Origin of the sequence: Cereibacter sediminicola, from assembly GCF_007668225.1 — a bacterium.
Classification (GTDB): Bacteria; Pseudomonadota; Alphaproteobacteria; order Rhodobacterales; family Rhodobacteraceae; genus Cereibacter_A; species Cereibacter_A azotoformans.
In genome coordinates this window covers 1-114,102 of the sequence record NZ_VDEK01000001.1, presented here as the reverse complement: position 1 = coordinate 114,102, position 114,102 = coordinate 1, and the positions used below count along the sequence as shown (strand labels likewise).

Sequence of the window (114,102 nt, the reverse complement as noted above, 5' to 3'; positions counted from 1 at the left end):
CGCCCTCGAGCCAGCTCCGCGCGGCCTCGGCGCCGTGGTGGGCGAGCACCGCCCCCGTGAGCGCCACGTTGTAATCGTTGGTGAACGAGCGCGTGCAGATCCGGCCCTTCCACTTCTCCGAGGCGAGATCCTCGTAGGTGGTGACTTCGCCGTCGGCCACGCGCTCCTTCGAGGCATAGACGATGCGCGCCCGGCTGGTCAGGCCGAACCAGTGGCCCTCGGGATCGCGGAACGACTCGGGGATGTTGGCGTCCAGCACCTCGGACTCGACGGTTTGCGTGACGCCCGCATCCACCACCTGCATCAGCCGCGCGATGTCCACGGTCAGAACCAGGTCGGCGGGCGAGCGGTCGCCCTCGGCCACCAGCCGTTCGGCCATCCCCTTGTCCACGAAGGCCACATTCACATCGATGCCGGTTTCGGCGCTGAACGCGTCCACCAGCGGCTGAATCAGCTCGGGTTGGCGGTGCGAGTAGATGTTCACCTCCTCGGCCAGGGCAGGCAGCGCGGTCGTGCAAAGCGCGAGGGCGATGGAAGATGCAATGGCGGGACGCATGTTGACCTCTTTTGTCGGATACGAGCGGCATTAACCCCGAACCGTCGCACCGCGTCAATAGTTGAGCATAGTTATCAGGATTGACCTTCCCGTTCCTCCGCCTTGGCGCGGTTCCAGAGGGCGTCCATCTCGGCCAGATCGCTGTCCTCGGGTCGGCGGCCCTCGGCCGCCAGCAGCGCCTCGATCCGCTCGAAGCGGCGGGTGAACTTGGCATTGGCGGCGCGGAGCGCAGCCTCGGGATCGACCTTCAGGTGCCGGCCGAGATTGGCGATCACGAAGAGGAGATCGCCGAACTCCTCGAAGGTCTCTTCCTCGGTCAGCGTGTCGCGCGCCTCGACCAGCTCGCGCGCCTCCTCGACGATCTTGTCCACCACCTCGTCCGTCGAGGGCCAGTCGAAGCCCACGCGCGCCGCCCGCTTCTGCAGCTTGACCGCCCGGGTCAGCGCCGGAAGCCCCAGCGCGACACCTTCGAGCACGCCTCCCTGCGCCCGCCCCGCCCGTTCGGCGGCCTTGATCCGCTCCCAGTCGGCGGTCTGCTGCTCGGCCGACTTGTCGCGCGATTCGTCGCCGAAGACATGCGGGTGCCGGGCGATCATCTTGTCGGCGATGCCCGAGGCCACCGCCTCGAAGTCGAAGAGGCCGCGCTCCTCGGCCATGCGGGCGTGAAAGACGGTCTGCAGCAGCAGATCGCCCAGCTCGCCCCGCAGGTCGTCCCAGTCCTCGCGCTCGATGGCGTCGGCCACCTCATGCGCCTCTTCCAGCGTGTAGGGCGCGATGCTGGCGAAGGTCTGCTCCACGTCCCAGGGGCAGCCGCGCTCGGGATCGCGCAGGCGCTCCATGATGGCGAGAAGGCGGGGGAGGCCGGGGCCGGTGGTGAAAGGGTCGGACATGGTCGGTCTCGCGCTGGTGGGACGGCGTCCGGGATAACGGCCCCGATCGGCGCGGTAAACCGCTCCTGCCGCAGGCCTTGCGCCATGCGCCTTGCGGACGGGCGGGAATTGGGCTTCCTTGCGCGCTGATCCGAGTCCGAGGAGACCACTCATGCCCGTCATCAACCGCATCGCCGACTACGCGGAGGAGATGAGGGTCTGGCGCCGCCATCTCCACCGCCACCCCGAGCTGCGGTTCGACTGCCACGCCACGGCCGCCTTCATCGCCGAGCGTCTGCGCGAGTTCGGCGTGGACGAGATCCACGAGGGCGTGGCCACCTCGGGCCTCGTCGCCATCATCGAGGGGCAGGGCGAGGGTCCGACCATCGGCCTGCGCGCCGACATGGACGCGCTGCCGATCGAGGAACTGACGGGGGCCGATCATGCCTCGACCGTGCCGGGGCGGATGCACGCCTGCGGCCATGACGGCCATGTGACGATGCTGCTCGGCGCCGCCCGCTACCTGGCCGAGACGCGGCGGTTCGCGGGGCGCGTCGCGCTGATGTTCCAGCCCGCCGAAGAGGACGGCGGCGGCGGCGAGGTCATGGTGCGCGAGGGCGTGATGGACCGTTTCGCCATCCGCGAGGTCTATGGCATCCACAACGCGCCGAACGTGCCGCTCGGCCGCTTCGTCACCGCGCCCGGGCCGCTGATGGCGGCGGTCGATACGGCCACGGTCCGGGTGATCGGCAAGGGAGGCCACGGCGCCACGCCGCACGAGACGGTCGATCCGGTCGTGGCCATCGTCGGCATGGTCTCGGCGCTGCAGACCATCATCTCGCGCAACCTCTACACGCTCGACGATCTTGTCCTGTCGGTGACCCAGATCCACACCGGGACCGCCTCGAACATCATCCCCGAGGACGGCTGGTTCTGCGCCACGATCCGCACCTTCACCCCCGAGGTGCGCGAGCTCGTCCGCCGGCGCTTCCACGAGATTGTCGAGGGCCATGCGGCGGCCTACGGCGTGCGGGTCGAGATCGACTACGAGCTGGGCTACCCGCCCACGGTGAACGACCCGGCCAAGGCCGCCTTCGCCGCCGACGTGGCCGCCGAGATCGCGGGCGAGGCCGGCGTCGAGGCCAACGCCAACCGCGAGATGGGCTCCGAGGATTTCGCCTACATGCTCGAGGCGCGCCCCGGCGCCTACCTCTTCCTCGGGATCGGGCCGGGGGCGGGGCTGCACCATCCGGCCTATGATTTCAACGACGAGGCCGCCCCTCTGGGCGCCAGCTTCTTCGCCCGACTGGTCGAACGCGCCCAGCCGCTCGAGGCGTGAGGCCGCCGCCCGCGGCCCCTGCGCCTGAGGCCGTCCCCGGCTGCTGCGCAAGCCGCCGCGCAGCGCAGGGGGCCACCCTCGCGAGGGCTGGCGCCCCGCGCCGGCTTGGATAGACTGCCCGCCAGTGGCGGATCGAGGCGAGACAGATGGCACTGGAAGATGCGAAGAACGAAGTGGACGTGGCCTTCACCCGGGCCGACGCCCGCGGCTACGCCTGCGAGAACGCCTTCGCCGGTGCCACGAGCTTCCTGCGCCGCCGCTACACCAAGGACCTGACGGGCGTCGATCTGGCGATCACCGGCGTCGGCTTCGACCAGGCGGTGACGAATCGCACCGGCACCCGCTTCGGCCCCCGCGCGATCCGTGAGGCCTCGACCCTCCAGCCCTACGACCGGCCCTTCGGCTGGGGCTTCGACCCGCTCGAGACGATGACGGTGGTCGATTACGGCGACCTCGCCTTCGACTACGCCCGGACCGCGGATTTCCCCGGCCGCCTCACCGCCCATGTCGCGGGTATCCTCGCCGCAGGGGCGGGGGCGATCACGCTTGGCGGCGATCATTCGATCACGCTGCCGATCCTGCGCGCCCATGCGGCGGTCTTCGGCCTGCTTTCGGTCGTCCAGTTCGACGCCCATTCCGATCTCTGGGTCGATGACGACCCCGGCCGCATCGACCACGGCACCTTCATGTACAAGGCCGTGAAGGAGGGTCTCGTCGATCCCGCCCGCTCGGTCCAGGTGGGCATCCGCACCGACACGCCGGACTGGCTCGGCATGAACGTGATCGACGCGCGCACCGTGCACGAGCAGGGCCCCGCCGCGATCGCAACGCGCGTGCGCGACATCGTGGGCGCGCATCCGGTCTATCTGACCTTCGACATCGACGCGCTCGACCCGGCCTTCGCCCCCGGCACCGGCACCCCGGTCTGGGGCGGGCTCGCCTCCTGGCAGGCGGCCGCCATCCTGCGCGATCTGGCCGGCGTCGCCCTCGTGGGCGGCGATGTGGTCGAGGTCTCGCCCCCCTACGACCCCACCGGCATCACCGCCGTCGCGGGGGCCCATGTAGCCTACGAGTTGATCTGTCTCTATGGTTGGAGAAGGCGCAAGGAATGAAACGGATGAGCTACCTGCTTTTTGCCCTCGTCGTGCTCGCAGGCGGCCTGATGGCCTATGTGCGCTTCTCGCCGAACGATCCCGCGGCCTGGCACGTCGATCCCACCACGGTCACCGCGCGCGGCGCCGACAACAGCTTCCTCGCGGCTCCGGGGGGCGACGTCGAGCCGCTGCATCTGGCGTTGCCACCCGATCAGGTGGCGGCGCGGCTCGAGACCGTCGCCGCCGACTGGCCCCGCACAAGACCCATCGCGGGCGAGGGCTTCCACCGCACCTGGATCACCCGGACGAAATGGTGGGGCTTTCCCGACTTCACCTCCGTCCGCCTCGTCGCGGCCGAGGACGGCGGCACCGATGTCACGCTCTTCGCCCGCTCGCGCTTCGGCAAGAGCGACCTCGGCGTGAACCGCGCCCGCGGCCAGGAGTGGCTGGCCCGTCTCCGCTCCTGAGTTTCACTCTTGCTCAAATATCCTCGGGGGGAGCCGCCCCGCAGGGGTGGCCGGGGGGCAGACAGCCCCCCGCTCCGGCAGCTCCCAAGGGGCGCACCTCGCGGCCGCCCACCGCACCTGACCCCTTGACCACGGCCGATCCGCAGGACAAACCGCCCCCATGGTGCCGATGGACCGCCTTCTCCAGATCGTCCGCCGCTTCGAGTTCCTCGAGGCGCGTCTCTCGGCCGGCGCCGCCCCCGCCGAGATTGCCGCCCTTTCGCGCGAATACGCCGAACTGAAGCCGGTCGTGGCCGAAATCGCCGCCTATCGCACCGCGCTCGAGGATCTGGCCGAGGCCGAGGCCATGCTCGCCGATCCCGAGATGCGGGCCCTGGCCGAGGATGAGCTGCCCCGCCTGCGCGCCCGCATCCCCGAGATGGAGCAGGCGCTCCGTCTGGCGCTGCTGCCCCGCGACGCGGCCGATGCGCGTCCCGCCATCCTCGAGATCCGCCCCGGCACGGGCGGAGAGGAAGCCGCGCTCTTCGCCGGTGACCTGCTGCGCATGTATCAGCGGTACGCCGAGGCGCAGGGCTGGCGGTTCGAGCTTCTCGACCTCGCCTCCTCCGAGCTCGGCGGCATCCGCGAGGCCACCGCCCGGATCGAGGGCGAGGGCGCCTTCGCCCGACTCAAGTACGAATCCGGCGTCCATCGTGTCCAGCGCGTGCCCGAGACCGAGGCGCAGGGCCGGATCCACACCTCGGCCGCGACCGTCGCGGTCCTGCCCGAGGCCGAGGAGGTCGATATCGACATCCCCGCCGCCGACATCCGCATCGACACGATGCGCTCCTCGGGGGCGGGCGGCCAGCATGTCAACACCACGGATTCGGCGGTGCGCATCACCCACCTGCCCACCGGCATCGTGGTCACCTCCTCGGAAAAGTCGCAGCACCGCAACCGCGAGATCGCGATGCAGGTGCTGCGCGCCCGGCTCTACGACCTCGAACGGCAGCGGCTGGCCGAGGCCCGCTCGGCCGACCGCAAGGCGCAGGTGGGGTCCGGGGACCGGTCCGAGCGCATCCGCACCTACAATTTCCCGCAGGGACGGATGACCGACCACCGCATCAACCTCACGCTCTACGCCCTGCCGCAGATCATGGCCGGCGAACTGGCCGAGGTCATCGCCGCGCTGACGGCGCACGATCAGGCCGCGCGTCTGGCCGAGATGGAGGCATGAGGGCGGCCGACGTGCTGCGCGCCGCGATCGCGCGCCTGCAGGCCGCGGGCGTGGAGGATGCCCCGCGCGACGCCCGCCGCCTCCTTGCCCACGCGCTCGGGATTGCCCCGGACCGCATGACGCTCCACCTGTCGGACCCGCTTCTGCCCGAGGCCGCAACCCGCTTCGAGGCCGCGCTTGCCGCCCGCAGCGCCCGTCAGCCCGTGGCGCAGATCGTGGGCGAACGCCTCTTCTGGGGCCGCCCGTTCCGCGTCACGCCGGACACGCTCGACCCCCGCCCCGAGACCGAGTGCCTGATCGAGGCGGCGCTGGCCGCCCCCTTCGCCTCGCTCCTCGACCTTGGCACCGGCACCGGCTGCATCGCGATCACCCTGCTGGCCGAACGTCGGGCCGCGCGCGGCGTGGCCACCGACCTCTCGCCCGCCGCGCTGGCGGTGGCCCAAGACAACGCCCGTGCCCTCGGCGTCGCGGACCGGCTGGACTGCCGCCGTTCGGACTGGTTCGCCGCCGTCCCCGAGCGGTTCGACCTGATCCTGTCCAACCCGCCCTACATCGCCGCCCACGAAATGGCCGACCTCGCGCCCGAAGTCCGCGCCTGGGAGCCCCGCATGGCCCTGACCCCCGAGGGCGACGGCCTCGACGCCTACCGCGCCATCACCGCCGGCGCGCCCGCCCATCTGGCGACGGGCGGCCGCCTCCTTCTCGAGATCGGGGCGGGGCAGGGCGCCGACGTGGCCGGTCTCTGCACCTCGGCGGGTCTCGTCGAGGTCCGCATCCTGCCGGATCTCGACGGGCGCGACCGGCTGGTTTCTGCGCGCCTTCCCGCCGTCTGACCCATCCATCGCCGTGTCCGGCCTTGGTCAATTGGTCGCGCCCCTTGCCGATTCCGGGCTTGCTCCCCATTTTTCCCTTGCCAGCCACCCGGCGGCATGATTACTCGGACATGCGCCGAGGGGATGGTCCGCCTTACCCGTGATCGTTCTCCGCGCGGCCAAGCCTGAAATGCACGTTATGCCCCGGATCGGATTTCGAGCCACCGGGAGCGGCCACCGCAGGGCTGCAGCATACCGGCAGGGCCAGATCATCTGGATACAAGGACAAGATGAGATCCTCCAAGTCCCGCTCGCGTTCGAAATCGAACCGCCCGCGCAGCCTCGGCAATATCGTCAACCGCGTGTTTGACAGCTCCGGTCCTGAGGGCAAGGTGCGGGGAACCCCGGCGCAGATCATCGAGAAATATCTGTTCCTCGCCCGCGACGCCCAGCTGTCGAACGACCGGGTGGCGGCCGAGAATTTCCTGCAGCATGCCGAGCATTACACCCGGCTTCTGGGCGAGGCGCAGCGCGAGCTGGCCGCCGAGCAGGAGAACCGCCGGGCCGAGCATCAGCAGAACCAGAACAACCAGGGCCAGGGCGGCCAGCCCCAGCAGGGCAACCACCGACACGACCGGCCGCGCGACGAGCGCCGCGACGACCGGCAGGACCAGCCCCGCCCCGAGCGCGAACCGCGCCCCGAGGCCCAGCCTCAGCCGCAACCGGCCGAGGCGCCCGCCAGCTCGCATGCGGTGATCGACCTTTCCGAGAATGCCGAGGAAGAGACCGGCCTCGTCGAGACGCCCGAGGCGCGCCCGCGGCACCGCCCGGCCCAGCGCCGCCGGTCCGAGCCTTCCGAGCAGCCGGCCGCGCCCCAGGCCGACGGCCCGTCCGAGCCGGCCGCCGAAAAGACCCCCGACGCCCCGAACCCCGAGCCCAAGGCCGACCGCCCGCGTCGGCCGCGCGGCCCCCGCAAGCCGAAGGCGCGCGAGGATGGCGATGGCTCGCCCGACGGCGACGGCCCCCGCGAAGCCGCGGAATGACAGAAGGCGGGGCGTGCCAGGCCGCCCCGCCGAACCTCAGCCCGCCACCCGCCGGGCAAGCGCGCAGAAGGCCTCCAGTGACAGCTCTTCCGCGCGCTGCGTGGGCTCGATGCCCGCATCGCGCAGCACCGTCTCGATGTCGGGCACGAGCCCCTTCAGGCTCGACCGGAGCATCTTGCGCCGCTGGTTGAAGGCCATGGCCGTGACCCGCGACAGCACGGCCGCATCGGCCGGATAGCGCGGCCCTGCAAGCCGGGTGAAATGCACCACCGCCGAATGAATGGCCGGCGGCGGGGTGAAGGCTTCGGGCGGCAACGTCAGCACGATCTTCGGCTCGGTCCGCCACTGCGACAGGAGCGCCAGACGCCCGTAGGCCTTCGAGCCCGGCCGCGCCACGATCCGCTCGGCCACCTCCTTCTGGAACATCAGCGTCAGGCTCTCCCAGAACGGCGGCCAGTCCGACGAGAGCCAGCGCGTCAGCAACTCGGTCCCGACATTGTAGGGCAGGTTCGCCACGATGCGGATCGGCGGCGTCAGCCGCGCGGCCACATCCACCTCGAGCGCATCGGCGTTCAGCACCTCGAGGCGCCCCGGCCAGGCCGCCGCCACCTCGGCCAGCGCCGGCAGGCAGCGCGCATCCTTCTCGATGGCCAGCACGCGCCGCGCGCCCTCGGCCAGCAACCCGCGCGTGAGACCGCCCGGCCCGGGCCCCACCTCCAGCACGTCCGATCCCTTCAGATCGCCCGCCAGCCGCGCGATCTTGGCCGTCAGGTTCAGGTCGAGCAGGAAGTTCTGCCCCAGCTGTTTCTTCGCCGACAGCCCATGCGCCCGGATCACCTCGCGCAAGGGCGGCAGCCCGTCAATCGCGGCCAATGTCTGCCTCCGCCTCTTTCACTCTGTCCAAATATCCTGCGGGGGTGCGGGGGTGCAAAACCCCCGCCGCGCTGTCCTCAGCGCCGCGCTCGCGCCATGGTGGCCGCCATCTCCAGCGCCGCCACAAGGCTCGACGGATCGGCCACCCCGCGGCCCGCGATGTCGAAGGCCGTGCCATGATCGGGCGAAGTGCGGATGAAGGGCAGCCCCAGCGTCACGTTCACCCCGCCGGCGAAGTCGATGGTCTTGATCGGGATCAGAGCCTGGTCGTGATACATCGCCACCGCGCAGTCGTAACGGGCCCGTGCGCCGGCATGGAACATCGTGTCGGCCGGCAGCGGGCCGGTCAGGTCCAGCCCCTCGGCGCGAAGCCGCTCCAGCACGGGCGCGATCACGTCAAGATCCTCGCGCCCCATGGCGCCGCCCTCTCCGGCATGGGGGTTGAGGCCCGTCACCCAGATCCGCGGCCGGTCCAGCCCGAAGTCACGGCCGAGCGCGGCGTGCGTGATCCGCAGCACCTCCTCCAGCAGGGGTTGCGTCAGCTGTTCGGGAACGTCCGACAGCGGAATGTGGATGGTCGCCGGCACCACCCGCAGGCCCGGACAGGCCAGCATCATCACCACCTGCCCGACCCCGGCCAGCGACGCGAGATATTCCGTATGGCCGGGAAAGGCGAATCCCGCCCCGTCCTTCAGCGCCTTCTTGTGGATCGGCGCCGTGCAGACCGCCGAAGCCGCGCCCGACTGCACGAGCGAGACGGCCCGGGCGATCACCGCCACCACTTCCGCCGCATTGCCCGGCGTGGGCACGCCCGGAGCCTGCGGATCGGGAAAGCGGTGCAACAGCACCGGCAGGGCCGCGGTCGGCACATCGGCCGCCTCGAACGGGGCCGAGATCCCCTGCCAGAGGCTGCCCTCGGGCAGGTGCGCGGGATCGCCGATCCAGAAGAAGGGCACCCGCGCGCCAAGCGCCTGGCGCGCCTTGACCGCAATCTCGGGTCCGATGCCCGCAGGCTCGCCGCAGGTGAGGGCGATCGGCGCGATCACGGCTCGCGGATGAGCGCGTTGGCGCGCAGATCGGCCAGATAGGCGTCGGCGGCCGCCGAGATCGTCTGGTTCACCAGCGCCTGCGCGATCCGGTTGCGGTTGATCGGCTCTTCCGTGATCGGCCGACGCGCGCAGAGCATGAGCACGCGGCGCGCGCCGCCGGGCGTGACAGAGGTCGAGATCTCGCCCGCGTCAAGGCGGGCCAGTTCCAGCCCCACATCCTGCGGCACCTGCGCAAGCGGCAGCGTCACGCGGCGCAACTGCTGTTCGGACGCGCCCCGCATCACGGTGTAGAGGTCGTCGCAATCGTCGGCCCGGGTGGTGATGCGGCCCAGCTGTCCGGCAAAGTCGCCGTCGTCGGGCAGGAACAGCTCGGCATATTCCACCTCGATGCCCGCCGGGGCTGGCTCGCTCGTCTCGTCGATCGCGCGAACCTGGAACAGGGCCACCGCATTGGGGATCTTCAGCGGATCGCTCACCTGTCCGGGCGACAGGGTCAGAAGCAGCGGGCCCAGGGTCGGCGGAAGGTTCTGCAGCGGCACCCAGTCGATGCGTCCGCCCCGCTCGGCCGAGGACGAGGCCGAGTAGGAGCGCGCGGCCTGCGCAAAGGCGGTCTCGCCGCGCGCGGTCCGGCTGATCTCGCGGGCGAGCGCCAGCGCATCGGCCTCCTGGCCGGGCGGGGCGGGGATGATGATCTCGGAGAGCAGCAGCCGGATCGTGGCGCGCCGTGTCTGCCGGGTGATCGCCCGGTCGATCGCCGTGTCGGAGGGGCGGGCTTCCGCCCCGAACCGGGCGCGCATCAGTTCCCGCCACACGAGGCCCGCATGCACGAAATCGCGGAAGGTCTCCGGCGCGACGCCCGCCTTGCCCAGCTCTGCGACGAACGCCTCGGCCGAGAGGTTCGCACGGCCTGCGAACTCCTCCATCCCCGCGGCGACCTGGCTCTCGGTCGCCTTCAGGCCCGCGCGCTCGGCCGCCTCGAGGCGGATCTTGTCGTCGATGAGCGCGTCCATCGCCTGCTTCTCGATGTCGCCGGTGGCCCCGAGGATCGTCAGGAAGCGGACGCGCTGCTCGAACTCGTAGTTGGTGATGACCCGGTCGTTCACGACAAGGCGCGGCGCGAAGAGGTTCTGCGCCGGCGCATCGACGGCGCTGGCGAAGGTCAGGCCTGACGCCATGACGAAGGCGAGGCAATGGGAAACGAAGGTCTTCATCTGTCCGTCAGCCGTCTTCTGCTCTTGGTCCCGTGGTCCGGGGCGCTTGGCCCCGATGGTCCGGCCTCGTTGGCCGCATCCGCGACATGTCCCGCCCGCTGCCTCACCTGCGGCAGACCCGCGAGGGGCCGGGTGTCACTCCGCTGCCGAAGCCGATCAGATCGACCGACAGGCCGAAATCCGTGCTCGGCGTCACACTAGTCGAGGATGTGAACCGACGCGAGAGGGAAAGATCCAGCTTCAGGCACTCGTTCCGAAACTCGAGCCCGAACCCGGCGCGCGCCGTCCGATCGGCCTCGAAGTCGTAGCGGCCCGCCGCGCTGGCCGACCAGGCGTCGGTCAGCCGGTAGCGGGTGGCCAGCGCCAGTTCCTCGATCGGGTCCGGGCGCGCCTCCTGCTCGCTCTCGCGGATGCGGACATAGCGCGACGAGATCCCGTAGCGGTCGCGCGACAGGTCGATCTGCCACTCGGCCTTGGTCACGCCGAAGGTCTCGTCGATGATCGTGCGCTGGGTGAGCGACAGGCCGTCCTGCAGGTTCAGCTGCAGCGCGGCCAGCCAGTCGGACTGGCTGCCGTCGAAGCCCGAAGCGGCCGAGAAGTTCGGGTCCGCGTCCTGCCAGACCACCTGACCCACCGTGGCGCCGAGGGACCAGCCCGAGGCCGCGTAGCGCGTCCAGTTGATCCCGAGCGCGGCGCGGGTTCCGTCCTCTGTCGCGTCCCAGCCGGGGAAGCGGTCCAGCGAGAAGAGGCTGCCTTCGTCGAACTCGACCAGGACCGAATCCTCGTTCGGCACGCGGGCGTCCGACCTGTCGGCCCAGACCACCTGCAGCACCGGCTGGATCACGTCGCTGGTCCCGCTGGCCATGTTGCGCACCCAGGGCCAGCGCAGCTCGATCCCGGCGGCGCCGTGGATGCGCGTGTCCGAGCCCTGCCACTCGGCGTCCTGGCTGATGTCGTAGGTGTCTGCCCCGAACTCGGCCAGTGCCGCGCCGAGGATGCCGCCGCCGAGCCTCCAGTTGCGCCGCCAGTCCACCAGAACCGACAGGCGCGACATGTCGCGTCCTTCGGCGATCCCGTCGCCGTCGAGGTCGTTCGGGTTCCGCGACTCGCGCCGGTGGCTGTGGGTCGTGAGTCGGAGTCCGCCCTCGCCGCCCAGGGGGCCGAAGCCGAAGCGCCGATGGAAGGTGGCGTCGGCGACGAGCGAGGGGATCGTCGCGTTGCTCTCATCCTCGCGGAGCGTACGGAACTTCAGCAACCGGCCCGAGATGAACTCGTTGCGGCGCGCGCGGCTGATCTCGAAGCCCGAGGCCAGCCTGTCCTTCTCGCCGAGGCCATAGTCGAGGTAATAGGCGCGGTCGCTGACCTCCTCGAACTGGAAGTTGAGGGTGAAGTCACGCGGCAGGCCGAACGTCCCGCGCGCGAACAGGTAGCCGCGGCGATCGTCGGGCAGGATCTCGTCGCGCGAGGTGGCCCCCTCGATCTCGATCGAGCCGAAGGACAGCGCCTCGCGGTAGCGCAGGCCCAGCGTGCGGCCGCCCTTGGTCGTGACCTGCGGCAGGAGCGTGACGTCACGGCTGTCGCCCAGGGCGATGAAGTAGGGCACCCGGAGGCCCGTGCCGAGCTGGCTCGTGGTGAGCAGCTCGGGGCGCAGGAAGCCCGTGGCGCGGTCGCGCGTCGGGTCGGGAATGCGCAGGCGGGGCACATAGGCCACCGGAACGCCAGCGATCCTCAGCGTGGCATGATCGAAGTGGATCATCTGCTCGGCCTCGTCATGCACGACACGCCGGGCGCGCACCTCCCACAGCGGCACCGGGTTTTCCGCGCAGATCCGGCACGACGAGGCCACCGTTCGGCCGAGCGTGGTGTAGCGGTCGCCCACCCGCGCGATCTCGGAGGAGGCAAGCTGGAGTTGCTGGTCCAGCACGAGCCGCGCGCTCGTGAGCACGCCATTGGTCAGATCGCCCGACAGCGCGGCCTGTTCGGCAAGGACGAGCTGGCCCTCGCCACTGTCCAGCACGATGGGGCCGTCGATCGTCAGCCTGTCCTGCGCCTGATCGTAGAGGACGCGCGAAGCCTTGAGCCGCGTGCCCCGGAACAGCACCTCGACATGACCCTCGGCCACCAGCGTCGTCTCGTTCATGATCGACAGGCTGTCGGCCACGAGCGTGGCCTTGTCCTGCGCGGCCGCGGGCAGCGGCGCAAGGATGGTGGCACAGAGAAGGAAACTCCGCAGAAGGCGCATCAGCCGTCCTCGAGATGCAGCAGCAGGCCGAGCGAGCCCATCACGCCGATCAGCGGCGGGCTCCAGGCGGCAAGCAGGATGGGGATCTGCCCGTTCTCTCCCAGCACTTGCGCGAAGTTGCGCAGGAAGAACAGGCCGAAGCCGCCCAGAAGGGCGAGAAGGACCATGCGGCCCGTGCCGCCGAAGCGGCTGTGGCGCATGGTGAAGCCCGCGGCCACGAGCACCATGGCGGCAAGCATGAAGGGAAGGGCAAGCTCCATCTGCATCCAGACCCGATGCTTGCGCGCCGAAAAGCCCGCCCGCTCCAGCCCCGCGACATAGGCCGGAAGCTCCCAGATCGGGATGGCCGAGGGGTCGCCGAAGCTGTCCTGGATGCCCTCGCGCGTGAGGTCGGAGGGCACGCGCAGGTTGCCCTCGAGGTTGGCCGACGCCTCGGGATTGGCCAGCGTCAGGTCCCAGCTCTTGGCGCCCGAAAGCTGCCAGTAGCCGGTTTCGAGCGCGGCCTGTTCGGCGGCCACCCGGCTCCGCGGCAGGCCGTCGCCGTCGAATGTGAGGAAGGTCACCGCGTAAAGCCGCGTCCCGTCGGTGTTCGAGCGCGCGGCATGGATCACCGTCTGTCCGTCCGCGCCGCCCTGCCGAAGCCACAGGCCCTCTTCCGAGATCGACAGGATGCTCGCCTCGCCGCGCGCGAGCCGGCTTGCCACCGCGTCATACTGGCGCGAGGTCCCGGCCACGATCGGATTGAGGACGGCCACGGCCGTCGCCCCGATTGCCAGCGCCACCACCATCGGCGCCACGAGGAAGCGCAGCCCCGACCGGCCCGCCGCCCGCACCACGACCAGCTCGCTCGTCCGGGCAAGCCCGAGGAAGAGCGCCACCGCCGCAAGGATCACGATGAGCGGCAGGATGGTGTAGATCGTCGCCGGCACCCGCAGAAGCGACAGGAGCCCCGCCTGCACCAGCGTGATCCCCTCGTCCGAGAACCTGCGCATCTGGTCGAGCACGTCGATCAGCATCATCAGGCCGAAGAACACCAGAAAGACGATGAACACCATGCGCAGGAAGCGCCGGGCGATGTAGCGCGACAGGATCATGAGGCGAAGGCCCCCATGAGGGCGCGCCGCAGCCGGCGCGGCCGCTGCGCGATCCACAGGAGCAGGATCCCGATCAGCAGCCCGACCACCGGGGCCGCATAGGCGAGCGGCCAGAGGGCCTCGTCCGTCACGCCCGCACCCGAGGCCGCCACATTGATCGTCTGGACCACGATCAGCAGCACGACCGCAAAGAGGATCTGCCACCACAGGCCAAATCGGCTGAAGCTGCCCAGAAGCAGCGCCGCAAAGCCGATGAGCGACGAGGCGAGCCCGAGGAAGGGCTGCGCGATCCGGCTGTGCCCCTCGTAGAGAGCCGCGGCGCGGGTGGACCGGGTCTCGGTCAGAAGCGCCTCGGTCGGTGCGAGCAGGTCGGGCGTCGAAAGCTCCTCGAGCACGCGCCGCTTGGGGCCGTCGCTCTTCATGAAGGCGCCGAGGTCATAGGTGACATCGGCAAACCGGGTCAGCTCGAGCCGGCGCCCCTCGCGCGTGAGGGTCTGGGCGCTGCCGTCGATCATCAGCAGCCGCGGCGTCGTCTCGGTCCGCACCAGAAGCGCCCGGCGCGCGGTGTAGATCGTGGAACGCGCGCGGTTGCGATCGTCCACGAGCAGCAGGTCGTTCAGCTCGCCCGTCTCGGAAATCTCGCGGATATAGAGCGTCACGCCCCGGACGGGGTGCAGGAACTCGCCGTCGCGCAGGAAGCGGGCGGTCGCGTTCTCGGAAATCTCGGCCGAGCGGGCGGAGAGCGTGGCCCGGCTTGCCGGGACGAGCAGGTTCATCAGGACGATCATCATCATCGCCACGATCAGCCCGAACCAGATCACCGGACGCGCGAGGCGGAAGGCGGAAAAGCCCGTGGCCTGCATCACCACCAGCTCGGATTCCTGACTGAGGCGGTTCACGATGTAGATCGTGGCCGCAAAGGCCGAGAGCGGCAGCACGAGCCGGATCACGTTCGGCAGGGCCAGCAGCGAGAATTCGAGAAAGACGAGCGCCGACTGGCCGTCGGAGATCAGGTCGTCGAACAGGCCCACGGCGCGGTTGATCCAGTAGACCAGCACCAGCACGAGCGAGAAGAAGCCGAACAGCGCCACCAGTTGCGACAGGAGATATCTGTCGAATCTAGACACGCCTCGCACTTCCTGTCCGTTGTCCCCGGGGTTTGGCGGACGCTACCGGAAAACGCCGCCGGGGAAAACTGGTATCTGGCGCTCGGACGGGGCAGGGGCTAGCCTCGCGCCACAGAGGCCCGGGCGCGCGGGGGCCGGCTTCGGCCGCCCGCGCCCCTGTGCCCGCCACCAGCGGCGCCCCGGCGCCGAGACGTTGCATCGGAGTTTCGTCATGACCCATCCTGTTCCCATCCAGTTCCAGGGCGCCGATCTCGAGGCGCTTGCCACGAGCGCGGGGCGCATCGTCGTCTTCGCCGGCGAAGGGGGCGCGATGGGCGCGGCCGCAAAACGCGTGAACCGGCTGATGCGCGGCGCGCTCGAGCGGGCGGCGGCGTCCGAGGCGTTCGGCAAGCTCAAGCCGGGCGAGGCGATGGAGCTGGGCTTTCCCGCCGGCATGGCCGCGGATGCGGTCCAGCTGGTCAAGCTGGACCGGCGCTGCGATGTGGCCACCGCGCGCAAGGCGGGCGGCGCCATCGGCCGGTCGCTTTCGAAGGCGGGGACGCTGGTGCTGGCCGACACGATCCAGCGCGCGGCCGAGGTCTCGTTCGGCATCGCGCTTCGGGCCTATGACTTCACCCCGCACAAGACCGGCGAGAAGACCCTGCCCGGCCCGGTGACGATGATGGTCGCCAACCCCGAGCAGGTCGCCGCCGAGGCGGGCCCGATGGCCGCGCTGGCCGAGGGCATCTTCTTCACCCGCGATCTGGTGAACGAGCCCGCCAACGTGCTCTCGACCTTCGACTTCGCCGCGCGCCTTGCGGCGATGCACGAGCTGGGCCTCGAGGTCGAGATCCTCGAGGAAGAGGATATGGAAAAGCTCGGGATGCGCGCGCTTCTGGGCGTGGGGCAGGGGTCCGAGCACCCCTCGAAGCTCGTGGTCATGCAGTGGAAGGGCGGGCCCGAGGATCAGGTGCCGCTCGCCCTCGTGGGCAAGGGGGTGGTGTTCGACACCGGGGGGATCTCGATCAAGCCCGCCGCCGGCATGGAGGACATGACGATGGACATGGGCGGGGCCGCGGTAGTGGCGGGCGTGATGCGCACGCTGGCCATGCGCAAGGCCCGCGCCAATGTCGTGGGGCTGGTGGGCATCGTCGAGAACATGCCCGACGGGAATGCCCAGCGGCCGGGGGACGTTGTGCGCTCGATGAAGGGCGACACGATCGAGGTCATCAACACCGACGCCGAGGGCCGGCTCGTGCTGGCGGACGTGCTCTGGTATGCGCAGGAGCGGTTCAACCCGCGGGGCGTGATCGATCTGGCCACGCTGACGGGCGCGATCATCGTGGCGCTGGGCCATGAGAACACCGGCGTCTTCTCGAACGACGACGCCTTCTGCGCGGCCTTCCTGAAGGCGGCGCAGAGCGAGGGCGAGGGCGCCTGGCGGATGCCGATGGGCGAGCGCTATGACGAGATGCTGAAGTCGCGGATCGCCGACATGCGCAACTCGACCGGGCGCGAGGCGGGCTCGATCACGGCCGCGCATTTCCTGCGCCGCTTCGTCAAGCCCGAGACGCCGTGGATCCATCTCGACATTGCGGGCACGGCCCTGCTCAAGTCGGACACGGCGCTTGCGCCCAAGGGCGCGACGGGGTGGGGGGTGCTCTCGCTCGACCGGCTGGTCCGGGACATGCTGGAGAAGTGAGGCAGTCTGCGCCGGGCGGGTCGGCCGCCCGGTGCGCCGAAGGGCAGGCGGCGGCCGGGTGGCCGCGCGCCGGGGCTCTGCCCCGGACCCCGGGATATTTGGACAGAGTGAAGGAGAGGCGGGGTCGTGGGGGTCGTGATGTTCTACCACCTGACGCGCTCCTCGGCCGAGGATACGCTGCGGCTGCTGTTGCCGCGGGCGCTGGCGCAGGGGTGGCGCGTGATGCTGCGCGGCACGGACCGGGGGCGGCTCGAGGCGCTGGACCTTGCGCTCTGGCGCGTGCCGGAGGACGGGTTCCTGCCGCATGGGATGGACGGCGGGCCGCATGACGCGGCCCAGCCGGTGCTGCTCGGGACGGGCGCGATCGGCAACGGGGCGCAGGCGCTGATGCTGCTGGACGGGGCCGAGACCGATGCCGCCGAGGCGGCCCCGCTCGAGCGGGTCTGGATCCTGTTCGACGGGCTCGACGAGGGGCAGCTGGTCCATGCGCGCGGCCAGTGGAAGGCGCTGACGGGGGCGGGTCTCAAGGCGCAATACTGGTCGGAGGAGAGCGGGCGCTGGGAGATGAAGGCCGAGGCCGGATAGACGCCCTTTCGGCCGAAGCGACGGCGGCTAGCGTGACAGGATCATCCGGTCGTCGGCGATCTCGATACGGAAGCGGCGGAGGTAGTCCATCCCGAGGAGGGACATGTCCATGGGCCCCTCGTTGACCCAGGCCGAGATCCGCTCTTCGCTGTAGGGGCCCAGCGCCACCGGACCGACCCGGACGCGCGCCGTGCGGACCGAGCCGTTGGCGGTGATGGCCTCGCCCAGATAGTCGAGCCTGTCCGGCTCGATCCCGAGGCGGCGTGCATCGGCCTGCGAGAGCACGATGGAGCTGGCGCCCGTGTCGGCCATGAACCGCACCGGCGTGCCGGCGATGTCGAGCGTGACGTAATAATGTCCGTCGCGCGAGCGCGGAACCTCGATCCGGCTGTTCTCCATCACCGCCTGGGTGGGGGTCAGCTCTCCCCTCACGTCGCGCCAGAGGCCGTAGCCGGCCAGAACCGCCACGAAGATCAGGGCCCAGGCGAGGCCCGCCCGGATCGCGGCGCCGATCCGGCCGCGATATTCCACGAGCACCCAGGTGCCGAGCGCAAGGAGAAGAAGGCCCAGATAGACCAGTCGTGCCGTCAGATCGCCGTCCATGCCTCTCCCTCGGTGCCTTTTCGGGATATGGGGCGGCGGGGGCGGATCCTCCAGTCCGGGCGCCGGAAATCCTTCCGGCTCAGCCGGGCGGCCCTACCCCAGCAGGCCCGAGCCGCGGATGCCGTCGATCACGAACTGGACCGAGAGCGCCGCCAGCAGCATGCCCAGGAGCCGGGTGATCACGAGCGTCCCCGTGCGCCCGAGCAGCCGTTCCAGCGGGCCCGCCACGAGGAACAGCACAAAGGCCGAGGCCACCGTCACCAGCATGACGAGATGAACGGCCAGAACGCCCTGCCAGCCGTCGGCCGCCCCCACGAGCAGGATCATCGAGGCGATGGCGCCGGGGCCCGCGATGAGCGGGATCGCGAGCGGGAAGACGGACGGATCGTGGTCGTGCGGCTCGGCCGCGGTCTGGCCCTCGCGCCGCTGGGTCCGGCGCTCGAAGAGCATGTCGAGCGCGGTCAGGAACAGAAGGATCCCGCCCGCGATGCGGAAGGCGGGCATCGAGATGCCGATGAAGCCCAGCACCGCCTCGCCCAGAAGGCCGAAGGTGGTGAGGATGCCCACCGCCACGAAACAGGCGCGCAGCCCGATCGCGCGGCGCTGTTCGCGCGTCATGCCCGGCGTCAGCGCGATGAAGAGCGGCACCAGCCCCAGCGGGTCCACCACCACGAAGAGCGTGGCGAAGGCCGTGGCGAGGAAGCCCATCTCGATCATGGATCAGCCCGCCGCCTCGAGCCGCTCCTGCGCGGTCAGCCACAGCGCCTCGGCCCGGTCGAGCCCCTCCATCACCTCGGCGTATTTCTTCTGCCAGACCTCCATCTCGCTCAGCCGCTCGGGCTCGTAGAGCGCGGGGTCGGCCAGCTTGGTGGCCAGACGGTCGCGCATCTCGTTCAGCTTCTCGAGCCGGTCCTCGCATTTGCGCACCTCGGCGCGGAGAGCGAGCTTTTCCTCGCGGCTCGCGGCCTTGGGGGCGGGCTTGTCGGCCTTCTTCTCGGGCGGGGGATCGTCGCCGGCCAGAAGCTGGCGACGGTAGGCCTCGAGATCCTCGGTGTAGGGGGCGACGGCGCCGCCCTTGACCAGCCAGAGCCGGTCGGCCACGAGGCCCAGCAGGTGCATGTCGTGGCTGACGAGAACGACGGCGCCGGAATATTCCGTCAGGGCCTCGACCAGCGCCTCGCGGCTTTCCATGTCGAGGTGGTTGGTGGGTTCGTCGAGGATCAGGAGGTGCGGCGCGTCGATGGTGGCGAGCAGCAGCGACAGCCGCGCCTTCTGCCCGCCCGAAAGCCGGCCGACCGCGGTTTCCGCCTGATCCGCCATCAGCCCGAAGCCCGCAAGGCGCGCGCGCAGCCGCGGCTGGCCCTCGTCGGGGCGCAGGCGCATGACATGTTGCAGCGGCGTTTCGTCGATGTGCAGTTCATCGACCTGATGCTGGGCGAAATAGCCGATGCGCAGCTTCGAGGAGCTGACCATCCGCCCTTCCTGCGGCGCGAGCTTGCCGGCCAGGAGCTTCGAGAGCGTCGATTTCCCCTCGCCGTTGCGGCCCAGAAGCGCGATCCGGTCGTCCTGGTCGATGCGGAGGCTCAGGCGGCGAAGCACCGGCGGGCCGCCGTAGCCGACCGAGACGCCCTCCATCGTGATGATGGGGGGCGAAAGCTCCTCGGGCTTGGGGAAGGTGAAGACCTGCCGCTTCGCCTCTTCGGGGGGCGTGATCGGCGTCATCTTCTCGAGCATCTTGACCCGGCTCTGCGCCTGCACGGCCTTGGACGCCTTGGCCTTGAAGCGGTCCACGAAGCTTTGCAGGTGGGCGCGGCGCGCCTCCTGCTTCTTGGCCTCGGCCGCCTGCACCGCGCGCTTTTCCGCCATCTGCCGGGCGAACTGGTCGTAGGGGCCGGTCCAGTAGGTCAGCTTCTTCTGGTCGAGATGCAGGATGCCCTGAACGGCGCGGTTCAGAAGCCCGCGGTCGTGCGAGATGATGAGCACCGTGTGCGGATATTTCTGCAGGTAGCTTTCCAGCCAGAGCGCACCCTCGAGGTCGAGGTAGTTCGTCGGCTCGTCGAGCAGCAGCAGGTCCGGCTGGGCAAAGAGCACGCCCGCCAGCGCCACCCGCATCCGCCAGCCGCCCGAGAAATCCGAGCAGGGGCGCAGCTGCGCCTCGGCGTCGAAGCCCAGCCCCTTCAGGATGGCCGAGGCGCGGCCCTCGGCCGACCAGGCGTCGATGTCGGCCAGCCGGTGCTGGATCTCGGCGATGCGGTGGGGATCGGTGGCGTGCTCGGCCTCGGCCATCAGTTCGGCGCGTTCGGTGTCGGCGGCGAGCACCGTGTCCAGCAGCGAGGTCGCCGACGACGGCACCTCCTGCGCGACGCCGCCGATGCGCGAGCGGGCGGGCAGGGCGATCTCGCCGCCCTCCAGCGCCAGCTCGCCGCGGATCAGCCGGAAGAGCGTGGTCTTGCCGGTGCCGTTGCGGCCGACGAGGCCGACCTTGTGGCCGGTGGGAATCGTGGCCGAGGCGCCCTGAAAGAGCGGCCGACCTTCGACCGAATAGGAGATGTCCGAGATGCGCAGCATGGGCCGGGTGATGGACCGGGCGGTTGCGGCTGTCAACGGCGGCGGCCCGGCTCGTGCCCCCTTTTGTCGCGGGGGAGCCCATGCTAAGGCCCGCGCCCAGAGTTTCACCCTTTCGAGGAGCAGCCTTCATGGCCATCGAACGCACCCTGTCGATCATCAAGCCCGACGCCACCCGCCGCAACCTGACCGGCAAGATCAACGCCAAGTTCGAGGAAGCGGGCCTGCGCATTGTCGCGCAGAAGCGCATTCACCTGTCGCTGGCGCAGGCGCAGAAGTTCTACGGCGTCCACAAGGACCGCCCCTTCTTCGGCGAACTGACCGAGTTCATGGCGTCGGAGCCGGTGGTGGTGCAGGTGCTGGAAGGCGAAGGCGCGATCGCGAAGAACCGCGAAGTTATGGGCGCGACCAACCCGGCCAATGCCGATGCGGGCACGATCCGCAAGGAATTCGCCCTGTCGGTCGGCGAGAACTCGGTCCACGGCTCGGACGCGCCGGAAACCGCCGCGGAAGAGATCGCCTTCTTCTTCTCGGGTCTCGAACTGGTCGGCTGATCCGGTTCAGGGTTTCGCCTCCGCCCCGCGGGTCCGTTCCGGGGCGGGGCGGCCTGTCGCGGGTCTGCGGTATCTGAAACGGAAAAGGCCGGCGCAACCGCCGGCCTTTTCCGCTCTGGTCGAGCCGTGCCTCAGATCGAGGCCCAGTCACTGAACACCGGACGCGACGGTTCGGGCCGCCCCACGGTCTCGCCGCCGCCCATCTGCGGCGAAGCGGGTGTGGCTCCCTGCTGCGGCTGAGGGGTTGAGGCTTGCTGGTTCATCGTTCTGCTCCGATCTGTTTCGGTTACCAGGTTACAACGCCGTGCCCCGGCCGACGGTTCATCGCGCGCTCGGGGCCGATGGCGTCAACATGACACATTCACCTCCATCTATGCCTGCGGAGTGAGTCGGACAAGCGCATTGTATGCGACCGAATACCGGAAATGCGGAAAGTTGCGTCACTTCTGCCACGCATTGCCACGGTGCAGTCAGAAAAGGGAAAATGGCGGAGGGGCCCGGACCGATCCGGGCGCAAGACGCGGCGAGGCAACGGCGGGCTTTTTGCCGGGCGCGCGCCCTCGCCGACCTCACGCCCGCTCGCGGTTCGGTGCCGCAATCGTGAGGCGATCAGGCGCGCGGAACGCCCCTGATCGTGGTCAGGCAGCCGTCCTGGCCTCGCTGTGGGGGACGTGCTGTCAGCGCAGGATCTGCGCCGGGAAACCGATCGAGTCGAGCGCCGAAAGCAGCGTCGCCTCGGGCACCTGCCCCTCGACCTCGGCGGTGCGGTTCTCCTGATCGAACCGGATCGACCGGAAGCCGGGAAGGGGCGCCAGCGCGCCCTCGATCGAGGCGCGGCAATGTCCGCAGGACATGTCGGGGATGGATAGCCGGGTCATGGGAAGTCTCCTTTCGCAGCCGAAGAAGGGGCTTCCCGAACCGGAAGGTCAAGCGCCGGATGGCGGGCGGCAGAAACTTTGCCGTGCCCCTTGACCTTCCAGTCGTGGGAAGGCCCATCTTGGGCACGAAGGAGATCGCCATGACCGTCCACCAACCGCCGTCCCCCGGCCTGCAAAGCCTGCGCCTGCACCTCGAGGGCATGAGCTGCGCCTCGTGCGTGGCGCGGGCCGAGCGGGTTCTGGCCGCCGTGCCCGGCGTCGCCGAGGCCCGCGTGAGCCTTGCCGACGAAAGCGCGGACATCCGCTATGGCGGGCCCGCCACGGCCGAGGCGCTGGCCGAGGCACTCGGGCGGGTGGGCTATGCGGCGCGGCGGGAAAGGCTGGTGCTGTCGGTCGAGGGGATGACCTGCGCCTCCTGCACCGGCCGGGTCGAGCGGGTGCTGAAGGCGCAGCCGGGCGTGATCGAGGCCAGCGCCAACCTTGCCAACCGGAGGGCGCAGGTCACGCTGTGGGAGGGCGCCTCGACCGCCGCGGCGCTGGCGCAGGCGGTGACGCGGGCGGGCTTTGCCGCGGCGCCGATGCAGGCCGAGGCGCCCGACCGGCGGGCCGAGGATCTGCGGGGACTGCGCCGCGACGCGTGGATCGCGGGCCTGCTCGCCTTGCCGGTGTTCCTGATCGAGATGGGCGGGCACCTGATCCCGGCGCTGCACCACTGGGTCGCCCACACGATCGGCACGCAGACTTCGTGGATCGCGCAGTTCCTGCTCACGAGCCTCATCCTGGCCGGGCCGGGGCGGCGGTTCTTCGTCAAGGGCGTGCCGGCGCTGGTTCGCGGGGCGCCGGACATGAACAGCCTCGTGTCGGTGGGCACCTTTGCGGCCTGGGCCTTCTCGACCGTGGCCACCTTTGCGCCGGGCCTGCTGCCCGAAGGCTCGCGCGCGGTCTATTTCGAGGCGGCCTCGGTGATCGTGGTCCTGATTCTGATCGGGCGCCTGATGGAGGCGCGGGCGCGCGGGCAGGCGGGGGCGGCCATCGCGGGCCTGATCCGGCTGCAGCCCCGCACCGCCCGCCTGAGCCGCGACGGGATCGAGACCGAGGTGCCGATCGAGACCATCACGCCCGGCGCGATCCTCCACATCCGGCCGGGCGAGCGCATCCCGCTCGACGGGGTGGTGATCTCGGGCCAGAGCGCGGTGGATGAGGCGATGCTGACCGGCGAGGCCCTGCCGGTGGCCAAGGCCGAAGGGGACGAGGTGACGGGCGGCACGGTCAACGGCACCGGCGCGCTGGCCATGCGGGCAACGCGGGTCGGCGCGGACACGGTGCTGGCGCGGATCGTGGCCATGGTCGAGGAGGCGCAGGGCGCCAAGCTGCCGGTTCAGGCGCTGGTGGACCGGATCACCCTGCGCTTCGTGCCGGTGGTCATGGCGGTGGCGGCCCTGACCGTGCTGGTCTGGCTGGTGCTGGGGCCGGGGCTCGGCGAGGCGCTGGTGGCGGGCGTGTCGGTTCTCATCATCGCCTGCCCCTGTGCGATGGGCCTTGCCACGCCGGTCTCGATCATGGTGGGCACGGGGCGCGCGGCCGAGATGGGCGTGCTCTTCCGCAAGGGCGAGGCGCTGCAGCGGCTGTCCGAGATCGAGCGCGTGGGCTTCGACAAGACCGGCACGCTGACCGAAGGGCGGCCGCAGGTGACGGATGTCCTGCCCGCCGAGGGCCGTGAGACGCAGGAGTTGCTGCGCCTTGCCGCCGCCGTCGAGGCGCGCTCCGAGCATCCGCTGGCGGGGGCGATCCTGCGCGCGGCCGAGGCGCTCGATCGACCCGAGGCGGAGGACTTTGCCGCCACGCCCGGACATGGGGCCGAGGCGATGGTGGGCGGGCAGCGCGTGCGGGTGGGCAGCGCGCGCATGATGGAGGGGCTCAATCCCGGGCCGCTTTCGGGCGCGGCCTCGCGGCTCGAGGGCGAGGGGCGGACGCCGGTCTGGGTTGCGGTCGAGGGGCGCATCGCGGGTGTGATCGGCGTGGCCGACCGGGTGAAGCCCACATCGCGCGCCGCGGTGGCCGAACTTGCGCGCATGGGCCTGCCCTCGGCCATGGTCACGGGCGACGCGCCCGGTGTCGCGCGCGCCATCGGGCAGGAGATCGGGATCGACGACATCCATGCCGGCATCCTGCCGGGCGGCAAGGTCGCGGAAGTCTCGAAGATGGGCCGCGCGGCCTTTGTGGGTGACGGGATCAACGACGCGCCCGCCCTTGCCGCGGCCGATGTCGGCATCGCCATCGGCACCGGGACGGACGTGGCGATCGAGGCGGCGGATGTGGTTCTGATGTCGGGCGATCCTCTGGGCGTGGCGAACGCCGTGGCCCTCAGCCGCCGGACGATGCGCAACATCCGGCAGAACCTCGTCTGGGCCTTTGGCTACAATGTGGCGCTGATCCCGGTGGCGGCGGGCGTGCTGGTGCCCTTCGGCGGCCCGCAGCTTTCGCCGATGCTGGCGGCCGGGGCGATGGCCTTCTCGTCGGTCTTCGTGCTGACCAACGCCCTGCGCCTGCGCCGGGCGCCGGCGGTGGGGGCGCGGCCATGAGGAGAGGCATCACGGACGGAACGGAGAGCTGCGCATGAACATCAAGGAAGCGGCGGCCCGGTCGGGCCTGCCGGCAAAGACCATCCGCTATTATGAGGAGATCGGCCTCGTCCGGCCCTTGCGCGACATGAACGGGTACCGCCGGTTCCGCGAGAGCGATCTGCACAAGCTGGGGTTTCTCGGCCGGGCCCGGTCGCTCGGCTTCTCGATCGACGAGTGCCGCACGCTTCTCGCGCTGTGGGAGGATCGGGCCCGCGCCAGCGCCGACGTGAAGCGGCTGGCCGAACGTCACCTCGAGCAGATCGCGGCGAAGATCGCCGAGCTTCAGGCGATGCAGGCGACGCTGTCGCATCTCGTCTCGGCCTGCGCGGGCGATGACCGGCCGGATTGCCCCATCCTCGAGGGGCTGTCGGCCGGTCCCGGCTGCTGCGGCGGGGCCGAGGCCGGGCTCAGGCGACCTTGAGCAGTTCCTCGAGCTCGGTATTCTCCTGCACCATGTCGCGCAGCGACAGCTTGTCGAGCGAGCCGTAGAAGGCCGACAGGGCATCGTTCAGCGCGCATTTAAGCCGGCACGAGGGCGTGAGCGGGCACTTGTTCTCCTTCTTCGAGAAGCACTCGGTGAAGGGGAGGTTCGATTCGAACGTGCGGAAGACGTCGCCCACCACGATGTTCTCGGCCGGGCGGCCAAGGGCGAGGCCCCCGCAGCGGCCGCGCACCGTGCGCAGGAATCCCTTCTGGGCGAGACCGTGGATGACCTGCGCCAGATGGTTCTCGGAGGCATTGCAGGCGGCCGCGACTTCGGCCTTGCGCACGACGCGACCCTCGTTGATCGCGCAGAACATCAGCGTTCGCATGGCCAGATTGGTGCGTGTGGTCAATCGCATTGACGCTGCCTTTCGAGGTTGACTGCGGCGAATCCCCATCTTCCGGGGTTGTCCGGCGCCGGCATGATCCCGATCCTGGGCCCCGGAGGGGAGAGGAAATGTCATATCCAGCGCAAGCAATTTGTCGCAGCCGCTCGTGCCGCTGCCCGCGGCGGGGGGTGAGGGGTGTTTTCTGCCTGATTTCGCGGCAGTTGGCAGCGCAAACGGATGGGAACCTGTCGGGCGTGAGCGGCGTCGGGTCACAAAGGATTTCGATGTATATCAGACGACGTGAGCACTTGCCCGTCGCGCGAACAAGTGCAACCTTAACGAAACCGTTGCTCGTGCTGAGTAAAACGGAGGTCACTCCTGAAGGATCGGCCCGCCCGGGGCCGTCGGACCTTCGTCCAGAGCCGGAGCGGGGCCCCGAGCCCATCCTCCGACGCCGGGCCGCCGCGCTTGACCAGAGCCGGAGGCCACGGCAAACCACGCCGGACCGCCGCCGTCCGCAATCCCGGACCCTTTGCTACGGACCATGCCCGTGAACGATCAGAGCCTGACCCCGAACGTCCTGAAGACAGATGTGCTGCGCCACCTCACCTTCACGCTGGGCAAGGACGCCCCGCATGCCAGCCTCTACGACTGGCGCATGGCGCTGTCCTATGCGATCCGCGACCGGATCATGGAGCCCTGGTTCGCCTCGACCCGCCGGACCTGGGAAGAGGATCGCAAGCGCGTCTACTACCTGTCGATGGAGTTCCTGATCGGCCGCATCCTCGAGGATGCCACGATCAACCTCGGCCTGCACGACATGGCCGAGCGGGCGATGGCCGAACTGGGTCAGGACTTCAAGGCGATCGTGGGCGACGAGCCCGACGCGGCGCTCGGCAACGGCGGCCTCGGGCGGCTGGCCGCCTGCTTCATGGAGTCGATGGCGACGCTGGGCTGTCCGGCCTATGGCTACGGCATCCGCTACGAGCACGGGCTCTTCCGCCAGCGGTTCGAGGGCGGCCAGCAGGTCGAGACGCCCGAGGACTGGCTGACCCAGCGCAACCCGTGGGAGTTCGACCGCCCCGAGGCCACCTACATCGTGGGCTTCAAGGGCCATGTGGAGACCCGCGAGGGCCGTGAGGTCTGGGTTCCGGGCGAGACGGTGAAGGCCTCGGCGCATGACACGCCGGTGGTGGGCTGGAAGGGCCGCTGGGCCAACACGCTGCGCCTCTGGGGGGCCACGCCCACGACGCTGTTCGATCTGGAACGGTTCAACCGCGGCGACTACACGGCCGCGGCCGAGCCCGAGACGCTGGCCCGCACGCTGAGCCGCGTGCTCTATCCCGACGACACCACCTACCAGGGCAAGGAGCTGCGGCTGAAGCAGGAGTTCTTCCTGACCTCGGCCGCGTTGCAGGACATCCTCCGCCGGTTCAAGACGGCGCACGGCGACCTTCGGGCGCTGTCGAGGCATGTCGCCATCCAGATGAACGACACCCACCCGGCGATTGCCGGGCCCGAGCTGATCCGGCAGCTGGTGGACGAGAACGGCATCCCCTTCGACGAGGCGCTGCCCATCGCGCAGGAGTGCCTTGGCTACACCAACCACACGCTTCTGCCCGAGGCGCTGGAGCGGTGGGCCACCTTCACCTTCGGCAACGTGCTGCCGCGCCACATGCAGATCGTCGAGCGGATCGACGGCTGGCACCGGCGCACCTATCCGGCGCGCCCGCATTATGTGGGCATCGTCAAGCACCACGAGGTGCGGATGGGCGAGCTGGCCTTCATCATGGCGCACAAGGTCAACGGCGTCTCGGCGCTGCACTCGGACCTCGTCAAGACCAACCTCTTCCCCGAGCTGAACCGCCTCCACCCCGAGAAGATCGTGAACCAGACGAACGGCGTCACGCCGCGCCGCTGGCTGAAGATGGCCAACGCGCCGCTTGCCCGGCTGATCGGCGAGACGATCGGCGAAGGCTGGGAGGACGATCTCGACCGGCTGAAGGGGCTGGAGCCGCATGTGAAGGACCGCGGCTTCCTCGGGGCCTTCGATGCTGCCAAGCGGCAGAACAAGGTGGCGCTCTCGAACTGGATGGCGGCCGAGTGCGGGGTGAAGGTCAGCCCCGACGCGCTCTTCGATGTGCAGGTCAAGCGCATCCACGAATACAAGCGCCAGCTGCTGAACATCCTTGAAACCGTGGCGCGCTGGCAGGCGATCCGGGCCAACCCGAACGCGGGCTGGGTGCCGCGGGTGAAGATCTTCGGCGGCAAGTCGGCGCCGGGCTATGCGGTGGCCAAGGAGATCATCCACCTCATCAACGACGTGGGCGCGGTGATCAACTCGGACCCGGTGGTGGGCGACCTGCTGAAGGTGGTCTATCCGGCGAACTACAACGTCTCGATGGCCGAACGGCTGGTGCCGGCGGCGGATCTGTCGGAACAGATCTCGACGGCGGGCAAGGAAGCCTCGGGTACCGGGAACATGAAGTTCATGATGAACGGCGCGCCGACCATCGGCACGCTCGACGGCGCGAACGTCGAGATCCTTCAGGAGGTCGGGGCCGAGAACTTCTTCCTGTTCGGCCTGACGGCGGAAGAGGTGATGAAGCGCCGCGAGGATCCCGACCACGCGCGCAAGGCCATCGAGGCCAGCCGGGTTCTGCCGAACGTGCTGCAGGCCATCGCCGAGGGCCAGTTCAGCCCCTCGCAGCCCGACCGCTACCACGGCCTCGTGCACCGGGTCTGGCACCATGACTATTTCCTCGTCTCGTCGGACTTCGACGCCTATCTCGCGGCGCAGGCCGAGGTGGATGTGGCTTATGCCGATCGCAACCGCTGGCTGGCGATGGCCGCGCTCAACACCGCACGGTCGGGCTTCTTTTCGTCCGACCGGACGATCCGTGGTTACATGAAGGAGATCTGGGGCGTAGAGTCGGCCCTGCAGCAATAAGCCCGAGGAATCATGGCCAAATCCCCTGAGACGCTTGTCGATCCCACCGTCGCACAAGCCATCGTCGAGGGGGCGCATGGCGATCCCTTCTCGGTTCTGGGGCTGCATCGGTGGGGGCAGGGCCATGTGCTCACCGCCTTCGTGCCGGGCGCCGATCGCCTCTCCGTCCTCGCCTCGCGCGAGATCGAGGCCGAAGAGGTCGCGGGCTTCCCCGGCCTCTTTGCCGTGCGGATGGGGTGCGAGCCCTACCGGCTGCGCACCGAGGGCCATGGCGCGGTCTGGGAGTTCGAGGATCCGTTCCGCTTCGGCCCGGTGCTGGGCGAGCTGGACGAGTATCTTCTGGGCGAGGGCACGCACCGTCGGCTCTGGCAGGTGCTGGGGGCCCATCCGATCCGCCACGAGGGGGTCGAGGGCACCCATTTCGCCGTCTGGGCGCCCAATGCGCAGCGCGTCTCGGTGGTGGGCGACTTCAACATCTGGGATGGCCGCCGCCATCCCATGCGCCGCCGCGGCCCCACCGGCGTCTGGGAGACCTTCCTGCCCGGCGTGGGCGAGGGTGCGGCCTACAAGTACGAGATCCGTGGACCGGGGGGCGAGCTTCTGCCGCTGAAGGCCGATCCGGTGGGCTTCGGATCCGAACATCCGCCGCGCACGGCCTCGGTGGTGCGGGCGCTCGGGCAGCCTGACTGGCGGGACGCGGAGTGGATGGCCGAGCGCGCGGCGCGCCATTCGATCGAGGCGCCGATCTCGATCTACGAGGTCCATCTCGGCAGCTGGAAGCGGGGCGAGGGCGGGCGGATGCTCTCCTGCATCGAGCTTGCGCGCGATCTGGTGGATTATGTGGCTGACATGGGCTTCACCCATATCGAGCTGATGCCGATCAGCGAGCATCCGTTCGACGGCTCGTGGGGCTACCAGCCGGTGGGGCTCTTTGCCCCCACGATCCGCCACGGCACGCCCGACGAGTTCCGCGCGCTGGTGGAGGCCGCCCACGCCAAGGGGCTGGGCGTGCTGATCGACTGGGTGCCGGGCCATTTCCCGGCCGACGCGCATGGCCTTGGCCGCTTCGACGGGACGCCGCTCTACGAGCACGCCGACCCGCGGGAGGGCTTCCATCAGGACTGGAACACGCTGATCTACAACTTCGGCCGGACCGAGGTGGCAAATTTCCTGACCTCGAACGCGCTCTACTGGCTCGAGGAATATCACATCGACGGGCTCAGGGTGGATGCGGTGGCCTCGATGCTCTACCGCGACTATTCGCGCAGGGCGGGCGAATGGGTGCCCAACCGCGACGGCGGGCGCGAGAATTACGAGGCCATCGACCTTCTGCGCCGCGTGAACGCCACCGTCTATGGCGAGGATCCGGGCGTGATGACGGTGGCCGAGGAGAGCACGGCCTTTCCCGGCGTCTCGCGCCCCGTGCATCAGGGCGGGCTCGGCTTTGGCTTCAAGTGGAACATGGGCTGGATGAACGACACGCTCGACTACATGTCGCGCGACCCGGTGCATCGGCGGCACCATCACCACCAGATGACCTTCAGCCTGCATTACGCCTGGTCCGAGAACTACATCCTGCCGATCAGCCACGACGAGGTGGTGCACGGCAAGGGTTCGATGATCGCGAAGATGCCGGGCGAGGGGGCCGAGAAGTTCGCCAACCTGCGCGCCTACTACGGCTACATGTGGACGCACCCGGGCAAGAAGCTCCTGTTCATGGGCTGCGAGTTTGCGCAGGGGCGCGAGTGGAACCATGCGGGCGAACTCGAGTGGCAGCAGCTCGACCATCCGCTGCATCGGGGCATGCAGAGCCTCGTGCGCGATCTGAACCGGCTCTATCGCGCGACGCCGGCGCTGCACCGCAACGACGCGCGGCCCGAGGGGTTCGTCTGGCTGGAGGCCAATGACTCGGACCATTCCCTCTACGCCTTCATCCGAAGGGGCCGGGTGGATGAGCCGATGGTGGTGGCTGCGATGAACTTCACCCCCGTCGAACGGCGGGTCCGTCTCGGGCTTCCGGCCGAGGGTCAGTGGGATGAAGTTCTGAACACCGATGCCGAAATCTACGGCGGCGGGAACCGGGGCAATCTCGGCGGCGTCCTGTCCGAGCCGGTGCGCTGGCACGGGCAGGAACATTCGGCCCTTGTCACGCTGCCGCCGCTGTCTACGGTAATCTTCAGGCAGGGCTGATTTGCGCGACGGCAAGTCCGACCCCGCCGGGAACAGGGATGCAAGGCGGGGCCAACCCGCGTGACGGGAGGACGGAATGAAGGCGCAACCCCCACTGAGGCTGACCAATCAGGCCATGGCCTTCGTGCTGGCGGGCGGCCGGGGCAGCCGGCTGAAGGAACTGACCAACACCCGCGCGAAACCGGCCGTCTATTTCGGCGGCAAGGCCCGGATCATCGACTTCGCGCTGTCGAACGCGATGAACTCGGGCATCCGCAAGATGGCGATCGCCACGCAATACAAGGCACATTCCCTGATCCGGCACATCCAGCGCGGCTGGAACTTCTTCCGAGAGGAGCGCAACGAATATCTCGACATCCTGCCGGCGAGCCAGCGGGTGGACGAGCACAAGTGGTATCTCGGCACCGCCGATGCGGTGACGCAGAACATCGACATCGTGGACAGCTACGACATCAAGTATGTGATCATCCTTGCGGGCGATCACGTCTACAAGATGGATTACGAGATCATGCTGCGCCAGCATTGCGAGACCGGCGCCGACGTGACCATCGGCTGCCTGACGGTTCCGCGGATGGAGGCCACGGCCTTCGGCGTGATGCATGTCGATGCCAGCCTGCGCATCACCGACTTTCTGGAAAAGCCGGCCGACCCGCCGGGCATCCCGGGCGACGAGGGCAATGCGCTGGCCTCGATGGGGATCTATGTCTTCGACTGGGCCTTCCTGCGCGACCTGCTGATCCGCGACGCCGAAGACCCGAACTCGAGCCACGATTTCGGCCATGACCTGATCCCCGCCATCGTCAGGAACGGCAAGGCGATGGCGCACCGCTTCTCCGACAGCTGCGTGATGACCGGCCTCGAGACCGAGCCCTACTGGCGCGACGTGGGCACGATCGACGCCTTCTGGCAGGCCAACATCGACCTCACGGATTTCACGCCCAAGCTGGACCTCTATGACCGCGAATGGCCGATCTGGACCTATTCGCAGATCGTGCCGCCGGCCAAGTTCATCCATGACAGCGAGCGGCGGCGAGGCATGGCGATCTCGTCGCTGGTCTCGGGCGATTGCATCGTGTCGGGCAGCGAGATCCGCAGCTCGTTGCTGTTCACCGGCTGCCGGACGCACAGCTACTCGTCGCTGAGCCATGTGGTGGCGCTGCCGCATGTGACGGTGAACCGGAAGGCGGACCTGACGAACTGCGTGCTCGACCGCGGGGTCGTGATCCCCGAGGGGCTGGTGATCGGCCAGGAGCCGGAGGAGGATGCGCGCTGGTTCCGCCGCTCGGAGGGGGGGATCGTGCTGGTGACGCAGGACATGCTCGACGCCCGGGCGCGTGCGCTCGGCTGAGGGCGGCGGGGGCTTCGCGCCCCCGCACCCCCGCGGGATATTTGGACGAGAATGAAAGAGGCCGGGGCGGGCGCGCCCCGGGGCAGGTGGATGAAGGACGGGGACAGGATGGAGACGGCGCGCGGACGGGTGTTGTCGGTGGCTTCCGAGTGCGTGCCGCTGCTGAAGACCGGCGGACTGGCCGATGTGGTGGGCGCCCTGCCCGGTGCGCTGGCGGCCGAGGGCTGGGAGATGCGGGTGCTGATGCCCTGCTACCGTCCACTGCGGTGGCGGCTCGAGCAGATGGAGGAGGTCTTTTCCGAAGAGGATCTCTTTGGCGGCCGGGGCCGGGTGATGGCGGGCGAGGTGGCGGGGCGCAGGATGCTGCTGCTCGATGCGCCGCATCTCTATGACCGCGAGGGCGGGCCCTATGCCGGGCCCTGGGGCGACTGGGGCGACAATGCGCAGCGGTTCGCGGCGCTGTCCTGGATCGGGGCGCGGATCGCGCGCGAGGGGCTGTCGGATGGCTGGCGGCCGGAGGTGCTTCATGCGCATGACTGGCAGGCCGGCTTTGCGCCGGCCTATCTGGCCTATTGGGGCAGCGGCGGCGTGCGTTCGGTGCTGACGGTGCACAACATTGCCTTTCAGGGCTGGGCGCCGGCGGCGCTGCTGCCCTCGCTGCGGCTTCCGGCCTCGGAGTTCCATCCGGCGGCGCTGGAATATTACGGCGGGCTGTCGTCGCTGAAGGCGGGGCTGGTGACGGCGGACCATATCACCACCGTATCGCCCACCTACGCCTGCGAGCTGATGCGGCCGGAGTTCGGCATGGGGCTGCAGGGGGTGATCGCGGCGCGGGCGGCGCAGGTCTCGGGCATCCTGAACGGCGTCGATACCGACATCTGGTCGCCCGAGGCCGAGGAGCGGCCCTACACCGCCCGCAGCCTGAAGGCCAAGGCCGAGAACCGGGCGGTGCTGTCGGGCGCCTTCAAGCTCGATGTGCCGGGGCCGCTGGCGATCCTGGTGAGCCGGCTGACCTATCAGAAGGGGATCGACCTGATCCCCGAGGTCCTGCCCGACTTCATCGCCGCGGGCGGCGGGCTTGCGGTGCTGGGAACGGGAGATGCGGCGCTGGAAGGCGCGATGCGCGAGCTGGAGGTGCGCTTTCCCGGCCGCGTGGGGGTGCGGATCGGCTATGACGAGGGTCTGTCGCACCTGATGTTTGCGGGTGGCGATGCGGTGCTGGTGCCCTCGCGGTTCGAGCCCTGCGGGCTGACGCAGATGTACGGGCTGCGCTACGGGGCCATCCCGGTCGTGGCGCTGACGGGCGGGCTTGCCGACACGATCATCAACGCGAACCCCGCCGCCCTGACGGCGGGCTGTGCCACGGGTCTCACCTTCCATCCGACCGAGCCTCCGGCCCTTGCCGAGGCGCTGCGGCGGCTGATCCACCTCTACGCCGATCACGCCCTCTGGGAGAAGGTCCAGAAGAACGCGATGCGCCATCCGGTCGGGTGGCAGACCTCGGCCGCGGCCTATGCCGCGCTCTACCGGGAGCTTGTCGCGTGACAGCCGCGCCGCAGCCCGCGGGGCTGCCGGGACTTGCCACCGCGCCCGGGCGCCCCTGGCCGCTGGGCGCCAGCTTTGACGGCGAGGGGGTCAATTTCGCCCTGTTCTCGGCCCATGCCGAGAGGGTGGAGCTGTGCCTCTTTGCGCCGGACGGGCGGCACGAGCTGATGCGCCTGCCGCTGACCGAGCGCGACGGGGACATCTGGCACCTGAAGGTGAACGGCCTTCTGCCGGGGCAGCTTTACGGCTACCGCGTCCACGGCCCCTACCAGCCCGAGCAGGGCCACAGGTTCAATCCCAACAAGCTGCTGATCGATCCCTATGCCCGCAAGCTCGAGGGGCGGCTGCGCTGGTCGGATGCGGTGATGGGCTACAAGGTCGGCAGCCCGCGGGCCGATCTCTCCTTCGACAGCCGGGACAGCGCCTTTGCGGTGCCGAAGTCGGTCGTGGTGGGGCACAACTTCAACTGGGGCCCCGACGCCCCGCCCGAGCGGGCGCTGACCGAGACCCTGATCTACGAGGCCCATGTCAAGGGGCTGACCATGCTGCATCCCGGGGTGGAGGAGGGGCTGCGGGGCACATTCCTCGGCCTCGCCTCGGATGCGGTCGTCGAGCATCTGCTGCGGCTCGGGGTGACGGCGGTCGAGTTGCTGCCGGTGCAGGCCTTTCTCGACGACCGCTTTCTCGTGAACCGGGGACTTTCGAACTACTGGGGCTACCAGACCATCGGCTTCTTCGCGCCCGACCCGCGCTATCTGGCCAAGGGGGCGCTGTGGGAGTTTGCGGCGATGGTGCGGCGCTTCCACGCCGCGGGCATCGAGGTGATCCTCGACGTGGTCTACAACCACACCGGCGAGAGCGACGAGCTGGGGCCCACGCTTTCGTTCCGGGGGATCGACAACCGCAGCTACTACCGGCTGGCCGAGGGCGGGCGGCGCTATGTCAACATGACCGGCACGGGCAACACGCTCGATCTCAGCCACCCGATGGTGCTGCGGATGGTGATGGACAGCTTGCGCTACTGGGTCGAGGTCATGCATGTGGATGGCTTCCGCTTCGATCTGGCCTCGGTGCTGGGGCGCGAGGAGGATGCGTTCGACGACCGGGGCGCCTTCTTCGATGCGATCCGGCAGGATCCGGTGCTTGCGCGGGTCAAGCTGATCGCCGAGCCTTGGGATCTTGGGCCGGGCGGCTACCGGCTGGGGGGCTTTCCGCATCCGTTCCTCGAATGGAACGACAAGTTCCGCGACGATGTCCGGCGCTTCTGGCGCGGCGATGCGGGCATGACGGGCGATCTGGCGCGGCGGCTGCTGGGATCGGCCGAACGGTTCGATCACCATTCCCGCGCGGCCACCAGCTCGGTCAACTTCCTGACCGCGCATGACGGGTTCACGCTGGCCGATCTGGTGAGCCATTCCCGCAAGCACAACGAGGCCAACGGCGAAGAGAACCGCGACGGCCACGACGACAATCATTCGGACAATCTGGGCCTTGAGGGGCCGACATCGGACCCTGCCATCCAGGCGGCGCGCGCGCTGCGGAGGCGCAACCTTCTGGCGACGCTGTTTCTCAGCCAAGGGACGCCGATGCTCTTGGGCGGCGACGAGATCGGCAATTCGCAGGGCGGCAACAACAACGCCTATGCGCAGGACAATCCGGTGGGCTGGGTGAACTGGGACCGGCCCGACGAGGCGATCCTTGCCTTCGTCGAGCGGATCTCGGCTCTGCGGCGGAGCCTGCCGGTCCTGCGGCAGAAGGGCTTCCTGCACGGGCGCAGGCGCGCCTCGGACGGGATGCGCGACGTGATCTGGCGGCTGCCCGACGGGCGCGAGCCGGGGCCGCATGACTGGCACTCGGCCGCGGTGCGCTGCCTCTGCGTCGAGCTGCGGATGGACGCCGACCGGCCGGACAGGGGCGAGAGCCCGGTTCTGGCCGTCTTCAACGCCGGAGAGGCCGTGCCGCTGGCCTTGCCGCCGGTTGCCGGGGGCTGGCATCTTGTCCTCGACACGACGCGGCCCGAGGCCCCTTCCGAACCCGTGAGTCCGGGGCTTGCAGCTCCGGCCCGATCCGTGCTGGTCTTCGTGCCGGCGCCAACTGGAGAGACTGGATGACCGTCAACATCGTTCCGACCACGCCCTTCGCCGATCAGAAGCCGGGCACTTCGGGGCTGCGCAAGAAGACGCCCGTCTTCATGCGGCCGCACTATCTGGAGAATTTCGTCCAGGCCATCTTCGACGCCATCGGCGGGGCGGCGGGCAAGACCTTCGTCCTTGGCGGGGACGGGCGCTACTTCAACCGCGAGGCGGCGCAGGTGATCCTGCGGATGGCCGCGGCCAATGGTGCGGCGAGGGTCATCGTCGGGCAGGAGGCGATCCTGTCCACGCCGGCCGCCTCGAACCTGATCCGCAAGTTCGGGACGGATGGGGGCATCATCCTGTCGGCCAGTCACAATCCCGGCGGCCCCGACGAGGATTTCGGCGTGAAGTTCAACACGCCGAACGGCGGACCGGCGCCCGAACAGGTCACCGAGGCGATCTTTGCCGCCACGAAAAACATTTCCGAGTATCGGATCCTCGAGGCGCAGGATGTCGATCTTTCGGCGGTGGGTTCTGTGCAGCTTGGCAAGATGCAGATCGATGTCGTGGATCCGGTGGCGGATTATGCGGCCTTGATGGAAAAGCTTTTCGACTTCGCCGCGATCCGATCCATGTTCGCGGGCGGCTTCACCATGCGCTTCGATGCCATGTGCGCCGTGACCGGCCCCTACGCGACCGAGATCCTCGAGAACCGGCTGGGCGCGGCCCGGGGCACCGTCGTCAACGGCACGCCGCTGCCGGATTTCGGCGGGATGCATCCCGATCCGAACCCGACCTGGGCCAAGGCGCTGATGGACGAGATGTTCGGCCCCGAGGCGCCGGATTTCGGTGCGGCCTCGGACGGGGACGGGGACCGCAACATGGTGGTCGGCCGCGGGATCTATGTCTCGCCCTCGGACAGTCTTGCGGTGCTGGCGGCGAACGCCCATCTGGCCCCCGGCTACAAGGCCGGACTGAGAGGCGTCGCCCGCTCGATGCCCACATCGGCCGCGGCCGACCGGGTGGCCGAGTTCCTCGGCATCGAGGAGTTCGAGACGCCGACCGGCTGGAAGTTCTTCGGCAACCTGCTCGACGCGGGCCGCGCCACCATCTGCGGCGAGGAGAGCTTCGGCACAGGCTCGGACCATGTGCGCGAGAAGGACGGCCTCTGGGCCGTGCTGCTCTGGCTCAACATCCTCGCGGTCCGCAAGGAGAGCGTGCGCGAGATCCTCGAGGCGCACTGGCAGCAGTTCGGCCGCAACTACTATTCGCGCCACGATTTCGAGGCGATCGAAACCGCCAAGGCGGATGCGATGATGGAGGAGTTGCGCGGCAAGCTCGACGGGCTGACGGGCGTGGCCTTCGACGGGCACCTGAAGGTCGCCGAGGCGGATGACTTTGCCTATACCGACCCGGTCGATGGCTCGGTGAGCCACAGGCAGGGCGTCCGCATCCTGTTTCAGGACGGAAGCCGCATCGTGATGCGACTGTCGGGAACGGGGACGGAAGGGGCGACGCTGCGCCTTTATCTTGAACGCTATGCGCCGGGGCCCGAGGGGCTCGACCTCGACCCGCAGGAGGCGCTGGCCCCGGTGATCGCCGCCGCGCACGAGATCGCGGGGATCGAGCGCCACACCGGGCGGCGCACGCCCGACGTGATCACCTGAGCCTTTGGGCCGGACGGGGCAGGGGCAGGCTGCCCCTGCCGCCGGGCGGCCGGCCTGCGTCCGCGGCGGGCGAGGGCGCGGCCCGAACCCGGCTCTGCCGGGGCTGTCGATCCGACCTTTGGCCGGGTTATCCCGTCCGGGGGATGTGCTAGCCTCATGGAAAGACGTATGGGACGCCCATGACCGAACCTGCCCGACCGCTCCAGTCCGCGCTGATCATCGACGATCACCCGCTCTTCTGCGACGCGCTGAGCATGACGCTCAAGGCCGTGGCGGGGCTGACCCACATCGAGTCCGCCGACCGGCTCGAGACGGCGCTGGCGCGGCTCGATCTGCAGCCGGCCTTCGATGTCGTGGTGCTCGATCTGAACCTGCCGGACGTGAACGGGCTTGACGGGCTGATCCGGCTGAAGGCGAGCCTGGGCGGCGTTCCGGTCGTGGTGGTCTCGTCGCTGGCCGACAACCGGGTGATCGGCGCGGCCCTCAAGGCCGGGGCCGCCGGCTTCGTGCCCAAGCACTCGCGGCGCGAGATCTTCCGCGCGGCCTTCGAGGCGATCCGCGAGGGGCGCAGCTACCTGCCCGAAGGCTTCACCCCCCATTCGCCGGGCGCGCCCGCCAGCCAGCGCGAGGAAGCCATCGCCCGCCTGTCGCTGCTCACCCGGCAGCAGGCCAAGATCCTGCAACTCATCTGCGAGGGGCGGCTGAACAAGCAGATCGCCTATGACCTCACCATCGCCGAGACGACCGTGAAGGCGCATGTCACGGCCATCATGCGCAAGCTCGGTGTCCAGAGCCGGACGCAGGCGGTCCTGATGGTGCAGGAGGCGAGCTTTGCAAGCCTGATGCCCGAGGATTCCTGACCCGGTCCGGCGTCTGAGCCGTCCCGGCTTGTCCCGCAGCGGACGGGCACTTTCGGGATGCTTGTCAGGCGCGGATGCGGCGCATTAGGCTCCGACCGGGAGGACGGCCAATGGAAGGATTGCGCGAGCGGACGGTCGCTGCGGGGCGGGATGGCGGCGCCCCGGCGCTCGTCCCCAGCGCCCATGTGACGAGCGACACGCCCGAGGCCGCCCACCGGCTTGCCGAGGCTCTGGGGCCGGGACCCTTCGCGCTCGTGATCCTGTTCATGAGTCCCGGCGCCGACGTGGCCGCGCTGGCGCGCGAGGCGGGAGCGGTCTTCGGCGCCGTGCCGGTCATCGGCTGCACCACCGCCGGAGAGATCAGCTCCGACGGCTACACCGAGGGCGAGATCGTGGCCGTCGCCCTGCCGGAGGCGCATTTCCGCGCCCGCCCGGTCGTGGTGCGGGATCTTGCCCGTCTCGACCGCGAGGCGTTGATCGGCCGCCTCATCCGCGAGCGCGACGCGCTGGCGCGCGACCGGCCGGACTGGCCGGGCGAGTTTGCCTTCCTGATGGTGGACGGCCTGTCCACGCGCGAGGATGAGCTGGCCTCGGCGCTGGCGGCGGGGCTGGGGCCGGTGCCGCTGTTCGGCGGCTCGGCCGCAGACGGGGTGCGCTTCCGCGAGACCTTCGTGATCCACAACGCCGAGGTGCTGCGCGACGCGGCGGTGCTGGCGCTGGTGCGCAGCGACTGCCGCGTGCGGGTCTTCAACCTCGACCATTTCCGCCCCACGGATCAGCGGATGGTGGTGACCGAGGCCGATCCCGCCCGCCGGATCGTGCGCCGGATCAATGCCGAACCGGCGGCGCAGGAATATGCGCGGCTTCTGGGCAAGGACCCGGCGCAGCTCGACAGCTTCACCTTTGCGGCCCATCCGGTCGTCGTGCGCATCGGCGGCAAGCACCATGTCCGCGCCATCCGCGAGGTGGCCCCGAACGGGGATCTCGTCTTCTTCTCGGCCATCGACGAGGGGCTGGTGCTGACCCTGGCCGAGCCGCAGGATCTGGTCGGGCATCTCGCGGGCGAACTGGCCGCGCTGGGGGCCGATGGGCCGCCCTCGGCCATCGTGGCCTGCGACTGCGTCCTGCGCCGGATGGAGGCGCTCGACAGTCAGGCCATCGGGGCGGTGTCGCGCCTCCTGCGGCAGCATCGGGTGGTGGGCTTCTCGACCTATGGCGAGCAGCTCAACGGGATGCATGTGAACCAGACCATGACGGGCGTCGCGATCTATCCGCCGGAGGAGCCATGAGCTTCGCCCTGATCGACCCGACCGATCCGCCCGAGCGCCAGCGCGACAAGCTGCTCGAGATCGTGCGCGCCCTGATGGCGCGGGTCGAGCGGACGACCGACGACAGCGGCGCGGCCTACGCGCAGTTCCAGCGCGCGGCCATGCTCGAGGATCAGGTGCGCGAGCGGACGGCCGACCTGCAGCGCACGCTGGAACTGCTGAACCTGTCCAACGAGCGGCTGGCCGAGGCGACGCGCGCCGCCGAGGAAGCGCGCCAGAACCTCGCCAACGCCATCGAGACGGTGCAGGAGGGCTTTGCGCTCTTCGACGCAGACGATGTGCTCGTGCTCTGCAACTCGCGCTTCGGAATGCACATGCTGGACGTGCAGGAGCATCTGAAGCCCGGCCTCAGCTTCGGCAGCTACATCGACCGGGTCAGCCGCTCGCGCTATCTGGCGCTGCCCGAGGCCGAGACGCCCGAGGACTGGGCAATCCGCCGCAAGCGCCGCCACTACGACCGGCATTCCATCTTCAACGTGCGGCTGATCTGGGACCGCTGGCTGCAGGTGTCCGAGCATCGGACCGCCGATGGCGGCACGGTGATCCTGCAGACCGACGTGACCGACCTGATCCGCATCGAGCGGCTGGAACGCGGCAAGATGCTGGACGATCAGGCCCGCGTGATCCGGGCGACGCTTGACCACATCAACCAGGGGGTCTGCATCTTCGACGCCGAGGGCCGTCTTGTCGGCTGGAACCAGCGGCTCGGAACCCTGCTGGCGATCCCGATGAACCGCTTCCGGCTGGGGGTCAGCTTTGGCTACCTGCTGGAACGTTTCGCGCACGAGATCAGCTTTGGCGAGGGGATGGATGCGGGCCAGCTGGAAGGCTGGGTCCAGGCCCGCCACGAACGCGCGCCGCTGTCGTTCGAGCTGCGGCGCCACGATGAGCTGATCCTCGACGTCTTTGCGCAGGAGATGCCCGACCGCGGCTTCGTGATGAGCTTTACCGACGTCACCGCGGAACGTGCGGCGATCGAGGCGCTGTCGCGCGCCAACGAGACGCTTGAGGCCCGCGTGATGGAGCGGACGCTGGAGCTGGAGGATGCGCTGGCCCATGCCGAGCGCGCCAACGCCTCGCGCTCGCGCTTCGTGGCGGCGGCAAGCCATGATCTCCTGCAGCCCCTGTCGGCGGCCAAGCTCTTCATTGCCAGCATCGGCGACGAGGCGGTGGCGCCGGAAAGCCGCGAGGCGCTGGCCAAGGCGCAGAAGGCGCTCGATTCGGTGGAAGGGATCCTCGGCGCGCTGCTCGACATCTCGAAGCTCGAGTCGGGCCGGGCGGCGGTCAGCGTGCAGCCGGTGCGGCTGGACCGGCTGATGGCGCAGCTGTCCGACGAATTCGCGCCCATCGCCGCGGCGCGCGGGCTCCGGCTGACGGTGCTGCCCTCGGGGGCGCTGGTGGCCTCGGACCCGACCTACCTGCGGCGCATCCTGCAGAACCTGATCGGCAATGCGATCCGCTACACCGCGCGGGGCCGGGTGCTGGTGGGCGCGCGGCGGCGCCGCGGGATGGTGCGGCTTGAAGTGTGGGACACCGGCCCCGGCATTGCCGAGGCCGATCAGGAGGCCATCTTCAAGGAGTTCCACCGGCTCGACGCGCCCGCCTCGCCCTCGGAGGGGATGGGCCTCGGGCTGGCCATCGTCGAGCGTGCCTGCGGGCTTCTGGGCCATCCGCTGGGTCTGCGCTCCGAGATCGGGCGGGGCACCTGCTTCATGCTGCAGGTGCCGCGCGCCGAAAGTGCCCCGCCGCCCGCACCCGCGGATGCCTCGGAGGCGCGGGCTCAGGCCAAGGTCGCGGTGCAGGACAAGATTGCCTTTCTGGTCGAGAATGACGACAACCTGCGGCAGGCGATGGGGCTTCTGCTCGAGAAATGGGGGGTGAGCGTGCTCGATGCCCCTTCGGGCGAGGAGGCGCTGGACCTGATCGACGAGATCGGCATCCTGCCCGATTTCTTCCTCGTCGATCAGCAGCTTGGGGCCGGAATGACCGGGGTGGAGTTCATCCGCGCGATCCACGGGCGGCACGGGCCGGTGCCGGCCTGCATCGTGACCGCCGCCCGCCGCCCCGAGATCGCCGCGCTCTGCGCCGAGGCCGGCATCGGGCTGATCCAGAAGCCGATCGACGCCCGTGCGCTCGAGCAGTTTCTGGGCGCGCTGTAGCGGACACCGGGGGCGCCGCACGGGCCGCGCTGCGTCACTACGACCAAGGTCACATAGCCGCACCGCGCCCTTTCGCCCTAATCTTCCGGCATCGAGGGGGATTGTCATGCAGCTTGCCGATCAGAGAACCATCGCCGCCGACCCTGCCACCGTCTGGGCGGCCATCCTCGACCCGGAGGTGCTCCGGGTCTGCATCCCTGGATGCGAAAGCCTCACCGGCAGTCCCGCCGAGGGCTACGAGGCCATCGTCACCCAGAAGGTCGGTCCCGTGAAGGCGCGCTTCACCGGCCATGTGACGCTGTCGGACATGGTCGAGGAACAGGGCCTCACCATCTCGGGCGAGGGCAAGGGCGGGGCCGCGGGCTTTGCGCGCGGCTCGGCCAAGGTCGCGATGAGCCCGGCCGAGGGGGGCACGCTCCTGTCCTACGAGGTCGATGTCCATGTCGGCGGCAAGCTCGCGCAGCTTGGCAGCCGGATCATCGACGGCTTTTCACGCAAGATGGCCGACCAGTTCTTCGAGCGGTTCCAGTCGGCCGTCGAGGGCCCCGCCGAGGGCGAGGACGAGCCCGAGGCCGTCGCGGTCGGCGCCGAGGGAGAGGCGCCCGCGAAGAAGGGCTGGTTCAAGCGCATCGTCTCGCGCTGAGCCGAAGACCGTATCAGGGAGGGTATTCATGAAAGTCACGATGACCGTGAACGGCAAGGCCATGTCCGCCGAAACGGAAGGCCGCACGCTGCTCTCGAGCTTTCTGCGCGAGGGGCTGGGGCTGACCGGCACCCATGTCGGCTGCGACACCACGCAATGCGGCGCCTGCACGGTCCATGTCGACGGCCAGCCGGTGAAGAGCTGCACGGTGCTGGCGCAGGACGTGGCGGGCAAGTCCGTCACCACCATCGAGGGGATGGCGAACAAGGACGGCTCGCTGTCGGTCATCCAGCAGGCGTTCCAGGATCACCACGGGCTTCAGTGCGGCTTCTGCACGCCCGGCATGGTGATGGCCTCGGCCGCGCTGCTGGCCGAGACCCCGCATCCGACCGAGGAGGAGGTGCGCCATTACCTCAAGGGCAACATCTGCCGCTGCACCGGATACCACAACATCGTCAAGGCGGTGATGGCCGCCGCGGGCGCCGACAGCCAGAAGCTCGCCGCCGAATAAGCGGGCCAGCACAGGAAGGGAGGTTTTTCATGCCGAAGGACGGAGGCATCGGCGCAAGCACGCTGCGCCGCGAGGATATCCGGTTCCTGACCGGAAAGGGCCGCTACACCGCTGACATCAACCTGCGCGGACAGGCCTTTGCCTGCTTCCTGCGTTCGGAGGTCGCGCATGGGCGGATCCGGTCGATCGACACCAGCGCCGCCGAGGAGATGCCCGGCGTGCTCGCGGTGATGACGGGCGAGGATTTCACCGAAGTGGGCGGCAACCCGACCGGCTGGCTCGTGCAGAGCCGCAACGGCGCCACGATGAAGGAGCCGAAGCGCCCCGTGCTCGCGCATGGCAAGGTCCGCCATGTCGGCGATGCCTATGCGCTGGTGGTGGCCGAGACCTACGAGCAGGCGAGGGACGCCTGCGAAGCCATCGTGGCCGACATCGAGGAACTGCCCGCCATCGTGGACATGGCGGCCGCGGTGGCCGACACCACGAACCGCGTCCATGACGAATGCGAGGACAACGTGGTCTTCGACTGGGGCTGGATCGAGGAGAACCGCGCCGCCGTCGATGCCGCCTTCGAGGCCGCGCCCCATGTCACGACGCTGGAACTGGTGAACAACCGCCTCTCGCCCAACGCGATGGAGCCACGCGCCTCGATCGGCGATTTCGACAGTGGGACAGGCGATTACAAGCTCTACACCACCTCGCAGAACCCGCACCTGACGCGGCTGCTGATCTCGGCCTTCGTCATGGGCATCCCCGAGAACAAGCTGACCGTGATCGCGCCCGACGTGGGCGGCGGCTTCGGCTCGAAGATCTATCACTACGGTGAGGAAGCGGCGGTGCTTGCGGCCTCGAAGCGGCTGGACCGGCCGGTGAAATGGGTCTGCGACCGCTCCGAGGCCTTCCTGTCGGATGCCCACGGGCGCGACCATGTGACGAAGATCCAGCTCGCGACGGACAGGGAAGGCAACTTCCTCGCGCTCAGGACCGAGACGCTGGCGAACATGGGGGCGTATCTGTCGAACTTCGCCACCTGCACGCCGACCTTCCTGCATGGCACGCTGATGGCGGGGCCCTACAAGACGCCGCTCGTCTATGTGAACGTCAAGGCGGTGTTGACGAACACGGTTCCGGTCGATGCCTACCGCGGCGCGGGCCGGCCCGAGGCCACCTATTCGCTGGAGCGCGTCATCGACAAGGCGGCGGACGAGCTGGGCCTCGACCCGTGGGAGATCCGGCGCAGGAACTTCATCAATCCCGACCAGTTCCCCTACACGACGCCGGTCGGCCTTGTGTATGACACCGGCAACTATCACGCGACGATGGACAAGCTGCGCGAACTGTCGGACGTGGCGGGCTTCGAGGCGCGGGCCGCGGAAAGTGCGGCCAAGGGCAAGCTGCGGGGCTTCGGGCTGTCCACCTGGATCGAGGCCTGCGGGATCGCGCCCTCGAACCTCGTCGGCGTGCTGGGCTGCCGCGTGGGGCTTTACGATGCGGCGACGATCCGGGTGAACGCGACCGGCAACATCTCGGTTCTGGTCGGCGCGCACAGCCACGGGCAGGGGCACGAGACGGTCTTTGCCCAGTTGATCGCCGAGAAGCTGGGGGTGGATGCGAAGTCGGTCGAGATCGTCCACGGCGATACGTCGAAGATCCCGTTCGGCATGGGCACCTATGGCTCGCGCAGCCTTGCGGTCTGCGGCTCTGCGATGATGAAGGCCGCCGACAAGATCATCGACAAGGGCAAGAAGATCGCGGCCCACATGCTGGAGGCCGCCGAGGGCGACATCGAGTTCAACGACGGCAGCTTCTCGGTCGCGGGCACCGACAGGCAGAAGAGCTTTGCCGAGATCGCCTTTTCCGCCTACGTCCCGCACAACTATCCGCTCGAGACGCTGGAGCCGGGGCTGGAAGAGACCGCCTTCTACGATCCGGCCAACTTCACCTATCCGGCCGGCGCCTATGGCTGCGAGGTCGAGGTGGACCCCGAGACCGGCGGCGTGGACATCGTCCGCTTCACCTGCGCCGACGATTTCGGCAATGTCATCAACCCGATGATCGTCGCCGGGCAGGTGCATGGCGGGGTGGCCCAGGGCATCGGGCAGGCGCTGCTCGAGGGTGTGGTCTACAACGAGGATGGCCAGCTTCTGACCGGCTCCTACATGGACTATGCCATGCCGCGGGCGGATGATGTGCCCAACTTCACCGTGGACCATTCCTGCGTGACCCCCTGCACCCACAACCCGCTGGGCGCCAAGGGTTGCGGCGAGGCCGGCGCCATCGGCACCCCGCCGGCGGTCGTCAATGCGGTGATCGACGCGCTGCACCGCGCCGGGCACCGGCACATCACCCACATCGACATGCCGCTGACGCCGTCGCGCGTCTGGACGGCGATCCACGGCTGAGGAGGGGACCATGCACAATTTCGAACTGGTGAAACCCGCCTCGATCTCCGAGGCCGTGGCGGCGCTGGCGGATGAGACCGCGCAGGCCCTGTCGGGTGGGCAGACGCTGCTGCCCTCGATGAAGCAGCGGCTGGCGGCGCCCGAACGGCTGGTGAGCCTTGCCGACATCGCCGAGATGAAGGGCGTCTGCCTGGGCGACCGCGGCCTGGCCGTCGGGGGCGCCACGCCGCATGCCGTGGTGGCGCGGGAGGCGAAGGCGCATTATCCCGCGCTCGCCTGGCTTGCGGGCGAGATCGGCGACCCCTCGGTGCGGGCGCGCGGCACGATCGGCGGCAGCCTTGCCAACAACGATCCCGCGGCCTGCTATCCGGCGGCGGCGCTCGGCTCTGGCGCGATCCTCGTCACCGACCGCCGCGAGATCGCGGCGGACGCGTTCTTCCAGGGCCTGTTCACCACCGCGCTCGGGGAAGGCGAGATCATCACCTCGGTCCATTTCCCGATCCCCGAGAAGGCGGCTTACATGAAGTTCGCCCAGCCCGCCTCGCGCTTCGCCCTCGTGGGAGTGTTCGTGGCGAAGTTCGCCGATGGCGTGAGGGTGGCCGTCACCGGAGCGGGCGAGGACGGCGTCTTCCGCTGGACCGAGGCCGAAGCGGCCCTGTCGGCCGATTTCCGCCCCGACGCGGTCGAGGGGCTGGCGCTGTCGGCTGAGGGGATGCTGGGCGACATGCACGGCACACCCGCCTATCGCGCCAATCTCGTCAAGGTCCTGACGCGGCGGGCGGTCGCGGCCGCCTGACCCGGCCCGTGACGAAGCGGCCTGAGGAACGCCGCTGCGGCCGGGGAGATCCCGGCCGCAGGCGCGCGTTCCGGCTCAGGCCGCCATGCGGCCCGCGAGGGCGGCAGGCTGTCCCGCCTGTGGGGCAATGCTGATCGGCCGCGGCTCAGGGGCCGGACCGGCGACTTGCCCGTCACTCTCCAGGCGGAAGTAGTCCACCGCCCTCTGCAGGCGGATCACCTGCTGCGACAGGTCTGCCGCGCCTTCCGCAAGACGGTCCGATGCGTCGCCGTTCTGCTGGGCCACGCTGTCGAGCTGCAGGATTGCCGCCGAGATCTGTCCGGCGCCGGCCGAGAGTTCCTGCGCCGAGGTCGAGATGCCGGACACGAGCGTTGCGGTGCCGCGGATATCGGGCACCAGCCGGTCGAGCATCCGGCGCGCCTCGGTCGCGGCCTGCGCCGTGCGCGACGACAGCGCCGAGATCTCCTGCGAGGCCGTCTGGCTGCGCTCGGCCAGCTTTCGCACCTCGTCGGCGACCACGGCAAAGCCGCGCCCGTGCTGCCCGGCCCGTGCGGCCTCCACGGCGGCGTTCAGCGCCAGCAGGTCGGTCTGGCGCGCGATCTCCTGCACGACGAGGATGCGCTCGGAAATCTCGTGCATGGCGGCAACCGCCGTGGCGACGGCCTGGCCCGATGCGCTCGCTTCCTCGGCCGAGAGCGCCGCCTTGCGTTCGGTCTCGGCCGCATTGTCCGAGCTCTGGCGGATGTTGGCGGCGATCTGCTCGACCGAAGCCGAGGCCTGCTGGCTGGCCGAGGCCTGTTCGGCGGCCCCGTCGCTCAGTTGCCGCGACGAGGCCGCGATCAGCGAGCTCTTGTCCCCGACCTCCTGCGCGCTCGAGGCGACGGTGGACACCACCTCACGCAGCCGCTCGACCATGCGGTGGTTGGCCCGCACCAGGGCCGCGAACTCGTCCCGGCCGCGCACCTCGGGGACAGGGGCAAGATCGCCCGCCGCCACCCGCTCGCTCAGGGCCAGCGCGGTGCGCAGGCCGCGGCCGATGGTGATGACGATCCAGCTGACCGCGATGATCGAGACCGCAACGGCAAAGGCCAGCATGATCGCAAGGTTGCGCATCGAGGCCGAGAAGGCGGCCTCGGTGGCGGCGCGCCGATCCTGCATTCCGGTCACGAGATCGTCCGAAAGATCCGCCAGCATCTGCACCCGTGCGGCCAGCCGCGTCTGTTGCTCGGGCGCCATCAGAAGCGCCTGCGCCTCGGCGTTCCGGCCCTGGTCCACAAGGTCCAGCACGCGGTCGTTGACCGTCTTGCTCGCCTTCCAGTCCGCCTCGTAGGCCTGCAGAGTCGCCATGTGCGGCGTGTTTTCAAGGAAGGCGGACAGCTGGTCGAAGACGGGCAGCATCTCGTCCCGCAGCGCCTTCATCTTCGCCCGCTGGCTGGCGTGAAGGTCGGCCGAGTCGCTCAGCACATATTCGCGCTGCAGCACGTTGCGCTGAAGCTGGATCTGGTTCAGCTGGTAGGCATGAAGCGCCTGCGGCACCTCATGGTCGGAGAAGCGGGCCATGTCGGCGCGAAGCTGTCCGATCGTGGACAGCTCCAGCCACAGTGCCAGTCCCGCAAGGAGCCCCACGATCCCGAAGCTCAGGATGAGCCTGGCGCGTACCGTCAAATCAACCATTCCAAATTCTCCGATTCACACATGTAATAAAAGGCATATGACGTATGCGTCGGGAAAAGCGACGGAAGTTTGGTCTGCCTGCGGTTCGCTTGCGATGGTGGCCGCCCGTTTCGGAGGGGTCACCCCGTCGGAAAGGGTGCGGCAGGCCGCCGCTGCCGGTCGAGGTTGGGCGGCCGGGATGCGCTCAGATCGTGGCGAGATGGGTGGCGCAGCCGGTCAGGGCGGCGTAGTCGTCCTCGACGATGCAGACGGGGAAGTCGTCCATGAAGGCCGAAAAGCGGCCCTTGTCGCGGAAGCTGTCGGCAAAGCCCATCGGCCCGAGATGCGCGGCGAAGGCACGCGCGACGCCCCCGCAGAGGAAGATCCCGCCGAAGGGCAGGTGGATCAGGGCGAGATTGCCCGCCTCGGCCCCGAGGATGCGGGCGAACAGCTCGGCCGCCGCGCGGGCGGGCCCGGGCTCGGCGATGGCCGCCATGATCTCGGCGGCGGATTTCCGATCCTCGAGCCCCGCCTCGGAGGCCGTGAAGGCGTAGAGGCGTTCGAGCCCGCGCCCCGAGAGCACGTCCTCGACCCCGGCAAAGCCGTGGATCTTCTGCACGAACTGCGCAAGGCGCAGGTCGCGCTCGGTGCGGACCGGCATTCCCGCGTGGCCGCATTCCGAGGCCGCCACCACCCGCAGACCCGGCATGTCGTGGACGGGCGCCGCGTTGAAGCCGGTGCCCACGCCGATGACCAGCATGGGCCCCGCGCGGCGCGGATGGGGGCCGGGGATCAGCATCCGCAGGTTCGCCTGATCGACATGGCCAAGGGCGTGGCCCTGCGCCTGAAGATCGTTCAGCACCGCCACCCGGGGCGCCCCCGTCGCGCGCAGAAGCTCGGCCCCGTCCACCGTCCAGTCGAGGTTGGTGAGCGTGGCCACACCGTCGCGCACCGGGCCGGCCGCCGCCACGCAGGCGCCGTCGATCTCGGGGCTGCCGGCGGCGGCCAGGAAATCGCGCAGCACGGGGGCCAGCGCCGGATAGTCGCGGTTGCGAAAGCGCCGCGTCGTCTTGGCCATCAGCCGCGGACCCTGCGCAAGCGCCACGCGCGTGTTCGTGCCGCCGATGTCGGCGACGAGGCAGAGGGGGGCGTTGTCCATGAGCGTCTCCGGGGCTCGCTATCGCGCCAGCGCGCGGGCCAGGGCGTGATAGGACGCTTTCGGGGTGCGCTGCAAGTTCTGGAAGTCCACATGCACGAGGCCGAACCGCTTCTCGTAGCCGAACGACCATTCGTAATTGTCCAGCAGCGACCAGACATGATAGGCCTTCACCGGCACGCCTTCGGCCTGCGCGCGCCGGACGGCGGCCAGATGGTCCTCGATGAAGGCGATCCGGGCGCTGTCCTGCACCCCGCCGGCTGCGATCCGGTCGGCCGAAGCCATGCCGTTCTCGGTCACCATCAGGGGAAGGCCGCGGGTGTAGCCCTCGTGGATGCGGCGCAGGATCTCGGCCAGTCCGTCGGGATAGATCTCCCAGCCCATCTGCGTCCGGGCGAGGGGCCCCTCGACCTCGCGCAGGCCGGGCCACGGCCCCGGCGCGGCGCAGACGAGCTTGCGGGTGTAGTAGTTCAGACCGAACCAGTCGAGCGGGCGGGCGATATGGTCGAAGTCCTTCTCCCAGCCCTCGGGCAGGTGGGGCGCGAGCCCCTCGAGCGCCTCGGCGGGATACTGGCGGTTGAAGAGCGCCGAGACGAACCAGCGGTTGATGATCGCATCGTGCCGCCGGGCCGCCGCGGCCGAGGCCTCGCTTCCGTCCGCCGGGATCACATGCTCGAAGTTGCAGACGGTGCCGAGATTGCCCACACCGAGCGCGCGCAGCGCCTCGATCGCCGATCCGTGCGCAAGGAGGACGTGGTGCATGGCCCGCGCCGCCGCCCGGATGTCGCGCACCCCCGGCGCATGATGGCCGAGGAAATGCGACAGCCACGCCACGCACCAGGGCTCGTTCACCGGGGCGGTGGCCCAGATGCGATCCCCGATCCGCCGCATCAGCGCCTCGGCGTAATCCGCAAACCAGCCGGCGACGTCGCGGTTGCGCCAGCCGCCCATATCCAGCAGCGCCGACGGCATCTCCCAGTGATAGAGGGTCAGCGAGGGCCTGAGCCCGCGTTCGAGCATCCCGTCCACCAGCCGGTCGTAGAAGGCGAGGCCCTCGGCATTCACCCGCCCGCGTCCCTCGGGCATCACCCGCGCCCAGGAGGCCGAAAAGCGGTAGCAGTCGAAGCCCGCATCTCGGACGAGATCGAGATCCTCTTCCCAGCGGTGGTAGTGGTCGCAGGCGCGCCCGCCGTGCTCGGCATGGGCGACATTGCCAGGCACGGCGGCGAAATCGTCCCAGTGGGTCCGGCCTGCGCCTCCGGCGGCGTGGCCCTCGATCTGATAGGCCGAGGTGGCCACCCCGAACAGGAAGTCCTTGGGAAAGTCGGCGCGGGAGAAGGTCATGGGGAAGCTCCGTCGGGATGGACGGGGCCCGCCGGTGCGGGTCCCGCGGTTGCAGCGGGCGCCGGATGCCGGCCGCCCATGGGAAGGAGCGGGCCCGTCGCCCCGGCCGCCTCCCTCGCCAGACGGAACGGGAGAGACGGTCGCCAGTTCCCGGCCGGCCGGGAACCATCGGGCAAGAGGCGGCGTTGCGGGTCAGGAAGCGGGCATCTGCCGCATGCGCTTGTGCTTTCCAGCCACGGGAGGGGTGGGAGGGCCTGAGGAGCGCCGCATCCGGGTTCGTTTCGGTGGGGGGAGGACGCAATGAAGGCGATGGTTCCCGCGATGGCGGCCACGCTCGCGCTGGCATCCGGCCCGCTCGCGGGGCAGGAACTGACGTTTCCCCCCGGCGAGGACGACCGCTTTCACTGGGACAGCTTCGAGACCCTCAGGGAGCAGGATTTCTCGGGCCAGCGGCTCACGATCCTCGGGCCGTGGCTCGGCCCGGACCGGACCCTGTTCAACTCCGTCATCGCCTATTTCGAGGCCGCCACCGGAGCGGCCGTCACCTACAACGGCTCGGACAATTTCGAGCAGCAGATCGTGATCGACGCGAGCGCGGGCTCGCCGCCGGACATCGCGATCTTTCCCCAGCCCGGCCTTGCGCGGGATCTGGCCTCGAAGGGGCAGCTGGCGCCCCTCGATCCGTCGCTCGGCGACTGGCTGCGCGAGAATTATGCGGCCGGGGACAGCTGGGTGGGACTGGGCACCTTCCCCGGCCGGGACGGGCAGGAGGCCCTCTACGGGTTCTTCTACAAGATCGATGTGAAGTCGCTCGTCTGGTATGTGCCCGAGAATTTCGCCGACTTTGGCTATGAGGTTCCGGCCACGATGGAGGAGCTTCTGGCGCTGTCCGAGCGCATGGTGGAGGACGGGGTGACGCCCTGGTGCATCGGCCTCGCCTCGGGCGGGGCCACGGGCTGGCCCGCGACGGACTGGGTCGAGGACATGATGCTGCGCATCAACCCGCCCGAGGTCTATGACCAGTGGACCCTGAACGAGATCCCGTTCGACGATCCGCAGGTGGTGGCCGCGATCGAGGAGTTCGGCCGGTTCGCGCGCGACGGACGCTTCGTGGCGGGCGGGCCCAATGCGGTGGCGGCGACCGATTTCCGCGACAGCCCCAAAGGTCTCTTCGCCGCGCCGCCCCAGTGTTTCATGCACAAGCAGGCAAGCTTCATCCCCTCGTTCTTTCCCGAGGGGACGGTGATCGGCGAGGATGCCGACTTCTTCTACCTTCCCGCCTACGAGAGCCGCGATCTGGGCCAGCCGGTCCTGGGTGCGGGGACGGTCTTCGGCATCACCCGCGACACGCCGGTGGCGCGCGCCTTCATCGACTTTCTCACGACGCCGATCGCGCACGAGGTCTGGATGGCCCAGACGGGCTTTCTCACGCCGCACACGGGCGTGAACACCGATGTCTATGGCGATCCCACGCTGCGCAAGATGGGCGACATCCTGCTCGAGGCCACGACCTTCCGGTTCGACGGATCCGACCTGATGCCGGGCGCGGTGGGCGCGGGCGCCTTCTGGACCGGAATGATCGACTACATGGGTGGACAGCCGGCCGAGACCGTGGCGGCCGGCATCCAGCGCACCTGGGACACGTTCAAGTGACGGGCGGGCAAGTGACGGCCGGGCAAGCGACGGCCGGTCAAGCGACGGAGGGTCAGGTGACGGGCGGGCAGGCGGCGGAACGTGGGGGCACGGACACCGGCCGCCGCGGGCGGGCGGCGAGGAGGGAAGGCGGATGATGCAACAGCTGATCATGGCGGGCGGCACCATCGTCGTGGGGGTGTTCGGCTGCGTGGCCTACTTCTTCGCGGCGAACCTCATTCTCGACCGGATCTATCCGCCGCGCGGGCCCCATGCCGGCACCAACATCGCGCGGTCGAGCGCGATCCGGCCTTGGCTCTTCCTGCTGCCGGCGATCCTGCTGCTCGGGATCTATCTCGTCTATCCGGTCTTCGTCTCGATCTGGCTCTCGCTGCGGGACGCGAGCGGCGAGAGCTTCGTGGGCCTTGCGAACTACGAATGGCTGATGAACGACGGCAAGTTCCGCGAGTCGATCCGCAACAACTTCCTGTGGCTTCTGGTGGTGCCCGCGGCCTCGACCTTCGTCGGGCTGATCGCGGCGGCGCTGACCGACCGCATCGCCTGGGGCAACTTCGCCAAGGCGCTGATCTTCATGCCGATGGCGATCTCGTTCGTCGGCGCCTCGGTGATCTGGAAGTTCATCTACGACTACCGCGGCGAGGGGCGCGAGGAGATCGGCCTCTTGAACGCGGTGATCGAGGCGCTGGGCGGGACCGAGCAGACCTGGCTTGCCATTCCGTTCTGGAACAACTTCTTCCTGATGGCGGTGCTGATCTGGATCCAGACCGGCTTTGCCATGGTGATCCTGTCGGCCGCGCTGCGCGGCATCCCCGAGGAGACGGTCGAGGCCGCGATCCTGGATGGCGCCTCGCCGCTGCAGATCTTCCTCAAGATCAAGGTGCCGCAGATCTGGGGCACGATCGCGGTGGTCTGGACCACGATCACCATCCTCGTCCTCAAGGTCTTTGACATCGTGCTGGCGATGACCAACGGGCAATGGGGCACGCAGGTGCTGGCGAACCTCATGTTCGACTGGATGTTCCGCGGCAACGACGCGGGCCGCGCCTCGGCTGTGGCGCTGGTCATCATGGTTCTGGTTACGCCCATCATGATCTGGAACATCGTGAACGCGCGAAAGGAGACCCGCTGATGGACAACATCGCCGGCACCCGGTCGAGCCTCGTTTGGGCGGTGCATCTCGCGGTCGTGGCGCTGGTGCTGCTCTGGACCGTTCCGACGGTGGGCCTGCTCGTCTCGTCCTTCCGCGACCGCGATCAGATCGCAACCTCGGGCTGGTGGGCCGCGCTCTTTCCGGCCGAGGAACGGCAGGTCCTCCGCCTTGCGGGCGCGGGCGACCAGCGGCAGGAGGGGGATCTCTGGGTGATCGAGGGCACCGTGATCGACGAGGGCACGCTGAACCGCTTCGGCACCTCGGCGCGCGAGCCCTTCGCCCATGCCGCGGGCGAGACGGGCACGCTCGCCAACGGCGGCCGCGTCACGGTCGAGGCGGACGGACGCTACCGGGCCGAGGCGCCCGAGCCCTTTGCCGAGCGCGGGCCGCGCCTCTTCGTGGCGGTCGAGACGCCGCCGCGCTTCACGACGGACAATTACGACCGGGTGCTCTTTGCCGAAGGCATCGGGCGCGCCTTCCTGAACACGATGACGGTCACGATCCCCGCCACGGTCATCCCGATCCTCGTGGCGGCCTTCGCGGCCTATGCGCTGGCCTGGATGGAGTTTCCGGGGCGGGCGCTGCTGATCGCGGCGGTGGTGGGGCTTCTGGTGGTGCCGCTGCAACTGGCGCTGATCCCGCTTCTGCAACTCCACAATGCGGTGGGGATCGGCAAGGATTACCTCGGCATCTGGCTCGCCCACTCGGCCTTCGGCCTGCCGCTCGCGATCTATCTCCTGCGCAACTACATGGTGGGCCTGCCGCGCGAGATCATCGAGAGCGCGCGGGTTGACGGGGCGACCGACTTCCAGATCTTCGTCCGCATCATCCTGCCCCTGTCGTTTCCCGCGCTGGCGAGCTTTGCGATCTTCCAGTTTCTCTGGACGTGGAACGACCTCCTCGTGGCGACGGTCTTCCTGTCCAACACGCCCGAGCAACTGGTGATGACCGGCGTCCTGCGCGAGCTTCTGGGCTCGCGCGGCGGCGACTGGGAGATCCTCGCGGCCTCGGCCTTCGTCTCGATCGCGGTGCCGATCGTCGTGTTCTTCGCGATGCAGCGCTACCTCGTGCGCGGGCTGCTGGCGGGGTCTGTGAAATGAGCGTGCAGCGGTAGGGAAGGGAGAGGGACCATGGCCGATCTGAAGCTGACCAAGGTCGAGAAGGCCTACGGCGACGTCCGCGTGCTGCGCGACATCGACCTCACCATCGAAAAGGGCGAGCTGATCGTCTTCGTGGGCCCCTCGGGGTGCGGGAAGTCCACCCTGCTGCGCATGATCGCGGGCCTCGAGCGGATCACCGGCGGCACGCTCGAGATCGACGGGCGGGTGGTGAATGACGTCCCCCCCGCGCAGCGCGGCATCGCCATGGTGTTCCAGAGCTATGCGCTCTATCCCCACATGACGGTCCGGCAGAACATGGAGTTCGCGCTGAAGATCGCGGGCCAGTCGCGGGCGGAGATCGCGAAGGCGGTCGAGAATGCGGCGCGCATCCTGCAGCTCACGCCCTATCTCGACCGGCTGCCGCGGGCGCTGTCGGGCGGGCAGCGCCAGCGGGTCGCCATCGGGCGGGCCATCGTGCGCGATCCGCAGGTCTATCTCTTCGACGAGCCGCTCTCGAACCTCGACGCGGCCCTCCGGGTGGCCACGCGGATCGAGATCGCCCAGCTCAAGGAGAAGATGCCCGACCGGACGATGATCTATGTGACCCACGACCAGGTCGAGGCCATGACGCTCGCCTCGCGGATCGTCGTGCTCGAGGGAGGCGGGATCAGCCAGGTCGGCACGCCGCTCGAGCTTTACACCCGGCCGCGGAACGCCTTCGTGGCCCAGTTCATCGGCTCGCCCTCGATGAACCTCCTGCCGGGCGAGATCGTCGAGACGGGGGCCGAGACGGTGGTGCATCTCGACTCCGGCGGCACGGCGCGGGTGGCCATTCCGACGGGTCCCGAAGACCGCGGCCTTCTGGTCAGCCTCGGCGTGCGCCCCGAGGATCTTGCCGAGACCGAGGGCCCGGCGCTTTACGAGGGCGAGGTCGAGATCACCGAGGCGCTGGGCGAGGTGACGCTGCTCTATTTCGTGCCCCGCGACGGCGAGGGGCAGGTGGTGGCCAAGCTGCCCGGCATCCGCAGCGAGCTGCGCCACCGCACGGTGCGGCTCGGGGCCGATCCGGCGAGGCTGCATCTCTTCCACGAGGGGCAGTCGCTTCTCTACCGCGGCCACGAGATCCTGCCGGAGGCGGTCTGACATCCCGCCGCCGGCGGCCGGCCCCGGATCGCGCCGGGGCGGCCGCCCGCGTCAGCCCTGCGAACAGGCGTAGAGCGAGACGAGCGCGAGCACCACGGCGGCAAGGCCGATCCAGGTGACGCGGCGGCTCTCCTTCTTCTTGTCTGGCATGGGCTTCTCCGGTTTCTCACGTCAGGGCAACCGGATCGCGCGGCGTTTGTTTCCGGGGCGCGCCGACGGGCGGTTTCGTCCGTCCGGCGACCGGCCCGTCCTGCGGCCGTGCCGCCTTCCGATTGTCTCTGCCGCCCCGCGCTTCTATCCTTTTCGCGTCGCCTTCGTCCCGTCCCGCAAGGTCTTGCCCACAGGTTCCTCATGTCGCGCCCTCCGGTCTTCCCTCCACCCCCGTTCCCGCCCCGGCGCCCAAGGCCGTTCCAGCGAACGCCGCCTGCGATCTTTCCGCCGATCCTGGGCCTTCTGGGGCTTGGGCTGGCGCTTCGGCGAGCGGCCGAGGTCTGGGGCCTTGCTCCCGGCGTGGGCGAGGCCGTGCTGGGGGCGGCCACCGGCCTCGGGGCCTTCGCCGTGGCGGCCTATGCGGCCAAGGTGGTGCAGCGGCCGGGCGTGGTGCTCGAGGATCTGCGTGTGCTGCCGGGGCGGGCGGGCCTTGCGGCGCTGGTGCTGGGCCTTCTGGTGCTGGCTGCGGTGCTTGTGCCCTATGGGCCGAACGCGGCGCGCGCGGTTCTGGTGGCGGGCCTCGGGGCGCAGGCGCTGCTGGCCGGCACGGTGGCGGCGCTGCTCCTGGCGGGTCCGAAGGAGGGGCGCGTGGTCACGCCCGTCTGGCACCTGCATTTCGTGGGCTTCATCATCGGCGGCCTGACGGCGGCGCCGGTGGGCTGGCCGGGGCTGGGCCTTGGGCTGCTGATCCTCTGCGCGCTGGTGGCCGCGGCGATCTGGCTCGGCTCGCTGGTGCAGTTCGTGCGGCAGGTGCCGCCGCCGCCGCTGCGGCCGCTGTTGGCGATCCATCTGGCGCCTTGGGCTCTCCTTGGGCTGGTGGCGGCGAACCAGGGCCTGCCGACGGTCGCGGCCGCCTGTGCCGCAGCCGGGGCGGTCCTGCTTGCGGTCCTTCTCGCCTCGGCGCGCTGGCTGCTCGCCTCGGGCTTCAGCCCGCTCTGGGGGGCGCTGACCTTCCCGCTTGCGGCCTATACGGGCCTCGTGCTGACCGTCTGGCCGCAGGCGGGGGCGGTGCTGCTGGGCGCGTCGGTGCTGGTCATCCCGCCGATCGCGGTGAGGATCCTGCAGGAGTGGGCCCGCGGCAGCCTCGCCGCCCGCACCAACGCGGCACAGGCCTGAGCTGGCCATCCGGTCAAGCCACGGTTTTCCCCTTGCCTTCCCCCTGCGTGCGTGAAACAGGGAACCGCCAAACGATCCCATCCAAGGAATGTCCCATGGAGATTCGCGAGGCTCTCACCTTCGACGACGTCCTTCTTGTTCCCGCGGCCAGCTCTGTGCTGCCGTCGGACGCGGACACCTCGACCTTCGTCACGAAGGCGATCCGCATGAATATCCCGCTTCTGTCCTCGGCCATGGACACGGTGACCGAGGGGCGCATGGCCATCGCCATGGCGCAGGCGGGTGGGATCGGGGTGATCCACCGCAACCTCGGCATCGAGGAGCAGGCGCGCGAGGTCAGCCGCGTCAAGCGGTTCGAAAGCGGCATCGTCTATGCCCCGATCACGCTGCGCGCCGACCAGACGCTTGCCGACGCCAAGGCCCTGCAGGAGCGGTACAACGTGACCGGCTTTCCCGTCGTGGACGAGGGCGGGCGCGTGGTGGGGATCGTGACCAACCGCGACATGCGCTTTGCCAACGACGACCGAACGCCCGTCCGGGTGATGATGACCTCGGACAATCTGGCCATCCTGCAGGAGCCGGCCGACCGCGACACGGCCATCAGCCTGATGAAGGCCCGGCGGATCGAGAAGCTTCTGGTGACGGACGGGCAGGGCAAGCTGACCGGCCTTCTCACCCTGAAGGACACCGAGAAATCGGTGCTGAACCCGCACGCCTGCAAGGACGAGCTGGGCCGGCTGCGCGTCGCCGCCGCCTCGACGGTGGGCGAGGCGGGCTTCGAGCGCAGCCAGGCGCTGATCGAGGCGGGCGTGGACATGGTGGTGATCGACACCGCCCACGGTCACTCCGAGGGCGTGTCGAAGGCGGTTGAGCGGATCAAGGGCTTCTCGAACTCGGTGCAGGTGGTGGCGGGCAACGTGGCCACCGCCGAGGCGACGCGCGCGCTGATCGCGGCCGGCGCGGATGCGGTGAAGGTGGGGATCGGGCCGGGCTCGATCTGCACCACGCGGATCGTGGCGGGCGTGGGCGTGCCGCAGCTGACGGCGATCATGGATGCCGCGGGCGCCGCGGGCGACATCCCCGTGATCGCCGACGGCGGCATCAAGTACTCGGGCGACTTCGCCAAGGCGATCGCGGCGGGTGCCTCCTGCGCGATGGTGGGCTCGGCGATCGCGGGGACGGACGAAAGCCCCGGTGAGGTGATCCTCTACCAGGGCCGCAGCTTCAAGAGCTACCGCGGCATGGGCAGCCTCGGCGCCATGGCGCGCGGTTCGGCCGACCGCTACTTCCAGAAGGACGCGGCCTCGGACAAGCTGGTGCCCGAGGGGATCGAGGGGCAGGTGCCCTACAAGGGCCCGGCCTCGGCGGTGATCCACCAGATGGTCGGCGGCCTTCGCGCGGCGATGGGCTACACCGGAAACCGCACGGTCGCCGAGATGCGCGCAGGCTGCAACTTCGTGCGGATCACCGGGGCGGGGCTGAAGGAAAGCCACGTCCACGACGTTCAGATCACGCGGGAAAGCCCGAACTACCGGCTGGGCTGAGCCCGAGGGCAGGGTCCGGCCCCTTCCGGGCCCTGCCGCAGATCCGGGTCATCCGGCAAAGCGCGCGCGGCCTGCGGCAAGCTCGTCGAGCAGGCGCTCCATGATGCGGAACCGTTCCTCGGCCCATCCGCAATCCCAGTGGTCGGCGTCGATCATCCGGTCGTGCACCACGCCCTCGCAGGCGCCCAGAACAAGCGTCGCCTCGGGCGGGCAGCGGCTGAACATCCGCCTCACGACGCCCCGCAACTCGAGCAGCGGCGCCATGAAGTGCGGGTCCTCCGTCAGCGCCGCGAAGATCCCCGACGACGGCGCGTCGGTCTGCTGCATCAGCTCGCGCATGGTGGCAACGTAGGCGCGCGCGCCAAGAAGCGCCTGCCGCTCGTCGGCAGGCGCGTCCCAGCCCGGGCAGCGGCGGTCCATCTCGAGGCGAAAGCCCGCGACATGATCCTGCACAAGCGCGCGCAGGAGCGCGTGCTTGCTGGGAAAATGGTAGAGCAGCCCGCCCTTGGACACGCCGGCCGCGGCCGCCACCGCGTCCAGCGACATGCCCGCAGGGCCGACCGTGCGCCCCAGATGCTCGGCCGCTTCCAGCAGCCGCCTCCGCGTCTCGCCCGCCATTTTCTTTCTAAGCCTCGGTGCTAGCTCAGGCACTGCAGCTTCCCATGTCCGTTGACTTTACCGTCTGGACGGTACAGTAGAATGGGCAAAAGTCAAACTTCCGCCGACGCGGCACTGTGTCCGACGGCAGTCGATGGAGAACCGGATGGTCAAGCGCCTCATCATCGCCGTGGTCCTTCTTGCCGTGATCGTGGGCGGGATCGTGGGCTTCAACCGCTTCCGCGACCAGATGATCGCGGATTTCTTTGCCAACCGCACGCCGGCCCCCGTCACCGTATCCACCTCGGTGGCCGAGCCCATCACCTGGCGCCCGGGCATCGAGGCCATCGGCACCGCGATCGCGGCGCAGGGCGTGGATCTTGCGGTGGAGGCGGGGGGCACCGTGCGCGAGATCCTGTTCCGCGCGAACGAGCATGTCGAAGAGGGCCAGAAGCTTCTCCAGATCTCGGAGCGCGAGGAGCGGGCCGACCTTGCCGCGGCCGAAGCCGCGCTGGAACTGGCAGAGACCGAGCTTGAACGCGCACGCGCCCTGCAGGAGCGCGGCGTGTCGGCGGTGAACAATCTGGACACGGCGCAGGCGCAGGCCGCCTCGGCGCGGGCGCAGGTGGCCAAGATCCGGGCGCAGATGCAGCAGAAGGAGCTGGTGGCGCCGTTCAACGGTGTGATCGGCATCCCGCAGGTGGATGTCGGCGGCTATGTGACACCGGGAACGATCTACGCCACCCTGCAGGACCTTGACGCGATGCGCGTCGATTTCGCCCTGCCCGAGCAGCAGATCGGGCGCATCAAGTCCGGCCTTCCGGTCAGCGTGGCGTCCGAAGCGGGCGGCTACAGCGCACGCGGCGAGATCACGGGCATCGAGCCGAAGGTCGATCCCAACTCCCGCCTCGTGACGGTGCGGGCCGAGGTCGCCAACGAGACGGGCCGGATCTATCCCGGCCAGTTCCTGCGGGTCCGCGTCGAGCTGCCCGAAGAGGAGCAGGTGATCGCCGTGCCGCAGACCGCGCTGATGACGAGCCTCTATGGCGACTCGGTCTATGTCGTGCGCGCGGGTGAGGGAGACGCGCCCCGGACCGTCGAGCAGGTCTTCGTTCAGGCCGGCCGCCGCGACGGCCAGATGATCGAGATCGTCTCGGGGCTCGAGCCGGGGGACGAGGTGGTCAATGCGGGCCAGAACCGTCTGTCCGGCGGGGCGCCGGTGACGGTGGACAACGCCGTGCAGCCGATGGCGCAGGCCCGCGCCCAGGCGCCGGCCCAGACCGAGTCCGAGTGAGGCACCGATGAGCATTTCCGAGATCTTCATCCGCCGGCCGGTCGCCTCGACGGTGCTGGCAAGTTTCATCCTGCTGATCGGCTTCTACTCGATCTTCAACCTGCCGGTCCGGCAGTATCCCGAGGTCGAGGAGACGGTCGTCACCATCACCACGACCTATCCCGGCGCCTCGCCGGAGCTGATCCAGGGCTTCATCACGGCCCCCATTGCCCGTGCCGTCGCCACGACCGAGAACATCGACTATGTGACGAGCCAGAGCCGGCCCTCGGCCTCGATCGTCTCGGTGCAGATGAAGCTCGGCGCCAATTCGGATGTGGCGCTGACCGAGGTTCTGGCCAAGGTCCAGCAGGTGCGGGGCGAACTGCCCTCCGAGGCCGAGGACCCGGTGATCGTGAAGGGCACCGGCGACAATTTCGCGCTCATGTATCTGGCCGCGCTGAACCCGAACATGTCGGCCGAGCAGATGACGGAATATCTCGAGCGGGTGATCCGTCCGCGCATGTCCACCATCGAGGGCGTGGCCGAGATCCAGATCATCGGCGCCGCCGAATATGCGATGCGGGTCTGGATCGACCCGATGAAGCTGGCCGCGCGCAACGTCACCGCGTCCGAAGTGCTGACGGCGATCCGGGCCTCGAACTTCCTGTCGGCCCCCGGCAAGACCGAGGGCGAGTATTTCGCCCGCGCGATCAAGCTGCAATCGACGCTGCAGACGCCCGAAGCCTTCGGCGCCCTGCCGATCCGGTCGGAAGGCGACGAGGTCGTGCGCCTGCGCGACGTGGCCGACGTCGAGCTGGCCTCGGCCGAGCCGGACAGCATCGTGACCTTCAACGGCCAGCCCGGCACCTTCATCGGCATCTTCCCGACGCCGGCGGCGAACCCGCTGACCACGGCCTCGGCGGTGATCGATGAACTGCCCGCGATCAACGCCACCCTGCCGCGGGGCATGGAGATCAACCTCGTCTATGACTCGACCGAGACGATCACCGCCTCGATCATGGAGGTGTTCAAGACGCTGGCCGAGGCCGTCGCCATCGTGGTGGTGGTGATCCTGCTGTTCCTCGGCTCGTTCCGCTCGGTGCTGATGCCGATCGTGACGATCCCGCTTTCGCTGATCGGGGTCTGCGCGGTGCTGCTGGCGCTGGGATATTCGATCAACCTGCTGTCGCTGCTGGCGATGGTGCTGGCCATCGGCCTCGTGGTCGATGACGCCATCGTGGTGGTCGAGAACATCCACCGTCACATCGACGAGGGCATGACGCCCTACGCGGCCGCCCTCAAGGGGATGCGCGAGATCACCGGGCCCGTCATCGCCATGACGATCACGCTGGCCGCTGTGCTGGCGCCGCTCGGCTTCTCGGGCGGGCTGACGGGATCGCTCTTTTCCGAGTTCGCCTTCGCGCTGGCGGGGGCGGTGATCATCTCGGGCGTGGTGGCCTTGACCATCACGCCGATGATGTCGGCCCGCCTGCTCAAGGAAGGCAGCGGCAGCCGCTTCCAGCGCATCGTGGACCGGACGCTCGAGGGGACGGCCAACTGGTACGAACGGCGGGTGTCGTCCTCGCTCGATTACCGGCCGGTCACGCTGCTGATGGTGGTGGCGCTGGTCGCGGTCACGGGCTTCATGTTCGTCAACACAACGAGCGAGCTTGCCCCCGAAGAGGATCAGGGCGCGATGTTCGCGATCCTGAACGGGCCGCGCTACGCCACCAAGGAATACACCCAGCTCTACACCGACCGGATCTCGGACGTGACGAGCGACATCGCCGAGGTGAAGACCGAATTCTCGATCGCGGGCTTCGGCGGGCAGGCCAATCAGGGCATCTACATCTGGGTGCTGGACGAATGGGCCGAGCGCGAGCGCAGCCAGGCCGAGGTGCAGCAGGAGGTGCAGTCCCTGCTCGATCCGGTGCCGGGGATGCAGGGCTTCGTCTTTGCGCCGCCGACGCTGCCGGGGACGGGCGGCGGGCTGCCGATCTCGATGGTGCTGCAGTCGATCCAGTCGCCCGACCGGGTCTTCGAGATCGCCGAGGAGATCCGCCGGCGGGCCGAGGCGTCGGGGCGTTTCATCGCGGTGCAGAACTCGCTCGCCTTCGACGCGCCCGAGGTGGTGGCCACCATTGACCGCGACCGGGCGGCGACGCTGAACGTTCCGATCTCGGACATCGGCAACACGCTGGGCCTGCTGGTGGGGGGCGCGTCGATCGCGCAGTTCGATCGCGACTCGAACAGCTACGACATCATCCCGCAGGTGCCGCGCGACTGGCGCGACAATCCCGAACGGCTGGGCGAGTTCTTCGTGCGCGCGGCCTCGGGCGCGATGGTGCCGCTGACCTCGGTGGTGAATTTCGAGACCGGCGCCGCGGCGGCCTCGATCGAGCAGTTCAACCAGCTGAACTCGGCCACCATCTCGGCGCTGCCCATGATCGGCGTCTCGACGGGGCAGGGGCTGGCCGAGTTGCAGCAGATCGCCAACGAGGTCATGCCGGACGGCTTCTTCCTCGACTATTCCGGCCAGTCGCGCCTCGAGGTGGAGCAGGGCAACACGATCCTGCTCGCCTTCGCGGCGGCGGTGGTGGTGATCTATCTGGTGCTGGCCGCGCAGTTCGAGAGCTTCCGCGATCCGTTCATCATCATGATGTCGGTTCCGCTGTCGATCTTCGGCGCAATCCTGCCGCTGAACCTCGGGCTCGGCACGCTGAACATCTACACGCAGGTGGGCCTGATCACGCTGATCGGCCTGATCACCAAGCACGGCATCCTGATGGTCGAGTTCGCCAACCAGCAGCGTGAGCAGCACGGGCTGAACCGGCGGCAGGCGATCGTGGCGGCGGCGAAGGTGCGGCTCCGGCCGATCCTGATGACGACGGCGGCGATGGCGCTGGCGGTGGTGCCGCTGATCATCGCGGAAGGCGCGGGCGCCGAGGCGCGGCAGGCCATGGGGATCGTGATCTTCACGGGCCTCCTGATCGGGACCTGCTTCACGCTCTTTGTCGTGCCGATGTTCTACACCTTCATCTCGAAGCCGGACAAGGAATGGGAGGCGCATCGCGCGATGCTGGAGGCGCGCGAGGCCTCGGCCTGAGGCACCCGGGGGAGCGGCCGGGGGTGGGGCTGTCTGCCCCTCCCCCGGACCCCCGCCCCGAGGATATTTTTCCAGAGTGAAAGGGCGCCGCGTCCGGGCAGGAGGCGGCGCCCTTGGCTTTTGGGGCGTCATGGCGCAGAAGGTCGCGCGGCAGGCGGAGGCGACCATGACCCAGCGATTCAGCTTCGAACTCACGGCGACCGACGGGGGCGCGCGGACGGGGGTGATCTCGACCCCGCGCGGCGAGATCCGCACGCCGGCCTTCATGCCGGTGGGCACGGCCGGGACGGTGAAGGCGATGCTGCCCGAGAGCGTGCGGGCGACGGGCGCCGACATCCTGCTCGGAAACACCTATCACCTGATGCTGCGGCCCACGGCCGAGCGGGTGGCACGGATGGGCGGGCTGCACCGTTTCATGAACTGGGAGCGGCCGATCCTGACCGACTCGGGCGGGTTTCAGGTGATGAGCCTGGCCGACCTGCGCAAGCTGACGGAGGAGGGGGTGACGTTCCGCTCGCACATCGACGGATCGAAGCATCATCTGAGCCCCGAGCGCAGCATGGAGATCCAGCGGCTGCTGGGATCGGACATCGTGATGGCCTTTGACGAATGTCCGGCGCTGCCCGCGACGGAGGCGGCGGTGGCGACATCCATGCGGCTGTCGATGCGCTGGGCAGAGCGGTCGCGGGACGCCTTCGGCGACCGGCCGGGACATGCGCTCTTCGGGATCATGCAGGGCGGGGTCACGCGCGAGCTGCGCGAGGAAAGCGCCGAGGCGCTGAAGGCCATCGGCTTCGAGGGCTACGCCATCGGCGGACTTGCCGTGGGCGAGGGGCAGGAGGCGATGTTGGGCGTTCTCGACTATGCGCCGGGCTTCCTGCCCGAGGACCGGCCGCGCTACCTGATGGGCGTGGGCAAGCCCGACGACATCGTGGGCGCGGTCGAGCGCGGGGTGGACATGATGGATTGCGTGTTGCCCTCGCGCTCGGGGCGGACGGGGCAGGCCTGGACGCGGCGCGGGCAGGTCAACATCAAGAACGCCCGCCACATGGACGATCCGCGCCCGCTGGACGAGAGTTGCACCTGCCCGGCCTGCCGCAACTATTCGCGCGCCTACCTGCACCACGTCTTCCGCGCGCAGGAGATCATCGCCTCGATGCTGCTGACCTGGCACAACCTGCACTACTATCAGGATCTGATGCAGGGCCTGCGCGAGGCGATCTCGGAAGGGCGGCTGGCGGCCTTCGTGGCGCAGTTCCATGCGCAGCGGGCCGAAGGCGACATCGAGCCGCTCTGAGGCATGACGGCCATGCGCCGGCTGCATGGGAGGCGCCTTTGCCCCGGGCGCTGCGGGCCCTATCTCGGGGCGACACAGATCAAGGACATACCGGATGACTGAGACACTCTTCACCCCGATCGCCTTCGGCGATCTGACGCTGAAGAACCGGGTCGTGATGGCGCCGCTGACCCGCAACCGGGCGAATCCCGAGGGCGACCTGCCGACCGAACTCACCGTGGAATATTACCGCCAGCGCGCCGGCGCGGGCCTGATCGTGACGGAAGGCTCGCAGATCTCGCCCGAGGGCAAGGGCTACGCCTGGACGCCCGGCATCCATTCCGAGGCGCAGGTTGCCGGCTGGCGCGCGGTGACCGAGGCCGTCCATGCGCAGGGCGGCCATATCGCGATCCAGCTCTGGCATGTCGGGCGGATCAGCCACACGAGCCTGCTGGACGGGCAGGCGCCGGTCGCGCCTTCGGCCATCACCGCCGCCTCGCGCACCTTCGACGGCAGCCAGTTCGTCGCCACCTCCGAGCCGCGGGCGCTTGCGACGGACGAGATCGCTCGCGTGGTCGAGGATTACCGCAAGGCGGCGCGCAACGCGAAGGCCGCGGGCTTCGATGCGGTCGAGATCCATGCGGCGAACGGCTATCTGATCGACCAGTTCCTCCGCGACACGTCGAACAAGCGCACCGACGCCTATGGCGGCAGCCGGGAGAACCGCGTGCGGTTCCTCGATGAAGTGGTGGGCGCGGTGGTCTCGGAGATGGGGCCGGGGCGCACCGGCATCCGGCTTTCGCCCTTCTCGAACGCCAACGATGTGGGGATTGACAGCGACACCGTGGGCCTCTTCTCGAAGGTCATCGACGTGCTGAACCGGCACGGGATCGCCTTCCTGCACATGGTCGAGGGCCAGACGGGCGGGCCGCGCGACTGGCCCGAGGGCGCGCTCGAGGCGCTGCGGGATCGCTTCCACGGCACCTACATCGCCAACAACGGCTATGATCGCGAGATGGCGGTCGAGGCGGTCGAGCGAGGGCGAGCCGGAATGGTGGCCTTCGGCAAGCTCTATATCTCGAACCCCGATCTTGCCGAACGGCTGGCCGCGCGGGCGCCTCTGGCCCCGCTGCCGACGGAAGGGCTCTATGGCGGCGGTGCCCGCGGCTACACCGACTATCCGGCGCTGACGCCGGCGGCCTGATGGAGGACGGGAGCCCCGGCGCCGGACGGCCGGGGCGAGCCCGCCGAGGGCCGTGCGGCCTTCGGCCCGTCTGCCGGATGCCGCACAAACTTGCACCGAAAGATGACTTGTTCCGCGCGGTCCACGGGTCCAGAGTTTGCGGGAAGTCGCAGTGGAGGTCCGGTTGACAGCAGGACCCCACGCCACCAGATATCGTAGTGACTGTCCGGGGAAGGCCGAGTGCTGCCGAATGGCCGGGGCCGGAGCCTTCCTGCATCGAAGGAAAAGACATGACTGAACAGCTTCCCAACAGCTATCCCGTGCTGCCGCTGCGCGACATCGTGGTCTTCCCCCACATGATCGTGCCGCTGTTCGTCGGGCGCGAAAAGTCGGTGCGCGCACTCGAGGAGGTGATGGCCGACGATCGCCAGATCCTGCTTTCGTCGCAGATCGATCCGTCGGTCGATGATCCGACGACGGACGGGATCTATCGGTCCGGCGTTCTGGCCAATGTCCTCCAGCTTCTCAAGCTGCCCGACGGCACCGTGAAGGTGCTGGTCGAGGGCAAGAGCCGCGTGCGGATCACCGAATTCGTGCAGAACGACTCGTTCTTCGAGGCTCGGGCCGAGCGTCTCGACGAGCAGCCGGGCGATCAGGCGACGGTGGATGCGCTTCTGCGCGCCGTGGCCGAAGAGTTCGAACGCTACGCCAAGATCAAGAAGAACATCCCCGAGGAGGCGCTCTCCGCCGTCTCGGAGACGCGCGACGCCGCCCGTCTGGCCGATCTCGTGGCCGGTCATCTGGGGATCGACGTGGCCCAGAAACAGGCGCTTCTGGAGACGCTCGACGTGGCCGAGCGGCTGGAGAAGGTCTATGGCCACATGCAGGGCGAGATGTCGGTCCTGCAGGTCGAGAAGAAGATCAAGACCCGCGTCAAGTCGCAGATGGAGCGCACCCAGCGCGAATATTATCTGAATGAGCAGATGAAGGCCATTCAGAAGGAGCTCGGCGACGGCGAGGAAGGCCAGAACGAGATCGCCGAGTTGGAAGAGCGGATCGCCAAGACCGAGCTGTCCAAGGAGGCCCGCGACAAGGCCGAGGCCGAGGTCAAGAAACTGAAGTCGATGTCGCCGATGTCGGCCGAGGCCACGGTGGTGCGCAACTATCTCGACTGGCTCCTCGGCGTGCCGTGGGGGGTGAAGTCGCGCACCAAGAAGGACCTGACCAAGGCCGAAGCGGTGCTCGATGCCGACCACCACGGGCTCGAAAAGGTCAAGGAACGCATCGTCGAATATCTCGCCGTGCAGGCGCGGTCGGCCAAGCTCAAGGGGCCGATCCTCTGCCTCGTCGGGCCTCCGGGCGTCGGCAAGACCTCGCTGGGGCGGTCGGTGGCCAAGGCCACAGGGCGGGAGTTCATCCGCATCTCGCTGGGCGGCGTGCGCGACGAATCCGAGATCCGCGGCCACCGCCGGACCTACATCGGCTCGATGCCGGGCAAGATCATCCAGGCGCTGAAGAAGGCCAAGACCACCAACCCGCTGATCCTGCTCGACGAGATCGACAAGATGGGGCAGGACTTCCGCGGCGATCCGGCCTCGGCCATGCTCGAGGTGCTCGACCCGGAACAGAACGCGACCTTCGTGGACCACTATCTCGAAGTGGAATACGATCTGTCGAACGTGATGTTCCTGACCACGGCGAACAGCTACAACATGCCCTCGCCGCTGCTCGACCGGATGGAGATCATCCCGCTCTCGGGCTACACCGAGGATGAAAAGCGCGAGATCGCCAGGCAACACCTGATCCCGAAACAGATCGAGAACCACGGTCTGAAGAAGGGCGAGTTCAGCGTGACCGACGCGGCGCTCACCGAGATCATCCGCACCTACACCCGCGAGGCGGGGGTGCGGAATCTGGAGCGTGAGATTGCCAAGCTGGCGCGGAAGGCCGTGACCGAGATCGTCAAGGGCGCCACCAAGGCGGTCGAGGTCACGCCCGAGAAGCTGGAAAGCTTCCTCTGCGTGAAGCGGCACCGCTATGGCCTCGCCGAGAAAGAGGATCAGGTGGGCGTCGTCACGGGCCTTGCGTGGACGTCGGTCGGCGGGGAACTCCTCTCGATCGAGGCGCTGCGCCTGCCGGGCAAGGGCCGGATGAAGACCACGGGCAAGCTCGGCGACGTGATGAAGGAATCGATCGACGCGGCCTCGAGCTTCGTCCGCTCGATCAGCCCCGAGCTGGGGGTGAAGCCGCCGAAGTTCGAGGCGGTGGACATCCACGTCCACGTCCCCGAGGGCGCGACGCCCAAGGACGGGCCTTCGGCCGGGGTGGCGATGGTGACCTCGATCGTGTCGGTCCTGACCGGCATCCCGGTCCGCAAGGATGTGGCGATGACGGGCGAGGTGACGCTGCGCGGCAACGTGCTGCCGATCGGCGGGCTGAAGGAGAAGCTTCTCGCGGCGCTTCGGGGCGGCATCAAGACGGTGCTGATCCCCGAGGAGAATGCCAAGGATCTGGCCGAGATCCCGGACAACGTGAAGGAGGGGCTGCGGATCGTCCCCGTCTCGCACGTCCGCGAGGTGCTGCGCGAGGCTCTGGTGCGGATGCCCGAGCCGGTGGAATGGGACGAGGCCGCCGAAGAGGCCGCCGCGGCCGCCCGCCGGCTGGAGCGCGAAGCCGCGCCGTCGGCCACGGCGCACTGAACATCCTTCGGAAGACGGGGAAGGCGCGGCTGCGGCCGCGCCTTTTCCTTTGCGTGCTCAGCTTGCTGCCGCGCGGCTTGGCCTTGCGTGCGCCCGCGCCCGCATCCCCACTTCCGTCTCGTGACGTGTCCTCGGGTTGCGTCGATTGAAGCGGCCGGATGTTCGGCCGGGCTGGACGAGTCTGCGGCACTTTCCTAAACCTGCGACAGGCGCAGGTGGGGGACCCTCATGCAGGACGAGAGGCCGGTGGATCAGCTGACCGAGGCGGAGGCCGCGGCAGAGCTTGCGCATCTCGCCGAGGCCATTGCGGCGGCCGATACCGCCTACCACACCCACGACGCGCCGCAGATCAGCGACGCCGATTACGACGCGCTGAAGCGGCGCAACCGCGCCATCGAAGAGCGGTTTCCCGCGCTCCGCCGCCCTGACAGCCCGAGCGAACGGGTGGGGGGCGCGCTGGCCGAAGGCTTTGCAAAGGTCCGCCACGAGGTGCGGATGCTCTCGCTGGAGAACGCCTTCGAACTTGCGGAGGTCGAGGAGTGGATCGAGCGGATCCGCCGCTTCCTCGGCCATGTCGGCGACCTGCGCTTCACGGCCGAGCCCAAGATCGACGGGCTCTCGCTCTCGCTGCGTTACGAAAAGGGCCGGCTGGTTCAGGCCGCCACCCGCGGCGACGGCGAGACGGGCGAGAATGTCACCGAGAACGCGCGCACCATCGGCGACCTGCCGACGGAGTTGACCGGCGCGCCGGACCTGCTCGAGGTTCGCGGCGAGGTCTACATGCGCCACGCGGATTTCGCGGCGCTCAACGAACGGCAGGAGGCCGCGGGCCAGCGCCTCTTCGCCAACCCGCGCAACGCGGCCGCCGGGTCGCTCCGCCAGCTTGATCCCGCCATCACCGCCTCAAGGCCGCTTCATTTCTTCGCCTACGCCTGGGGCGCCCATTCCGAGCCTCTGGCCGACACCCAGCAGGGCGCCATCGCGCGGCTCTCCGCGCTCGGCTTTGCGACGAACCCGCTGACGCGGCTCTGCACCGGCCCCGATGAATTGCTCGCCCACTACGCCGACATCGAACGCCAGAGGGCAAGCCTCGGCTATGACATCGATGGCGTGGTTTACAAGGTGGACGACCTCGCCCTTCAGCGCAGGCTGGGCTTTCGCGCCTCGACCCCCCGCTGGGCCATCGCGCACAAGTTCGCGGCCGAGCTGGCCTGGACCCAGCTCGAGGGGATCGACATCCAGGTGGGCCGCACCGGCGCGCTCTCGCCCGTCGCGCGGCTGAAGCCCGTGACGGTGGGCGGCGTGGTGGTGGCCAATGCCACGCTCCACAACGAGGATTACATCGCAGGTCGCGACTCCAAGGGGCAGGAGATCCGCGGCGGCAAGGACATCCGCGTGGGCGACTGGGTGCAGGTCTATCGTGCGGGCGACGTGATCCCCAAGGTGGCCGAAGTGGATCTGTCCCGACGTCCCGAGGGCGCCAAGCCCTACCGCTTTCCCGACACCTGCCCCGACTGCGGCTCGGCCGCGATCCGCGAACCGGGAGATTCGGTGCGCCGCTGCACGGGCGGTCTGATCTGCCCCGCCCAGCAGGTCGAGCGGCTGAAGCATTTCGTCTCGCGCGCGGCCTTCGACATCGAGGGGCTGGGCGCAAAGCAGGTCGAGGCGCTCTGGCGCGACGGCTGGATCCGGCAGCCCGCCGACATCTTCGAGCTGCCGAACCGCTACCGCGAGGGTCTCCAGCGGCTCGAGAACCGCGAGGGCTGGGGTCGGAAATCGGCGGAGAACCTCTTTGCCGCCATCGAGGCGCGGCGGCGGATCGCGCTGCACCGGCTGATCTTCGCCCTGGGCATCCGCCATGTCGGCGAGACGACCGCCACGCTTCTGGCCACCCACTACGGCAGCTGGGCGGCCTTCGAGGCCGCGATGACCCGCGCCGAGGTGGGATCAGGCCCCGAGTGGCAGGATCTTCTGTCGATCGACGGGGTGGGGGCGGTGCTTGCGACCTCGCTCGTGACCACCTTCCACCAGGAGGCCGAGCGGGCGGCCATCGACGCGCTGGCCGCTCACCTCACGGTCGAGGATGCCGAGCTGCGGGCCCCGGTCGAAAGTCCGATCGCGGGCAAGATCGTGGTCTTCACCGGCACGCTCGAGAAGATGTCGCGCAACGAGGCCAAGGCGCGGGCCGAGGCCCTCGGGGCCAAGGTCTCGGGCTCGGTCTCGGCGCGGACGGACCTCGTGGTGGCGGGGCCGGGGGCAGGGTCCAAGGCAAAACAGGCCGCGGCGCTGGGGGTCGAGACCATCGACGAGGACGCCTGGCTGCGCCTGATCGGCGACGCATGAGCCGGCCCGAGATCCTCTTTCCGCTCTTCGCCGACCTGGAGACGCTGGAGGGGGTCGGCCCCAAGTCGGCCAAGGCCTTCGCCGCTCTGGGCGTGACCCGGCCCAAGGACCTCCTGTTCCTCCTGCCGCATTCGGCGGTGGACCGCAGCCGCCGCCGCTCGATCCACGAGGTCATGCCGCCGGTGACGGCCACGGTCGAGGTCGAGATCGGGGCCCATTACCCTCCGCGGCGCAAGGGCGGCCCCTACCGGATCGCCGTCCGCGACGCCGAGGCCGAGTTCACGCTCGTCTTCTTCCACGCGCGGGGCGACTATCTGACGAAGCTCCTGCCGCAGGGAGAGCGGCGGCTCGTTTCGGGCCGTATCGAGTTCTTCGACGGGATGGCGCAGATGGTCCATCCCGACCATGTGCTGCGCCCCGAAGAGGCCGCGGACCTGCCCGCCTGCGAGCCGGTCTATCCGCTCGCCGCCGGCCTCACCCAGAAGCTGGTGACCAAGGCCGCCGCGGCGGCGCTCGAGCGTCTGCCCGAACTGGCCGAATGGATCGACCCCGCCCTCAAGGCGCGCGAGGGCTGGCCGGACTGGGCCGCCGCGGTGCGGGCCTCGCACGCGCCCGCGACGCCCGCCGATGTGACGCCGACGGCCGCCGCACGCCGGCGTCTGGCCTATGACGAGCTCTTCGCCCACCAGCTCACCCTGACGCTTGCGCGGGCCACGCGCCGGCGCGGCCAGGGTCAGGCGTCGGTCGGCACCGGCGCCCTGCAGCGCCGCGCGCTGGACAACCTGCCCTTCGCACCCACGGGGGCCCAGACCCGCGCCCTGTCCGAGATCGCGGCCGACATGGCCGCCCCCCTGCGGATGAACCGGCTCCTGCAGGGCGATGTAGGGGCGGGCAAGACACTGGTGGCCTTCCTCGCCCTCGCCATTGCGGTCGAGGCGGGCGGGCAGGGCGTGATGATGGCGCCGACCGAGATCCTCGCCCGGCAGCATCTGTCCAGCCTCGCGCCCCTGGCCGAGGCGGCGGGCATCCGGCTGGAGCTGCTCACCGGGCGCGACAAGGGCGCCGAGCGCGCGTCGAAACTCGCCGCGCTCGCCTCGGGCGAAATCGGCGTGCTGGTGGGAACGCACGCCGTCTTCCAGAAGGACGTCCTCTTCCACGATCTGCGACTCGCCATCGTGGATGAGCAACACCGCTTCGGCGTGGCCCAGCGGATGGAGCTGGGCGCCAAGGGTGCGGCCGCGGACGTGCTGGTGATGACGGCAACCCCCATCCCCCGTAGCCTCGCGCTGGCCAGCTACGGCGACATGGATGTGTCGGTTCTGGACGAGAAGCCGCCGGGCCGTTCCCCGGTCAAGACGGCGCTCGTCTCCTGCGAGCGGATGGATGAGGTGGTGGCCAGTCTGGCCCATGCCGTGGCCGAGGGCCGGCAGGCCTACTGGGTCTGCCCGCTGGTCGAGGACAGCGAAGCGGTGGATTACGCCTCGGCCGAGGCCCGGTTCCAGCATCTCCGCGCCGCTCTGGGCGAGGGTGTGGTGGGGCTCGTCCATGGCCAGATGGCCCCGGCCGACAAGGATGCCGCCATGGCGCGCTTCGTGGCCGGCGAGACGCGGGTTCTGGTCGCCACCACGGTGATCGAGGTGGGCGTGAACGTGCCCAACGCCTCGATCATGGTGATCGAGCGGGCCGAAATCTTCGGGCTGGCCCAGCTTCACCAGCTGCGCGGGCGGGTGGGGCGCGGAGCCGCGCAATCCACCTGCCTCCTGATGTATCAGCCCCCCCTCGCCGAGAGCGGCCAGCGCCGCCTCACCATCCTGCGCGAGACCGAGGACGGGTTCCGCATCGCCGAGGAGGATCTGGCGATCCGCGGCGCCGGCGACCTGATCGGCACGGCGCAGTCCGGCCTCCCGCGCTTCCGCATCGCCGACCTCGAGCGGCAGGCCGCCCTGATGGAGCTTGCCCAGTCCGACGCCCGCAAGCTTCTGAACGACGATCCGGAGCTGGCCTCCCCGCGCGGCCAGGCTGCGCGCCTCCTGCTCTGGCTTCTCGACCAGGACCGGGCGATCCGCCTCCTCTCCGTGGGCTGAGCCTCCGGTCTTTCACTCTGCCCAAATATCCTCGGGGTGAGGGTCCGGGAGAGGGGCAGACAGCCCCTCTCCCGGCCTTCCGGCGGCCCTCAGCCCGCCATCGGCCGCGATGTTCCTAAAAAGTTCTTTACACACCTTAACGGTCGTGAGAACATTAACAGAACATCAAGACGGAGACCGCTGATGCTGACCGAGATGAAGGATATCCTCTCCCGCTGCTCCGACACGCTGATCGAGGACGCGCTGGGTGTTGCCACCGTCTTTTCGCTGCTGATCGCCGCGCTCTACCTGCCGCATTTCCTCTGACTTCTTGCCCGCGGCCGGTCCCTGGCAGCCGCCTGCTGCCCGTCCCCATATCGCCGGACCGGACGCAACTGCCGTCGCCCTTGCCCCGGGCGGCGGCCTTTTCATTTGGATGTCGGTCAGCAGCCCTGCGGCGCCTCGTCAGCGCGCTTCCGCCTCGGCGAAGGCGTCGGCGGCCGCTTCCAGCGCAAGCAGGATCGAGGCATGGCGGTTGCGGTAGTCGCGCGCGGGGATCAGCACCTCGTAGCCGTCGAACGGGGGCGCGGGCACCGGACCCTCGGCCGTCAGCATGGCCTTCAGCGCATCCCGCGCGCCCTCGATCTCGGACCGGCTGCGTCCCAGCAGCGCGCGGCCCATGATCGAGGCCGAAGCCTGCCCCAGCGCGCAGGCCTTCACATCCTGCGCGAAATCCGCCACCCGCCCGTCGCTGAGGCTCAGGTCCACCGTCACCATCGACCCGCAGACCGGAGACCGCCGCCGGGCGCTGCCCTGGGGCTCTGGCAGGCGGCCGATGTGTGGAATATCCGCCGCCAGTTCGAGGATGCGCCCCGAATAGAGGCTGATCAGGTCGCTGTCGCTCATGGCTTTCCTCTTCGCGCTCGACCTTCTAGATAGGCTCTCGCGCGCCTGATGAAAAGGAACCCTCATGGCCTTCGATCCCGCCTCGCTGACCTATGACGCCCGAGGCCTCGTTCCCGCCATCGCGCAGGATCATGCGACGGGCGAGGTGCTGATGATGGCCTGGATGAACGCCGAGGCCGTGGCCCGGACGCTCGAGACCGGCCGCGTCACCTACTGGTCGCGCTCGCGCCAGTCCTTCTGGGTCAAGGGCGAGACCTCGGGCCACATCCAGCGGCTGGTCGAGCTGCGGATCGACTGCGACCGCGACTGTCTTCTGCTGCTCATCGAGCAGGTGGGCCCGGCCTGCCACACCCACCGCCGCTCCTGCTTCTACACCGCCGTCCGCGAGGGCGCCGAGCAGATCATTCTCGCCCCGATGGGCTGAGCGTCAGAAGCCCACAAGGGCGCGGATCTCGCGCGGCGTGATCCCCTCGGCGCGGTATTTCGCGATGGCCTTGGAGTCGTCCCGCTTGGCCAGCCGCTTGCCCGCTTCGTCGCGGATCAGCCGATGATGGTGGTAGTCCGGCGTCGGCAGTCCCAGCAGGCGTTGCAGCAGGACATGGGCCGCCGTCGCCTCGAAGAGATCCTCGCCCCGCACCACCTCGGTCACGCCCTGCGCGGCATCGTCCACCACAACGGCGAGGTGGTAGGAGGTGCCAAAGCCTCGGCGCGCCAGCACCAGATCGCCCACGCTCGCCGCCAGATCGCCCGCCTCGTGCCAGCCCGCGAGAGGGCCCGTCTCGTGAAAACCGCACCGCCCGACCAGCGCCTGCGCCCGCGCCATGTCGAGCCGGATGGCATCGTCGGGCCCGGCCTCCTCCATCCGCCGCCCGCGGCAGGTGCCGGGGTAGATGATGCCGTCCGGGCCCACCGGCACCCCCTCCTGCGGGGCCGAGAGGGCCGCCCGGATGTCCGCGCGGCTGCAGCGGCAGGGGTAGATCAGGCCCAGCACTCCCAGCCGCACCAGCGCCGCCTGGTAGGCCGTGCCGCGCGCGGACTGCCGCATCACGGGCCGCGGCCAGTCGAGGCCCAGCCAGTGCAGGTCGTCGAAGATCTGCGCCTCCCACTCCGGCCCGCAGCGGCTGCGGTCGATGTCCTCGATGCGGAGCAGGGCCGTGCCGGATCCCGCGCGCTTCCAGACGGTCAGGGCCGAAAAGGCATGGCCCAGATGCAGCGGCCCGGTCGGCGAGGGCGCAAAGCGGGTTACGCGGCCAGCCATTCCGCGAAGGCTGCCTTGGCGCGGTCGGTGTAGGCCTTGTAGCGGTCCTTGCGCCCGCGCCGGCCGCCCTTGGCTTCAATGGGCGGGAAGAGGCCGAAGTTCACGTTCATCGGCTGGAAGGTCTTCGCCTCGGCGCCGCCGGTGATGTGGGTGATCAGCGCGCCCATCGCCGTCTCGGGCGGCGGCGGCGGCAGATCGCGGCCGAGGATCTCGGCCGCAGCCATCCGCCCCGCCAGAAGGCCCATGGCCGCACTCTCGACATAGCCTTCCACGCCAGTGACTTGCCCGGCGAAGCGAATGTTCGGTCTCAGCTTCAGCCGCATCCGGTCATCGAGCAGCGTGGGAGAGTTGAGGAAGGTGTTGCGATGAATGCCGCCAAGCCGCGCAAAGCTGGCATTCTCCAGCCCGGGAATCATCCTGAAAACGGATGTTTGCGGGCCATACTTCATCTTGGTCTGGAAGCCCACGATGTTGTAGAGCGTGCCGAGCTTGTTGTCGCGCCGCAGCTGGACGACGGCATGGGCCTTGTCCTGCGGCTTGTGGGCGTTGGTCAGCCCGACGGGCTTCATCGGCCCGTGGCGCAGCGTTTCGCGTCCACGCTCGGCCATGACCTCGATGGGCAGGCAGCCGTCGAAATAGCCGGCCGTCTCGCCGTCGTGAAACTCGGTCTTCTCTGCGGCCAGAAGGGCGTCGATGAAGGCCTCATACTGCTCGCGGGTCATCGGGCAGTTGATGTAGGCGGTGCGCTCTTCCTCGGTTTCGCCCTTGTCGTAGCGGGACTGGCGCCAGGCGACCGACATGTCGATGCTCTCGGCATAGACGATGGGCGCGATGGCGTCGAAGAAGGCCAGCGACTGCGCGCCCGTGACGGCACGGATGCTCTCGGCAAGGCTCGAGGAGGTCAGGGGCCCGGTCGCGATGATCCAGTCCCCGTCTGAGGGAAGCGCCGCAAGCTCTTCCTCCACAACGGAAATCAGCGGATGCGCCCGCAGCCGCGCCGTCACGCTTTCGGCGAAGGGATCGCGGTCCACCGCCAGCGCGCCGCCCGCCGGCAGCCGGTGGGCCGAGGCCATTTCCATGATAAGCCCACGCGCCGCGCGCATCTCCCAGTGCAGGAGCCCCACGGCGTTTCTCTCGTCATCGTCCGACCGGAACGAGTTCGAGCAGACCATTTCGGCAAACTGCCCGGTCCGGTGGGCGAAGGTGCCGACCCTTGGCCGCATCTCGTGCAGCACCACGGGCACGCCCATTTCCGCGGCCTGCCATGCGGCCTCGGAGCCGGCCATGCCGGCCCCCACGATGTGCAGGCTGCGCGTCATGGCTCAGGCCTCTTCCCCGCCAGTGTCGCCCATTTCGACCACCTCGGCGGTGTCGCCCGCGTCGGCGATCCGGGCCACCGACACCACCTCTTCGCTGCCGCCGGTGTCGAACACCCGGACCCCGCCGGCCGAGCGCGAGCGGAAGCTGATCTGCTCCACCGGGACGCGGATCGACTGCCCGCCCGAGGTCGCGAGCATGACCTGATCGCTCATCTCGATGGGGAAGCAGGCCACGAGCGGCCCGCCGCGCATCGACTTCTCGAAAGCGGTGACGCCCTGGCCGCCACGTCCGCGCACCGGATAGTCATGGCTCGACGAGATCTTGCCGAGGCCGCGCGCGGTGATCGTCAGGATCAGGTCTTCGGCGGCCGACATCTCGGCATAGCGGGTGGGCGAAAGCTGCCCCGCCTCGATCGCGTCCTCGTCCTCGTCGCTCTCGGCCTCTTCGGTGACGCCGGCCATCAGGCGGCGCTGCTTGAGGTAGGCGGCGCGCTCGGCCGGGTCGGCCTCGAAATGGCGGATGACCGACATCGAGACCACGCGATCGCCCTCGGCCAGCCGGATGCCCCGCACGCCGGTCGAGTCGCGGCCCGAGAACACCCGGACATCGGTGGTCTGGAAGCGGATGGCGCGCCCCAGGGCCGTGACCATCATCACGTCGTCGTTCTCGTCGCAGATCGAGACATTCACGAGGCTCACGCCTTCGGGCAGCTTCATCGCGATCTTGCCGTTGCGCTTGACGTTGGTGAAGTCCGACAGGCGGTTGCGGCGCACGTCGCCTTCCGAGGTGGCAAAGACCACCTGCAGGCGGTCCCACTCCGCCTCGGGCTCGTCGATCTTCATCAGGGCCGCGATGCTGATGCCGGTCGCGATGGGCAGGATGTTGACGATGGCCTTGCCCTTTGCCGTCCGCCCGCCCAGCGGCAGGCGCCAGCACTTGAGGTCATAGACCATGCCGTCGGTGGTGAAGAACAGAAGCTGGGTGTGGGTGTTGGCGACGAAGAGGGTCGTCACCACGTCGTCTTCCTTGGTCGCCATGGACGCAAGGCCCTTGCCGCCGCGGCGCTGGCTGCGGAACTCGGCCAGCGGCGTGCGCTTGATGTAGCCGCCCGAGGTGATGGTCACCACCATGTCCTCGCGCTCGATCAGGTCCTCGTCTTCCAGATCGCCGGCCCATTCAGAGATCTCGGTGCGGCGCGGCACGGCGAAGAGCGCCTTCACCTCGCGCAACTCGTCCGAGATGATCGCCATGATCCTCTCGCGCGAGCCGAGGATCTCGAGATAGTCGCGGATCTTCGCGGCGAGTTCGGCCAGCTCGTCCGTGACCTCCTTGACGCCCATCGCCGTCAGGCGCTGGAGGCGCAGGTCGAGGATCGCGCGGGCCTGGATCTCGGAGAGGTTGTAGGTGCCGTCCTCGTTGATCGTGTGCGAAGGATCGTCGATCAGCCGGATGTAGTCGGCGATCTCGGCCGCGGGCCAGCGCCGCGTCATCAGCCGCTCGCGCGCCTCGGCCGGATCGGCCGAGGAGCGGATCGTGGCCACCACCTCGTCCACGTTCGAGACCGCGACGGCGAGACCGCAGAGGATATGGCTGCGCTCGCGCGCCTTGCGCAGTTCGTAGGCGGTGCGGCGCGCCACGACTTCTTCGCGGAAGGTCAGGAAGTGGCTCAGGAAATCGCGCAGCGTAAGCTGCTCGGGCCGGCCGCCGTTCAGCGCCAGCATGTTGCAGCCGAAGGTGGTCTGCATCGGCGTGAAGCGCCAGAGCTGGTTCAGCACCACCTCGGGCGTGGCGTCGCGCTTGAGTTCGATCACCACGCGGACGCCGACCCGGTCGGATTCGTCCTGGACGTGGGCGATGCCCTCGATCTTCTTCTCGCGCACCATCTCAGCGATCTTCTCGATCATGGTCGCCTTGTTCACCTGATAGGGGATCTCGTCGAGCACGATCGCGTAGCGGTCCTTGCGGATCTCTTCCACGCGGACCTTGGCCCGCATGATGACCGAGCCGCGGCCCTCCAGATAGGCCTTGCGCGCGCCCGAGCGGCCGAGGATCACGCCGCCGGTGGGGAAGTCGGGGCCGGGGATGATCTCCATCAGCCGCTCGGTCGAGATGTCGGGGTTCTCGATCATGGCGAGCGTGGCGTCCACCACCTCACCAAGGTTGTGCGGCGGGATGTTCGTGGCCATGCCGACCGCGATGCCGCCCGCGCCATTGACCAGCATGTTCGGGAAGCGCGCCGGCAGGACCGTGGGTTCGCGGTCCTTGCCGTCGTAGTTGTCCTGGAAATCGACGGTGTCCTTGTCGATGTCGGCCAGCAGGAAGGCCGCCGGCTTGTCCATCCGCACCTCGGTGTAGCGCATGGCGGCCGCATTGTCGCCGTCCATCGAGCCGAAGTTGCCCTGGCCGTCCAGCAGCTTCAGGCCCATCGAGAAGGGCTGCGCCATCCGCACCAGCGCGTCATAGATCGCGCCGTCGCCGTGCGGGTGATATTTCCCCATCGTGTCGCCCACCGGACGGGCGGACTTGCGGTAGGGCTTGTCGTGCGTGTTCCCCGTCTCGTGCATCGCGTAAAGGATGCGGCGGTGCACCGGCTTGAGCCCGTCGCGCAGGTCGGGAATCGCGCGGCTGACGATGACGCTCATCGCATAGTCGAGATAGGCGGTCTTCATTTCCTCGGCGATGGAGACCTGAGGCAGTCCGCCATGCGGTCTGCCCATTTCTTCATCATCGCCGGGCTCTTCGGGACGGTCGGTCACGGGGACGCTCTCTTTCGCGGGAAACCATATCTCGTTGGGGCGAACTATAGACCATCCCGCATATGGGGTGCAATGCCGCGGGGCCACAGGTCTCGCCCGCTCTGCCAGCATCCGGCAGGAGTGAGTGCCAACATCAGGGATTCATTGAAAAATCAGGAATCCGCTACATCCTTTTCCTAAGTGCAACCTTCGGAGGGCCGCAATGCGCGAAACGGAACTGATGCTGGCCGGCTACGGGCTCACCACCGCCGAGATCTTCTACCGGATGCCCGACCACCGGAATGTCCTCAACACCTTCGTCTGGCAGGAGTATGACCTCGCGCCGGATTATCCCGCCCTGTTCGGCTTCATCGGGTTCTGGCAGGAGAAGATCGAGGGCCCGCTCCATTCCGTGCGGTTCACGCATCGCAAGCTGATCAAGCCGGGCGAGTGGCGCCATGTGGTCAAGGAGTTCCGCCTGAACTGAGCGTCCCCCGGCTCAGCCGAAGCCGCGGGTCGGCCGGTCGAAGACCTTGCGCCCCATGATCGAGGCGGCCAGCTCGACCATCAGCCGTGCGGTGCGCCCGCGCTCGTCGAGGAAGGGATTCAGTTCCACCATATCGAGCGAGGTCACGAGGCCGCTTTCGTGCAGAAGCTCCATCACCAGATGCGCCTCGCGCACCGTGGCGCCGCCGGGCACGGTCGTGCCGACCGCGGGCGCGTGAGCGGGATCGACGAAATCCACGTCGAGCGAGACATGCAGCATCCCGTTGGCCGCGCGCACCTTGTCCAGGAACTCGCGCATGGGGGCGCAGATGCCGAACTCGTCGATCACCCGCATGTCGATGATCGAGATGTCATGCAGCAGAAGGGCCGCATGTTCCTCGGGATCGACCGAGCGGATGCCGAAGAGGCAGATCCTCTCGGCCGGCAGCGGCGCGGGGAAGGGCGGGAAGCCGTCAAACCCGTCGCGGCCCGCGGCATAGGCCACCGGCACCCCGTGCAGATTGCCCGAGGTCGTGGTCTGGAGCGTGTGGAAATCGGAATGGGCATCCAGCCACAGCAGGAACAGCGGCCGTCCCGTGGCCGCCGCATGGGCCGCGGCCCCCGCCACGGTCCCGAGGGCGAGCGAATGGTCGCCGCCCATCACGATGGGAAAGCCGCGGCCGAGGGCGTCCTCGACCGCTTCCTTCAGGGCGATCGTCCAGCCGATCGTCTCGGGCAGCGCATGGAGGCGCGGATCGGGCGTGGCGACCGCGGGCAGCGGCCCCGGCGCCACGTCGCCCCGGTCCTCGACCGCATGGCCGAGATCGGTCAGGGCCCGGCCCAGACCCGCCACGCGATAGGCCGCCGGCCCCATCAGGCAGCCCGGCCGACGCTGGCCGCTGTCGATCGGTGCCCCGATCAGGATGCAGGTCTTGGGCATGTCGTTCTCCGTGGCTGTCCGCGCACCATCATGGCCATGCGCGCGCGAAGGGGCCAGCCCCGGCCGCCGGGATCCGCAAGCCTTCGCCGCCGCAATCGCGCCCGGCGCGGCTCCTCACGCCGCCCATCAAAAAGGCGGGAGCGGTCCGTCAGGCATGGAAGCCCGCGCCGGATCCCGCTAAGGTTTCCCCCGACTTCGGGAGGGTGACCGCATGATCGTTGAACTCGGCCATTTCGCGCTGGTGCTGTCACTGGGCGTCGCCCTCGTGCAATCCTTCGTGCCGCTCGTGGGGGCGCACAAACGCTGGTCCGGCTGGATGGCCGTGGCCGAGCCCGCCGCCATGACCCAGCTGCTGCTGATCGGGTTCAGCTTCGCCGCGCTGACCTGGGCCTTCGTCACCTCCGACTTCTCGGTGAGGCTGGTCGTGCTCAACTCGCACACGCTGAAGCCGATGCTCTACAAGATCAGCGGCGTCTGGGGAAACCACGAGGGCTCGCTGCTCTTGTGGGTGCTGATCCTCGCGTTGTTCGGCGCCTGTGCCGCGGCCTTCGGGCAGAACCTGCCGCCGACGCTGAAGGCGCGGGTGCTGGCGGTGCAGGGGATGATCGGCGCGGCCTTCCTTGCCTTCCTGCTCTTCACCTCGAACCCGTTCCTGCGCCTCGGCGAGCCGCCCTTCGACGGACAGGACCTGAACCCGCTCCTGCAGGATCCGGGCCTCGCCTTCCATCCGCCCTTCCTCTACCTTGGCTATGTCGGGCTCTCGATGGCCTTCTCCTTCGCGGTCGCCGCGCTGATCGAGGGGCGGGTGGACGCCGCCTGGGGGCGCTGGGTGCGGCCCTGGACGCTGGCGGCCTGGGTGTTCCTGACCATCGGCATCGCGCTCGGCTCCTGGTGGGCCTATTACGAGCTGGGCTGGGGCGGGTTCTGGTTCTGGGACCCGGTCGAGAACGCCTCGTTCATGCCCTGGCTGATCGCGGCGGCGCTGCTCCATTCGGCCATCGTGGTCGAAAAGCGCGAGGCGCTGAAAAGCTGGACGATCCTTCTGGCGATCCTGGCCTTCGGCTTCTCGCTGATCGGCACCTTCATCGTGCGCTCGGGCGTGATCACCTCGGTCCATGCCTTCGCCAATGATCCCGAGCGCGGGGTCTTCATCCTGCTGATCCTGGCCGTCTTCATGGGCGGCGCGCTGACGCTCTTTGCCGCCCGCGCAAGCGCCATGGAGGCCAAGGGCGTGTTCGGCATCGTCAGCCGCGAGTCCGGTCTGGTGCTGAACAACGTCCTCCTCACCGTGGCCTGTTTCGTGGTGTTCATCGGCACGATCTGGCCCTTGGTGGCCGAGCTTCTGTGGGACCGCAAGCTGTCGGTCGGGGCGCCCTTCTTCAATGCGGCCTTCACGCCCTTCATGGTGGTGATCGCACTCGTGCTGCCGCTCGCCGCCGTGCTGCCGTGGAAACGCGCGCAGCCCGGCCGGGCGATGCGGCCGCTCTGGGGGGCGCTCGTGCTATCGGTGGCGCTCGGCGGGCTGGTCTTCGCGATGCAGACCGGCCGTTCCGCGCTGGGGCCGGTGGGTCTGGCGCTGGGCACCTGGCTCGTGCTGGGGGCGATCGTCGATCTCTGGGGCCGGACCGGCCGCGGCCATCTGGCCAGCCGTCTGCGGCGCATCTCGCGGCTGCCGCGCGCCGACTGGGGCAAGGCCACCGCCCACGCCGGTCTCGGCGTCACGATCTTCGCCGTGGCGGGCATCACCGCCTGGCAGGTCGAGGATATCCGCGTGATGCGCCCGGGCGAGAGCTTCACCCTCAACGCCTACAGCATCACGCTCGAGGGCGTGCGCGAGGTCGAGGGCCCGAACTACGCCTCGATCATGGCCGACTTCCGCGTGACCCGCGACGGGCGCGAGGTCGCGACGCTCCACCCCGAAAAGCGCAGCTATCCGGTGGCCGCCATGCCCACGACCGAGGCCGCGATCGACTATGGCTTCACCCGCGACCTCTATCTGGTGATCGGCGACGCGCAGGAGGGCGGCGGCTACGCGGTGCGCAGCTACATCAAGCCCTTCGCCAACTGGATCTGGGGCGGCTCGATGCTCATGGCGCTCGGCGGGCTTCTGAGCCTGACGGACCGCCGCTACCGCATCGCCGCCGGCGCGCGCCGTACGCCTGTCGCGGTGGCCGCGGAATGAGGGTCGCTGCGCTCCTTCTGGCGGGGCTGCTCGCCACGCCCGCCCTTGCGGTGCAGCCCGACGAGATCCTCGCCGATCCGGCGCTCGAGTCGCGGGCGCGTGACATCTCGCAGGGGCTGCGCTGCCTTGTCTGCCGGAACGAGAACATCGACGATTCAAACGCCGAGCTGGCCCGCGACCTGCGGCTTCTGGTGCGCGAACGGCTCGAGGCGGGCGACACGGACGCCGAGGTGGTCGATTTCGTGGTGGATCGCTACGGTGAATATGTGCTGCTGAACCCCACGACGGGCGGCGCGAACCTGATCCTCTGGATCGCGGGCCCTGCGATGCTCGTGGGTGGGCTGGGGCTTGCCGCGCTCTACCTTCGCCGCCGCCGCGCCGCGCCCGAGCCCGCGGCCGCCGCCCTCTCGGACGAGGAGAGGGCCCGGCTTGCGGAAATCCTGAAGGACTGACGCGCCGTCGCGCTTCCGCGCCCCGGGCGGCCGGCTATGCTGGCCGCCAAAGGGGAGGCACAGGATGGACTACCGGACGATCAGGGTCGAAGAGCGCGCGGGCATCGCGCAGATCACGCTCGCGCGGCCCGAGGTGATGAACGCGCTCTCGAGCCGGATGCGCGAGGAACTGCTCCATGCCGTCACCGACACCGCGCCCCGCGCGCGGGTTCTCGTGCTGACGGGCGAGGGGCGGGGCTTCTGCTCGGGCCAGGATCTGGGCGATGCGCGCGGGCTTGGGATCCCCGACTTCGAGCGCATCCTGCGCGAGGAATACGAGCCGCTGCTGCGGGCCATCGCCGACTGCCCGGTGCCGACCCTCGCCGCGGTGAACGGAGTGGCGGCCGGGGCCGGCGCCAACCTTGCGCTCGCCTGCGACGTGGTGATCGCCGCCGAGAGCGCGCGCTTCATCCAGGCCTTCACGCGGATCGGGCTGATCCCGGACGCGGGCGGAACCTGGACGCTGCCGCGCCAGATCGGCCTCGCCCGCGCGATGGGGGCCGCACTCTTTGCCGACGCAATCCCCGCCACCGAGGCCGCCGGCTGGGGCATGATCTACGAGGCCGTGCCCGATGAGACCTTCGAGGCCCATTGGCAGGCACGCGCCACCCATCTGGCCGAGGGGCCGACCAGGGCCTACGGTGCGCTGAAACAGGCGCTGCGTGCGAGCTTCGGAAACGGGTTCGAAGAGCAACTCGCGCTCGAGGCGCGGCTCCAGGGCGCCTGCGGCGCCTCGGCGGACTTTCTCGAAGGGGTGACGGCCTTCCTCGAAAAGCGCCCCGCGCGCTTCACCGGCCGCTGACGCGGCACCGGCCCGGACCCGCGCCCGGGCCGGCCCCCGCGCGCGTCAGACCCCGCGCGAGAGGGCCGCGACGCCCGTCCGCGCCATCTCGCGCAGCCCCAGCGGGCGCATCAGATCGGCCAACGCGTCGATCTTCTCGGGCGTGCCGGTGATCTCGAAGACGAAGCTCTCCAGCGTCGAATCCACCACCTTGGCGCGGAAGATCTCGGCCAGCCGCAGCGCCTCGATCCGCGACTCGCCCTTGCCCGAAACCTTGAACAGCGCCAGCTCCCGCTGCACCGAGGGACCCTCGACCGTCAGGTCATGCACCTCATGCACCGGCACCAGCCGCGCAAGCTGCGCCTTGATCTGGTCGATCACGCCGGGCGTCCCGCGCGTGACGATGGTGATTCGGCTGCGATGCCCGGTGTGGTCCACCTCGGCCACCGTCAGGCTCTCGATATTGTAGCCCCGGCCCGAGAAGAGCCCGATCACCCGCGCGAGAACCCCGCTCTCGTTGTCCACCACAAGGGCGAGCGTGTGCTGCTCGATCACCTCTCCGTGGGGGTCGCGAAGATCGTAGGCCGAGTGCCGGGTCGAACCCTGCTTGATGTTGAGCGGCGCCATGCGTCCGTCTCCCTGATCCTGTTTCATTCTCGCAGAAATATCCCCGGGGGTGCGGGGGCAGGCAGCCCCCGCTTCCGCCGGTTCAGACAAGCACCGCGCCCTTGGCGCCGATGGCGCCCTCGGTCTCGGCATCGCCCAGCAGCATCTCGTTGTGCGGCCGCCCCGAGGGGATCATCGGGAAGCAGTTCTCATGCTTCTCGACAAGGCAGTCGAACACCACTGGCCCGTCGTAGGCGATCATCTCGCGGATCGCATCGTCCAGATCCGCGGGATCGTCGCAGCGGATGCCCTTGGCGCCGAAGGCCTCGGCCAGCTTCACGAAGTCGGGCAGGCTCTCGCTCCAGCTCTGCGAGTAGCGTTCCCCATGCAGGAGCTGCTGCCACTGGCGCACCATGCCGAGGCGTTCGTTGTTCAGGATGAACTGCTTGACCGGCAGGCGGAACTGCATCGCGGTGCCGATCTCCTGCATGTTCATCAGGAAGGAGGCGTCGCCCGCAATGTTGATCACCAGCGCCTCGGGATGCGCCACCTGCACCCCGATCGAGGCCGGCAGGCCGTAGCCCATGGTCCCGAGGCCACCGCTCGTCATCCAGCGGTTCGGGCCCTCGAAGCCGAGGAACTGCGCCGCCCACATCTGGTGCTGGCCGACCTCGGTCGCGATGTAGCGGTCCATCCCCTTCGTCAGCGCCTCGAGCCGTTGCAGCGCGTGCTGCGGCTTGATGAGCTTCGACGAGTTCTGGAAATCGAGGCAGTTCACCGCCTTCCATTCGGCGATCTGCTTCCACCAGGCGGCCAGCGCCTCCTTGTTCACCTTCCGCCCGCGCGATTTCCACAGCCGCAGCGCGTCCTCGAGCACATGGCCCACGTCGCCCACGATCGGCACGTCCACCCGGATCACCTTGTTGATCGAGGAGGGGTCGATGTCGATATGGACCTTCTTCGAGAAGGGCGAGAAATCCTTGACCCGGCCGGTGATCCGGTCGTCAAAGCGCGCGCCCACGTTGATCATCAGGTCGCAGCCGTGCATGGCGAGGTTTGCCTCATAAAGGCCATGCATCCCCAGCATCCCCAGCCAGCCCTTGCCGGAAGCGGGGTAGGCGCCCAGCCCCATCAGCGTCGAGGTGATCGGAAAGCCCGTCGCATCCACCAGCTCGCGCAGCAGCTGGCTGGCCGCGGAGCCCGAGTTGATCACGCCGCCGCCGGTGTAGAAGACCGGGCGTTCCGCGGTCTCGATCATCTCGACCAGGCGGGTGATCGCCTCCAGATCGCCCTTCACCTTCGGCTGGTAGTGATCGACCCGCGCCTTCTGCGGCGGGGAGTACTCGGCCGTGGCGAACTGGACGTCCTTCGGAATATCGACCAGCACCGGCCCCGGACGGCCGTGGGTGGCGACGTGGAAGGCCTGGTGGATCGTCTCGGCCAGCTTCGCCGTGTCCTTCACCAGCCAGTTGTGCTTGGTGCAGGGGCGGGTGATGCCGACCGTATCGGCCTCCTGAAAGCCGTCCGTGCCGATCATGAAGGTCGGAACCTGGCCCGAGAGCACGACGAGCGGGATCGAATCCATCAGCGCATCGACAAGCCCCGTGACGGCGTTCGTGGCGCCGGGGCCCGAGGTGACGAGGACGACGCCGGGCTTGCCGGTCGAGCGGGCGTAGCCCTCGGCCATGTGGACCGCGCCCTGTTCGTGCCGCACGAGGATGTGGCGGATGTCGTTCTGCTGGAAGATCTCGTCGTAGATCGGCAGCACCGCGCCGCCCGGGTAGCCGAACACCGTGTCCACGCCCTGATCCTTCAGGGCCTGGACCACCATCCGCGCGCCGCTCATCACCTCGGTCATCTCTCTCTCCATCCTTCGGCCGCTGGGGCCGCGCGATCCGCGCAACAAAAAGCCCCCGGTTTCACTCGGGGGCGCATGGGAACCGATTATGGTCAACCGTCACCGGCCCATGCGCAGCTTTCCTACAAGAAGTACGACACCAGGCATCCCGGGCCTCCGTTGCGATCGGGCCGGACACTAGGCGGTGCCCGGACCCCCGTCAATGGCAAAACCGCGAAGAAAGTGTCGCAGCGGGCGCGAAAGCCGCACATTTGTTTCGCGGATTGCGGGGGCCCGCGAAACAACCGCAAACGGGCTGTCCCCGTGTCAGAGCATCAGCGCCACATAAAGGGCGTAGGCGGCCAGAAGCAGCCCGCCGGCCCAGCGCGGCACCCCCTTCAGCACGGCGGCGAACAGCACCAGCAGCAGGCCCGTGCCCATCACCCACGGCATGTCCTCGCGCACGAAGCGCGGGTCGAGCCCGGTGATCGGCAGCACGAGGCCGGTGATTCCCAGGATGCCCAGCACGTTGAAGATGTTCGATCCGATGACGTTGCCGACCGCGATCTCGGAATGCCGCCGCCAGGCCGCGATGAGCGAGGTGGCCAGTTCGGGCAGCGAGGTGCCGACCGCGACGACGGTAAGGCCGATCACCGCCTCGGAGATGCCGAACGAGCGCGCGATCTGGGTCGAGCTGTCCACCAGCAGCCGGGCCCCCACCATCAGCACCACGAGGCCCCCCAGCGTGACCAGCGCCGATTTCCAGACCGGCATCAGCCCCTCGGGATCGGCCTCTTCCTCTTGCTTGCCGTTCAGGAACGACGACAGGAGGAAGCCCGCCAGCGCCGCCACAAGCACGGCCGACTCGAGCCGCGAAAGCCCGTCTCCCAGCAGCATGAGCCACAGGAGCGCCACCCCCAGGATCATGAAGGCCAGATCCCGCCAGACGCGGCGTGCGTCGATCATTACCGGATAGACCAGCGCCGTCAGCCCGAGGATCAGCAGGACGTTCGCGATGTTCGAGCCCAGGACGTTGCCGACCGCGATGGCCGGGGCGCCGTTCAGGGCGGCGTTCAGCGACACGAGCAGTTCCGGGGTCGAGGTGCCGAAGCCCACGATCGTAAGGCCGATCACCATGGGGCTGATCCGGTAGGCCCGGGCCACATTCGCCGCCCCCCTGACGAGATATTCCCCACCGAAGAAGAGGCCCAGCAGCCCCAGGACAAACAGGATATAGACCAAGATGCACTCCTCTGCTCCGGCCCCAGTTGGGCGCGGCGGCAGGATTTGCAAGGGGATTCAGGCGGGAATGTTCCAGACGTGGCGTGATCGCCGGAGCCTTGCGGTCAAGCGGATGAGGAGCGCCCCGCCGGGCGGGTTGCTCCGCACGGCCCACGCCACGGGGCCGCGCCTGCGCCGGGTGGCGTCAGTCGCGGATGCGGTCGCCGGATCGGGCCTCGGGCAGGCTGATCCGGGCCACCTGCTCGGCGATCGGATCGACCGACAGCGGATGAAGCTCGGCCCGGTGGTCCGAGGGATGGCCGATGTCCTGCCAGCGCCCGCCCTTGTAGATCTCCAGCGCCGAGAAATTGGCCTTGTAGCCCATCTTGCGGCTGCCCGGCACCCAGTAGCCGAGATAGACGTAGGGCAGCCCCGCCTCGCGGGCGATCTCGATATGGTCGAGGATCACATGGGTTCCCAGCGACCTGTCCGCCATGTCGGGGTCGTAGAAGGAATAGACCATGCTCAGCCCGTCGTCGAAGATGTCGGTCAGGCACACGGCCGACAGCGGCCGGGTCCGGCCCTCTTCACCGGGGCGCGAATATTCGATCACGCGCGAGCGGATCGGCGTCTCCTCGATCATCGCCGCGAACTCGAAGATGTCCATGTCGGCCATCCCGCCGTCCGCGTGCCGGTCGTCGAGATAGCGCCGGAACAGCGCATACTGATCCTCGGTCGCCCAGGGGCTGGTGGCATTGCGGCGCAGGTCCGCGTTGCGCTTCAGCACCCGGCGCTGCGTGCGCGACGGCTCGAAATCCGCCACGCGGATGCGGGCGGAGAGGCAGGCCGAACATTCCGCGCAGGACGGGCGGTAGAGCACGTTCTGCGACCGGCGAAAGCCCTGCTTGGACAGGGTGTCGTTCAGCTTCTGCGCATGTTCGCCCTGCAGGGCCGTGAACAGCTTCCGCTCCAGCCGCCCCTCGAGATAGGGGCAGGATTGCGGAGCCGTCACATAGAACTGCGGCGCGATGGGGAGCGTGTGGCGCATGGGCGGCTCTTCGCTGGACTGCCGGATACGTTAGCAAGGTGGCCGGGCCGAGCCAAGATCCCTCGTGTCGCCCCGACCGTGCGGATGCGCGATCGCCCGCCGTCAGTCTCCGGCCGCCCGGTTGAGGGCGACGGTGCCCAAGAGATGATCGGTCAGCCCCTGCGCCCGCGCCGTCGTCAGCATCAGCACGACCGATACGATCTGGGGCAGCACCATGCTGACCGAGACCGTGTAGCCCAGCGTGTGCAGGAAGGCCTCGGGCAGGCCCAGCGGCTCGCCCCGGTGGGTGCGCAGCCCGATCGCCATCAGCCGCATCCCGGGCGTGGCCGAACTGCGCGCCAGCGTGACGGTCCGATAGGCAAAGCCCACGCAGAGGAACAGGACAGGCAGGTAGAACAGCGCCGTGAAGGCCGTGAAGGGCACGATCAGCGCCGTGATCAGGGCAATCAGGAACATGTCCACCACCCACGCCAGCCCGCGCTTGAGTGGCACGTCGGCGTAGAACTCGGCGTGGCGGTCGGGATCGGGCAGGGGATCGGTCCAGCTGTGGCTCATCAAGGCGTCCTCTCGTGGCAGGAGCGGCCCCCCGTGGGAGGCCGTTCCGATGGTGTCTCGGCCGGATGGCCCGCCTCAGGCGTCGGCGTCGGCCGCGGGCCTCGAGGCGGTGCGGGACCGCTCGTCCATGAAGGCGTCGAACTCCTGCTTGTCCTTGGCCTCGCGCAGGCGCTGGAGGAAGGATTCGAAGGCGATCTGCTCTTCCTCGAGCCGCCGGAGCGTGTCGGCCTTGTAGGCGTCGAACGCGGCGTTGCCGGTGCTGTTCCAGGCGACGTGGCGGGACATGGCGCGGCGCGCGCCGCAGGACCGGCTGAACATGCGTTTGCTCCAGATCATGTAGGCGAGAAGGGCAAGGCCTACGGGCCAGAAGGCGATGAAGCCCAGGACCATGGCGGCGATCCAGGCCGGGCGGCCCCGTTCGTCAAGCCAGGCTTCGGCGCGGGCGGGCCACGAGGCGATGCCGGCGCGGGCGGTGGCGGGTATCATGGGCAGTCTCCGTCAGCACAGGGTGGCGGTGGATGTGAAGCTCTTTCACATGGCTAGAGATGGGGGCTCGGCGCCCGCGCGCAAGGGGCGATGTTAAGGGTTTTTACATTTTGCCCTGGCGGGCGGGTCTCCCGCCACTTCGGCCAAGCGCGCGCCCCGGGCCGTCGTGCCGCCCGTGCCGCAGATCGCCTCCTGCGACCTTTGCGGCGTGCGGGGCCGTTGACCCCGCACCGGCCGCCCGCCATGCTCGCCGCCATGACAGATTTCGCCGCGCGCATCACCCGCCAGCCCTTGCCCTACGAGCCCGAACCCGCGGCCGACATCGCCTGCAGCTTCGCCGACCTCGGGCCAGAGCTGGCCGGCCTCCTCTCCGCCACGGCGGGATGTAGCCCGTTCCTGCGCGGGCTGATGGTGCGCGAGGCCGACTGGCTGCGCCCCGCGCTCTCGCAGCCGCCCGAGGCCGCGCTCGACGCGATTCTCGATCCGCTCGGGGATCTGCCGCTGGCGGGGCTCGGCGACGGGCTCCGCATCGCCAAGCGCCGCACCGCGCTTCTGACGGCGCTGGCCGATGTCGGAGGCGTCTGGCCGCTCGAAAGGGTGACGGGCGCGCTGACGCGGCTGGCCGACCGGGCGACCGACCTTGCGATCCGGCGGCTGGTGGCGGACGAGATCCGGCGCGGCAAGCTGCCCGGCGCGCGCCCCGAGGATGCCGGGACGGCCGGGGGCATGGTGGCGCTCGCGATGGGCAAGATGGGCGCGGGCGAGCTGAACTATTCCTCGGACATCGATCTCGTCTGCCTGTTCGACGAGACCCGCTATCCGGGCGAGGAGCAGGAGGCGCGGGCCTCCTTCATCCGCGTCACGCGCCGGATGACGGCGCTGCTGTCGGACCTCACGGCCGAGGGTTACGTCTTCCGCACCGACCTGCGCCTGCGCCCCGATGCGGCGGTGACGCCCGTCTGCCTCTCGATGGCCGCGGCCGAAAGCTACTATGAAAGCGTGGGCCGCACTTGGGAGCGGGCGGCCTACATCAAGGCGCGTCCCTGCGGCGGGGACCTTGCCGCGGGGGATCGGTTCCTAAAGGCGCTGGTGCCCTTCGTCTGGCGCAAGCATCTCGATTTCGTGGCAATCCAGGATGCCCATGACATGCGGCTGCGCATCCGCGACCATCGCGGCCTGCACGGGCCGGTGGTGATCGAGGGGCACGACATGAAGCTCGGGGTCGGCGGCATCCGCGAGATCGAGTTCTTCACCCAGACCCGCCAGCTGATCGCCGGCGGCCGCGACCCGAGCCTGCGCGACCGGACGACGGTGGGAGGACTGCGAGCCCTTTCGGCCGCGGGATGGATCCCGTCCGACGTGGCCGAAGAGTTGACCGATCATTACCGCGCCCACCGCGAGGTCGAGCACCGGCTGCAGATGGTGCAGGACGCCCAGACCCACACGATGCCCGCCACGCCGGAGGGGGTGGACCGGATCGCCGCCTTCTGCGGCCTTGCGCCCGAGGCGTTCCGCGCCGCGCTGCGCGATCGGCTCGAGCGGGTGGACCGGCTGACTGAAGGCTTCTTCGCACCGGGACAGGCCGAGGACGGGCCCGAACTGTCGGCCCATGCGCGCGAGATCGTCGAGGGCTGGGCGAGCTATCCGGCCCTCCGCTCGCAGCGGGCGGTGGCGATCTTCAACCGGCTGCGCCCGCAGATCCTCAAAAGCCTCGGCCGCGCGGCCAATTCGGACGAGGCCCTGGCCGCCTTCGACGGCTTCCTGGGCGGATTGCCGGCGGGCGTGCAGATTTTCGCGCTCTTCGACGCGAACCCGCCGCTCGTGGACCTGATCGCCGACATCTGCGCCACGTCCCCCAAGCTCGCCCGCTACCTGTCGCGCAATGCGGCGGTGCTGGATGCGGTCATCGGCGGGGGGTTCTTCACCCACTGGCCCGGCACGCAGAGCCTCACGCGGGAACTGGCCGACAAACTTGCGGCGGTGCCGGATTACGAACGGCGGCTCGATGCGGCCCGGCGGTGGATGAAGGAGTGGCATTTCCGCGTCGGCGTGCATCACCTGCGCGGCCTGATCGACGCCTTTGAGGCGGCCAAGCAATATGCCGATCTGGCCGAGGCGGTGGTGGTAGCGCTCTGGCCGATTGTCTCCGAGGAATTCGCCCGCAAGCACGGGCCGGCGCCGGGGCGCGGCGCGGTGGTGCTCGGGATGGGCAGCCTCGGGGCAGGGCGGCTCAACGCCGGCTCGGATCTCGACCTGATCGTGATCCACGACGCGCAGGGGCAGGAGGAGAGCATCGGCCCACGGCCCCTCGGCGCGCGGCCCTATTTCGCGCGCCTGACGCAGGCCCTTGTGACGGCGCTGACCGCGCCGATGGCCGAGGGCCGGCTCTATGAGGTGGACATGCGCCTGCGCCCCTCCGGCCGTCAGGGTCCGGTGGCGACGGCGCTCGAGTCGTTTCGCAGCTACCAGCGCGACGAGGCCTGGACATGGGAGCATCTGGCCCTGACCCGCGCGCGGACGCTGGCCGGCGATCCGGGGCTGGTGGGCGAGATCGAGGCGCTCCGGCGCGAGATCCTGGCCGAGAAGGCGGTTCCGGCACGGGTCCTGCCCGACGTGGCCGACATGCGGCGGCGGCTTGCGGAGGCCAAACCGCCGAGCGGCCCGTGGGAGGCCAAGAACGGCGCCGGCCGGATCATGGACATCGAACTGCTGGCCCAGACGGCGGCGCTTCTGGCGGGGGATCCGGCCCGGCGCGTGGAACAGCAACTGCGGGCGGGAGTGCGGACCGGCTTCCTCTCGGCGGCCGACGAGAGCGCGCTTCTTGCCGCCTACCGTCTGTGCTGGCGGCTTCAGGCCGGCTCGCGGCTGCTGTCCGAGGCGCCGGTCGATTTCGGCGCGCTGGGGGAGGGCGGACAGGCCTTCCTGCTGCGCGAGGTCGAGGCCCCCTCGGCCGAGGCGCTGCTGGCGCGGCTTCAGACACATGTGGCCGAGGCCGCGCTGCGGATCGACGCGCGGCTCGGACCGGCCGGAAACAACCAGGAAGGAGAGGGCGACCGTGCAGCTGGATGAAGCCGACCCCAAGGGCCTCGTGCGCGAGAGCTATGCGATCGAGGGCATCAGCATGGGCGAATGCCGCTCGATCTTCGTCGACTGGGCGCTGAGCCTGCCCTCGCATGAGGTGCAAGAGGCCCTGCGGACGCTGCTTGAGGCCTATGCCGCCGGACGGCCCGACCACCCGATGAGCGAGGTGCTCTCGGCAGGCCTGGCCGCCGCCCCGCGCCCGCAGCGCCGCGGAGGCCGCTCCGCGCGAGTGGCCGAGGGCTGATCCGGCCCTCGTCTCCGCAGCGGGAGGATCAGCGTAGCGCGGCCGCTTCCTGCGCGAGCCGGGTGATGCCGGCCCAGTCGCCGCTGGCCATCATCGCCTTCGGCGCCACCCAGCTGCCGCCGACGCAGACGACATTGCCAAGCGCCAGGTAGTCACGCGCATTGCCGAGGCCGATGCCGCCCGTCGGGCAGAAGCTGACCTGCGAAAGCGGGCCGCCAAGCGCCTTGATCGCCGCAGCCCCTCCCGAGGTCTCGGCGGGGAAGAACTTTTGCACGCTGTAGCCGCGCTCGAACAGCGCCATAACCTCGGTCGCCGTCGCCGCCCCGGGAAGGAGCGGCAGCCCCTCGACCGCGCAGGCGTCGAGCAGACGATCCGTGGCGCCCGGCGAGACGCCGAAGCGCGCGCCCGCAGCCCGGGCGGCGGCCACGTCGGCCGGCGTGAGCAGCGTGCCCGCGCCGACGATGCCACCCTCGACCTCGGCCATGACGCGGATCGCCTCGAGCGCGACCGGCGTGCGCAGCGTCACCTCGAGCGCGGGCAGGCCACCCGCCACCAGCGCCTCGGCAAGCGGCCGGGCATGGGAAAGGTCCTCGATCACCAGTACCGGGACCACCGGGGCGCGACGGCAGATCTCGAGGGCAAGGCGGCTTTGTTCGGCGGGGGTCATGTCACTTCCTTTCGGCGGAGGCTCTGGGGGCAGGCGGAGGAGCCTCCGGCGGGGATATTTGAGCGAGAATGAAAGGGCAAGGAGAGGAGGCAGAGCGGCGCCCCGCCTCGGGCGGCCGAGCCGGGGAAGCGGGGCGCTTTCACTCTCGGCGGTCATCGGCGTCCCCGCCTGTACCGCTTCTGCAGAATGCCGGGACTTCCTTTCATTCTGGTTAAAATATCCCCGCCGGAGGCTCCGGCAGTGGATCCGGGCGGGCGGTCAGACGACCACGGCCGCCCCCTCGATCGAGGAGCCGACGGTAGCGCGGAAGGCGGCGAAGAGTTCGCGTCCGATCCCGTGGGCCGAAGCGGAGAGGTCGGCGGCCGCGGGAGCGCGGTCCTCGAACCCTTCCGCCAGCACGTCGAGCCGACCCGTGGTGGCATCGACGCGCACCCGGTCTCCGTCCCGGAGCCTGGCGAGGGGACCGCCCATTGCGGCCTCGGGCGAGACATGGATCGCGGACGGCACCTTGCCCGAGGCGCCCGACATGCGCCCGTCGGTGACCAGAGCCACGCGCAGGCCCCGGTCCTGGAGGACCGAGAGCACGGGTGTCAGCGAATGGAGCTCGGGCATCCCGTTTGCGCGCGGGCCCTGGAAGCGGACCACCACCACAACATCCGAGGTGAATTCGCCGGCCCTGAAGGCCGCCTTGACGGCCTCCTGATCGCGAAAGATGCGCGCGGGAGCCTCGATCGCCTGCCGGTCGGGCGCCACGGCCGAGACCTTCATCACGCCGCGCCCGAGGTTGCCCGACAGCTGGCGCAACCCGCCCGACGGCTGGAACGGATCGTGCGCCGGGCGCAGGATGCGGTCGTTCTGCGAGGCCGCGGGGCCCGCGCGCCAGACGAGGCCCTCCTCGCCGAGCACGGGCTCCTGGCGGTAGTGCGAGAGCCCGTCGCCCGCGACCGTCTGCACATCCTCGTGCAGAAGCCCCGCGTCGAGGAGCTGGCCGATCATGTAGGGCAGCCCTCCCGCCGCGTGGAAATGGTTCACGTCCGCCATGCCGTTCGGATAGACCTTGGCCATCAGCGGCACGACCTCGGAGATGTCGGCGAAATCCTCCAGATCGAGGATCACGCCCGCCGCCCGCGCCATGGCGGGCAGGTGCAGCACGAGGTTGGTCGATCCCCCCGTCGCCATCAGCCCCACGAGCCCGTTCACGAAGGCGCGCTCATCAAGGATCTGCGCCACCGGGCGGTAGTCGTTGCCGAGCGCCGTGATCCCGGCTGCGCGTTCGACCGCCGCCACCGTCAGCGCCTCGCGCAGCGGCGTGCCGGGGTTGACGAAGCTCGCCCCCGGCAGGTGCAGCCCCATGAATTCCATCAGCATCTGGTTGGTGTTGGCCGTGCCGTAGAAGGTGCAGGTGCCGGGGCCGTGGTACGAGGCCATCTCGGCCGCCATCAGCTCGTCACGCCCCACCTCGCCGGTGGCGAACCGGTTGCGCACGCGCGACTTCTCGTCGTTGGGCAGGCCCGAGGTCATGGGGCCGCCCGGCACGAAGACCGCCGGGATGTGTCCGAAGGTCGCCGCGGCCATCACGAGGCCGGGCACGATCTTGTCGCAGATCCCGAGGAAGAGCGCCGCATCGTAGCAGTTGTGCGAGAGCGAGACGCCCGCCGCCAGCGCGATGACGTCGCGCGAGAAGAGCGAGAGTTCCATCCCCGGCTGGCCCTGCGTGACGCCGTCGCACATGGCCGGCACCCCGCCCGCCACCTGGGCCGTGGCCCCGACGCGGCGTGCGGCGGCCCGGATGAGCCGGGGGTAATCCTCGTAGGGCTGGTGGGCGGACAGCATGTCGTTGTAGGCCGTCACGATCCCGAGGTTCGGGGCGCGGCCGGCGGCGAGCGTCTCCTTGTCCTCGCCCATCGCCGCATAGGCATGGGCCTGGTTGCCGCAGGTCAGATGCGCCCTGACCGGGCCCTCCTCGGCCGCTTTGCCCATGCGCTCGAGATAGGCGCTGCGGGTGGCCTGCGAGCGGGCGCGGATGCGGTCGGTGACGCGGGCGACGGTGGCGTTCAGGGTCATGCGGCGGCCTCGATGGCTGAGACGACGGCGCGGCGGAACCGCGGCCGGCCGTGGCTGCGTGCGGAAGGGCTGTTTGTTAGCGCTAACTAGCTCAATCGTCGGCCGAGGGGAAGGGCCCAGCCCTCCATTCCTTGCGACCGGATGGCCTGCGACAAGATGGGTCAGCACGGTTGTCCGATCTGCGCTGGACGCATGACGGATCTTCTCAACGGGAGGATGTGCGTGCGGGCCGGAGGGGTTAGGTTGGCCGCAGGGGAGGGCTGGACAGAAGGAGTGGCTCCATGACCCGGATGAACGGATACGACATGCAGGATTATGTGATCGATCACGTGGCGATCGAATACCACGCGCGCCGGCTGCGCAACGAGGCGATCCGCGAGGGGCTTCACGCCCTCGGCAGCGGCCTGCGTCGGCGGCTCGCGGGCTTTGGCCGCCGCATGGCGCGGGCGCACTGACGATCGCGCAGCGCGCGACGGGCGGGCCGAGGCTCGCAGGGGCAGGAGGGGCTCGGGTGGAAACTCGGGCCCTTCTTCTTTGGCCCGAGCCTTTTCCCTCGGCACCAAAGCGGGTAGAGGAAGGGCAACCCCAACAGCGGAAGCCCCCGATGACCCGTCCCACCGTCCGCCTGCGCCCCAAGGCCGAGGCCCGCGCCATCCGTCACGGCTTTCCCTGGGTCTATGCCGACGAGCTTGTGACCGACCGCCGCACGCAGGCGCTGGCGCCCGGCACGCTGGCCGTGCTCGAGGATTCCGAGCGGCGGGCACTGGGCCTCGTCACGGTCAATGTCGGCTCGAAGATCATCGCACGGATGCTCGACCGCGATCCCGAGGCGGAGGTCGATGCGGACTGGTTCGCCGCACGGCTCGACCGGGCGCTCGCGCTGCGTGAGCGTCTTTTCGACCAGCCCTTCTACCGGCTCGTTCATGCCGAGGCGGACGGGTTGCCCGGCATTGTCATCGATCGGTTCGGCGAGGCGGCGGTGATCCAGCCCAACGCGGCCTGGGCCGAGGCGCATCTGCCGGCGCTCGAGGAGGCGCTCGTCCGCGTCACGGGCGTCACGACCGTGGTGAAGAACGGCACCGGGCGGTCGAGGGGCCTCGAAGGGCTGCCCGAAGAGACGGTCGTGCTGCGCGGCGGCCTCTCGGCGCCGGTTCCGGTGCCGATGAATGGCGCCACCTACATGGCCGATCTCACGGGCGGGCAGAAGACCGGCCTCTTCTACGACCAGCGGCCGAACCATGCCTTCGCGGCGCGTCTGGGCCGCGGCGGCTCGGTCCTCGATGTCTTCACCCATGTCGGAGGTTTCGCGCTGGCCGCGCTCGCCGGCGGCGCCGAACGGGCGCTGGCGGTGGACGCCTCGGGCCCCGCGCTCGCGCTGGCCGAGGCCGGGGCGAAGCTTGCAGGGCTGGGCGAGCGGTTCGAGACGCGGCAGGGCGACGCCTTTCAGGTGCTCGAGGCGCTTGGCGCGGACGGGGCGCGGTTCGATCTGGTGATCTGCGACCCGCCGGCCTTCGCACCGGCCAAACCCGCGCTCGAGGCGGGGCTGCGCGCCTACGAGCGGCTGGCGCGGCTGGCCGCGCCCCTGGTGGCGCCGGGGGGCTATCTCGTCCTCTGCTCCTGCTCGCACGCGGCCGATCTTGCGGCCTTCCGCAACGCCTCGGCCCGCGGCATCGGGCGCGGCGGGCGGCGGGCGCAGCTGATCCACACGGGCTTTGCCGGGCCCGACCACCCGATCCTGCCGCAACTGGCCGAATCCGGCTATCTCAAGTCGCTGTTCTTCCGGCTCGACGGGTGAGGGTCGTCCTCGACGCCTGCGTGCTGTTCCCGACGGTGCTGCGCGAGATCCTGCTGGGCTGCGCGACGCGGGGGCTGTTCGTGCCACTCTGGTCCGAGCGCATCCTCGAGGAATGGGCGCGGGCCACGCGGCGCCTCGGGCCGCTGGCCGAGGTGCAGGCGCGGGGCGAGGTGGCGGCGGTGCGGGCGGCCTTTCCCGCCGCCACGGTCCCGCACCAGCCGGGCCTCGAGTCGCGCCTTCACCTGCCGGATGAGGGCGACATCCATGTGCTCGCGGTGGCGATCGGCGGCCATGCCGACGCCATCCTGACCTTCAACGCCGCCGATTTTCCCCGCGGCACGCTGGCGGCCGAGGGGCTCGCGCGGCGCGACCCGGACGGCTTCCTGTGGGAACTCTGGTCCTTCCATCCCGAGGCGGTGGCGGACGCGGTGGAGGAGACACGCGCCCGCGCCGAGGCGATCTCGGGCGCGCCGGTGGCGCTGAAAGGGCTGCTCAAGCGCGCCCGCCTGCCGCGGCTGGCCAAGGCGCTGCAGGCCTGAGGCGGGGCGCCGTTCGCGTTGCGCGAATGGCTTGCGGTCTCAGCCCTCGATCCAGCGCGCCTCGCGCTCCTCGATCCGCCGGATGCGCTCGTCGATGGCGGGGTGGCTCATCAGCCAGGCGGGCACCGCGGCTCCGTTCATCCCCGACCAGCGGTGCAGCTTGCGGAAGAGCGACTTCTGCGGTTCGGTGCCGATCCCCGCCTTGACCAGCAGGGCCGAGGCATAGGCATCCGCCTCATGTTCGTCGCGCCGCGAGAGGCGGGCGGCCAGCGCCGAGGCCAGCATGTTCGCCAGCCAGATGCCCACGAAGGGCAGGAAGCGGTTGAGCACCGCGCCCAGCATCATCATCACCGCGTTCTGCCCGGTGAAGTCGATCATCCGGCGCCGCGAATGGCCCAGCGCCACATGGCCCAGCTCATGCGCGATGACCGAGGCCAGCTCGGCCGCCGTCACCTCGCCCGAACGGTATTTGCGCAGGAAGCCGCGGGTGAGGAAGATCCGCCCGTCCGGCGCGGCGAGGCCATTGACGGGGTCCACCTCGAAGACCGACACCTTCACCGTCGGCAGGTCGAGCGCCACGGCCATCCTGCGGGCCAGCTCGAGGATCTCGGGCTCATCGAGCGGGCGCGACTGGGCGTCGAGCATCCGCTTCGTCCTCCAGGCGGAGAACTGATACATCAGGAAGCCGTAGGCGATGGCGAGGAGAAGCGGTGTCAGTTTGAGCATGGGGGGAATATGGGGCGTCCCGCACGCCGGAGGAAGGGCCGTTCCACCGCTTGACGCCGGAAGGGGCATCGGCCCCACGACCCGCGCGGGGCGTGGGGCCGAGCGTCCCTATTCCTGGATCGACTCGAGATACTGGACCAGCGCCAGCAGCCGTCCGCGCGCCATGATCTCGGCGGCATAGCCGCCCGTCACCGCGGCCTCGGCCTTGAACCGGTCGCCCCAGATCGGCATCGGATCGCCGTGGGCGCGGACGCCCGTGCGGCCATCGACAATCATGAAGGTCTTCTGGAACGGGAACTGCCCGTCATTGGCGGCCGACAGTTTCGTAAGATCGGGCATCTCGATGTTCAGGATCGGGCCCACCGGGCCGTCGCCTTTCGCGCTTTCGCCGTGGCATCCCGCGCAGGCCGCCCTGTATTCGTTGCGCCCGGCATCTTCCTTGTCCGCCGCAAGTGCCGCGCCCGACAGGGCGACCAGACAGGCTGCGGCCATCATCCTTGCCTTCATCTCGCGTTCCCTCCCGCGGCCGTGACGCATGGGGCGGACGGCGCACGGGCCGCAAGCGAGCGCCGCCGGGAAGTCCGGGCTGGCGGAAACCTCCGCCGTCCCGCCTTGTGGAGGCAGGACAGGGGGCAGGGTGCAAGGGGCACCGGTGGCTGTCATTGACGACAGTCAGGCTGCGGCAGAGAGGCTCAGCGCGAGAGTTCCTTGACGCCGCTGGCAATTCCTTCCAGCGTCATGGGCACCATCCGGCCCTCGAAGATCTCGCGGATCATGCGGATCGACTGGGTATAGCCCCAGTGCTGCTCGGGGACCGGGTTGATCCAGAGGTTCGAGGGCCACTGCGCCCGTGCGCGGCGCAGCCAGATCTCGCCGGCCTCGGCGTTCCAGTGCTCGTTCGCGCCGCCGGGGTGCAGGATCTCGTAGGGGCTCATCGAGGCGTCGCCGACGAAGATGCACTTGTAGTCCGGGCCGTAGGTGCGGATCACCTGCTCGGTCGAGGTCTGCTCGTCCCAGCGGCGGCGGTTGTCGCGCCATACGCCCTCGTAGAGGCAGTTGTGGAAGTAGAAATGCTCGAAATGCTTGAACTCGGCGCGGGCGGCCGAGAACAGCTCTTCCACCACCCGCACATGGTCGTCCATCGAGCCGCCGATATCCAGAAACAGCAGCACCTTCACTGCATTGTGCCGCTCGGGCCGGGTCTTCACGTCGAGGTAGCCATGCTCGGCCGTGGCCCGGATCGTGCCGTCGAGGTCGAACTCCTGCGCCGCGCCCTCGCGCGCCCAGCGGCGCAGGCGCCGGAGCGCCACCTTGATGTTGCGGGTGCCCAGCTCCACCGTGTCGTCGAGGTTGCGGAACTCGCGCTTGTCCCAGACCTTGACGGCGCGGCGGTGGCGGCTTTCGTGCTGGCCGATCCGCACGCCCTCGGGGTTGTAGCCGTAGGCGCCGAAGGGCGAGGTGCCGGCGGTGCCGATCCACTTGTTGCCGCCCTGATGCCGGCCCTGCTGCTCGCGCAGGCGCTCGCGCAGCGTGTCCATCAGCCTGTCGAAGCCGCCGAGCGCCTCGACCGCGGCCCGCTCTTCCGGCGTCAGGTGCTTTTCCGCCAGTTTCTCCAGCCATTCGCGGGGCAGGTTCACCGCCTCGAGCACCGCCTCGACCGGGATCGTCTCGAGCCCGCGGAAGCTTTCGGCGAAGGCGCGGTCGAAGCGGTCGAGGTGGCGCTCGTCCTTGACCATGGCCGTGCGGGCAAGGTGGTAGAAGCCCTCCACGTCGTAGGTCACGAGACCCGCCGCCATGCCTTCGAGAAAGCCCAGATATTCGCGGAGCGACACCGGCACGCCGGTCCTGCGCAGCGTCTCGAAGAAGGGCAGGAACATCAGCCGCCGCCTCCGCCGTGCATCAGAGCAGACGCTCGAGCAGGATGGTCAGGAACAGGCCGAGCAGGGCGAAGGCAATGGCAAAGCCCGCGCCATACTGCAGCATGTCGAGACGCTGCCCCCTGTGCCGGCGGGCCGTGGCCGCACCGATGAAGGCTCCGAGAACCGCGCCTGCCAGAACGATCATTCGCTGTCTCCGCCGTCTGTGGAGGCCAGCGCGAGCCGGCCGGGTGTCAGGGCCGCGATCTCGCTCATCCGGGTGCGCACCTCGGCCTCGTCGCCAAAGCCATAGCGCGCCCATGCGAGGCTGTCGAGGCGCGAGGCCCGCGCCTCGGCCGCCCGGCCCTCGAGGCGCAGCGCCTCGGACCGGATCATGAGCAGCGTGGCCAGCAGCGCGGCGTTCTCGGCGCGCCTGACGATCGGGATTGCGCGGTCGCACAGGAAGATCGCATCGGCCGCCTGCCCCGACGACAGGGCCAGAGCCGCCATCTGCATGTCGATATGGGCGGCATGGATCGCGCCACCGGGCAGGCTGCGGTAGATCCGGGCTGCCTCGACGAAGGCTGCAACCGAAATCTCCATCTCGTCGGCCATGCCGAGCCGCGCCACCCCGAACAGGCTGAAGGCCATCCGCGCATCCCGCCAGCCCGCGTCCGTCGCGATGGCCAGCGCCCGCAGCGCCGCGGCCCGCCGCCTGCGGTCGCTGCCCGTGGGGCCGAGCGCCTCCTCGATCGCGGCGATCCAGGCGCGCGGCGTGGGGTCGTCGGCCGCAGGTTGGGACAGGCGGCCACCCTTGGGATTGAGCCGCGCCAGCACCTTCGGCAGGGCCGCCGCCGCCTCGTCGCGAGTCATGCCCGACCGCATTTCGGGCGCGTAGGTCACCCGAAGCATCAGCATGTCAAAGCCCGTCAGAACCGTGTGAAAGTTGTCGTCGTTGAAGACGCTGTCCGACAGGCGGTAGAGGTCGTTCAGCGGGCCGATGGCCTGTGCCAGCTCTTCATGCAGGCAATCGCGCACCTCCTGCGGGCTGGTGTCGGCCGGGATGAAGATCGCCACCTGTTCGCGCGTCTCGAGGCTGGCCCAATCCACCTGCGCCTTGCGCCGGACGCGCCGGTAATCCTCGAACGAGGTCACGCGGGGCACCACGAAGCAGGCCGCCGTCGGCACCAGCGCCTGCATCCGCCGCCGCTCGACGAACTCGATGGCGACCATCGCGGGCGCGTCGGTCTCGCGGATGTCGATCCGCGCCTCGTCGCGCAGCCGCGCGAGCAGCCGCGTAAGGTCACCCGGCGCCGAGGGCGGAACAAGGCCCGTCATCGACACGGTGATCGGCGCCTCGAAGCGCGACATCCGCTCGATGGCGCGGCCGCTCTCCATCTGGAACGTCAGTTCGAGGAAGTCGCGCGCCAGCTCGGCGTTCGGGCGCAGGGGCTGCGTTGCTGCCGAGGCGGAAAACATTTTCATGTCGGGAAGCGGGTCGATGACCAGCCAGTGCGGCCGGTGCATCGCGACCTCGGCCTCGGGCACCGCACCGCAGGCCGAGAGGAGGAGGCCCGCGGCGAGGACGAGCCGCCGCATCACAGCACCCGGTTGTAGCGGATGAAGGGCGACTTGCGTCCGATCCGGTCGTAGAGCGCGCGGGCGCGGGCGTTGTTCTCGGCCGTGAGCCAGTAGACCGCCGGCGCGCCCTCGGCATCGGCGGCGTCATAGACGGCCGAGATCAGCGCGCGGCCGACGCCGTGCCCTCGCGCCTCGGGCGTGGTGAACAGATCCTGAAGGTAGCAGACATTCTCGACCCGCCAGCAGTGGCGGTGAAAGAGGTAGTGGACCAGCCCGACCGCCGTGCCGCCCCTCCAGGCGAGGATGCCGCGCGGCTCGGGCCGCTCGCTGGATGTGAGGCGCGCGAAGGTCGAGGCCAGCACCTCCTCGGGCAGCTCGGTGTCGTAGAAGCGCAGATAGGCCTGCCAGACGGGGCGCCATGCGGCCTCGTCCTCGGCAGAAATGGGGCGCAGGACGAGTGTGTCGGACATGTCCATCCCGTGTTGAGAGCCGCTCACCCCGGCCGCCGCGCCATGAACGCCAGACGCTCGAAGAGATGCACGTCCTGCTCGTTCTTGAGCAGCGCCCCGTGCAGCCGCGGCAGCAGCGTCCGGCCATCGCGCCGGAGATCCTCGGCCGAAAGATCCTCGGCCAGCAGCAGCTTGAGCCAGTCGAGCACCTCGGAGGTGGAGGGTTTCTTCTTCAGCCCCGGCACCTCGCGCAGTTCGTAGAACTGGGTCAGGGCCGCGGTCAGAAGCTGCTCCTTGAGGTCGGGGAAATGGACGGCGACGATGGCGCGCATCGTCTCGAGGTCGGGAAAGCGGATGTAGTGAAAGAAGCAGCGGCGCAGGAAGGCGTCGGGCAGCTCCTTTTCATTGTTCGAGGTGATGATGACCACCGGCCGATGCTGCGCCCGCACGGTCTCGCCTGTCTCATAGACGTGGAACTCCATCCGGTCGAGTTCCTGCAGCAGGTCGTTGGGAAACTCGATATCGGCCTTGTCGATCTCGTCGATCAGCAGCACGACCCGGCCGGGAGCCTCGAACGCCTGCCAGAGCTTGCCCTTTCGGATATAGTTTTTCACCTCATGCACGCGCGCGTCGCCGAGCTGGCTGTCGCGCAGGCGGCTGACGGCATCGTATTCGTAAAGTCCCTGCTGCGCCCGTGTGGTGCTCTTCACATGCCATTCGATGAGCGGCATGCCCAGCGACTGTGCGACCTGCCGAGCCAGTTCGGTCTTGCCGGTGCCGGGCTCGCCCTTGACCAGGAGCGGACGCTGAAGCGTGACGGCGGCGTTGACGGCAACGGCAAGATCCTGGGTCGCGACGTAGGAAGAGGTGGATGAAAATTTCATTTACGTCACGTCACCTTGGGGGAAATTGCTGAGACAGGATAGCACAGGTTGAATCCGTCGCAAGGGCGGCGAGGCAGCTAGTGACAAAGGTTCCCGGTTGCGCTAGATGAGCCGCATTGAAGGGAGCGCCGGATGACTGTGAACCACATTTCGGAGCCTGCCGGCCTGCAAGAGAGAGCAGCAGCCATGAAAGCAGAGATCTTTCTGCCTGACGATTATCGCCCCGCCGAAAACGAACCTTTCATGAATGAGCGGCAACTGGAGTATTTCCGCCGCAAACTTCTCAACTGGAAACAGGAACTGCTGGACCAGAGCGCCGAGACCATCGAGGGGCTTCAGGAATCCGGCCGCAACGTCCCCGACATCGCCGACCGCGCCAGCGAGGAAACCGACCGCGCGCTGGAGCTTCGCACCCGTGACCGTCAGCGCAAGCTGGTGGCCAAGATCGACGCCGCGCTGCGGCGGATCGAGGCCGGCGAATACGGCTATTGCGAGGTCACGGGCGAGCCCATCTCGCTCCGGCGTCTCGACGCGCGTCCGATCGCGACCATGACCCTCGAGGCGCAGGAGCGGCACGAGCGGCGCGAGCGGGTCCACCGCGACGAGTAGGCGCATCCGCGCCTCACGGCTTGCCCTCCGGTCCTCCGGGCGCAAAAACTGACGCCGGACCAGACTGCGGTCCGGCGTTCGCATGTGGAGGATCCCGATGAGCCTGAAGGATGCCGAGGTCACCGTCCTCGGGGCCGGCGTTGCCGGTCTGGCGGTGGCCCGGGCGCTCGCGCTCCGCGGGGCCGACGTGACCGTGCTGGAGCAGGCCGAGGCGATTCGCGAAGTGGGGGCCGGCCTGCAGATCTCGCCCAACGGGGCCGCCGTGCTGCGCGCGCTGGGGATGGGCGACGCGCTCGAGGCGGCGTCGATGCGCGCGCAGGCGGTCGAGCTGCGCAACGGCGTGGGCGGCGATCTGGTGCTGAAGCTGGATCTGGCGCGGCTGCGGCCGGGGCAGGGCTACCACCTGATGCACCGGGCCGACCTGATCGACCTTCTCGCCACCGGGGCCCGCGATGCGGGCGTGCAGATCCGCCTCCTGCAGAAGATCGAGGCGGTGGATCTGGCTGGCCCGAAGCCGCGGCTGGTGACGGCGCAGGGGGCCGAATACACGCCCAACCTGCTGATCGGGGCCGACGGGCTTCATTCGCTGGTGCGGGCCGAGCTGAACGGGCCGGCACAGCCCTTCTTCACCAACCAGGTGGCCTGGCGCACCGTGATCCCCGCGACCCCAGGCGAGCCGGTGGTGGCTGAGGTCCATATGGGCGAGGGGCGCCACCTCGTCAGCTATCCGATGCGGGGCGGCACGATGCGCAACATCGTGGCGGTCGAGGAACGCAAGCGGTGGGTGCAGGAGGGCTGGAACCTCCGCGACGATCCGGTGGACCTGCGGCTGGCCTTCGCCAGCTTCAACGGGCGCGTGCGCCACTGGCTCGAGCAGGTGCCGGACGTCTGGCTCTGGGGGCTCTTCCGCCATCCGGTGGCCCACACCTGGTATCGCGGCCACGCCACCATCCTGGGCGACGCGGCCCATCCGACGCTGCCCTTCCTCGCGCAGGGGGCGAACATGGCGCTCGAGGATGCCTGGGTGCTGGCCGAATGTCTGTCCCGCCACTCGAACATCAAGGGCGGGCTGGCCGAATATCAGGCCCGCCGGGTGCCGCGCTGCTGCCGCGTGGTGCAGGCGGCCAACAACAACGCCTGGGCCTATCACCTGCGCAGCCCTGTGCGCGAGATCGCGCATCTCGGCCTGCGGCTTGGCTCGCGGCTGCTGCCGGGCCCGACGCTGCGCCGGTTCGACTGGCTCTATGGCTACGACGTGACCGCGGCCTGAGGGCGGCGCGGTCAGCCGCCGGCGCCACCCTCCCGCTTCTCGCCGCGATGGCGCATCACCATGATCGTCTGCTGCATGAGGGCGCAGGCCTGTTCGGCCCCGTCGCGCAGCGCCACCACCTCGGCCCGCGTCACGATCAGCGTCCGGCCCGCGCGCACCACCTCGCCCCGCGCGATCAGCCCGTGACCATCGGCCGGCGCCATCAGGTTCATCTTGTATTCCACCGTCAGGACCGAGGCATCGGCCGGCACCAGCGTCATGGCGGCATAGCCCGCGGCCGAATCCGCGATCATGCCGACCACGCCCCCGTGGATGAAGCCGTGCTGCTGCTCGATCCCGTCCCAGTGCGGCAGGTGGATCTCGGTCCGCCCCGGCTCCACCAGTGGAAGGGTCGCGCGGATCAGTTCCATCGCAGCCTGCCGCGCAAAGCTGGCACGGACGCGATCCAGGGCGGATGAAGAGGGCTCGGACATGGGCGCAGGCTAAGGCGCGCCGGCCTTCCGCGTCAACGCGGGCCCCGTCCGACGTGGCGTCACGGGCGGCCGGTCAGGCCGCCAGCTCCACCCAGACCGGCACATGATCCGAGGGCTTCTCGCCCGCGCGCACCTCGCGGTCGATGCGGACATCGGTCATCAGGTCGGCCGCCTGCGGCGAGAGCAGCAGATGGTCGATGCGGATGCCGTTGTTCTTTTCCCAGGCGCCGGCCTGATAGTCCCAGAAGGAATAGTGCCCCGGGCCCAAGGTGCGGGCGCGGAAGGCCTCGGTGTAGCCGAGGTTCAGGATCCGCCGGAAGGCCGCCCGGCTTTCCGGCAGGAAGAGTGCATCGGTGACCCAGGCCTCGGGGCGCGCCGCATCCTCGGCCTGGGGGATCACGTTGTAGTCGCCCGCCAGCACCACGGGCTCTTCCGTCTGCAGAAGCTCGGCCGCGCGCTCCTTCATCCGGGCCATCCAGGCCAGCTTGTAGTCGTATTTCGGCCCCGGCGCCGGGTTCCCGTTCGGCAGGTAGAGCCCGCAGACCCGCACCGCGCGCTGGCCCACGACGGTGGCCTCGATCCAGCGGGCCTGCACATCCTCGGCGTCGCCCGGCAGGCCGCGCACCACATCCTCGAGCGGCAGGCGCGAGAGGATCGCCACCCCGTTGAAGCCCTTCTGCCCGTGCGTCTCGAGATGCCAGCCTCGGTCCTCGAAGACCGCGCGCGGAAAGGTCTCATCGACCGACTTGATCTCCTGCAGCAGCACCACGTCCGGGCTGGCCGCCTCGAGCCACGCCAGAAGCGCCTCGATGCGGGCCTTGATGCCGTTGATGTTGTAGGTGGCGATCTTCATGGCGCGCTCCTCGGGGCGGATCGGGTCCTTGGGCCGGCGCGCGGCAGGACGGACGGGAAGGGGCCTGCGCCCTCAGATCGAGAACGAGGTCCCGCAGCCGCAGGAGCTGGTGGCGTTGGGGTTGTTGATCACGAAGCGCGAGCCGATCAGCTCGTCGGCATAGTCGATCTCGGCATTGGCAAGGAACGGCAGCGAGACCTGATCGATCAGCACCTTCTGGCCGTCCTTCTCGATCACCAGATCGTCCGATCCCGGATCGTCGAGCTTGATCTCATACTGAAAGCCCGAACAGCCGCCGCCCTCGACCGCGACGCGCAACGCGCGCGTCTCGCCCGAGGCTTCGGCGATTTCGGCAAGGCGGGCAAAGGCCCGGTCGGTCACCCGCGGCGGAAGGTTCATCAGAAACCCCGTGTCAAATCAGTCATCCACCCATATAGGATGGGGCAAAACAGGTCACAAGAACAGGCAGATTGATGCTGGCGCCCTATGCCTGCCAGCCCGGCGAAAGCCGCGGCCGGCAAAAGCCCGAGAGCATGTCCACCTTCCGCTCGCCGTTCCAGCGGGATCGAGACCGGATCATCCATTCCTCGGCCTTCCGGCGGCTGAAGCACAAGACGCAGGTCTTCGTGGAGCATGAGGGCGACTATTACCGCACGCGGCTCACCCATTCGATCGAAGTGGCGCAGGTCGCGCGGACGATCTCGGGCGTGCTCGGGCTGAACACCGATCTTGCGGAATGCATCGCGCTGGCCCACGATCTCGGCCACACGCCCTTCGGCCACACCGGCGAGGATGCGCTGGCCCGGCTGATGGAGCCCTACGGCGGATTCGACCACAATGCGCAGGCCATGCGGATCGTGACCCGGCTGGAGCGTCACTACGCCGAGTTCGACGGGCTGAACCTCACATGGGAGTCGCTGGAAGGCATCGCCAAGCACAACGGCCCGGTCGAGGGGCCCTTGCCCTATGCGCTGGCCGAAGCCAACGCCCAGTGGGATCTGGAACTGCACACCTATGCCTCGGCCGAGGCGCAGGTGGCCGCGATCGCCGACGACGTGGCCTATTCGCACCACGACCTGCACGACGGGCTGCGCTCGGGCCTCTTCACCGAAGGCGACCTGATGGAGCTGCCCGTCACCGCCCCCGCCTTCGAAGAGGTGGATGCGCTCTATCCGGGGCTGGAGCCGATGCGCCGGCGGCACGAGGCGCTGCGCCGCGTCTTTGGCCGCATGGTCGAGGATGTGATCGCCGTGGCGCAGGGCCGGCTCGAGGCTGCGCAGCCCAAGTCGGTCGAGGAGATCCGCCAGATGGGCGCGACCGTGATCCGCTTTTCGAAGCCGCTCTATCAGGAGTTGAAGGTGATCCGCAGCTTCCTGTTTCACCGGATGTATCGCGCGCCTTCGGTGATGAAGGAGCGCGCGAAGGTGACGGCCGTGGTGAACGACCTCTTCCCGCTCTTCATGCGCCAGCCCGAACTGCTGCCGCAGGAATGGCGGCGCGATGTCGAGGCGGCCGAGGACGAGACGACGCTCGCCCGGATCGTGGCCGATTACGTTGCCGGCATGACCGACCGCTTCGCCCTGCAGGAACACGCGCGCCTCTGCGGCTGAGAGGCGAGGGGCGGCGCACCCGGCCCGGCGCGGCGGGTCCTTCTGCATCGGCGCGGGAACCTCGGGCCGCGCAAGGCGATTTGGCCTTCGAAGGAGATTGCCATGCCCGACGCCTCGCCCTCTGATCCCCATCGCGGCCGCGAGGCCCGGCGCCCGCGCGACATTCCGGCCAAGGGCTGGAAGGACATCGCCCTGCGCGTCTGGCGCTCGATCGACGAGGACCGCGTCATGCTGGTGGCGGCAGGCGTGACCTTCTACCTGCTGCTCGCGCTGTTCCCCACGCTTGCGGCCTTCGTCTCGCTCTATGGTCTCTTTGCCGATCCGGCCGTCATTGCCGATCAGGTGGAGTCGCTGCGCGGTGTGCTTCCGGCCGAGGGGATCGAGCTTCTGACCGCGCAGCTGAGAACCCTGGCCGGTGGCCAGAGTTCGTCCCTGACCGTGGGTTTCGCCATCTCCTTCCTCATCGCCTTCTGGAGCGCCAATTCCGGCATGAAGGCGCTGATCGAGGCAATGAACATCGCCCATGATGAGCGCGAGAAACGTTCGTTCATCAAGCTCACGCTGCTCTCCTTCGCGCTGACGCTGGGGGCGATGGTTCTGTCCATCCTGATGATCACCGCGGTCGCGGTGGTTCCGGCGGTGCTGGCGATCTTCGATCTCGGCCCGGGGGCGGCCGTGCTGGTCTGGCTCGTGCGGTGGCCGCTCTTGCTGCTGGTGGTCGCGGGGGCGATGGCGGCCCTCTACCGCTGGGCGCCCTCGCGCAAGGCGCCGGAATGGCGCTGGGTGACATGGGGCAGCGGCATCGCCACGGTGGTCTGGCTGGTGGCCTCGATCGCCTTCACCATCTATCTCGAGAATTTCGCCAACTACTCGGCCACCTACGGCTCGCTCGGGGCGCTGGTGGGCCTGCTGCTCTGGGTCTGGATCGCGGTGATGATCCTGATCATCGGGGCCGAGATCAACTCCGAGATGGAGCATCAGACCGCCCGCGACACCACCGTCGGGCCGAACCGGCCGATGGGTCAGCGCGGGGCGGTGATGGCGGACACGCTGGGCGAGCGGTCGGACTAGCGGGCCATTCAGCCCTGGCGCATCGCGGCCACCAGCGCCGAGGGCGACAGGCCCACCGGGTTGCCCTTCATCGAGGACGAGGCCAGCGAGGCGTCCGCCACGCGGGCCAGATCGCCCGCATCCAGACCCAGGTCCGCCAGCCGCGGCAGGCCCGCCTTGCGGACCCAGGCCGCCAGCGCCTCGGGCGCCTCGGCGGGCGGGGCGGCCAGCGCCCGGCCCAGCACCGCGCAGACCTCGGCCAGCCGCGCGCGGGCGGTGCTGCCGGGGGCCGAAGCGGTCAGGTTCGCCCGCAGCACCGGCGCCAGAAGCGTGCCGCAGATCGCCCCGTGCGCGGCCCCCGTGACGCCGCCGATCACGCCCGCCAGCCCGTGCACCGCGCCGAGCCCGCCGTTGGCCAGCGCCAGCCCGCCGCAGAGGCTCACCCAGGCGATGCCGTCGCGGGCCGCCGCATCCTCGCGCTTCATCAGGCGCATCAGCGCGCCCAGCCCCTCGGCGATGGCCGGGCGCGTGATCGCGTCGGTGAAGGGCGTCGCGCGGGCCGAGACGAAGGGCTCGATCACCTGCGTCACCGCATCCAGCCCTGAGGCGAGCGTCACCGCGCGCGGGCAGCCGTCGGTGAGGGCCGGATCAACCAGCGCGATCCGGGCAAGCATCCGGTCATCGCGCAGCGAGACCTTGCGGCGGTGCTCGGGCACGCCGATCACGGCGTTCTTCGTGACCTCGCTGCCGGTGCCCGAGGTGGTGGGCAGCGCCACGAAGGGCAGGGGCGGGGCCACCAGCGGCCGGCCCCGCCCGACCACCTCCAGATGCTCCATCGGCCCGTCCGGCGCGGGCACCAGCGCCGCGAGCGCCTTGGCCAGATCGAGCGCCGCCCCGCCGCCAAGGCCCGCCACCGCCTCCGGTGCAAAGGGCCGCGCCCGCGCGAGCGTCTCCTCGAGGAGCGCCAGATCCGGCTCGCCGGGGCAGGGCACCGCCAGAACCTCGACCCCCTCGGCCCCGAGCGCCGCGACAAGCCAGCCCGCCCGCGCCGGGTCACGGCCATGCACCAGCAGCACCCGCCGCCCGAAGCCCGCGATCAGGCCGGCCGCGCGCCGCGCCTCGCCGCGGCCGAAGAGGATGCGCCCCGGCGCCGCGATGCCGAAGGGGGTCATACCGCCATCACCGCGCGGACGGCCCGGCCCCAGCGGGCGTATTTCGCGTCGCGCGTGGCCGCCTCCATCCCCGGCTCGAAGCGTCGCTCCAGCGCCCATCCGGCGGCGAACTCCTCGGGGCCGGGGCAGAGGCCAGCCTGCATCCCCGCCAGCCAGGCCGCGCCGAGCGCCGTCGTCTCGCGCACCACTGGCCGGTCCACCGGCGCGCCGATGATGTCGGCCAGGAACTGCATCGACCAGTCCGAGGCGGTCATGCCGCCATCCACCCGCAGCACCCCCTCGGCGCCCGCCGCCCAGTCCGCCCGCATCGCCTCGAGCAGGTCGCGCGTCTGAAATCCCACGCTCTCCAGCGCGGCGCGGGCGAACTCGGCAGGGCCGGAGTTGCGGGTCAGGCCGAAGACCGCGCCCCGGCTGTCCGGCTTCCACCAGGGTGCGCCAAGGCCGGTGAAGGCCGGCACGATCACCAGATCCTGCGCCGCGTCCGAGGCCGTGGCCAGCCCGTGCGTCTCGCCCGCCTCGCGGATGATCTTCAGCCCGTCGCGCAGCCACTGGACGACGGCGCCCGCGATGAAGATCGAACCCTCGAGCGCATAGGTCCGCTGCCCGCCCAGTTGGTAGGCGATGGTGGTAAGCAGGCGCGAGCGGCTCGTCACGCGTTCCGCCCCCGTGTTCAGCAGCGCAAAGCAGCCCGTCCCGTAGGTCGATTTCATCATGCCGGGGCGGAAGCAGGCCTGCCCGCAAGTGGCGGCCTGCTGGTCGCCCGCGACGCCCAGGATCGGGATCTCGCGCCCGAAGAGGTCCGGCCGCGTCATGCCGAAGGGCGCGGCGCAGTCCTTCACCTCGGGCAGCATCTCCATCGGGATGTCGAGCAGGCCGCAGATCTCGGCGTCCCACTCGCCGCGGCTGATGTCGAAGAGCATGGTGCGCGCGGCGTTGGTGGCATCGGTCACATGCGCGCGGCCCCCCGTCAGCTTCCAGATGAGGTAGCTGTCCACCGTCCCGAACAGCAGCTCGCCCCGTCGGGCCCGCGCGCGCGCGCCCTCGACATGGTCGAGCAGCCACTTGACCTTGGTGGCCGAGAAGTAGGGATCAAGCAGCAGCCCCGTCCGCTCGGTGATCATGGGCTCCTGTCCCGCTTCGGCCAGGCTCTGGCAGAGGTCGGCGGTGCGGCGGTCCTGCCAGACGATCGCATTGTGGATCGGATGGCCGGTGGCGCGTTCCCAGATCACCACCGTCTCGCGCTGGTTGGTGATGCCGATGGCGGCGAGGCTGCCGTCGATCTCGGCCCGCTCGACCGCGGCGCGCGCCGTTGCGGCGACGCTGGACCAGAGGTCGGCCGGATCATGCTCGACCCAGCCGGGGCGGGGGTAGATCTGCGGAAACTCCTCCTGCGCGACCGACTTCAGCGAGAGGCTCGCGTCGAAGACCATCGCGCGCGACGAGGTGGTTCCCTGATCGATGGCGAGGATGTGGCTCATGCGTCTCTTCCCGGTTCGTCTTGCCCGAATCCTCCTGATGCTGCCGCGCCTTGCGACGAAGCGGAAGGGCTCGGGGAAGACGGCGACCTCGAAACCTGTCCGGGTCGCCTTGCATCTTGCCCTTGAATGGGGGCGGGACGGCCCGCCCCCCGGTCGTGTCAGCCCTGCTGCCAGGACTTGATGAGTTCGTCGTAGGAGATCGTCTCGCCCGCGGGCTTCTCGTTCTCGAGCTTGCCCACCGGCGCGCCGGGCGCGTCGAGCCATTCCTGCGGGTCCTTCTCCTCGTTCAGCTTCGGCCCGAGATCACCCTGCACCCCGGCCCGTTCCAGCCGCGCCAGCACCCGCTCCTGCTCGGCGCAGAGTGCGTCCAGCGCCTCCTGCGGCGACTTGGCGCCCGACATCGCATCGCCGATGTTCTGCCACCAGAGCTGCGCGAGCTTCGGGTAGTCCGGCACGTTCGTGCCCGTGGGCGACCACTGGACGCGGGCGGGCGAGCGGTAGAACTCGACCAGACCGCCGAGGTTGGCGGCGCGGTCGGTGAAGCTCTGGTGCTGGATGGTGGATTCGCGCACGAAGGTCAGGCCGACGTGGCTCTTCTTCACGTCCACGGTCTTCGACGAGACGAACTGCGCATAAAGCCAGGCGGCCTTGGCGCGGTCGTCAGGGGTGGATTTCAGCAGCGTCCACGAGCCCACGTCCTGGTAGCCGACCTTGGTGCCTTCGGTCCAGTAGGCGCCATGCGGCGAGGGGGCCATGCGCCACTTGGGCGTGCCATCCTCGTTCATCACCGGCAGGCCCTCCTTGACCATGTCGGCGGTGAAGGCGGTGTACCAGAAGATCTGCTGGGCGACCTCGCCCTGCGCGGGCACCGGCCCGGATTCCGAGAAGGTCATGCCGGCGGCCTGCGGCGGGGCGTATTTCTGCAGCCACTCGATCGCCTTGGTGATGGCATAGACCGCCGCCGCGTCGTTGGTCGCGCCGCCGCGCGCCACGCACGAGCCCACGGGGCGCGAGTTCTCGTCCACCCGGATGCCCCATTCATCCACCGGCAGCCCGTTCGGGTCGCCCTTGTCGCCCATGCCCGCCATCGACATCCAGGCGTCGGTGTAGCGCCAGCCGAGGCTCGGGTCCTTCTTGCCGTAATCCATGCTGCCATAGGCGCTCTTCGGTCCGCCGAGCGCGCTCATGTCGCGCCCCGTGAAGAACTCGGCGATGTCCTCGTAGGCCGACCAGTTCAGCGGCACGCCCAGCTCGTAGCCGTATTTCTCCTGGAACTCGGCCTTGGTGTCGGGATCGTCGAACCAGTCGGCGCGGAACCAGTAGAGGTTGGCGAACTGCTGGTCGGGCAGCTGGTAAAGCTCGCCATCCGGCGCGGTGGTGAACTTCAGGCCGATGTAGTCGTCGAGATCGAGGCCGGGGTTGGTGACATCCTTGCCCTCGTTCGCCATCCAGTCGGTCAGGCTGCGGGCCTGCTGGTAGCGCCAGTGGGTGCCGATCAGGTCGCTGTCGTTGATGTAGGCGTCGTAGATGTTCTCGCCCGACTGCATCTGCGTCTGCAGCTTCTCGACCACGTCGCCTTCGCCGATCAGGTCATGGCTGACCCGGATGCCGGTGATCGCGGTGAAGGCGGGCGCCAGCACCTTGGATTCATATTCATGCGTGGTGATGGTCTCCGACACCACCTTGATGTCCATGCCGGCGAAGGGCTGCGCCGCGTCGATGAACCACTGCATCTCGGCTTCCTGCTCCTCGCGAGTGAGCGAGGACATGTCGCCGATCTCGGCATCGAGGAACTGCCGCGCAGCCTCGATGTCGGCGAAGGCCGGTGCCCCCAGCGCCATCAGCGCCAGCGCCATGGCTGTCGTGCCGTATCTCATGTCAGGTCTCCTCCCAAAGACGTTGGACTTTGGCCGGGCATCCCCCCGGCGAGGGTCGTCACACCCAGCGGAAGACCGCCGCGGCGTAGATCAGGCAGAGCGCGAGCGCGCCCCAGAGCGGGGGCCCCATCAGGCCGAGCCACAGAAGGCACAGGAAGGCCGAACCCAGAAGCGAGATGAACAGCCGGTCCCCCCGCGTCGTCTCGATCCGAAGGATGCCCATCCGCGGCGTCTCGGGTCGAAGCACCGCAAGGACCGTCATCAGCAGCAGAAGCGCCGCGATGGTGCCGAAGAAGGCCGCCGTGGGCCATGTCCATGCCATCCAGGCCATCTCGATCCTCCCCTACGGATAGAACTCGCACCAGGCGGTGTAGAACCAGCCCCGGATGTCGGTTTGCCGGCCCCCGACCACTCCGCCCTCGGCAAGGCACCACTTGCCCTGACACTTCCGATGGTCGAGGAACAGGGCGTCGCCGTTGCGCACGCGGCCAATCTCGGCGTTCTCCGAGCCCGGTCCCCTGCGGACCGACAGGAAGCCGTCTGGTTTTGCCCCCGTTTCACCGGACACTCAGGCGTTTGCGGTTTGGGCTGCGAT

97 protein-coding genes (1 of these 97 only partly in view) are annotated in these 114,102 nt (G+C 69.3%); 52 read left to right on the top strand and 45 right to left on the bottom strand.

The genetic code is table 11. The features are described from left to right. Positions 1-556, bottom strand: the 5' portion of a protein-coding gene (locus FG154_RS00490; protein ID WP_145103216.1) for a Fe(3+) ABC transporter substrate-binding protein. Its footprint begins 455 nt before the window's first position; only the first 556 of its 1,011 coding nucleotides appear in the window; its start codon is at positions 554-556; its stop codon lies beyond the left edge, outside the window. A gap of 74 nt (positions 557-630) precedes the next feature. Beyond that, complete coding sequence (mazG, locus tag FG154_RS00485) at positions 631-1,446, bottom strand: nucleoside triphosphate pyrophosphohydrolase (protein ID WP_101340388.1); 816 nt, start codon at positions 1,444-1,446, stop codon at positions 631-633. A 151-nt stretch (positions 1,447-1,597) separates the two neighbouring features. Here mazG and FG154_RS00480 point away from each other — a divergent pair, with 151 nt between their 5' ends. From FG154_RS00480 to FG154_RS00455, 6 genes are all read left to right on the top strand, one after another. Beyond that, entirely contained in the window at positions 1,598-2,764 is a 1,167-nt protein-coding gene (locus tag FG154_RS00480; RefSeq protein WP_145103214.1) for a M20 aminoacylase family protein, read from the top strand. Positions 2,765-2,910: 146 nt separating this feature from the next. Beyond that, a complete protein-coding gene (speB, locus tag FG154_RS00475; RefSeq protein ID WP_145103211.1) occupies positions 2,911-3,876 on the top strand; it encodes an agmatinase in 966 nt (321 codons plus the stop codon). Between the two features lie 5 nt (positions 3,877-3,881). Continuing rightward, positions 3,882-4,325: a DUF1499 domain-containing protein gene (locus FG154_RS00470; protein WP_145103209.1), complete on the top strand. Its 444-nt coding sequence runs from the start codon at positions 3,882-3,884 to the stop codon at positions 4,323-4,325. Between the two features lie 160 nt (positions 4,326-4,485). Further along, positions 4,486-5,541 (top strand): peptide chain release factor 1, encoded by a 1,056-nt coding sequence (gene prfA / locus FG154_RS00465; RefSeq protein ID WP_145103206.1) that lies wholly within the window; start codon positions 4,486-4,488, stop codon positions 5,539-5,541. Next, positions 5,538-6,374, top strand: coding sequence for a peptide chain release factor N(5)-glutamine methyltransferase (gene prmC, locus FG154_RS00460; protein WP_145103204.1), 837 nt, complete (start codon positions 5,538-5,540; stop codon positions 6,372-6,374). Before prfA ends, prmC begins: the two co-directional genes overlap by 4 nt. Before the next feature lie 269 nt (positions 6,375-6,643). After that, the gene (locus tag FG154_RS00455; protein ID WP_145103200.1) at positions 6,644-7,396 is read left to right on the top strand and encodes a DUF4167 domain-containing protein; all 753 of its coding nucleotides are present in this window, start codon (positions 6,644-6,646) and stop codon (positions 7,394-7,396) included. A 36-nt stretch (positions 7,397-7,432) separates the two neighbouring features. Here FG154_RS00455 and rsmA read toward each other — a convergent pair whose 3' ends face one another. From rsmA to lptF, 6 genes are all read right to left on the bottom strand, one after another. Further along, a complete protein-coding gene (rsmA, locus tag FG154_RS00450; RefSeq protein ID WP_145103197.1) occupies positions 7,433-8,269 on the bottom strand; it encodes a 16S rRNA (adenine(1518)-N(6)/adenine(1519)-N(6))-dimethyltransferase RsmA in 837 nt (278 codons plus the stop codon). 77 nt (positions 8,270-8,346) lie between these two features. Beyond that, complete coding sequence (pdxA, locus tag FG154_RS00445; RefSeq protein WP_145103193.1) at positions 8,347-9,315, bottom strand: 4-hydroxythreonine-4-phosphate dehydrogenase PdxA; 969 nt, start codon at positions 9,313-9,315, stop codon at positions 8,347-8,349. Beyond that, entirely contained in the window at positions 9,312-10,529 is a 1,218-nt protein-coding gene (locus FG154_RS00440) for a peptidylprolyl isomerase (protein ID WP_145103191.1), read from the bottom strand. The genes pdxA and FG154_RS00440 overlap by 4 nt, the downstream gene beginning before the upstream one ends. A 103-nt stretch (positions 10,530-10,632) precedes the next feature. Next, entirely contained in the window at positions 10,633-12,771 is a 2,139-nt protein-coding gene (locus tag FG154_RS00435; protein ID WP_145103188.1) for an LPS-assembly protein LptD, read from the bottom strand. After that, positions 12,771-13,865, bottom strand: a complete 1,095-nt coding sequence (gene lptG, locus FG154_RS00430) for an LPS export ABC transporter permease LptG (protein WP_145103186.1) — start codon at positions 13,863-13,865, stop codon at positions 12,771-12,773. Before lptG ends, FG154_RS00435 begins: the two co-directional genes overlap by 1 nt. Beyond that, complete coding sequence (gene lptF / locus FG154_RS00425) at positions 13,862-14,992, bottom strand: LPS export ABC transporter permease LptF (RefSeq protein ID WP_145103183.1); 1,131 nt, start codon at positions 14,990-14,992, stop codon at positions 13,862-13,864. Before lptF ends, lptG begins: the two co-directional genes overlap by 4 nt. Positions 14,993-15,203: 211 nt before the next feature. On the opposite strand from lptF, the gene FG154_RS00420 reads away from it, so the two are divergent. Further along, a complete protein-coding gene (locus FG154_RS00420) occupies positions 15,204-16,673 on the top strand; it encodes a leucyl aminopeptidase (RefSeq protein WP_145103180.1) in 1,470 nt (489 codons plus the stop codon). A 138-nt stretch (positions 16,674-16,811) separates the two neighbouring features. Further along, positions 16,812-17,258: a DNA polymerase III subunit chi gene (locus tag FG154_RS00415; RefSeq protein WP_186312260.1), complete on the top strand. Its 447-nt coding sequence runs from the start codon at positions 16,812-16,814 to the stop codon at positions 17,256-17,258. Positions 17,259-17,285: 27 nt separating this feature from the next. Here FG154_RS00415 and FG154_RS00410 read toward each other — a convergent pair whose 3' ends face one another. The 3 genes from FG154_RS00410 to FG154_RS00400 form a co-directional block, all read right to left on the bottom strand. Next, positions 17,286-17,861 (bottom strand): retropepsin-like aspartic protease family protein, encoded by a 576-nt coding sequence (locus tag FG154_RS00410; protein WP_145103175.1) that lies wholly within the window; start codon positions 17,859-17,861, stop codon positions 17,286-17,288. A gap of 93 nt (positions 17,862-17,954) precedes the next feature. Then, the gene (locus tag FG154_RS00405) at positions 17,955-18,578 is read right to left on the bottom strand and encodes a MarC family protein (RefSeq protein ID WP_145103172.1); all 624 of its coding nucleotides are present in this window, start codon (positions 18,576-18,578) and stop codon (positions 17,955-17,957) included. Positions 18,579-18,581: 3 nt separating this feature from the next. After that, entirely contained in the window at positions 18,582-20,429 is a 1,848-nt protein-coding gene (locus FG154_RS00400) for an ABC-F family ATP-binding cassette domain-containing protein (protein ID WP_145103169.1), read from the bottom strand. Positions 20,430-20,557: 128 nt separating this feature from the next. Here FG154_RS00400 and ndk point away from each other — a divergent pair, with 128 nt between their 5' ends. Continuing rightward, positions 20,558-20,980, top strand: a complete 423-nt coding sequence (ndk, locus tag FG154_RS00395) for a nucleoside-diphosphate kinase (protein ID WP_002720049.1) — start codon at positions 20,558-20,560, stop codon at positions 20,978-20,980. Positions 20,981-21,657: 677 nt separating this feature from the next. On the opposite strand, the gene FG154_RS00385 is transcribed toward ndk, so the two are convergent. Continuing rightward, entirely contained in the window at positions 21,658-21,858 is a 201-nt protein-coding gene (locus FG154_RS00385) for a heavy-metal-associated domain-containing protein (protein WP_145103165.1), read from the bottom strand. A gap of 140 nt (positions 21,859-21,998) precedes the next feature. Here FG154_RS00385 and FG154_RS00380 point away from each other — a divergent pair, with 140 nt between their 5' ends. Together FG154_RS00380 and cueR are read left to right on the top strand one after the other, a co-directional pair. After that, on the top strand, positions 21,999-24,440 hold the full coding sequence (locus tag FG154_RS00380) for a heavy metal translocating P-type ATPase (RefSeq protein ID WP_145103162.1): 2,442 nt from the start codon (positions 21,999-22,001) through the stop codon (positions 24,438-24,440). A 34-nt stretch (positions 24,441-24,474) separates the two neighbouring features. Beyond that, positions 24,475-24,903, top strand: coding sequence for a Cu(I)-responsive transcriptional regulator (gene cueR / locus FG154_RS00375; protein WP_145103160.1), 429 nt, complete (start codon positions 24,475-24,477; stop codon positions 24,901-24,903). Here cueR and FG154_RS00370 read toward each other — a convergent pair. After that, complete coding sequence (locus tag FG154_RS00370) at positions 24,890-25,324, bottom strand: Rrf2 family transcriptional regulator (protein WP_011908169.1); 435 nt, start codon at positions 25,322-25,324, stop codon at positions 24,890-24,892. The two genes, cueR and FG154_RS00370, sit on opposite strands and share 14 nt — an antisense overlap. Positions 25,325-25,838: 514 nt before the next feature. On the opposite strand from FG154_RS00370, the gene FG154_RS00365 reads away from it, so the two are divergent. The 13 genes from FG154_RS00365 (at position 25,839) to FG154_RS00305 (ending at position 45,768) form a co-directional block, all read left to right on the top strand. Then, positions 25,839-28,244 carry a glycogen/starch/alpha-glucan phosphorylase gene (locus tag FG154_RS00365; RefSeq protein WP_145103157.1) on the top strand — a complete coding sequence of 802 codons (2,406 nt, stop codon included), beginning with the start codon at positions 25,839-25,841 and terminating at the stop codon, positions 28,242-28,244. Between the two features lie 12 nt (positions 28,245-28,256). Continuing rightward, positions 28,257-30,434, top strand: a complete 2,178-nt coding sequence (gene glgB / locus FG154_RS00360; protein WP_145103154.1) for a 1,4-alpha-glucan branching protein GlgB — start codon at positions 28,257-28,259, stop codon at positions 30,432-30,434. 76 nt (positions 30,435-30,510) lie between these two features. Further along, positions 30,511-31,782 (top strand): glucose-1-phosphate adenylyltransferase, encoded by a 1,272-nt coding sequence (glgC, locus tag FG154_RS00355; protein WP_145103151.1) that lies wholly within the window; start codon positions 30,511-30,513, stop codon positions 31,780-31,782. Between the two features lie 108 nt (positions 31,783-31,890). After that, complete coding sequence (gene glgA / locus FG154_RS00350; protein ID WP_145103148.1) at positions 31,891-33,327, top strand: glycogen synthase GlgA; 1,437 nt, start codon at positions 31,891-31,893, stop codon at positions 33,325-33,327. Continuing rightward, entirely contained in the window at positions 33,324-35,438 is a 2,115-nt protein-coding gene (gene glgX / locus FG154_RS00345; RefSeq protein ID WP_145103145.1) for a glycogen debranching protein GlgX, read from the top strand. Before glgA ends, glgX begins: the two co-directional genes overlap by 4 nt. Beyond that, positions 35,435-37,069: an alpha-D-glucose phosphate-specific phosphoglucomutase gene (locus FG154_RS00340; protein ID WP_145103142.1), complete on the top strand. Its 1,635-nt coding sequence runs from the start codon at positions 35,435-35,437 to the stop codon at positions 37,067-37,069. Before glgX ends, FG154_RS00340 begins: the two co-directional genes overlap by 4 nt. A 179-nt stretch (positions 37,070-37,248) precedes the next feature. After that, positions 37,249-37,929 carry a response regulator transcription factor gene (locus FG154_RS00335; RefSeq protein ID WP_145103139.1) on the top strand — a complete coding sequence of 227 codons (681 nt, stop codon included), beginning with the start codon at positions 37,249-37,251 and terminating at the stop codon, positions 37,927-37,929. A gap of 110 nt (positions 37,930-38,039) precedes the next feature. Beyond that, a complete protein-coding gene (locus FG154_RS00330; RefSeq protein ID WP_145103136.1) occupies positions 38,040-39,218 on the top strand; it encodes an FIST N-terminal domain-containing protein in 1,179 nt (392 codons plus the stop codon). Further along, entirely contained in the window at positions 39,215-41,416 is a 2,202-nt protein-coding gene (locus FG154_RS00325; RefSeq protein ID WP_145103134.1) for a hybrid sensor histidine kinase/response regulator, read from the top strand. Before FG154_RS00330 ends, FG154_RS00325 begins: the two co-directional genes overlap by 4 nt. Before the next feature lie 106 nt (positions 41,417-41,522). Further along, a complete protein-coding gene (locus tag FG154_RS00320; RefSeq protein ID WP_145103131.1) occupies positions 41,523-42,059 on the top strand; it encodes an SRPBCC family protein in 537 nt (178 codons plus the stop codon). A gap of 28 nt (positions 42,060-42,087) precedes the next feature. After that, positions 42,088-42,570 (top strand): (2Fe-2S)-binding protein, encoded by a 483-nt coding sequence (locus tag FG154_RS00315; RefSeq protein WP_145103128.1) that lies wholly within the window; start codon positions 42,088-42,090, stop codon positions 42,568-42,570. Positions 42,571-42,599: 29 nt separating this feature from the next. Further along, entirely contained in the window at positions 42,600-44,972 is a 2,373-nt protein-coding gene (locus FG154_RS00310) for a xanthine dehydrogenase family protein molybdopterin-binding subunit (protein WP_145103125.1), read from the top strand. Between the two features lie 10 nt (positions 44,973-44,982). Next, positions 44,983-45,768 (top strand): FAD binding domain-containing protein, encoded by a 786-nt coding sequence (locus tag FG154_RS00305; RefSeq protein ID WP_145103122.1) that lies wholly within the window; start codon positions 44,983-44,985, stop codon positions 45,766-45,768. Between the two features lie 75 nt (positions 45,769-45,843). Here FG154_RS00305 and FG154_RS00300 read toward each other — a convergent pair whose 3' ends face one another. From FG154_RS00300 to FG154_RS00290, 3 genes are all read right to left on the bottom strand, one after another. Then, positions 45,844-47,442, bottom strand: coding sequence for a methyl-accepting chemotaxis protein (locus tag FG154_RS00300; protein WP_145103119.1), 1,599 nt, complete (start codon positions 47,440-47,442; stop codon positions 45,844-45,846). A 184-nt stretch (positions 47,443-47,626) separates the two neighbouring features. Continuing rightward, positions 47,627-48,580 (bottom strand): glucokinase, encoded by a 954-nt coding sequence (locus FG154_RS00295; protein ID WP_145103116.1) that lies wholly within the window; start codon positions 48,578-48,580, stop codon positions 47,627-47,629. An 18-nt stretch (positions 48,581-48,598) separates the two neighbouring features. Further along, complete coding sequence (locus tag FG154_RS00290) at positions 48,599-49,921, bottom strand: GH1 family beta-glucosidase (RefSeq protein WP_145103113.1); 1,323 nt, start codon at positions 49,919-49,921, stop codon at positions 48,599-48,601. A 300-nt stretch (positions 49,922-50,221) separates the two neighbouring features. Here FG154_RS00290 and FG154_RS00285 point away from each other — a divergent pair, with 300 nt between their 5' ends. The 6 genes from FG154_RS00285 to guaB all read left to right on the top strand — a co-directional run bounded on the left by FG154_RS00285 (position 50,222) and on the right by guaB (position 57,837). Then, entirely contained in the window at positions 50,222-51,574 is a 1,353-nt protein-coding gene (locus FG154_RS00285; protein WP_145103109.1) for an ABC transporter substrate-binding protein, read from the top strand. Between the two features lie 136 nt (positions 51,575-51,710). Then, positions 51,711-52,703, top strand: coding sequence for a carbohydrate ABC transporter permease (locus FG154_RS00280; RefSeq protein ID WP_145103107.1), 993 nt, complete (start codon positions 51,711-51,713; stop codon positions 52,701-52,703). Further along, positions 52,703-53,824 carry a carbohydrate ABC transporter permease gene (locus FG154_RS00275; protein WP_145103104.1) on the top strand — a complete coding sequence of 374 codons (1,122 nt, stop codon included), beginning with the start codon at positions 52,703-52,705 and terminating at the stop codon, positions 53,822-53,824. Before FG154_RS00280 ends, FG154_RS00275 begins: the two co-directional genes overlap by 1 nt. Positions 53,825-53,854: 30 nt before the next feature. Continuing rightward, positions 53,855-54,967 carry an ABC transporter ATP-binding protein gene (locus FG154_RS00270; protein WP_145103101.1) on the top strand — a complete coding sequence of 371 codons (1,113 nt, stop codon included), beginning with the start codon at positions 53,855-53,857 and terminating at the stop codon, positions 54,965-54,967. A 351-nt stretch (positions 54,968-55,318) separates the two neighbouring features. Then, positions 55,319-56,293 (top strand): SLAC1 family transporter, encoded by a 975-nt coding sequence (locus FG154_RS00265; protein ID WP_145103098.1) that lies wholly within the window; start codon positions 55,319-55,321, stop codon positions 56,291-56,293. Between the two features lie 95 nt (positions 56,294-56,388). Then, positions 56,389-57,837: an IMP dehydrogenase gene (gene guaB, locus FG154_RS00260; protein WP_145103095.1), complete on the top strand. Its 1,449-nt coding sequence runs from the start codon at positions 56,389-56,391 to the stop codon at positions 57,835-57,837. Between the two features lie 48 nt (positions 57,838-57,885). Here the strand turns inward: guaB and FG154_RS00255 are convergent, their stop codons facing one another. Beyond that, a complete protein-coding gene (locus FG154_RS00255) occupies positions 57,886-58,455 on the bottom strand; it encodes a TetR/AcrR family transcriptional regulator (protein ID WP_145103092.1) in 570 nt (189 codons plus the stop codon). A 145-nt stretch (positions 58,456-58,600) separates the two neighbouring features. Here FG154_RS00255 and FG154_RS00250 point away from each other — a divergent pair, with 145 nt between their 5' ends. The 8 genes from FG154_RS00250 to FG154_RS21685 all read left to right on the top strand — a co-directional run bounded on the left by FG154_RS00250 (position 58,601) and on the right by FG154_RS21685 (position 72,704). Beyond that, the gene (locus FG154_RS00250; protein WP_145103089.1) at positions 58,601-59,728 is read left to right on the top strand and encodes an efflux RND transporter periplasmic adaptor subunit; all 1,128 of its coding nucleotides are present in this window, start codon (positions 58,601-58,603) and stop codon (positions 59,726-59,728) included. A 7-nt stretch (positions 59,729-59,735) separates the two neighbouring features. Then, the gene (locus FG154_RS00245; protein WP_145103086.1) at positions 59,736-62,813 is read left to right on the top strand and encodes an efflux RND transporter permease subunit; all 3,078 of its coding nucleotides are present in this window, start codon (positions 59,736-59,738) and stop codon (positions 62,811-62,813) included. 166 nt (positions 62,814-62,979) lie between these two features. Beyond that, a complete protein-coding gene (gene tgt, locus FG154_RS00240; RefSeq protein ID WP_145103084.1) occupies positions 62,980-64,110 on the top strand; it encodes a tRNA guanosine(34) transglycosylase Tgt in 1,131 nt (376 codons plus the stop codon). A gap of 94 nt (positions 64,111-64,204) precedes the next feature. Beyond that, on the top strand, positions 64,205-65,293 hold the full coding sequence (locus FG154_RS00235; protein WP_145103081.1) for an alkene reductase: 1,089 nt from the start codon (positions 64,205-64,207) through the stop codon (positions 65,291-65,293). A gap of 269 nt (positions 65,294-65,562) precedes the next feature. Further along, the gene (lon, locus tag FG154_RS00230) at positions 65,563-67,971 is read left to right on the top strand and encodes an endopeptidase La (RefSeq protein ID WP_145103078.1); all 2,409 of its coding nucleotides are present in this window, start codon (positions 65,563-65,565) and stop codon (positions 67,969-67,971) included. 228 nt (positions 67,972-68,199) lie between these two features. Next, positions 68,200-70,314 (top strand): NAD-dependent DNA ligase LigA, encoded by a 2,115-nt coding sequence (gene ligA / locus FG154_RS00225; RefSeq protein ID WP_145103076.1) that lies wholly within the window; start codon positions 68,200-68,202, stop codon positions 70,312-70,314. Then, a complete protein-coding gene (gene recG, locus FG154_RS00220) occupies positions 70,311-72,398 on the top strand; it encodes an ATP-dependent DNA helicase RecG (RefSeq protein ID WP_145103073.1) in 2,088 nt (695 codons plus the stop codon). The genes ligA and recG overlap by 4 nt, the downstream gene beginning before the upstream one ends. A 183-nt stretch (positions 72,399-72,581) precedes the next feature. Further along, complete coding sequence (locus FG154_RS21685; protein ID WP_145103070.1) at positions 72,582-72,704, top strand: hypothetical protein; 123 nt, start codon at positions 72,582-72,584, stop codon at positions 72,702-72,704. A 138-nt stretch (positions 72,705-72,842) separates the two neighbouring features. Here FG154_RS21685 and FG154_RS00210 read toward each other — a convergent pair whose 3' ends face one another. After that, positions 72,843-73,283 carry an iron-sulfur cluster assembly scaffold protein gene (locus FG154_RS00210; RefSeq protein WP_145103067.1) on the bottom strand — a complete coding sequence of 147 codons (441 nt, stop codon included), beginning with the start codon at positions 73,281-73,283 and terminating at the stop codon, positions 72,843-72,845. 64 nt (positions 73,284-73,347) lie between these two features. Between FG154_RS00210 and hisI the strand changes: the two genes are divergently transcribed. Further along, on the top strand, positions 73,348-73,707 hold the full coding sequence (hisI, locus tag FG154_RS00205) for a phosphoribosyl-AMP cyclohydrolase (protein ID WP_145103064.1): 360 nt from the start codon (positions 73,348-73,350) through the stop codon (positions 73,705-73,707). 3 nt (positions 73,708-73,710) lie between these two features. On the opposite strand, the gene gluQRS is transcribed toward hisI, so the two are convergent. From gluQRS to gyrA, 3 genes are read right to left on the bottom strand one after another with little or no spacing between them, the layout of a single operon-like run. After that, positions 73,711-74,541: a tRNA glutamyl-Q(34) synthetase GluQRS gene (gluQRS, locus tag FG154_RS00200; RefSeq protein ID WP_145103061.1), complete on the bottom strand. Its 831-nt coding sequence runs from the start codon at positions 74,539-74,541 to the stop codon at positions 73,711-73,713. Then, a complete protein-coding gene (gene trmFO / locus FG154_RS00195; protein ID WP_145103058.1) occupies positions 74,526-75,860 on the bottom strand; it encodes a methylenetetrahydrofolate--tRNA-(uracil(54)-C(5))-methyltransferase (FADH(2)-oxidizing) TrmFO in 1,335 nt (444 codons plus the stop codon). Before trmFO ends, gluQRS begins: the two co-directional genes overlap by 16 nt. 3 nt (positions 75,861-75,863) lie before the next feature. Further along, a complete protein-coding gene (gene gyrA, locus FG154_RS00190) occupies positions 75,864-78,617 on the bottom strand; it encodes a DNA gyrase subunit A (protein ID WP_186312255.1) in 2,754 nt (917 codons plus the stop codon). Positions 78,618-78,819: 202 nt separating this feature from the next. On the opposite strand from gyrA, the gene FG154_RS00185 reads away from it, so the two are divergent. After that, on the top strand, positions 78,820-79,083 hold the full coding sequence (locus FG154_RS00185) for an usg protein (RefSeq protein ID WP_145103055.1): 264 nt from the start codon (positions 78,820-78,822) through the stop codon (positions 79,081-79,083). A 12-nt stretch (positions 79,084-79,095) separates the two neighbouring features. Here FG154_RS00185 and rocF read toward each other — a convergent pair whose 3' ends face one another. Beyond that, the gene (gene rocF, locus FG154_RS00180; RefSeq protein ID WP_145103052.1) at positions 79,096-80,022 is read right to left on the bottom strand and encodes an arginase; all 927 of its coding nucleotides are present in this window, start codon (positions 80,020-80,022) and stop codon (positions 79,096-79,098) included. Between the two features lie 211 nt (positions 80,023-80,233). Between rocF and FG154_RS00175 the strand changes: the two genes are divergently transcribed. The 3 genes from FG154_RS00175 to FG154_RS00165 all read left to right on the top strand — a co-directional run bounded on the left by FG154_RS00175 (position 80,234) and on the right by FG154_RS00165 (position 83,497). Further along, positions 80,234-82,204, top strand: coding sequence for a heme lyase CcmF/NrfE family subunit (locus tag FG154_RS00175; RefSeq protein ID WP_145103049.1), 1,971 nt, complete (start codon positions 80,234-80,236; stop codon positions 82,202-82,204). Continuing rightward, positions 82,201-82,656 (top strand): cytochrome c-type biogenesis protein, encoded by a 456-nt coding sequence (locus FG154_RS00170; RefSeq protein WP_145103046.1) that lies wholly within the window; start codon positions 82,201-82,203, stop codon positions 82,654-82,656. Before FG154_RS00175 ends, FG154_RS00170 begins: the two co-directional genes overlap by 4 nt. Positions 82,657-82,720: 64 nt before the next feature. Then, complete coding sequence (locus FG154_RS00165) at positions 82,721-83,497, top strand: enoyl-CoA hydratase-related protein (protein WP_145103043.1); 777 nt, start codon at positions 82,721-82,723, stop codon at positions 83,495-83,497. Positions 83,498-83,542: 45 nt separating this feature from the next. Here the strand turns inward: FG154_RS00165 and ilvN are convergent, their stop codons facing one another. The 6 genes from ilvN to FG154_RS00135 form a co-directional block, all read right to left on the bottom strand. After that, positions 83,543-84,103 carry an acetolactate synthase small subunit gene (ilvN, locus tag FG154_RS00160; RefSeq protein WP_145103040.1) on the bottom strand — a complete coding sequence of 187 codons (561 nt, stop codon included), beginning with the start codon at positions 84,101-84,103 and terminating at the stop codon, positions 83,543-83,545. A gap of 82 nt (positions 84,104-84,185) precedes the next feature. Further along, positions 84,186-85,940 (bottom strand): acetolactate synthase 3 large subunit, encoded by a 1,755-nt coding sequence (locus tag FG154_RS00155; RefSeq protein ID WP_011908211.1) that lies wholly within the window; start codon positions 85,938-85,940, stop codon positions 84,186-84,188. A gap of 306 nt (positions 85,941-86,246) precedes the next feature. Then, positions 86,247-87,161: a calcium/sodium antiporter gene (locus FG154_RS00150; RefSeq protein ID WP_145103037.1), complete on the bottom strand. Its 915-nt coding sequence runs from the start codon at positions 87,159-87,161 to the stop codon at positions 86,247-86,249. A gap of 184 nt (positions 87,162-87,345) precedes the next feature. Further along, positions 87,346-88,188, bottom strand: a complete 843-nt coding sequence (locus FG154_RS00145) for an arginyltransferase (protein WP_145103034.1) — start codon at positions 88,186-88,188, stop codon at positions 87,346-87,348. A gap of 102 nt (positions 88,189-88,290) precedes the next feature. After that, a complete protein-coding gene (locus FG154_RS00140) occupies positions 88,291-88,743 on the bottom strand; it encodes an RDD family protein (RefSeq protein WP_011908214.1) in 453 nt (150 codons plus the stop codon). Positions 88,744-88,818: 75 nt separating this feature from the next. Then, on the bottom strand, positions 88,819-89,229 hold the full coding sequence (locus FG154_RS00135; RefSeq protein WP_145103030.1) for a DUF2852 domain-containing protein: 411 nt from the start codon (positions 89,227-89,229) through the stop codon (positions 88,819-88,821). A gap of 255 nt (positions 89,230-89,484) precedes the next feature. On the opposite strand from FG154_RS00135, the gene FG154_RS00130 reads away from it, so the two are divergent. Beyond that, complete coding sequence (locus FG154_RS00130; RefSeq protein WP_484051825.1) at positions 89,485-92,298, top strand: [protein-PII] uridylyltransferase family protein; 2,814 nt, start codon at positions 89,485-89,487, stop codon at positions 92,296-92,298. Further along, on the top strand, positions 92,285-92,554 hold the full coding sequence (locus FG154_RS00125; RefSeq protein ID WP_145103025.1) for a hypothetical protein: 270 nt from the start codon (positions 92,285-92,287) through the stop codon (positions 92,552-92,554). Before FG154_RS00130 ends, FG154_RS00125 begins: the two co-directional genes overlap by 14 nt. Positions 92,555-92,582: 28 nt before the next feature. Here FG154_RS00125 and eda read toward each other — a convergent pair whose 3' ends face one another. Beyond that, positions 92,583-93,221, bottom strand: coding sequence for a bifunctional 4-hydroxy-2-oxoglutarate aldolase/2-dehydro-3-deoxy-phosphogluconate aldolase (gene eda / locus FG154_RS00120; RefSeq protein WP_145103022.1), 639 nt, complete (start codon positions 93,219-93,221; stop codon positions 92,583-92,585). A 258-nt stretch (positions 93,222-93,479) separates the two neighbouring features. Beyond that, the gene (edd, locus tag FG154_RS00115; RefSeq protein ID WP_145103020.1) at positions 93,480-95,285 is read right to left on the bottom strand and encodes a phosphogluconate dehydratase; all 1,806 of its coding nucleotides are present in this window, start codon (positions 95,283-95,285) and stop codon (positions 93,480-93,482) included. Positions 95,286-95,566: 281 nt separating this feature from the next. Between edd and FG154_RS00110 the strand changes: the two genes are divergently transcribed. The 3 genes from FG154_RS00110 (at position 95,567) to FG154_RS00100 (ending at position 97,619) form a co-directional block, all read left to right on the top strand. Then, positions 95,567-95,740: an RSP_7527 family protein gene (locus tag FG154_RS00110; RefSeq protein WP_085996557.1), complete on the top strand. Its 174-nt coding sequence runs from the start codon at positions 95,567-95,569 to the stop codon at positions 95,738-95,740. Positions 95,741-95,889: 149 nt separating this feature from the next. After that, positions 95,890-97,080 carry an RSP_2647 family RNA methyltransferase gene (locus FG154_RS00105; protein WP_145103017.1) on the top strand — a complete coding sequence of 397 codons (1,191 nt, stop codon included), beginning with the start codon at positions 95,890-95,892 and terminating at the stop codon, positions 97,078-97,080. Then, positions 97,077-97,619, top strand: a complete 543-nt coding sequence (locus FG154_RS00100) for an RSP_2648 family PIN domain-containing protein (protein ID WP_145103013.1) — start codon at positions 97,077-97,079, stop codon at positions 97,617-97,619. Before FG154_RS00105 ends, FG154_RS00100 begins: the two co-directional genes overlap by 4 nt. Positions 97,620-97,658: 39 nt before the next feature. On the opposite strand, the gene FG154_RS00095 is transcribed toward FG154_RS00100, so the two are convergent. From FG154_RS00095 to FG154_RS00065, 7 genes are all read right to left on the bottom strand, one after another. Beyond that, a complete protein-coding gene (locus tag FG154_RS00095; protein WP_101341453.1) occupies positions 97,659-98,345 on the bottom strand; it encodes a M48 family metalloprotease in 687 nt (228 codons plus the stop codon). A 108-nt stretch (positions 98,346-98,453) separates the two neighbouring features. After that, positions 98,454-98,852 (bottom strand): c-type cytochrome, encoded by a 399-nt coding sequence (locus tag FG154_RS00090; protein WP_246100094.1) that lies wholly within the window; start codon positions 98,850-98,852, stop codon positions 98,454-98,456. 185 nt (positions 98,853-99,037) lie between these two features. After that, positions 99,038-100,222, bottom strand: coding sequence for a vWA domain-containing protein (locus tag FG154_RS00085; protein WP_145103010.1), 1,185 nt, complete (start codon positions 100,220-100,222; stop codon positions 99,038-99,040). 22 nt (positions 100,223-100,244) lie between these two features. Continuing rightward, a complete protein-coding gene (locus FG154_RS00080; RefSeq protein ID WP_145103007.1) occupies positions 100,245-100,409 on the bottom strand; it encodes a hypothetical protein in 165 nt (54 codons plus the stop codon). Further along, complete coding sequence (locus tag FG154_RS00075; protein ID WP_145103005.1) at positions 100,406-101,800, bottom strand: DUF2927 domain-containing protein; 1,395 nt, start codon at positions 101,798-101,800, stop codon at positions 100,406-100,408. Before FG154_RS00075 ends, FG154_RS00080 begins: the two co-directional genes overlap by 4 nt. Next, positions 101,800-102,252 carry a GNAT family N-acetyltransferase gene (locus FG154_RS00070; protein ID WP_145103002.1) on the bottom strand — a complete coding sequence of 151 codons (453 nt, stop codon included), beginning with the start codon at positions 102,250-102,252 and terminating at the stop codon, positions 101,800-101,802. The genes FG154_RS00075 and FG154_RS00070 overlap by 1 nt, the downstream gene beginning before the upstream one ends. A 23-nt stretch (positions 102,253-102,275) precedes the next feature. Beyond that, positions 102,276-103,115 carry an AAA family ATPase gene (locus FG154_RS00065; protein ID WP_145102999.1) on the bottom strand — a complete coding sequence of 280 codons (840 nt, stop codon included), beginning with the start codon at positions 103,113-103,115 and terminating at the stop codon, positions 102,276-102,278. A 186-nt stretch (positions 103,116-103,301) separates the two neighbouring features. On the opposite strand from FG154_RS00065, the gene dksA reads away from it, so the two are divergent. Then, positions 103,302-103,724 carry an RNA polymerase-binding protein DksA gene (gene dksA / locus FG154_RS00060; RefSeq protein ID WP_044247956.1) on the top strand — a complete coding sequence of 141 codons (423 nt, stop codon included), beginning with the start codon at positions 103,302-103,304 and terminating at the stop codon, positions 103,722-103,724. Positions 103,725-103,821: 97 nt separating this feature from the next. Beyond that, positions 103,822-104,994 (top strand): FAD-dependent monooxygenase, encoded by a 1,173-nt coding sequence (locus tag FG154_RS00055; protein ID WP_145102996.1) that lies wholly within the window; start codon positions 103,822-103,824, stop codon positions 104,992-104,994. A gap of 11 nt (positions 104,995-105,005) precedes the next feature. Here FG154_RS00055 and FG154_RS00050 read toward each other — a convergent pair whose 3' ends face one another. From FG154_RS00050 to erpA, 3 genes are all read right to left on the bottom strand, one after another. After that, on the bottom strand, positions 105,006-105,404 hold the full coding sequence (locus FG154_RS00050) for a PaaI family thioesterase (RefSeq protein ID WP_222120546.1): 399 nt from the start codon (positions 105,402-105,404) through the stop codon (positions 105,006-105,008). A gap of 136 nt (positions 105,405-105,540) precedes the next feature. Continuing rightward, positions 105,541-106,320 (bottom strand): exodeoxyribonuclease III, encoded by a 780-nt coding sequence (gene xth / locus FG154_RS00045; RefSeq protein WP_145102990.1) that lies wholly within the window; start codon positions 106,318-106,320, stop codon positions 105,541-105,543. 72 nt (positions 106,321-106,392) lie between these two features. Then, positions 106,393-106,719 (bottom strand): iron-sulfur cluster insertion protein ErpA, encoded by a 327-nt coding sequence (gene erpA, locus FG154_RS00040; protein ID WP_011908234.1) that lies wholly within the window; start codon positions 106,717-106,719, stop codon positions 106,393-106,395. A 74-nt stretch (positions 106,720-106,793) separates the two neighbouring features. Here erpA and FG154_RS00035 point away from each other — a divergent pair, with 74 nt between their 5' ends. Both FG154_RS00035 and FG154_RS00030 read left to right on the top strand, forming a co-directional pair. Continuing rightward, positions 106,794-107,930 carry a deoxyguanosinetriphosphate triphosphohydrolase gene (locus FG154_RS00035; protein ID WP_145102987.1) on the top strand — a complete coding sequence of 379 codons (1,137 nt, stop codon included), beginning with the start codon at positions 106,794-106,796 and terminating at the stop codon, positions 107,928-107,930. Between the two features lie 102 nt (positions 107,931-108,032). Beyond that, a complete protein-coding gene (locus FG154_RS00030) occupies positions 108,033-109,001 on the top strand; it encodes a YihY/virulence factor BrkB family protein (protein ID WP_145102983.1) in 969 nt (322 codons plus the stop codon). An 8-nt stretch (positions 109,002-109,009) separates the two neighbouring features. Here the strand turns inward: FG154_RS00030 and FG154_RS00025 are convergent, their stop codons facing one another. The 5 genes from FG154_RS00025 to FG154_RS00005 all read right to left on the bottom strand — a co-directional run bounded on the left by FG154_RS00025 (position 109,010) and on the right by FG154_RS00005 (position 114,075). Continuing rightward, complete coding sequence (locus FG154_RS00025) at positions 109,010-110,152, bottom strand: iron-containing alcohol dehydrogenase (RefSeq protein ID WP_145102981.1); 1,143 nt, start codon at positions 110,150-110,152, stop codon at positions 109,010-109,012. Beyond that, positions 110,149-111,630, bottom strand: a complete 1,482-nt coding sequence (glpK, locus tag FG154_RS00020; RefSeq protein WP_145102978.1) for a glycerol kinase GlpK — start codon at positions 111,628-111,630, stop codon at positions 110,149-110,151. The genes FG154_RS00025 and glpK overlap by 4 nt, the downstream gene beginning before the upstream one ends. Positions 111,631-111,788: 158 nt before the next feature. Beyond that, a complete protein-coding gene (locus tag FG154_RS00015; protein WP_145102975.1) occupies positions 111,789-113,507 on the bottom strand; it encodes an ABC transporter substrate-binding protein in 1,719 nt (572 codons plus the stop codon). Between the two features lie 58 nt (positions 113,508-113,565). Continuing rightward, on the bottom strand, positions 113,566-113,838 hold the full coding sequence (locus tag FG154_RS00010; RefSeq protein ID WP_145102971.1) for a DUF2160 domain-containing protein: 273 nt from the start codon (positions 113,836-113,838) through the stop codon (positions 113,566-113,568). Positions 113,839-113,850: 12 nt separating this feature from the next. Next, a complete protein-coding gene (locus FG154_RS00005) occupies positions 113,851-114,075 on the bottom strand; it encodes a hypothetical protein (protein ID WP_246100092.1) in 225 nt (74 codons plus the stop codon). Between the last annotated feature and the right edge of the window lie 27 nt (positions 114,076-114,102).

Excerpts from the sequence above, each read along its gene's own strand:
- FG154_RS00165 (WP_145103043.1), top strand. The coding sequence starts at position 82,721 with ATGGACTACCGGACGATCAGGGTCGAAGAGCGCGCGGGCATCGCGCAG.
- FG154_RS00085 (WP_145103010.1), bottom strand. The coding sequence starts at position 100,222 with ATGTTCCTGCCCTTCTTCGAGACGCTGCGCAGGACCGGCGTGCCGGTG.
- dksA (WP_044247956.1), top strand. The coding sequence starts at position 103,302 with ATGAAAGCAGAGATCTTTCTGCCTGACGATTATCGCCCCGCCGAAAAC.
- FG154_RS00335 (WP_145103139.1), top strand. The coding sequence starts at position 37,249 with ATGACCGAACCTGCCCGACCGCTCCAGTCCGCGCTGATCATCGACGAT.
- cueR (WP_145103160.1), top strand. The coding sequence starts at position 24,475 with ATGAACATCAAGGAAGCGGCGGCCCGGTCGGGCCTGCCGGCAAAGACC.
- FG154_RS00370 (WP_011908169.1), bottom strand. The coding sequence starts at position 25,324 with ATGCGATTGACCACACGCACCAATCTGGCCATGCGAACGCTGATGTTC.
- lon (WP_145103078.1), top strand. The coding sequence starts at position 65,563 with ATGACTGAACAGCTTCCCAACAGCTATCCCGTGCTGCCGCTGCGCGAC.
- FG154_RS00145 (WP_145103034.1), bottom strand. The coding sequence starts at position 88,188 with ATGCGCCACACGCTCCCCATCGCGCCGCAGTTCTATGTGACGGCTCCG.
- FG154_RS00075 (WP_145103005.1), bottom strand. The coding sequence starts at position 101,800 with ATGCGGCGGCTCGTCCTCGCCGCGGGCCTCCTCCTCTCGGCCTGCGGT.
- FG154_RS00140 (WP_011908214.1), bottom strand. The coding sequence starts at position 88,743 with ATGAGCCACAGCTGGACCGATCCCCTGCCCGATCCCGACCGCCACGCC.
- gluQRS (WP_145103061.1), bottom strand. The coding sequence starts at position 74,541 with ATGGCTGGCCGCGTAACCCGCTTTGCGCCCTCGCCGACCGGGCCGCTG.
- edd (WP_145103020.1), bottom strand. The coding sequence starts at position 95,285 with ATGACCCTGAACGCCACCGTCGCCCGCGTCACCGACCGCATCCGCGCC.
- glgC (WP_145103151.1), top strand. The coding sequence starts at position 30,511 with ATGAAGGCGCAACCCCCACTGAGGCTGACCAATCAGGCCATGGCCTTC.
- FG154_RS00405 (WP_145103172.1), bottom strand. The coding sequence starts at position 18,578 with ATGATCGAGATGGGCTTCCTCGCCACGGCCTTCGCCACGCTCTTCGTG.
- mazG (WP_101340388.1), bottom strand. The coding sequence starts at position 1,446 with ATGTCCGACCCTTTCACCACCGGCCCCGGCCTCCCCCGCCTTCTCGCC.
- FG154_RS00330 (WP_145103136.1), top strand. The coding sequence starts at position 38,040 with ATGGAAGGATTGCGCGAGCGGACGGTCGCTGCGGGGCGGGATGGCGGC.
- FG154_RS00235 (WP_145103081.1), top strand. The coding sequence starts at position 64,205 with ATGACTGAGACACTCTTCACCCCGATCGCCTTCGGCGATCTGACGCTG.
- FG154_RS00315 (WP_145103128.1), top strand. The coding sequence starts at position 42,088 with ATGAAAGTCACGATGACCGTGAACGGCAAGGCCATGTCCGCCGAAACG.
- FG154_RS00470 (WP_145103209.1), top strand. The coding sequence starts at position 3,882 with ATGAGCTACCTGCTTTTTGCCCTCGTCGTGCTCGCAGGCGGCCTGATG.
- lptG (WP_145103186.1), bottom strand. The coding sequence starts at position 13,865 with ATGATCCTGTCGCGCTACATCGCCCGGCGCTTCCTGCGCATGGTGTTC.
- FG154_RS00090 (WP_246100094.1), bottom strand. The coding sequence starts at position 98,852 with ATGAAGGCAAGGATGATGGCCGCAGCCTGTCTGGTCGCCCTGTCGGGC.
- FG154_RS00265 (WP_145103098.1), top strand. The coding sequence starts at position 55,319 with ATGTCGCGCCCTCCGGTCTTCCCTCCACCCCCGTTCCCGCCCCGGCGC.
- FG154_RS00275 (WP_145103104.1), top strand. The coding sequence starts at position 52,703 with ATGGACAACATCGCCGGCACCCGGTCGAGCCTCGTTTGGGCGGTGCAT.
- FG154_RS00010 (WP_145102971.1), bottom strand. The coding sequence starts at position 113,838 with ATGGCCTGGATGGCATGGACATGGCCCACGGCGGCCTTCTTCGGCACC.
- FG154_RS00320 (WP_145103131.1), top strand. The coding sequence starts at position 41,523 with ATGCAGCTTGCCGATCAGAGAACCATCGCCGCCGACCCTGCCACCGTC.
- ndk (WP_002720049.1), top strand. The coding sequence starts at position 20,558 with ATGGCCATCGAACGCACCCTGTCGATCATCAAGCCCGACGCCACCCGC.
- FG154_RS00070 (WP_145103002.1), bottom strand. The coding sequence starts at position 102,252 with ATGTCCGACACACTCGTCCTGCGCCCCATTTCTGCCGAGGACGAGGCC.
- prfA (WP_145103206.1), top strand. The coding sequence starts at position 4,486 with ATGGTGCCGATGGACCGCCTTCTCCAGATCGTCCGCCGCTTCGAGTTC.
- FG154_RS00270 (WP_145103101.1), top strand. The coding sequence starts at position 53,855 with ATGGCCGATCTGAAGCTGACCAAGGTCGAGAAGGCCTACGGCGACGTC.
- FG154_RS00435 (WP_145103188.1), bottom strand. The coding sequence starts at position 12,771 with ATGCGCCTTCTGCGGAGTTTCCTTCTCTGTGCCACCATCCTTGCGCCG.
- FG154_RS00295 (WP_145103116.1), bottom strand. The coding sequence starts at position 48,580 with ATGGACAACGCCCCCCTCTGCCTCGTCGCCGACATCGGCGGCACGAAC.
- speB (WP_145103211.1), top strand. The coding sequence starts at position 2,911 with ATGGCACTGGAAGATGCGAAGAACGAAGTGGACGTGGCCTTCACCCGG.
- FG154_RS00305 (WP_145103122.1), top strand. The coding sequence starts at position 44,983 with ATGCACAATTTCGAACTGGTGAAACCCGCCTCGATCTCCGAGGCCGTG.
- trmFO (WP_145103058.1), bottom strand. The coding sequence starts at position 75,860 with ATGACGCGCAGCCTGCACATCGTGGGGGCCGGCATGGCCGGCTCCGAG.
- FG154_RS00025 (WP_145102981.1), bottom strand. The coding sequence starts at position 110,152 with ATGACCCCCTTCGGCATCGCGGCGCCGGGGCGCATCCTCTTCGGCCGC.
- FG154_RS00210 (WP_145103067.1), bottom strand. The coding sequence starts at position 73,283 with ATGAGCGACAGCGACCTGATCAGCCTCTATTCGGGGCGCATCCTCGAA.
- ilvN (WP_145103040.1), bottom strand. The coding sequence starts at position 84,103 with ATGGCGCCGCTCAACATCAAGCAGGGTTCGACCCGGCACTCGGCCTAC.
- FG154_RS00065 (WP_145102999.1), bottom strand. The coding sequence starts at position 103,115 with ATGAAATTTTCATCCACCTCTTCCTACGTCGCGACCCAGGATCTTGCC.
- FG154_RS00385 (WP_145103165.1), bottom strand. The coding sequence starts at position 21,858 with ATGACCCGGCTATCCATCCCCGACATGTCCTGCGGACATTGCCGCGCC.
- xth (WP_145102990.1), bottom strand. The coding sequence starts at position 106,320 with ATGAAGATCGCCACCTACAACATCAACGGCATCAAGGCCCGCATCGAG.
- FG154_RS00410 (WP_145103175.1), bottom strand. The coding sequence starts at position 17,861 with ATGGACGGCGATCTGACGGCACGACTGGTCTATCTGGGCCTTCTTCTC.
- FG154_RS00365 (WP_145103157.1), top strand. The coding sequence starts at position 25,839 with ATGCCCGTGAACGATCAGAGCCTGACCCCGAACGTCCTGAAGACAGAT.
- FG154_RS00175 (WP_145103049.1), top strand. The coding sequence starts at position 80,234 with ATGATCGTTGAACTCGGCCATTTCGCGCTGGTGCTGTCACTGGGCGTC.
- FG154_RS00030 (WP_145102983.1), top strand. The coding sequence starts at position 108,033 with ATGCCCGACGCCTCGCCCTCTGATCCCCATCGCGGCCGCGAGGCCCGG.
- FG154_RS00105 (WP_145103017.1), top strand. The coding sequence starts at position 95,890 with ATGACCCGTCCCACCGTCCGCCTGCGCCCCAAGGCCGAGGCCCGCGCC.
- tgt (WP_145103084.1), top strand. The coding sequence starts at position 62,980 with ATGACCCAGCGATTCAGCTTCGAACTCACGGCGACCGACGGGGGCGCG.
- FG154_RS00340 (WP_145103142.1), top strand. The coding sequence starts at position 35,435 with ATGACCGTCAACATCGTTCCGACCACGCCCTTCGCCGATCAGAAGCCG.
- FG154_RS00455 (WP_145103200.1), top strand. The coding sequence starts at position 6,644 with ATGAGATCCTCCAAGTCCCGCTCGCGTTCGAAATCGAACCGCCCGCGC.
- FG154_RS00250 (WP_145103089.1), top strand. The coding sequence starts at position 58,601 with ATGGTCAAGCGCCTCATCATCGCCGTGGTCCTTCTTGCCGTGATCGTG.
- FG154_RS00185 (WP_145103055.1), top strand. The coding sequence starts at position 78,820 with ATGCGCGAAACGGAACTGATGCTGGCCGGCTACGGGCTCACCACCGCC.
- FG154_RS00310 (WP_145103125.1), top strand. The coding sequence starts at position 42,600 with ATGCCGAAGGACGGAGGCATCGGCGCAAGCACGCTGCGCCGCGAGGAT.
- glgB (WP_145103154.1), top strand. The coding sequence starts at position 28,257 with ATGGCCAAATCCCCTGAGACGCTTGTCGATCCCACCGTCGCACAAGCC.
- FG154_RS00255 (WP_145103092.1), bottom strand. The coding sequence starts at position 58,455 with ATGGCGGGCGAGACGCGGAGGCGGCTGCTGGAAGCGGCCGAGCATCTG.
- recG (WP_145103073.1), top strand. The coding sequence starts at position 70,311 with ATGAGCCGGCCCGAGATCCTCTTTCCGCTCTTCGCCGACCTGGAGACG.
- FG154_RS00135 (WP_145103030.1), bottom strand. The coding sequence starts at position 89,229 with ATGATACCCGCCACCGCCCGCGCCGGCATCGCCTCGTGGCCCGCCCGC.
- FG154_RS21685 (WP_145103070.1), top strand. The coding sequence starts at position 72,582 with ATGCTGACCGAGATGAAGGATATCCTCTCCCGCTGCTCCGACACGCTG.
- FG154_RS00280 (WP_145103107.1), top strand. The coding sequence starts at position 51,711 with ATGCAACAGCTGATCATGGCGGGCGGCACCATCGTCGTGGGGGTGTTC.
- FG154_RS00095 (WP_101341453.1), bottom strand. The coding sequence starts at position 98,345 with ATGCTCAAACTGACACCGCTTCTCCTCGCCATCGCCTACGGCTTCCTG.
- FG154_RS00325 (WP_145103134.1), top strand. The coding sequence starts at position 39,215 with ATGAGCTTCGCCCTGATCGACCCGACCGATCCGCCCGAGCGCCAGCGC.
- FG154_RS00440 (WP_145103191.1), bottom strand. The coding sequence starts at position 10,529 with ATGAAGACCTTCGTTTCCCATTGCCTCGCCTTCGTCATGGCGTCAGGC.
- FG154_RS00050 (WP_222120546.1), bottom strand. The coding sequence starts at position 105,404 with ATGGAACTGATCCGCGCGACCCTTCCACTGGTGGAGCCGGGGCGGACC.
- FG154_RS00130 (WP_484051825.1), top strand. The coding sequence starts at position 89,485 with ATGACAGATTTCGCCGCGCGCATCACCCGCCAGCCCTTGCCCTACGAG.
- FG154_RS00480 (WP_145103214.1), top strand. The coding sequence starts at position 1,598 with ATGCCCGTCATCAACCGCATCGCCGACTACGCGGAGGAGATGAGGGTC.
- ligA (WP_145103076.1), top strand. The coding sequence starts at position 68,200 with ATGCAGGACGAGAGGCCGGTGGATCAGCTGACCGAGGCGGAGGCCGCG.
- FG154_RS00300 (WP_145103119.1), bottom strand. The coding sequence starts at position 47,442 with ATGGTTGATTTGACGGTACGCGCCAGGCTCATCCTGAGCTTCGGGATC.
- FG154_RS00015 (WP_145102975.1), bottom strand. The coding sequence starts at position 113,507 with ATGAGATACGGCACGACAGCCATGGCGCTGGCGCTGATGGCGCTGGGG.
- FG154_RS00415 (WP_186312260.1), top strand. The coding sequence starts at position 16,812 with ATGTTCTACCACCTGACGCGCTCCTCGGCCGAGGATACGCTGCGGCTG.
- prmC (WP_145103204.1), top strand. The coding sequence starts at position 5,538 with ATGAGGGCGGCCGACGTGCTGCGCGCCGCGATCGCGCGCCTGCAGGCC.
- glgA (WP_145103148.1), top strand. The coding sequence starts at position 31,891 with ATGGAGACGGCGCGCGGACGGGTGTTGTCGGTGGCTTCCGAGTGCGTG.
- FG154_RS00285 (WP_145103109.1), top strand. The coding sequence starts at position 50,222 with ATGAAGGCGATGGTTCCCGCGATGGCGGCCACGCTCGCGCTGGCATCC.
- FG154_RS00245 (WP_145103086.1), top strand. The coding sequence starts at position 59,736 with ATGAGCATTTCCGAGATCTTCATCCGCCGGCCGGTCGCCTCGACGGTG.
- erpA (WP_011908234.1), bottom strand. The coding sequence starts at position 106,719 with ATGAACCTTCCGCCGCGGGTGACCGACCGGGCCTTTGCCCGCCTTGCC.
- hisI (WP_145103064.1), top strand. The coding sequence starts at position 73,348 with ATGGCCTTCGATCCCGCCTCGCTGACCTATGACGCCCGAGGCCTCGTT.
- guaB (WP_145103095.1), top strand. The coding sequence starts at position 56,389 with ATGGAGATTCGCGAGGCTCTCACCTTCGACGACGTCCTTCTTGTTCCC.
- FG154_RS00110 (WP_085996557.1), top strand. The coding sequence starts at position 95,567 with ATGACCCGGATGAACGGATACGACATGCAGGATTATGTGATCGATCAC.
- FG154_RS00380 (WP_145103162.1), top strand. The coding sequence starts at position 21,999 with ATGACCGTCCACCAACCGCCGTCCCCCGGCCTGCAAAGCCTGCGCCTG.
- FG154_RS00055 (WP_145102996.1), top strand. The coding sequence starts at position 103,822 with ATGAGCCTGAAGGATGCCGAGGTCACCGTCCTCGGGGCCGGCGTTGCC.
- FG154_RS00035 (WP_145102987.1), top strand. The coding sequence starts at position 106,794 with ATGCTGGCGCCCTATGCCTGCCAGCCCGGCGAAAGCCGCGGCCGGCAA.
- FG154_RS00420 (WP_145103180.1), top strand. The coding sequence starts at position 15,204 with ATGACCCATCCTGTTCCCATCCAGTTCCAGGGCGCCGATCTCGAGGCG.
- eda (WP_145103022.1), bottom strand. The coding sequence starts at position 93,221 with ATGACCCCCGCCGAACAAAGCCGCCTTGCCCTCGAGATCTGCCGTCGC.
- FG154_RS00400 (WP_145103169.1), bottom strand. The coding sequence starts at position 20,429 with ATGCTGCGCATCTCGGACATCTCCTATTCGGTCGAAGGTCGGCCGCTC.
- rocF (WP_145103052.1), bottom strand. The coding sequence starts at position 80,022 with ATGCCCAAGACCTGCATCCTGATCGGGGCACCGATCGACAGCGGCCAG.
- FG154_RS00290 (WP_145103113.1), bottom strand. The coding sequence starts at position 49,921 with ATGACCTTCTCCCGCGCCGACTTTCCCAAGGACTTCCTGTTCGGGGTG.
- FG154_RS00170 (WP_145103046.1), top strand. The coding sequence starts at position 82,201 with ATGAGGGTCGCTGCGCTCCTTCTGGCGGGGCTGCTCGCCACGCCCGCC.
- FG154_RS00080 (WP_145103007.1), bottom strand. The coding sequence starts at position 100,409 with ATGATCGTTCTGGCAGGCGCGGTTCTCGGAGCCTTCATCGGTGCGGCC.
- glpK (WP_145102978.1), bottom strand. The coding sequence starts at position 111,630 with ATGAGCCACATCCTCGCCATCGATCAGGGAACCACCTCGTCGCGCGCG.
- FG154_RS00155 (WP_011908211.1), bottom strand. The coding sequence starts at position 85,940 with ATGACCGAGGTGATGAGCGGCGCGCGGATGGTGGTCCAGGCCCTGAAG.